This window comes from Pseudomonas sp. JDS28PS106 (assembly GCF_036706555.1).
In the GTDB taxonomy this organism is placed as follows: Bacteria; Pseudomonadota; Gammaproteobacteria; order Pseudomonadales; family Pseudomonadaceae; genus Aquipseudomonas.
On sequence record NZ_JBAJGT010000001.1, the window covers coordinates 458,380 to 573,722 of the forward strand.

General features: G+C 62.9%; 96 protein-coding genes, 1 tRNA gene, 1 pseudogene and 1 riboswitch (2 of these 99 only partly in view). Of the genes and pseudogenes, 48 read left to right on the plus strand and 50 right to left on the minus strand.

Annotated features, from left to right (window positions below):
- Nucleotides 1-265, plus strand: partial view of a membrane-bound PQQ-dependent dehydrogenase, glucose/quinate/shikimate family gene (locus tag TRP66_RS01960; RefSeq protein ID WP_333399636.1) — the final stretch only. 2,099 nt of this gene lie to the left of the window's left edge; only the last 265 of its 2,364 coding nucleotides appear in the window; its start codon lies beyond the left edge, outside the window; its stop codon occupies nt 263-265.
- Between the two features lie 44 nt (nt 266-309).
- On the opposite strand, the gene TRP66_RS01965 is transcribed toward TRP66_RS01960, so the two are convergent.
- Nucleotides 310-708, minus strand: a complete 399-nt coding sequence (locus TRP66_RS01965; protein WP_333399637.1) for a nuclear transport factor 2 family protein — start codon at nt 706-708, stop codon at nt 310-312.
- 183 nt (nt 709-891) lie between these two features.
- On the opposite strand from TRP66_RS01965, the gene TRP66_RS01970 reads away from it, so the two are divergent.
- Genes TRP66_RS01970 through TRP66_RS01985 form a run of 4 tightly spaced genes read left to right on the plus strand, consistent with a single transcriptional unit; the run spans nt 892 to nt 6,672 of the window.
- On the plus strand, nt 892-2,085 hold the full coding sequence (locus tag TRP66_RS01970; protein WP_442965151.1) for an ABC transporter substrate-binding protein: 1,194 nt from the start codon (nt 892-894) through the stop codon (nt 2,083-2,085).
- Between the two features lie 2 nt (nt 2,086-2,087).
- The gene (locus TRP66_RS01975; protein ID WP_333399638.1) at nt 2,088-2,957 is read left to right on the plus strand and encodes a branched-chain amino acid ABC transporter permease; all 870 of its coding nucleotides are present in this window, start codon (nt 2,088-2,090) and stop codon (nt 2,955-2,957) included.
- Nucleotides 2,954-5,446 carry a branched-chain amino acid ABC transporter ATP-binding protein/permease gene (locus tag TRP66_RS01980; RefSeq protein WP_333399639.1) on the plus strand — a complete coding sequence of 831 codons (2,493 nt, stop codon included), beginning with the start codon at nt 2,954-2,956 and terminating at the stop codon, nt 5,444-5,446. Before TRP66_RS01975 ends, TRP66_RS01980 begins: the two co-directional genes overlap by 4 nt.
- Entirely contained in the window at nt 5,443-6,672 is a 1,230-nt protein-coding gene (locus TRP66_RS01985; RefSeq protein WP_333399640.1) for an amidohydrolase family protein, read from the plus strand. Before TRP66_RS01980 ends, TRP66_RS01985 begins: the two co-directional genes overlap by 4 nt.
- A gap of 148 nt (nt 6,673-6,820) precedes the next feature.
- Here TRP66_RS01985 and TRP66_RS01990 read toward each other — a convergent pair whose 3' ends face one another.
- Entirely contained in the window at nt 6,821-7,516 is a 696-nt protein-coding gene (locus tag TRP66_RS01990) for a GntR family transcriptional regulator (protein WP_333399641.1), read from the minus strand.
- Between the two features lie 113 nt (nt 7,517-7,629).
- Entirely contained in the window at nt 7,630-9,201 is a 1,572-nt protein-coding gene (locus TRP66_RS01995) for a gamma-glutamyltransferase family protein (protein ID WP_333399642.1), read from the minus strand.
- Between the two features lie 255 nt (nt 9,202-9,456).
- Here TRP66_RS01995 and TRP66_RS02000 point away from each other — a divergent pair, with 255 nt between their 5' ends.
- The 3 genes from TRP66_RS02000 (at nt 9,457) to TRP66_RS02010 (ending at nt 13,573) form a co-directional block, all read left to right on the plus strand.
- Entirely contained in the window at nt 9,457-10,758 is a 1,302-nt protein-coding gene (locus TRP66_RS02000; RefSeq protein ID WP_333399643.1) for an MFS transporter, read from the plus strand.
- Nucleotides 10,759-10,898: 140 nt separating this feature from the next.
- Nucleotides 10,899-12,242: an MFS transporter gene (locus tag TRP66_RS02005; RefSeq protein ID WP_333399644.1), complete on the plus strand. Its 1,344-nt coding sequence runs from the start codon at nt 10,899-10,901 to the stop codon at nt 12,240-12,242.
- 59 nt (nt 12,243-12,301) lie between these two features.
- Nucleotides 12,302-13,573 carry a gallate dioxygenase gene (locus TRP66_RS02010; protein WP_333399645.1) on the plus strand — a complete coding sequence of 424 codons (1,272 nt, stop codon included), beginning with the start codon at nt 12,302-12,304 and terminating at the stop codon, nt 13,571-13,573.
- Here TRP66_RS02010 and TRP66_RS02015 read toward each other — a convergent pair.
- Complete coding sequence (locus tag TRP66_RS02015; protein ID WP_333399646.1) at nt 13,534-14,772, minus strand: LysR family transcriptional regulator; 1,239 nt, start codon at nt 14,770-14,772, stop codon at nt 13,534-13,536. The two genes, TRP66_RS02010 and TRP66_RS02015, sit on opposite strands and share 40 nt — an antisense overlap.
- A gap of 124 nt (nt 14,773-14,896) precedes the next feature.
- Between TRP66_RS02015 and galB the strand changes: the two genes are divergently transcribed.
- From galB to TRP66_RS02030, 3 genes are read left to right on the plus strand one after another with little or no spacing between them, the layout of a single operon-like run.
- Nucleotides 14,897-15,634: a 4-oxalmesaconate hydratase gene (galB, locus tag TRP66_RS02020; protein ID WP_333399647.1), complete on the plus strand. Its 738-nt coding sequence runs from the start codon at nt 14,897-14,899 to the stop codon at nt 15,632-15,634.
- Complete coding sequence (locus TRP66_RS02025; RefSeq protein WP_333399648.1) at nt 15,631-16,347, plus strand: 4-carboxy-4-hydroxy-2-oxoadipate aldolase/oxaloacetate decarboxylase; 717 nt, start codon at nt 15,631-15,633, stop codon at nt 16,345-16,347. Before galB ends, TRP66_RS02025 begins: the two co-directional genes overlap by 4 nt.
- 3 nt (nt 16,348-16,350) lie before the next feature.
- Entirely contained in the window at nt 16,351-17,472 is a 1,122-nt protein-coding gene (locus TRP66_RS02030; protein WP_333399649.1) for a 4-oxalomesaconate tautomerase, read from the plus strand.
- 433 nt (nt 17,473-17,905) lie between these two features.
- Here the strand turns inward: TRP66_RS02030 and TRP66_RS02035 are convergent, their stop codons facing one another.
- The 9 genes from TRP66_RS02035 to TRP66_RS02075 all read right to left on the minus strand — a co-directional run bounded on the left by TRP66_RS02035 (nt 17,906) and on the right by TRP66_RS02075 (nt 29,963).
- On the minus strand, nt 17,906-20,644 hold the full coding sequence (locus TRP66_RS02035) for a beta-glucosidase (protein ID WP_333399650.1): 2,739 nt from the start codon (nt 20,642-20,644) through the stop codon (nt 17,906-17,908).
- The gene (locus tag TRP66_RS02040) at nt 20,641-20,922 is read right to left on the minus strand and encodes a hypothetical protein (RefSeq protein WP_333399651.1); all 282 of its coding nucleotides are present in this window, start codon (nt 20,920-20,922) and stop codon (nt 20,641-20,643) included. The genes TRP66_RS02035 and TRP66_RS02040 overlap by 4 nt, the downstream gene beginning before the upstream one ends.
- Before the next feature lie 1,027 nt (nt 20,923-21,949).
- The gene (locus tag TRP66_RS02045) at nt 21,950-23,128 is read right to left on the minus strand and encodes a fumarylacetoacetate hydrolase family protein (protein WP_333399652.1); all 1,179 of its coding nucleotides are present in this window, start codon (nt 23,126-23,128) and stop codon (nt 21,950-21,952) included.
- 50 nt (nt 23,129-23,178) lie between these two features.
- Nucleotides 23,179-24,963: an IlvD/Edd family dehydratase gene (locus TRP66_RS02050; protein ID WP_333399653.1), complete on the minus strand. Its 1,785-nt coding sequence runs from the start codon at nt 24,961-24,963 to the stop codon at nt 23,179-23,181.
- Nucleotides 24,956-25,864, minus strand: coding sequence for an NAD(P)-dependent oxidoreductase (locus TRP66_RS02055; protein ID WP_333399654.1), 909 nt, complete (start codon nt 25,862-25,864; stop codon nt 24,956-24,958). The genes TRP66_RS02050 and TRP66_RS02055 overlap by 8 nt, the downstream gene beginning before the upstream one ends.
- Complete coding sequence (locus TRP66_RS02060; protein WP_333399655.1) at nt 25,861-27,234, minus strand: MFS transporter; 1,374 nt, start codon at nt 27,232-27,234, stop codon at nt 25,861-25,863. Before TRP66_RS02060 ends, TRP66_RS02055 begins: the two co-directional genes overlap by 4 nt.
- Before the next feature lie 69 nt (nt 27,235-27,303).
- Complete coding sequence (gene denD, locus TRP66_RS02065) at nt 27,304-28,278, minus strand: D-erythronate dehydrogenase (protein ID WP_333399656.1); 975 nt, start codon at nt 28,276-28,278, stop codon at nt 27,304-27,306.
- Between the two features lie 46 nt (nt 28,279-28,324).
- Complete coding sequence (locus TRP66_RS02070; RefSeq protein ID WP_333399657.1) at nt 28,325-29,173, minus strand: ureidoglycolate lyase; 849 nt, start codon at nt 29,171-29,173, stop codon at nt 28,325-28,327.
- Nucleotides 29,174-29,204: 31 nt separating this feature from the next.
- Nucleotides 29,205-29,963, minus strand: coding sequence for an SDR family oxidoreductase (locus tag TRP66_RS02075; protein WP_333399658.1), 759 nt, complete (start codon nt 29,961-29,963; stop codon nt 29,205-29,207).
- Between the two features lie 107 nt (nt 29,964-30,070).
- Between TRP66_RS02075 and TRP66_RS02080 the strand changes: the two genes are divergently transcribed.
- From TRP66_RS02080 to TRP66_RS02095, 4 genes are all read left to right on the plus strand, one after another.
- Nucleotides 30,071-31,027 (plus strand): LysR family transcriptional regulator, encoded by a 957-nt coding sequence (locus tag TRP66_RS02080; protein WP_333399659.1) that lies wholly within the window; start codon nt 30,071-30,073, stop codon nt 31,025-31,027.
- Nucleotides 31,028-31,137: 110 nt separating this feature from the next.
- Nucleotides 31,138-32,436: an MFS transporter gene (locus tag TRP66_RS02085; protein WP_333399660.1), complete on the plus strand. Its 1,299-nt coding sequence runs from the start codon at nt 31,138-31,140 to the stop codon at nt 32,434-32,436.
- A gap of 75 nt (nt 32,437-32,511) precedes the next feature.
- Nucleotides 32,512-32,640, plus strand: a complete 129-nt coding sequence (locus tag TRP66_RS02090; protein WP_333399661.1) for a hypothetical protein — start codon at nt 32,512-32,514, stop codon at nt 32,638-32,640.
- A gap of 301 nt (nt 32,641-32,941) precedes the next feature.
- A complete protein-coding gene (locus TRP66_RS02095; RefSeq protein WP_333399662.1) occupies nt 32,942-34,168 on the plus strand; it encodes an MFS transporter in 1,227 nt (408 codons plus the stop codon).
- A 170-nt stretch (nt 34,169-34,338) separates the two neighbouring features.
- Here TRP66_RS02095 and TRP66_RS02100 read toward each other — a convergent pair whose 3' ends face one another.
- Both TRP66_RS02100 and TRP66_RS02105 read right to left on the minus strand, forming a co-directional pair.
- On the minus strand, nt 34,339-34,848 hold the full coding sequence (locus TRP66_RS02100) for a DoxX family protein (RefSeq protein ID WP_333399663.1): 510 nt from the start codon (nt 34,846-34,848) through the stop codon (nt 34,339-34,341).
- A 19-nt stretch (nt 34,849-34,867) separates the two neighbouring features.
- A complete protein-coding gene (locus TRP66_RS02105; protein ID WP_333399664.1) occupies nt 34,868-35,128 on the minus strand; it encodes a DUF2790 domain-containing protein in 261 nt (86 codons plus the stop codon).
- A gap of 165 nt (nt 35,129-35,293) precedes the next feature.
- Here TRP66_RS02105 and TRP66_RS02110 point away from each other — a divergent pair, with 165 nt between their 5' ends.
- Nucleotides 35,294-36,202, plus strand: coding sequence for a LysR family transcriptional regulator (locus TRP66_RS02110; protein ID WP_333399665.1), 909 nt, complete (start codon nt 35,294-35,296; stop codon nt 36,200-36,202).
- Nucleotides 36,203-36,404: 202 nt separating this feature from the next.
- Here the strand turns inward: TRP66_RS02110 and TRP66_RS02115 are convergent, their stop codons facing one another.
- The gene (locus TRP66_RS02115; RefSeq protein WP_333399666.1) at nt 36,405-37,394 is read right to left on the minus strand and encodes a GlxA family transcriptional regulator; all 990 of its coding nucleotides are present in this window, start codon (nt 37,392-37,394) and stop codon (nt 36,405-36,407) included.
- 215 nt (nt 37,395-37,609) lie between these two features.
- Between TRP66_RS02115 and TRP66_RS02120 the strand changes: the two genes are divergently transcribed.
- Both TRP66_RS02120 and TRP66_RS02125 read left to right on the plus strand, forming a co-directional pair.
- Nucleotides 37,610-38,500 carry an MBL fold metallo-hydrolase gene (locus tag TRP66_RS02120; protein ID WP_333399667.1) on the plus strand — a complete coding sequence of 297 codons (891 nt, stop codon included), beginning with the start codon at nt 37,610-37,612 and terminating at the stop codon, nt 38,498-38,500.
- Between the two features lie 155 nt (nt 38,501-38,655).
- A pseudogene (locus TRP66_RS02125) lies at nt 38,656-39,191 on the plus strand (cysteine hydrolase family protein); the annotation flags it as partial.
- A gap of 429 nt (nt 39,192-39,620) precedes the next feature.
- Here TRP66_RS02125 and TRP66_RS02130 read toward each other — a convergent pair.
- A tRNA-Asn gene (locus tag TRP66_RS02130) sits at nt 39,621-39,696 on the minus strand.
- A 169-nt stretch (nt 39,697-39,865) separates the two neighbouring features.
- Between TRP66_RS02130 and TRP66_RS02135 the strand changes: the two genes are divergently transcribed.
- The 6 genes from TRP66_RS02135 to TRP66_RS02160 all read left to right on the plus strand — a co-directional run bounded on the left by TRP66_RS02135 (nt 39,866) and on the right by TRP66_RS02160 (nt 50,826).
- Nucleotides 39,866-41,491, plus strand: coding sequence for an NADP-dependent glyceraldehyde-3-phosphate dehydrogenase (locus tag TRP66_RS02135; RefSeq protein WP_333399668.1), 1,626 nt, complete (start codon nt 39,866-39,868; stop codon nt 41,489-41,491).
- Nucleotides 41,492-41,638: 147 nt separating this feature from the next.
- Complete coding sequence (locus TRP66_RS02140; protein WP_333399669.1) at nt 41,639-42,151, plus strand: sigma-70 family RNA polymerase sigma factor; 513 nt, start codon at nt 41,639-41,641, stop codon at nt 42,149-42,151.
- Nucleotides 42,152-42,272: 121 nt separating this feature from the next.
- Nucleotides 42,273-43,313, plus strand: a complete 1,041-nt coding sequence (locus TRP66_RS02145) for a FecR family protein (RefSeq protein WP_333399670.1) — start codon at nt 42,273-42,275, stop codon at nt 43,311-43,313.
- A 126-nt stretch (nt 43,314-43,439) separates the two neighbouring features.
- Nucleotides 43,440-46,277: a TonB-dependent receptor gene (locus TRP66_RS02150; protein ID WP_333399671.1), complete on the plus strand. Its 2,838-nt coding sequence runs from the start codon at nt 43,440-43,442 to the stop codon at nt 46,275-46,277.
- A 35-nt stretch (nt 46,278-46,312) separates the two neighbouring features.
- Nucleotides 46,313-49,132, plus strand: a complete 2,820-nt coding sequence (locus TRP66_RS02155) for a M16 family metallopeptidase (protein WP_333399672.1) — start codon at nt 46,313-46,315, stop codon at nt 49,130-49,132.
- Nucleotides 49,129-50,826 (plus strand): ABC transporter ATP-binding protein/permease, encoded by a 1,698-nt coding sequence (locus TRP66_RS02160; RefSeq protein WP_333399673.1) that lies wholly within the window; start codon nt 49,129-49,131, stop codon nt 50,824-50,826. The genes TRP66_RS02155 and TRP66_RS02160 overlap by 4 nt, the downstream gene beginning before the upstream one ends.
- A 34-nt stretch (nt 50,827-50,860) precedes the next feature.
- Here the strand turns inward: TRP66_RS02160 and TRP66_RS02165 are convergent, their stop codons facing one another.
- A complete protein-coding gene (locus TRP66_RS02165) occupies nt 50,861-51,163 on the minus strand; it encodes a hypothetical protein (RefSeq protein WP_333399674.1) in 303 nt (100 codons plus the stop codon).
- 105 nt (nt 51,164-51,268) lie between these two features.
- A riboswitch (cobalamin riboswitch) is annotated at nt 51,269-51,473 on the plus strand.
- Nucleotides 51,474-51,612: 139 nt separating this feature from the next.
- Here TRP66_RS02165 and TRP66_RS02170 point away from each other — a divergent pair.
- The 5 genes from TRP66_RS02170 (at nt 51,613) to TRP66_RS02190 (ending at nt 58,053) form a co-directional block, all read left to right on the plus strand.
- On the plus strand, nt 51,613-52,638 hold the full coding sequence (locus TRP66_RS02170; RefSeq protein ID WP_333399675.1) for an ABC transporter substrate-binding protein: 1,026 nt from the start codon (nt 51,613-51,615) through the stop codon (nt 52,636-52,638).
- On the plus strand, nt 52,635-53,657 hold the full coding sequence (locus TRP66_RS02175; RefSeq protein WP_333399676.1) for a FecCD family ABC transporter permease: 1,023 nt from the start codon (nt 52,635-52,637) through the stop codon (nt 53,655-53,657). The genes TRP66_RS02170 and TRP66_RS02175 overlap by 4 nt, the downstream gene beginning before the upstream one ends.
- Complete coding sequence (locus tag TRP66_RS02180; protein ID WP_333399677.1) at nt 53,654-54,475, plus strand: ABC transporter ATP-binding protein; 822 nt, start codon at nt 53,654-53,656, stop codon at nt 54,473-54,475. Before TRP66_RS02175 ends, TRP66_RS02180 begins: the two co-directional genes overlap by 4 nt.
- A gap of 81 nt (nt 54,476-54,556) precedes the next feature.
- A complete protein-coding gene (locus TRP66_RS02185; RefSeq protein WP_333399887.1) occupies nt 54,557-55,876 on the plus strand; it encodes an OprD family porin in 1,320 nt (439 codons plus the stop codon).
- 173 nt (nt 55,877-56,049) lie between these two features.
- The gene (locus TRP66_RS02190) at nt 56,050-58,053 is read left to right on the plus strand and encodes a peptidase U32 family protein (protein WP_333399678.1); all 2,004 of its coding nucleotides are present in this window, start codon (nt 56,050-56,052) and stop codon (nt 58,051-58,053) included.
- Nucleotides 58,054-58,059: 6 nt separating this feature from the next.
- On the opposite strand, the gene TRP66_RS02195 is transcribed toward TRP66_RS02190, so the two are convergent.
- Nucleotides 58,060-58,554, minus strand: a complete 495-nt coding sequence (locus TRP66_RS02195) for a GNAT family N-acetyltransferase (protein ID WP_333399679.1) — start codon at nt 58,552-58,554, stop codon at nt 58,060-58,062.
- A 364-nt stretch (nt 58,555-58,918) separates the two neighbouring features.
- On the opposite strand from TRP66_RS02195, the gene nirB reads away from it, so the two are divergent.
- Both nirB and nirD read left to right on the plus strand, forming a co-directional pair.
- Nucleotides 58,919-61,480, plus strand: a complete 2,562-nt coding sequence (gene nirB, locus TRP66_RS02200) for a nitrite reductase large subunit NirB (RefSeq protein WP_333399680.1) — start codon at nt 58,919-58,921, stop codon at nt 61,478-61,480.
- Nucleotides 61,480-61,866, plus strand: coding sequence for a nitrite reductase small subunit NirD (nirD, locus tag TRP66_RS02205; RefSeq protein WP_333399681.1), 387 nt, complete (start codon nt 61,480-61,482; stop codon nt 61,864-61,866). Before nirB ends, nirD begins: the two co-directional genes overlap by 1 nt.
- Here the strand turns inward: nirD and TRP66_RS02210 are convergent.
- Together TRP66_RS02210 and TRP66_RS02215 are read right to left on the minus strand one after the other, a co-directional pair.
- Nucleotides 61,846-63,210: a HAMP domain-containing sensor histidine kinase gene (locus tag TRP66_RS02210; RefSeq protein ID WP_333399682.1), complete on the minus strand. Its 1,365-nt coding sequence runs from the start codon at nt 63,208-63,210 to the stop codon at nt 61,846-61,848. The genes nirD and TRP66_RS02210 overlap by 21 nt on opposite strands.
- Nucleotides 63,211-63,903 carry a response regulator transcription factor gene (locus tag TRP66_RS02215; protein ID WP_333399683.1) on the minus strand — a complete coding sequence of 231 codons (693 nt, stop codon included), beginning with the start codon at nt 63,901-63,903 and terminating at the stop codon, nt 63,211-63,213. It lies immediately after the preceding gene.
- Between the two features lie 405 nt (nt 63,904-64,308).
- Here TRP66_RS02215 and TRP66_RS02220 point away from each other — a divergent pair, with 405 nt between their 5' ends.
- Nucleotides 64,309-65,631, plus strand: a complete 1,323-nt coding sequence (locus tag TRP66_RS02220) for an OprD family porin (protein ID WP_333399684.1) — start codon at nt 64,309-64,311, stop codon at nt 65,629-65,631.
- A 147-nt stretch (nt 65,632-65,778) separates the two neighbouring features.
- Nucleotides 65,779-67,758, plus strand: coding sequence for a DNA topoisomerase III (locus TRP66_RS02225; protein ID WP_333399685.1), 1,980 nt, complete (start codon nt 65,779-65,781; stop codon nt 67,756-67,758).
- Nucleotides 67,759-67,775: 17 nt separating this feature from the next.
- Here TRP66_RS02225 and TRP66_RS02230 read toward each other — a convergent pair whose 3' ends face one another.
- From TRP66_RS02230 to TRP66_RS02245, 4 genes are all read right to left on the minus strand, one after another.
- Nucleotides 67,776-68,795: a TRAP transporter substrate-binding protein gene (locus tag TRP66_RS02230; protein WP_333399686.1), complete on the minus strand. Its 1,020-nt coding sequence runs from the start codon at nt 68,793-68,795 to the stop codon at nt 67,776-67,778.
- A 47-nt stretch (nt 68,796-68,842) separates the two neighbouring features.
- On the minus strand, nt 68,843-70,123 hold the full coding sequence (locus TRP66_RS02235; protein WP_333399687.1) for a TRAP transporter large permease subunit: 1,281 nt from the start codon (nt 70,121-70,123) through the stop codon (nt 68,843-68,845).
- The gene (locus TRP66_RS02240; protein ID WP_333399688.1) at nt 70,120-70,671 is read right to left on the minus strand and encodes a TRAP transporter small permease; all 552 of its coding nucleotides are present in this window, start codon (nt 70,669-70,671) and stop codon (nt 70,120-70,122) included. The genes TRP66_RS02235 and TRP66_RS02240 overlap by 4 nt, the downstream gene beginning before the upstream one ends.
- 333 nt (nt 70,672-71,004) lie before the next feature.
- Nucleotides 71,005-72,534 carry a sensor domain-containing diguanylate cyclase gene (locus TRP66_RS02245; protein ID WP_333399689.1) on the minus strand — a complete coding sequence of 510 codons (1,530 nt, stop codon included), beginning with the start codon at nt 72,532-72,534 and terminating at the stop codon, nt 71,005-71,007.
- A gap of 159 nt (nt 72,535-72,693) precedes the next feature.
- Between TRP66_RS02245 and TRP66_RS02250 the strand changes: the two genes are divergently transcribed.
- Nucleotides 72,694-73,644, plus strand: a complete 951-nt coding sequence (locus TRP66_RS02250) for a DNA/RNA non-specific endonuclease (RefSeq protein ID WP_333399690.1) — start codon at nt 72,694-72,696, stop codon at nt 73,642-73,644.
- A 10-nt stretch (nt 73,645-73,654) separates the two neighbouring features.
- On the opposite strand, the gene TRP66_RS02255 is transcribed toward TRP66_RS02250, so the two are convergent.
- Entirely contained in the window at nt 73,655-74,929 is a 1,275-nt protein-coding gene (locus tag TRP66_RS02255; protein WP_333399691.1) for a glucarate dehydratase family protein, read from the minus strand.
- 18 nt (nt 74,930-74,947) lie between these two features.
- On the minus strand, nt 74,948-76,318 hold the full coding sequence (locus tag TRP66_RS02260; RefSeq protein ID WP_333399692.1) for an MFS transporter: 1,371 nt from the start codon (nt 76,316-76,318) through the stop codon (nt 74,948-74,950).
- 188 nt (nt 76,319-76,506) lie between these two features.
- On the opposite strand from TRP66_RS02260, the gene TRP66_RS02265 reads away from it, so the two are divergent.
- Nucleotides 76,507-77,418 (plus strand): LysR substrate-binding domain-containing protein, encoded by a 912-nt coding sequence (locus TRP66_RS02265; protein WP_333399693.1) that lies wholly within the window; start codon nt 76,507-76,509, stop codon nt 77,416-77,418.
- A gap of 89 nt (nt 77,419-77,507) precedes the next feature.
- Nucleotides 77,508-78,719: an HPP family protein gene (locus tag TRP66_RS02270; protein WP_333399694.1), complete on the plus strand. Its 1,212-nt coding sequence runs from the start codon at nt 77,508-77,510 to the stop codon at nt 78,717-78,719.
- A gap of 26 nt (nt 78,720-78,745) precedes the next feature.
- On the opposite strand, the gene TRP66_RS02275 is transcribed toward TRP66_RS02270, so the two are convergent.
- The gene (locus tag TRP66_RS02275; protein WP_333399695.1) at nt 78,746-79,840 is read right to left on the minus strand and encodes an SMP-30/gluconolactonase/LRE family protein; all 1,095 of its coding nucleotides are present in this window, start codon (nt 79,838-79,840) and stop codon (nt 78,746-78,748) included.
- A gap of 274 nt (nt 79,841-80,114) precedes the next feature.
- On the opposite strand from TRP66_RS02275, the gene TRP66_RS02280 reads away from it, so the two are divergent.
- From TRP66_RS02280 to TRP66_RS02290, 3 genes are all read left to right on the plus strand, one after another.
- On the plus strand, nt 80,115-81,416 hold the full coding sequence (locus TRP66_RS02280) for an Nramp family divalent metal transporter (protein ID WP_333399696.1): 1,302 nt from the start codon (nt 80,115-80,117) through the stop codon (nt 81,414-81,416).
- Nucleotides 81,417-81,626: 210 nt separating this feature from the next.
- Nucleotides 81,627-83,738, plus strand: coding sequence for a TonB-dependent siderophore receptor (locus TRP66_RS02285; protein ID WP_333399697.1), 2,112 nt, complete (start codon nt 81,627-81,629; stop codon nt 83,736-83,738).
- Nucleotides 83,739-83,773: 35 nt separating this feature from the next.
- A complete protein-coding gene (locus tag TRP66_RS02290; protein ID WP_333399888.1) occupies nt 83,774-84,502 on the plus strand; it encodes a DUF4198 domain-containing protein in 729 nt (242 codons plus the stop codon).
- Nucleotides 84,503-84,553: 51 nt separating this feature from the next.
- Here the strand turns inward: TRP66_RS02290 and TRP66_RS02295 are convergent, their stop codons facing one another.
- The 3 genes from TRP66_RS02295 to TRP66_RS02305 form a co-directional block, all read right to left on the minus strand.
- Complete coding sequence (locus TRP66_RS02295; protein WP_333399698.1) at nt 84,554-85,519, minus strand: L,D-transpeptidase family protein; 966 nt, start codon at nt 85,517-85,519, stop codon at nt 84,554-84,556.
- 84 nt (nt 85,520-85,603) lie between these two features.
- On the minus strand, nt 85,604-85,885 hold the full coding sequence (locus TRP66_RS02300) for a hypothetical protein (protein ID WP_333399699.1): 282 nt from the start codon (nt 85,883-85,885) through the stop codon (nt 85,604-85,606).
- Nucleotides 85,886-85,942: 57 nt separating this feature from the next.
- Nucleotides 85,943-86,548 (minus strand): arylesterase, encoded by a 606-nt coding sequence (locus tag TRP66_RS02305; protein WP_333399700.1) that lies wholly within the window; start codon nt 86,546-86,548, stop codon nt 85,943-85,945.
- A gap of 10 nt (nt 86,549-86,558) precedes the next feature.
- On the opposite strand from TRP66_RS02305, the gene TRP66_RS02310 reads away from it, so the two are divergent.
- Both TRP66_RS02310 and TRP66_RS02315 read left to right on the plus strand, forming a co-directional pair.
- A complete protein-coding gene (locus TRP66_RS02310; protein ID WP_333399701.1) occupies nt 86,559-87,242 on the plus strand; it encodes an ABC transporter ATP-binding protein in 684 nt (227 codons plus the stop codon).
- A complete protein-coding gene (locus tag TRP66_RS02315) occupies nt 87,242-89,758 on the plus strand; it encodes an ABC transporter permease (protein ID WP_333399702.1) in 2,517 nt (838 codons plus the stop codon). Before TRP66_RS02310 ends, TRP66_RS02315 begins: the two co-directional genes overlap by 1 nt.
- Before the next feature lie 206 nt (nt 89,759-89,964).
- On the opposite strand, the gene greB is transcribed toward TRP66_RS02315, so the two are convergent.
- The 5 genes from greB to TRP66_RS02340 all read right to left on the minus strand — a co-directional run bounded on the left by greB (nt 89,965) and on the right by TRP66_RS02340 (nt 93,392).
- Complete coding sequence (greB, locus tag TRP66_RS02320) at nt 89,965-90,438, minus strand: transcription elongation factor GreB (protein ID WP_333399703.1); 474 nt, start codon at nt 90,436-90,438, stop codon at nt 89,965-89,967.
- Nucleotides 90,439-90,474: 36 nt separating this feature from the next.
- On the minus strand, nt 90,475-90,804 hold the full coding sequence (locus TRP66_RS02325; RefSeq protein ID WP_333399704.1) for a hypothetical protein: 330 nt from the start codon (nt 90,802-90,804) through the stop codon (nt 90,475-90,477).
- Nucleotides 90,805-90,899: 95 nt separating this feature from the next.
- Nucleotides 90,900-91,208 (minus strand): class I SAM-dependent methyltransferase, encoded by a 309-nt coding sequence (locus TRP66_RS02330; protein ID WP_333399705.1) that lies wholly within the window; start codon nt 91,206-91,208, stop codon nt 90,900-90,902.
- A gap of 237 nt (nt 91,209-91,445) precedes the next feature.
- Nucleotides 91,446-91,880 (minus strand): DoxX family protein, encoded by a 435-nt coding sequence (locus TRP66_RS02335; protein ID WP_333399706.1) that lies wholly within the window; start codon nt 91,878-91,880, stop codon nt 91,446-91,448.
- Between the two features lie 117 nt (nt 91,881-91,997).
- Nucleotides 91,998-93,392 carry a transglycosylase SLT domain-containing protein gene (locus tag TRP66_RS02340; protein ID WP_333399707.1) on the minus strand — a complete coding sequence of 465 codons (1,395 nt, stop codon included), beginning with the start codon at nt 93,390-93,392 and terminating at the stop codon, nt 91,998-92,000.
- A 175-nt stretch (nt 93,393-93,567) separates the two neighbouring features.
- On the opposite strand from TRP66_RS02340, the gene TRP66_RS02345 reads away from it, so the two are divergent.
- From TRP66_RS02345 to TRP66_RS02355, 3 genes are all read left to right on the plus strand, one after another.
- Entirely contained in the window at nt 93,568-94,392 is an 825-nt protein-coding gene (locus TRP66_RS02345; protein ID WP_333399708.1) for a TatD family hydrolase, read from the plus strand.
- A 236-nt stretch (nt 94,393-94,628) separates the two neighbouring features.
- Nucleotides 94,629-96,104, plus strand: coding sequence for a methyl-accepting chemotaxis protein (locus tag TRP66_RS02350; RefSeq protein ID WP_333399709.1), 1,476 nt, complete (start codon nt 94,629-94,631; stop codon nt 96,102-96,104).
- Nucleotides 96,105-96,199: 95 nt separating this feature from the next.
- Complete coding sequence (locus TRP66_RS02355) at nt 96,200-96,562, plus strand: Mpo1-like protein (RefSeq protein WP_333399710.1); 363 nt, start codon at nt 96,200-96,202, stop codon at nt 96,560-96,562.
- A 26-nt stretch (nt 96,563-96,588) separates the two neighbouring features.
- Here TRP66_RS02355 and TRP66_RS02360 read toward each other — a convergent pair whose 3' ends face one another.
- The 12 genes from TRP66_RS02360 to kdpF form a co-directional block, all read right to left on the minus strand.
- The gene (locus TRP66_RS02360) at nt 96,589-97,386 is read right to left on the minus strand and encodes an acyl-CoA thioesterase (RefSeq protein WP_333399711.1); all 798 of its coding nucleotides are present in this window, start codon (nt 97,384-97,386) and stop codon (nt 96,589-96,591) included.
- A gap of 107 nt (nt 97,387-97,493) precedes the next feature.
- Nucleotides 97,494-98,255 carry a CHAD domain-containing protein gene (locus tag TRP66_RS02365; protein ID WP_333399889.1) on the minus strand — a complete coding sequence of 254 codons (762 nt, stop codon included), beginning with the start codon at nt 98,253-98,255 and terminating at the stop codon, nt 97,494-97,496.
- Nucleotides 98,256-98,285: 30 nt separating this feature from the next.
- Complete coding sequence (locus TRP66_RS02370) at nt 98,286-100,289, minus strand: transglutaminase family protein (protein WP_333399712.1); 2,004 nt, start codon at nt 100,287-100,289, stop codon at nt 98,286-98,288.
- Nucleotides 100,286-101,269, minus strand: a complete 984-nt coding sequence (locus tag TRP66_RS02375; protein WP_333399713.1) for a DUF58 domain-containing protein — start codon at nt 101,267-101,269, stop codon at nt 100,286-100,288. Before TRP66_RS02375 ends, TRP66_RS02370 begins: the two co-directional genes overlap by 4 nt.
- Nucleotides 101,239-102,156: an AAA family ATPase gene (locus TRP66_RS02380; protein WP_333399714.1), complete on the minus strand. Its 918-nt coding sequence runs from the start codon at nt 102,154-102,156 to the stop codon at nt 101,239-101,241. The genes TRP66_RS02375 and TRP66_RS02380 overlap by 31 nt, the downstream gene beginning before the upstream one ends.
- A gap of 217 nt (nt 102,157-102,373) precedes the next feature.
- Complete coding sequence (locus TRP66_RS02385) at nt 102,374-102,652, minus strand: hypothetical protein (protein WP_333399715.1); 279 nt, start codon at nt 102,650-102,652, stop codon at nt 102,374-102,376.
- 95 nt (nt 102,653-102,747) lie between these two features.
- Nucleotides 102,748-103,440: a response regulator gene (locus tag TRP66_RS02390; protein WP_333399716.1), complete on the minus strand. Its 693-nt coding sequence runs from the start codon at nt 103,438-103,440 to the stop codon at nt 102,748-102,750.
- 55 nt (nt 103,441-103,495) lie between these two features.
- Nucleotides 103,496-106,156, minus strand: a complete 2,661-nt coding sequence (locus TRP66_RS02395; RefSeq protein WP_333399717.1) for a sensor histidine kinase KdpD — start codon at nt 106,154-106,156, stop codon at nt 103,496-103,498.
- A 40-nt stretch (nt 106,157-106,196) separates the two neighbouring features.
- Complete coding sequence (kdpC, locus tag TRP66_RS02400) at nt 106,197-106,769, minus strand: potassium-transporting ATPase subunit KdpC (RefSeq protein ID WP_333399718.1); 573 nt, start codon at nt 106,767-106,769, stop codon at nt 106,197-106,199.
- Between the two features lie 58 nt (nt 106,770-106,827).
- The gene (kdpB, locus tag TRP66_RS02405; RefSeq protein ID WP_333399719.1) at nt 106,828-108,894 is read right to left on the minus strand and encodes a potassium-transporting ATPase subunit KdpB; all 2,067 of its coding nucleotides are present in this window, start codon (nt 108,892-108,894) and stop codon (nt 106,828-106,830) included.
- Between the two features lie 9 nt (nt 108,895-108,903).
- Nucleotides 108,904-110,604, minus strand: a complete 1,701-nt coding sequence (gene kdpA / locus TRP66_RS02410) for a potassium-transporting ATPase subunit KdpA (protein WP_333399720.1) — start codon at nt 110,602-110,604, stop codon at nt 108,904-108,906.
- A gap of 2 nt (nt 110,605-110,606) precedes the next feature.
- Entirely contained in the window at nt 110,607-110,702 is a 96-nt protein-coding gene (gene kdpF / locus TRP66_RS02415; RefSeq protein WP_333399721.1) for a K(+)-transporting ATPase subunit F, read from the minus strand.
- A gap of 204 nt (nt 110,703-110,906) precedes the next feature.
- Here kdpF and TRP66_RS02420 point away from each other — a divergent pair, with 204 nt between their 5' ends.
- The 4 genes from TRP66_RS02420 (at nt 110,907) to xopAW (ending at nt 113,849) form a co-directional block, all read left to right on the plus strand.
- Complete coding sequence (locus TRP66_RS02420; protein WP_333399890.1) at nt 110,907-111,170, plus strand: helix-turn-helix domain-containing protein; 264 nt, start codon at nt 110,907-110,909, stop codon at nt 111,168-111,170.
- Between the two features lie 171 nt (nt 111,171-111,341).
- Complete coding sequence (locus tag TRP66_RS02425; protein ID WP_333399722.1) at nt 111,342-112,091, plus strand: response regulator transcription factor; 750 nt, start codon at nt 111,342-111,344, stop codon at nt 112,089-112,091.
- Nucleotides 112,088-113,119: a sensor histidine kinase gene (locus TRP66_RS02430; RefSeq protein ID WP_333399723.1), complete on the plus strand. Its 1,032-nt coding sequence runs from the start codon at nt 112,088-112,090 to the stop codon at nt 113,117-113,119. Before TRP66_RS02425 ends, TRP66_RS02430 begins: the two co-directional genes overlap by 4 nt.
- Nucleotides 113,120-113,216: 97 nt before the next feature.
- Nucleotides 113,217-113,849 carry a XopAW family type III secretion system calcium-binding effector gene (xopAW, locus tag TRP66_RS02435; RefSeq protein WP_333399724.1) on the plus strand — a complete coding sequence of 211 codons (633 nt, stop codon included), beginning with the start codon at nt 113,217-113,219 and terminating at the stop codon, nt 113,847-113,849.
- 45 nt (nt 113,850-113,894) lie between these two features.
- Here the strand turns inward: xopAW and TRP66_RS02440 are convergent, their stop codons facing one another.
- Complete coding sequence (locus TRP66_RS02440; RefSeq protein WP_333399725.1) at nt 113,895-114,944, minus strand: AI-2E family transporter; 1,050 nt, start codon at nt 114,942-114,944, stop codon at nt 113,895-113,897.
- A 185-nt stretch (nt 114,945-115,129) separates the two neighbouring features.
- Nucleotides 115,130-115,343: the end of a DUF4892 domain-containing protein gene (locus TRP66_RS02445; protein ID WP_333399726.1), read on the minus strand. Its footprint extends 605 nt past the window's final position; only the last 214 of its 819 coding nucleotides appear in the window; its start codon lies off the right edge, out of view — the gene reads right to left on this strand; it ends in the stop codon at nt 115,130-115,132.

Below are 115,343 nucleotides of genomic sequence, written 5' to 3' on the forward strand. Positions count from 1 at the left end.
GATGGGCATGGTTGCCCATGGTGGTCCGCTGGTGACGGCAGGCGGCGTGGTGTTCCACGGCGCGACCGCCGACAACTTCCTGCGCGCCTACGACATCAACACCGGCGAAATACTCTGGCAAACCGAGCTGCCTGCCGGTGGTCAAGCGACGCCATCGACCTACATGGGCAGTGATGGCAAGCAGTATGTGGTCATTTCAGCGGGCGGCCACGGCTCGCTCGGCACCACGCTGGGCGACAGCGTGATCGCGTTCCGTCTGAACTGATCGTGACAAGGCGCTCCCGCGACGCGGGAGCGCCCCTGCCCTTCTCAGCTTCTAGCGATCTCCGGGGTCAGCAGCCATTCGGCGCTGTCGTTCCAGACGTCCATGCGCGTGATCTTGCCGTTGCGCACTTCAAAACGATCCAGGTATCGATTACCGGAAAAGCTGCTGCCGTCCGGCCATTCGCCGAACAGCGTCCCGTTGGAATACACCACGGTGTGATCGCCACGATCCATGCAGTCGAAACTGCCCAGCTGTTTCTTGACCCAGGCATAGCGCGAGCCGTTGAACGCGGTGATCGCCTGAGGATCGGGCATTGCGCGCCCGCCCGTGAAGGTGATCTTCACATCGTCGCTCATGAAGGTCGCGGCCCGGACCGGATCCGGAGCCATGGATGCTTCAAGGAAATCGCTGACAATCTGTACGTCTTGGTTCATCCGAGACATGAAAATAACCCTTTGCCAAAAAGCCGGTGAATGGAAAGCGCCTCTACATGGTGCGATCCGCCTCAAATCGGCGCGTTTACAAGCGCTCGATTCGCGCCAGCCCCGCAGCTTCCCGGGCGGCGATGACTGGCATCCTACTTGCTAGCAATAATTGTGCAACTGCTAGCAATCAGGAGAATCATCATGGCCTTCCGGCTTCCAAACCTGCAACGTCTGCTATTCCCCGTGGCTGCGGCAGTCACGCTCAACATGGCCATGTTCGGCGGCGCGCAAGCGGCCGAGCCGCCGATCAAGGTTGGTCTGGTCGCGGCCCTCTCCGGCCAGTCCGCCAAGTCCGGCGAAGCCCTGACCCGGGGCCTGACCATGGCGATCAATGAAGTCAACGCCAGTGGCGGCGTGCTGGGGCGCCAGCTGGAACTGGTGCGCCGCGATGATGAAAGCAACCCGTCCAAGGGCATGCTGGCGGCGCGCGAGCTGGTCCAGCGTGAAAAGGTCACCGTTCTGTTCGGCGGCCTGGATACGCCGGTTTCGCTGGCCATCGTGCCGCTGGCCAACCAGATGAAAGTCCCGTTCATGGGCATCTGGGCGGCCGGCACCAAGATCACCGAAAACGGCGCGGCCGATAACTACGTGTTCCGGGTTTCCGCGGTCGATGAGCTGGTGGACGAAGCGCTGGTGAAGTACGGCGTAGACAAGGGCATGAAGAAGCCGGGCATGATCCTCATCAATAACCCGTGGGGCGAGTCCAACGAAGCAGGCTTCAAGCGCGCCCTGGAAAAACGCGGCCTGGCCAATGCCGGCGTCGAGCGCATTCAGGACAGTGATCTGGATGTGGTACCGCAACTGACCCGTTTGAAAAACGCCGGTGCCGACACCCTGCTGATGGTCGGCAACGTGGGCCCTTCGGCGCAGGTCGTCAAATCCCTGGACCGCATGGGCTGGGACGTGCCGGTGGTTTCCCACTGGGGTCCGGCGGGCGGCCGCTTCGGCGAGCTGGCCGGTCCGAACGCTTCACGGGTGCACTTCATCCAGACCTACGTGTTCACCGAACACAACAACGCCAAGGGCGATGCACTGCTGGCCGCCCTGAAAACCGCTTACCCGCAGATCAAGACACTGGCCGACGTGACGCCGGCCGTCGGCATCGCCAACGCCTACGACGCACTGCATCTGGCCGCGCAGGCGATCGAAAAAGCCGGTAGCACCGACGGCAAGGCGGTACGCGACGGCTTTTATGCGATCAGTGACTACGACGGCCTGATCAAGCATTACAAGCAGCCATTCAGTGCCACCAGGCATGACGCGCTGGGGCCGGACGACTATGTCTTCACCCACTTCGTCAACGACCAGATCGTACCGCTCACGTCCGGAGAGTAACCATGTTCACCGCCGCCATCATCACCGGCCTCGGCCTGGGCAGCATGTACGCATTGCTGGCGTTGGGTTTTCACCTGACCTACGTCGTATCGCGCACCGTCAACTTCGCCCAGGGCAGCGCCATGATGGTCGGCGCGGTGCTGGGCTACACGTTCTGCATGACCTGGGGCTGGTCAATGTGGCTAGCCCTGCCGCTGACGCTGGTGCTCTGCGCCATCTACGGCCTGGCGATCGAACGCTGGCTGGTGCGGCCCTTCCACAGTCGCGGCTCGCAGGCCTGGCTGATGGCGACGGTGGCAGGCGGCATTCTGGTGGACAACCTGGCGCTGTTCACCTTTGGCAAGGAGCCTCGCCAGTTCGAGAGCAGCCTTGCCAATATGAACCTGGAGCTGTTCGGCGGCAACGTCGGCGCCCTGCAACTGCTGATTCCGCTGGCGGGTGCGGCCATTGCGCTGGTGCTGTATCTGGTGCGGCGCTACACCCGGCTGGGTAAAGTACTCGAAGCCTGCGTGCAGAACCCGCGCGCGGCGATGCTGATGGGCATCAACGTCAATCGGGTGGTCGCCATCGCTTTCGCTGTGTCCACGGTTTTCGCGGCGGTGGCCGGCCTGCTGATCGCCCCGCTGTTCAGCGTCAACGCGGAGATGGGCATGCTGTTCGGCCTGAAGGCCTTCGCGGTCGCCATTCTTGGCGGGATCGGCAGCGCAGGCGGTGTATTTGCGGCGGGGCTGCTGTTCGGTCTGACCGAAGCCTTGATCACCCTGTACTTCGGTTCTGCGTTCACGCAGATCTTCACGTTTGCGCTGGTCATCGTGGCGCTCGCGATTCGTCCCAACGGTCTGTTCGGCAGCCAGGCACTGGTCAAAGTATGAAAAACATCACTACCTGGGGCGCCCCGGCGTTCATCGCCCTGCTCGCGTTGGCGTGCGGCGTCATGGCGTTCACCCTCGACAGTTACTCGCTCCTGGTCTTCACCCTCTGCGCGCTGGCGGCGGTGGTGGGTGTCGGTCTGAATATCCTGATCGGCTTGAGCGGACAGATTTCCTTCGGGCATATCGCGTTCTATGCCATCGGCGCCTATGTCTCGGCACTGTTGACCATGGCCGGCTGGCCGTTGTGGCTCGCGCTGCCGGCAGCCGGGCTGGTCGCCGCCCTGATCGGCGCGCTGCTGGCGATCCCCGCGCTGCGCGTCAGCGGGCCTTATCTGGCGATGATCACCATTGCCTTTGCTTTCGTTGTGCATCACAGCCTGATCGAATGGCGGGATGTCACCGGTGGGTCCAATGGTCTGATGGGGATTCCGGCGCCGGAATTCGCCGGTCTCGATCCCTCGGTTCTGCTGGCGCTGCTGGCCGCCCTGCTGATGATCGGCGCGCTGTTGTTCTATCAGCGCATGAGCCGCAGCGGTTGGGGCAAGGCGATGCGCGCGGTGAAAGCCTCGGAGATCGCGGCTCGCTCGCTGGGCTTCAACCCGGTCATCAGCAAAACCCTGGCGTTTGCGTTGTCCGCCGCCTTGACCGGACTGGCGGGCGCTCTGCTGGCGCCGTTGCTGATGTTCATCAATCCCGAATCCTTTCCGTTTTCGCAGTCCATTCTGTTCGTGCTGGCGGTGATCGTCGGTGGTAGCGGCAGGCTGTTCGGGCCGCCGGTCGGCGCGCTGCTGATCGTGCTGGTGCCGGAATTGCTGTCGGACTTCGCGGAATATCGTCTGCTGATCTTTTCCGTACTGCTGCTGATCGTGCTGTGGATCGCGCCAAAGGGCCTGCTGGGTGCGATTGCCCGGCGCTGGATCAAGCCCGCCCGACTCCTGCCGCCGACGCAGATCGACCAACAGCGCATCGCCGCGCATCTGCGCAGCCGTGGCCCCTCGTCAGGCCTGCGAGTGACCGATATCGGCATTCGCTTCGGCGGCGTGCAGGCAGCGCGAGACGTCAGCCTGCATGCCCGCGCCGGTAGTATCACCAGCATCATCGGCCCTAACGGTGCCGGAAAGACCACAGTGCTCAACATGATCAGCGGCTTCTACACCCCCGACAGCGGCCAGATCGAACTGCAACAGCCGCTGGCCGGGCTGCCGGCGTGGAAAAGCGCCCGCGCCGGCATCGCCCGCACCTATCAGACCACCTTGCTGTTCGGCGAAATGTCGGTGCTCGACAACCTGCTGGTCGCCATGCAGAAAGGCCGGCTGGGTCTGCCGTTCCGCCTGGCCACTGAGGCACAGCGCAGCCTGGCGCTGGACCTGCTGGCACTGGTCGGCTATCGCGGCGAGGTAAACATCGCTGCCGAGGATTTGCCCCACGTAGACCGGCGCCTGGTGGAAATCGCCCGAGCACTGGCGACCGCGCCTGCGGTGCTGCTGCTGGACGAACCCGCCGCGGGCCTCAGCCGTCGCGACACCGATGAACTGGCCGTGCTGCTGCGCAGGCTGGCGGACTTCGGCCTCACGGTGATTCTGGTCGAACACGACATGTCGCTGGTGATGTCGGTGTCCGAGCATTTGCTGGTGCTCGACGCCGGCAAGCCGATTGCGAGCGGCCCGCCAGCCGACATTCGCCAGAATCCGCAGGTGATCGCCGCGTATCTGGGCGGTACCGACTATCAGGCCACGCCCCGCGCGCAGAGCTGGGCCGGCAGTCGTGATGCACGTTTGTACGTCAAGGATCTGGTCATCGATTACGGCGCGTCGGCGGTGGTCGACAAGGTCAGTCTGCTGGTCAACCCCGGTGAACTGGTGGCGATCCTGGGTGCCAATGGCGCCGGCAAGTCGAGCATCCTGCAATGCCTGGCCGGCCTGCACCGCGCCAGCGGCGGCAGCATCCTGCTCGACAACGAGAACATCGAACAGGCCGATGCCAGCATGATCGCGGCCAAGGGCCTGGCGCTGGTCCCGGAAGGCCGTCAGGTGTTTCCTTACCTGAGCGTGCGCGACAACCTGCTGCTCGGCGGTTATTCGCGCAATGAAGACTTCGATGCCGCCGCCGAGATCGAGGCGATCCTTGTGCGCTTCCCACGCTTGCGCGATCGCATCGACAACCCAGCCGGGCTGCTGTCCGGTGGCGAGCAGCAGATGGTCGCGGTGGGCCGTGGCCTGATGGCCAAGCCGAAAATCCTCTTGCTCGACGAACCTTCGCTGGGCCTGTCGCCGTCCATGATTGGCGAACTGTACGACGCACTCGCCGCGCTGCGCGACGAGGGCGTGACCATTCTGCTGGTCGACCAGATGGCCAACCTGGCGCTGCAAGTGGCCGACCGCGCCTACGTGCTGGAAACCGGCGTTATCGTCAAAGCCGCCAGTGCCGCCGACCTGCGCAACGACAAGGAGCTGGCGGCCGCTTACCTGGGTGAGGAAGCCAGCGCATGAAGGCTTTGAAGATCATCAATGCACGGCTCGGCACCGCCGAGCCTCTCACCGAGTTGTGTGTCGAGAACGGTCGTTTTGTCACGGCCTTGAGCCCGGCTGCGGCGCAGCGGGACATCCTGGACCTGCAAGGCCGCCTGATCATGCCGGGGCTCATCGAAACCCATATCCACCTCGACAAAGCCTGCATCATGCACCGCTGTCATTTGCGCGAAGGCACGCTCGCCGAAGCGGTGGCCCAGACCCGGGCGGCCAAGGCCGGGTTCACCGAAGAGGATGTCTACCGACGCGGCTCCCAAGTACTGGACAAGGCCATCGTGCAAGGCACGACGCACATGCGCACCCATGTCGAGCTGGACCCGCAGATCGGCCTGACTGGCTTCAACGCCATCCGCCGCCTGCAGGCTGATTATGCCTGGGCGATCAGCCTGGAAATCTGCGTGTTTCCCCAGGAAGGCATGCTGAACAATCCGGGCACCGAAGAGCTGCTGTGCCTGGCGCTGGAAAGCGGCGCAACTGTCCTCGGTGGCTGCCCGTACATGGACCGCGATCCACTGGGGCAGATCCAGCGCCTGTTCGAATTGGCGACGCGCTATGACTGCGATCTCGACCTGCATCTGGATTTCGACCTGAACCCCGAAGGCATGACCGTCATGGAAGTCGCCCGCTGCACACGGCTGCATGACTGGGGCGGACGCGTGACCATCGGCCACGCGACCAAACTGTCGACTTTACCCAAAGAAACCTTGACCGAACTGGCGCTGGATCTGGCCGAGGCAGGCGTTCAGGTAACCTGTCTGCCCAGCACCGATCTGTTTCTGATGGGTCGCGAGGCGTTCAACAACAAGCCCCGAGGGCTTGCACCCTTGGCGCATTTGCACGCATGCGGCGTGACCTGTTCGGTGTCGACCAACAACATCGGCAACCCGTTCACGCCCTACGGCGACGCTTCGTTGATTCGCCAGGCCAACCTTTTCGCCAACGTCAGCCAGATGGGCACGGTGCCGGAGCTGTTGCAGTGCCTTGCCTGGATCTCGAGCGAGTCGGCGCGTTTGTTGAGGTTGACGGATTACGGCCTGTCGCCAGGCTGTCGCGCGGATTTCATCGTGTTCGATGCCGCCTCGCCTGCCGCGGTGATCGCCGAAATCAGCGCGCCGCTGATGGGGTTCAAAGGAGGGCGGCAAACGTTCAGTCGGCCGGCGGGGGAACTGCTAAAGCCGCAGGGCTGAGCCATTACCAACTGCTTCGCGGCTGGTGGACGCTGGAATGTAGGAGCGGATTCATCCGCGAAAGCCGTGTCAGGACCAACGCGAATCTGCTGGATGCACCGACGCTTCGCGGGTGAAGCGCAACGCCGCCCGGCCGCTCCTACGAACATCAGACGCCGCGCAGGGCCTGGGCGAGGTTGAACTCTTCGGACGCTTGCTCTTCCAGCGCCAGTTGCCCTTCCAGTTCATCCAGATGTTCGAGCATCACAGCCACGGCCTTGTCGTTATCGCCTTGCTCAAGCGCGGTGACGATGTCCTGGTGTTCGTCGGAGGCGCATGACGGGACGTCGTTGCGCTGATACAGCGCCACGATCAGGGAACTGCGGACCATCAGGTTGGAGAGAATGTCGCTAAGTACCGCGTTGCCGCTGATCTCCCCCAGCAACAGATGAAACTGGCTCAACTCACGGACGATGGCTCTTCGATCCGTGTCGTTGGTGGCCTTGCGCTCATTGCTCATGTGGCTGGCGATACGCTGGCGCTGTTTGCGCATGATGGCCGGAGTGATGGCTTCGACAATGGCGCGTTCGATGGCTCGACGGGCGCTGAAGATATCCCGCGCTTCCTTCGCAGTGGGCTGCGCGACCATGGCGCCGCGGTTGGCTTCGATGGTGACCACTTTCTGCATGGCCAGGCGTTGCAGCGCCGCCTGCACATGGTTGCGGTTCGCCTGCAGGGTTTCCACGATGTGCGCTTCGACCAGTCGAGTGCCCGGCGGCAGTCGATGCTGGGCGATAGCCTTGAACAGCGCATCGGCAATCCGTTGCACTTCCAGCTGTTTGGCGGTGACAGTGCTCGACCCCATCCTTTCCTCTGCCGTCCAGAACGCTTCATGCCAATCCGCACAGGCTGCGGACGGCGGACAATCGGCGGCATTATCCGCCAGCCGCCCGCACCCGGCAAATGCCCGGTGGCCGATCAGCCAGCCTGGCCCAGCCCGGTGCCCTCGCCTCGCGGATCATGCATGGCGCTGCGCCGTCCCAGAGCATCGATGGCGATGATTCCGGCGTGGCCGGTCATCGGGCTGCGAGCCGGAATGATCTCGGTTTCATGCCCCAGCGCGGCCAGCCCTTCTATGGTCGCGGGGTTCATATCGGCCTCCAGCTTGAGATTGTCCGTGCTGTCGAAAAAGCTGCGGCCCAGCAGAAAACGGGGCGTTTGCAGAGCCAGATCGATTGGCTGTCCATAGTCGATCAGTTGGGTGGCGAGGACCATCTGGGTCTGGGGCTGCCCATCGCCGCCCTGGGTGCCGAAGAACCAGCGCCGGCCGTCGTCAGCCAGGTAGCAGGAGGGATTGAGGGTATGCGCCGGGCGCTTGCCGGGCGCCCAGCCGTTGACGTGCTCGGGGTCGGCGTTGAAGCCCGCGGCGCGGTTCTGCCACAACACCCCGGTGTCACCCAGAATGCACCCCGAACCGAAATCATGAAACAGGCTCTGGATCAGACAGGCCGTCCGGCCCTCGGCGTCGGTCGCGGCCATCCAGACCGTGTCGGCGGGACGACCCGGCTCGTTCCAGGGCGCAGCACGCTGGTCATTGATGGCTTCGGCGTAACGACGGATCTGCGCGTCGTCGAGATCGGCCGAGAAGTCCCAGGATGTGCTCAGCGGATCGCATAACTGCTGGTTGCGGCGCAGTAAACCCTGTTTGATGGCTTCCACCAGATAGTGGTAGTACAGCGCGCTGCCATTGCCGACCTCGGCGATCGGCTTGTGCCGCAGCGCCGCCATGGCCTGCAAGGTGTAGAGGCCCTGACACGGCGGCGCGACATTGAAGAGTCGGCCCTGGCGATAGCGCACGGAAATCGGCGCGGCCTCGTGCGCCTCGGTGGCGGCGAGATCGCCCTTGGTCAAGCCGCAACCAAGCCGGTCGAATGCATCGCCGAAGGCCTGCGCAAGCTCGCCTTTGTAGAAATCCTCGACTCCGTGTCTCGCCAGATGTCGCAAGGTGTTGGCCAGCTCAGGCTGACGCAGGGTATCGCCCTCGCCCAGCCAGCGCCCGTCGATCTTGCACAAACGATGTAGATCTGGCAGCTGCTCGATCAGGGGCTGACGCAGGGTCTGCCAGAACAGCTGCGATTGCGAAACCCGCACCCCGGCATCCGCCATGCTCGCGGCATCTTCGAGAAGATCGCTCCAGCCAAGCCTCGATCCCCACTGATAACGACTGATATTCGCCGCCGTTTGCCAGCTCGCCATCGCACCCGCCGTGCTGGCGACCGACGCCGGACCGCGTACGTCTATCCTGCTGCCTTCAGGCAAGCGTTGCCCGGCCTGCCCGATCCCCACAATGGTGCGCACCTGGCTGTCATGGATCATCCATAGCGCATCGCCGCCCAGGCCGGTCATGTGCGGGAACACCGCCGCCAGCATGGCGCTGGCCGCCAACATCGCATCGATGGCCGTGCCACCCGCATCAAGAACCCTCATGCCCGCGGCACTTGCCTGAGCATGAGGCGTACAAATCACAGCACGACTGGAAGTAGCGATCATGGGTTGGGGCCTTAGCTTTGCTAGCGATCATTCAAGATATTGTTAGCAAAGCAAATAGCATGCCCTTCCCATGGCGCTGATGAACCGGCCGGCTTGGCAAATAGCGAGGCTCTGCCCAGTGCTTGGCGTATTTGGCTGACTGGCGAGACATTGCTCATAAGAAAAACCGCTGGCTCGTTAAGACATTCGAGCCGGGCCCGCCGCTGCGTCCCTATAAGCTGGCCGCATCAAAGCCATAACAATAAGGATGATCCCATGCGACTGGGTTGGTACTCCGATCTGACGCCCACCGAAAAGCGCACCTACTGGGCGTGCTTTGGCGGGTTTACTCTCGACTCCATGGACGCGACCATATTCGCCCTGGTGATGCCGGTACTCATGACCATCCTGGGTCTGAGCAAATCCGACGCAGGTCTGTTGGGCTCGGTGACGCTGATTGGCAGTGCAATCGGTGGATGGGGCGCCGGCATGCTGGCCGACCGCTATGGGCGTATCAAAGTGATGCAGGGTACGGTCTTGTGGGTCGCAATATTCACCTGCATGGGGGCGGTCTGCACCGGGTTCTGGAGTTTCATGCCTGTGCGTTTTCTGCAAGGCATCGGCTATGGCGGTGAAGCCGTGGTGGGAGCCGTGCTGATCAGCGAAGCCATCAAACCCGCGCTGCGCGGGCGGGTCGCTGCGTCGGTGCAGAGTGGATATGCCGTGGGCTACGCGATTTCGCTGGCAACCATGCCGGTGTTGTTCAATTTCCTGCCGGAGGATGTGGCCTGGCGTGCTTTCTTTGCGATCGGTCTGTTGCCAGCCCTGCTCGTCTGGTTCATACGGCGCCTGGTGCCCGAGTCGGCCGCTTTCAATCAGACCCGTAAAACCGGCAACGGCCTCAATGTAAAGGCCGTCTTCGCCGCTGAACACAGGCGCGTCACGATCATCAGTACCGTACTGGCCAGCGGGATTTTCGGCGGGGCCTACATCATGATCACCTGGCTTCCCACGTACATGCGGACCGTGCTGAACCTGCCGATTGCCTCGACGTCGGGCTACCTGGCGGTCAATATCATCGGCTCGCTGGTAGGCCCGTTCATTTACGGCCTGCTCAGTGACCGAATAGGACGGGGCCGCGCTTTCATGCTGTTCCTGACCTGCCAGGCGACCGTGGTTTCGGTCTACATGTTTGCCGACCTGCACATGAACGTCATCCTCGCGCTCGGTCTGTTGCTCGGCGCCTTCCAGGGTGGCCTGGCCTCAGGCTTGCCGCTGACGTTCTCCGAGCTTTATCCGACCCGCATCCGGGCCAACGGCGCTGGCTTCTGCACAAGCTTCGGTCGTGGTTTCGGCTCGATCATGCCCGCGGCGGTGGGTTTCGCCTCCCTTCATATGAGCCTGCCTGCGGCGATGGGCAGCTTCGCCATCGGCTCGTACCTGATCGGCTTTATCGCCGCGCTCTGCCTGCCAAACGCCACCGGCGCGGACCTTTCCGCGGTCGATGTCGCAGTGCCGGCCCCCTCGTCGTCCGCTGACGAAGTGAAGCAAGGATGCGCGGCACGCGCTGAGCCTTGACGGGAGGCCTTATAAAGAAAAGCGATTCCTCATTAAACACTTCACAGACGTTCACAGCTCGGTATTCCCATAAGCTGAGCCTGTCCCAAGTCGTCAATCGGTATGGGGACCACACTCACAAATAATAAAAAGGTAAGCCCATGAACAACTCTGCCGTTGATATCAAGCAGTGGATCGATGAGCGTCCTGTTTCAGCTTTCCAGTGGATGATTCTTCTGCTGTGCTTTCTCATCGTCACCTTCGACGGACTGGATGCGGCAATCATGGGATTCATTGCGCCGGCGGTCATTCAGGACTGGAACATCTCCCGCGCCGCGTTCGGTCCCATCATGGCGGCGGCGATGGTCGGGCTTGCAGCCGGTGCATTGATCTCCGGCCCCTGGTCCGACCGGCTGGGACGTCGCCGCGTCCTGCTCTGGTCGGTGGCCGGCTTCGGACTGTTCAGCCTGCTGTGCGCCTTTGCCCGCACGCCCACGGAACTGGCCGCGCTGCGGTTCCTGACCGGGCTGGGCCTTGGCGCGGCGATGCCCAACTGTACGACCCTGCTGTCTGAATACATTCCGCAGCGCCTCCGGGGTTTGTTGATCACCCTGATGTTCATGGGCTTCGGACTGGGATCGGCCTCGGGCGGCTTCGTCTCGGCGTGGATGGTCCCTCAGTTTGGCTGGCATGCGGTGCTGATGCTGGGCGGCGTGCTGCCCTTGCTGTTACTGCCGATCCTGTACTTTCTCCTGCCTGAATCCGTCGACCTGATGATCAACCGAGGCTTTGCACGCCAGCGCATCATGGCGGTGCTGCGGCGCATGGGCGGACGGTTTGCCGATGACGTGAAGTTCGCTACCGCCGCCTCGCCCGTCCACCTGAAATCCACCAGCAAGGTCAGCCAGCTCTTCACTTCCCGGTATCGCGCGCGCACGCTCAGCTTGTGGTGCACTTACTTCATGGGGCTGGTCGTGATTTACCTGCTGACCGGTTGGATGCCGACCTTGATCAAGGATGCCGGCGTCAGCCTGGAACGCGCGGCCATCGTCACCGCCATGTTTCAGTTCGGCGGGCTGATCGGAATCGTTCTGGTCGGTGCCGCAATGGACCGAGTCAACCCTAAAGCGGTCATCGCACTGGCCTATATCGGCGGCGCACTGTGCATTTTCGCCCTGGGCTTCGTCGAAGTCGGTACCACCGCGCTGGGCGTGCTGGTATTTGCCGCGGGGTTCTGCATCAACGGCGCCCAGACCGGCCTGAACGCATTTGCACCCGGTCAGTACCCCACCGACTTCCGGGCGACCGGGGTGAGCTGGATGCTGGGCATCGGCCGTTTTGGCGGCATCCTCGCGTCTTTCAGCGGCGGCGCATTGTTGAGTCTCGGGCTACCAATGCATGTGGTTTTCGCGGTGCTGGGCGTCCCCGCGCTTCTGGCGGCCATTGCAATCATGGCCGGGCCTAAAGCGGCCGCGAAACACCTGAACGTGCAACCGGGTCACTGACGCACTCAGGCACACCCGCTATCCGACAATTTTTCTCAACAGTTCAACGGAGGTATGACATGGCGCGGATCATCGGCGGATTGGCCGTCTCGCACACGCCGACAATCGGCTTCGCTGTCGATCACGACAAGCAGGAAGAAGCAGCCTGGGCCCCTATTTTCGAAAGTTTCAAGCCGATCAGAAGCTGGCTGGCGAACAAGCGCCCGGATGTGCTGTTCTACATTTTCAACGACCACGTCACCTCGTTTTTCTTCGATCACTATTCGGCCTTCGCGCTGGGCGTCGATGATCGATACGAAGTCGCCGACGAGGGCGGCGGCAAGCGGGACCTGCCGGCCATCGGCGGGCATGCAGCCCTGTCGCGGCACATCGGCCACAGTCTCATGGCCGATGAATTCGACCTGTCGTTCTTCCGCGACAAGCCTATCGACCACGGGCTGTTTTCGCCCATGTCGGCACTGATGCCGTTCAAGGACGGCTGGCCTGTCGAGGTAGTGCCGTTGCAGGTGGGCGTGTTGCAGTTTCCGATCCCGTCGCCGAGACGATGCTACAACCTGGGCACGGCCCTGCGTCGCGCGATCGAAAGCTATCCCGAAGACCTGTCGGTGGCGATCGTCGCCACCGGCGGCGTTTCGCATCAGGTACATGGAGAGCGTTGCGGTTTCAACAACCCTGAGTGGGACGAGCAGTTCGTCGACCTGTTCGTCAACGACCCCCAGCGGCTGACGGAAATCACCCTCGCCGAGTACGCGACCCTGGGCGGCATGGAAGGCTCCGAGGTCATTACCTGGCTGATCATGCGCGGCGCATTGTCGGCCAACGTCAGCGTCCTGCATCGGGACTATTACCTGCCCTCGATGACCGGCATCGCCACGCTGTTGCTGGAGAATCATGCGCGCGACACGCCGGTGGACGTGCTGGCGCGTCACCGCGAGCACATCGAGCATCAACTGGCCGGAGTCGAAAAACTCGAAGGCACCTACCCGTTTACTCTGGAGCGCAGCCACAAGGGGTACAGGCTCAATCGTTTCCTGCATAAACTCATCGACCCGGCATGGCGGGCGCGTTTTCTCGCGGAGCCGCAAGTCTTGTTCCGCGAGCATGCGCTGACTGGGGAAGAGCAGGATCTGGTCGAGCGTCGGGACTGGCGCGGTTTGATCCACTACGGAGTGATTTTCTTCCTGCTGGAAAAGCTCGGTGCCGTGGTGGGCGTTTCGAACCTGCATATCTATGCGGCGATGAAAGGCATGTCTCTGGAAGACTTCCAGAAAACCCGCAATCAACAGGTCACTTATTCGGTTGCGGGCAGACAGGCTAGCGGAACGCGCTGATCTTCAGTGGCGATCTCGGCGCAGACTTCACGGATCTTCTGGATCAGGGCCTGGGCCGCGGGTGAATGCAGGCCGTTGGTTCGGTAGATGAGGCCCAGCGAGCGCTGAGTGTCTTCCAGTTGCAGGTCCAGGCGGCGCAGTTCACCCGATGCGATTTCGTATTCGAGTTGATGTTCGGAGACGATCGCCAGCATGTCCGAGCGCATCAACAGGCCTCGGATAATCGCCATGTCTCCGGTCTCCACGACCGGCTCCGGGGCCGCGCGGCCGAGACGGGAAAAATGCGCCTCGAGCAGCAGCCGGGCCGGCGTATCCGCGCGAGGCAGCACCAGCCTGGCGGTGCTCAGATCGTCCAGCGTGACCTGGCGACTCAACCACGGGTGCCCCGGGCCGGTCAGGATCACCATTTCTTCAGTGACCAATTTCTCGCCGTATAAATCGCTGGCATAGTCCTGCGCGCGAAGTGCTCCAAACACGAAATCCACGTCGCCCGCGCGCAATTCCAGCGCCAGCAGGTCGAACGGGCTTTCGTTGGTGGCAATGCGAATGCCCGGGTGATCGGCGAGCAGGCGCACGAAGGCCAGCGGCAGGATGCGAGTGCGCCCTAGCGGCAGGGCCCCGACCGTCACCAATCCCTGCAAAGAGCCTTTGATCAGTGCCACATCGGCACGAATATGGCGCAGATCGTTGAGGGCACGACGTACCGGAAACAGGATATCGGTGCTGGCCCTGGTGGGCCGCAAGCCTCTGGCCGTTCGCTCGAAGAGGGATTTCCCGGCACCGTCCTCCAGCATTTTCAGCGCGGCGCTGATCGCGGGCTGGGTGAGTTGGAAAGATCGTGCCACCGTCTGCATGTGCTGGGTTTCACAGAGCTTGACGAATATCTGCAAACGTCGGGTGTTGAGCAGATACAGCGGCTCATGCGGCGCATGGCCGAGCAGCGCGGGGATCGACTCCAGTTCGGCCATGACTCGACGCGCTCGCGGCAGAATGGCCTTGCCGTAGGGCGTCAGCAGCATGCCGCTGGCGTGACGTTCGAACAGCGGAACGGCCAGGCTCTGCTCCAGATCGCGGATTGCCCGGGTCACCACCGATTGCGCCCGCAGCAAGACTTCCGAGGCGCGCGACACGCTGCCCTCGTCAGCAATGCGAATGAAGGCGCGGACCTGCATCAGGTGTGGAATATCTGCTTCGAACATCGCTGCCTGACCGGTTCCGGATGGGCTGATAAAGAAAAGGTATGGAAGGACCAGCCTTACGCATTAGTGCGGATATGGCAAGCCTGTCAGCATTCGGTAAACCTACAAGGGAGTCCGCCCCGTTATGAATAATGCTCAAAAATCCGCGCTGGTCGTCAGCGCCCACTCAGCGGATTTCGTCTGGCGCGCCGGCGGCGCCATTGCACTGCACGCCGCACAGGGTTACGCGATGCATATCGTCTGTCTGTCGTTCGGCGAGCGCGGCGAGTCCGCGAAACTCTGGCGCAAGGGCAGCGAAATGACCGAAAGCAAGGTCAAGGCCGCGCGCAGGGAAGAGGCTCAGGCGGCCGCCGAAATACTGGGCGCAAGCGTAGAGTTCTTCGATATCGGCGACTATCCGATGCGGGCCGACAAGGACACCCTGTTCCGGCTGGCAGACGTGTTCCGCCGCGTGCAGCCCGAATTCGTTCTCAGCCATTCGCTCAAGGACCCGTACAACTATGACCATCCACTGGCGATCCATCTGACCCAGGAGGCGCGCATCATCGCCCAGGCCGAAGGCTACAAGCCTGGCGAGAAAATCGTCGGCGCTCCTCCGGTCTACAGCTTCGAGCCGCATCAACCTGAACAGTGCGAATGGAAACCCGACGTACTCCTCGACATCACCTCGGTCTGGGACAAGAAGTACGCGGCCATCCAGTGCATGGCGGGCCAGGAACACCTGTGGGAATACTACACGCGGGTGGCCTTGCAACGCGGCGTCCAGGCCAAGCGCAACATCGGCATCACCGCCAGCAAGGACATCATCTACAGCGAAGGCTACCAGAGCATCTTTCCACGAGTGACGGAGAATCTGGGATGAATGACCTCACAGGCAAGACCGGCATCGTCGTGCGCAATATCCCCCGCGCCGACTTGGCACTCATCGATGAGCTGACCCGGTATGGAGTCGCCACGGTGCATGAGGCCCACGGCCGTAAAGGCCTGCTGGCGTCCGGCATTCGGCCCATCCAGCAGGACATCGCGGTGAGCGGGTCGGCAGTGACGGTGCTGGTGGCACCTGGCGACAACTGGATGTTCCACGTTGCGGTAGAGCAATGCCAGCCGGGCGATGTGCTGGTCGTCGCTCCCAGTTCGCCCTGCACCGACGGCTTCTTTGGCGATCTGCTCGCCACCTCGCTGCAGGCGCGAGGTGTTCGAGGGCTGGTCATCGATGCGGGCGTGCGCGACACCAGCAGCCTTCGCGAGATGGGCTTTCATGCATGGTCCCGCGCGGTCCATGCTCAAGGCACCGTCAAGGAGACGCTGGGATCGGTGAATATCCCGGTCGTGTGCGCCGGGCAGCTGGTCCATCCTGGCGATGTGGTGCTGGCAGACGACGACGGCGTTGTCGTGGTCCGGCGCGGCGAACTTGCCAACGTGCTCGAGGCAAGCCGCAAACGCGCCGATCTGGAAGAGCAGAAGCGCATGCGCCTGGCGGCCGGTGAGCTGGGCCTGGACATCTATAAAATGCGCGCGCGGTTGCAGGAAAAAGGCCTCACGTACTACGACAGTCTTGAACAACTGGAGGGCTGACCCATGAGCCAGGTCCGCATTCCCTGCTTGTTGATCCGTGGCGGCACCTCCAAGGGCGCCTATTTCCTGGCTGACGACCTGCCGACAGACCCCCGGGTACGTGACAACGTGCTGCTGGCGGCCATGGGCTCACCGGACCCGCGGCAAATCGACGGACTCGGAGGCGCCGATTCGCTGACCAGCAAGGTGGCGATCGTTCGGCCATCGCGGCGGCCCGGCGTGGATGTCGATTATCTGTTCGCGCAGGTCGCGGTGGACCAGCCCCGCGTGGATTACGGCCAGAACTGCGGCAACATCCTGGCCGGTGTGGGGCCCTTCGCGCTTGAACGTGGGTTGGTCGCCGTGCAGGGCGAACAGACCAGGGTCAGGATTTTCATGGAGAACACCGGCCAGATCGCGACCGCGATCCTCCAGACCCCAGGAGGCAGCCTGTCCTATGACGGCAACGTCAGAATCGACGGCGTGCCCGGAACGGCCGCCGGCGTGATCGTGGAATTCGACGATATCGCCGGATCGAGCTGTGGCGCGCTGCTCCCTACGGGCAAGCCCGTCGACTGCTTCGATGGCGTCGAGGTGACCTGTATCGACAACGGCATGCCTGTCGTATTGATCCGCGCCGCCGATCTCGATCGCAGCGGCTATGAAGGCTGCGCGATGCTGGACGCCGATACCGATCTCAAGCAGCGCATCGAGTCCATTCGGCTGCAAGCCGGCCTGCGGATGAATCTGGGCGACGTCAGCGAACGCACCGTACCGAAGATGGTGCTGATCGCTCCGCCGGTCGCGGGCGGGACGATCAGCAGCCGCAGCTTCATCCCCCACAAGTGCCATGCCTCGATCGGTGTGTTCGGAGCCGTCAGCGTGGCTTCGGCATGCCTGATCGAGGGAACCGTTGCCCAGGGACTCGCACAGACGGCAGGCGGTACTGAACAACAAGTGTCGGTGGAACACCCCACCGGCGAATTCAGTGTCCGGTTACTACTGGATAACGGCGAACTGGCCGGGTGTGGTCTGGTGCGCACAGCGCGGCTGATATTCGACGGGCAGGTCTGTGTGCGCGAATCGGCTTTTGCTCCACCTCAACAGGATGAGCGCCCTACCGGGCCGATGGCCGTCGAGCACTGAAAAGTCCGTCCGGACGTTGGCGGGAATGGCTCCCCGTTGCCGGGCGCGCGCCGATCGTGGAAACGAGCATCCAGAAGCTCGGCCCGGCGAAATCAAACCCGCTTCGGCAACCGGTCTCTCAATCTTGGCCGGGCCGTTTTCGACTGCGGGGTCGTCTTGGTGCGCTCCCGGGCTTTTTCTTTCCAGAAACCATATGAGTACCCAGCGACTCGGGCAGTGTGAGTGTCACCAGACGAAGAGCAGAAGCGCTTCGCTAAGAGCCTATGCAGTGGGAAAACAGCGGAGGCCTTTCCGGGCCACCAGCAGGCACAGGAGCTGTCCTTCGTAGCGATGGCCCGACCGAGACCCTCCCGCATGGCTTGCCGAATATTGGCCTGATAAGTGGGAAAGCCGAAGCTTCCCCACTCGCAAAATGCGACGCGTAATGATCAGATCAGTAAGCGCGAGCCGTGCTTACACGCACCGCTTTTCGAACGGGTTTGGGCAAGGGGTTGGAGGATGTAGTGTTCAACTGCGCGGCATACAGACTGGTGATCTTCTGAGCGAGCGGCAGGTCCGCCGACGAAGAACCAACCTTCACTGTAAAAGCCCCGGTGTCAACCTGCCAGGCCTCAGCTTTCGTATTGAAATACGCCAGCGAACGCTGATCGATCGGTATGGTAACCGTCTTGGTCTCTCCTGGTTTGAGGTAGATCTTGTCGAACCCTTTAAGCTCTTTCTCGGGACGGTCGACTTTCGGCTTGACCGGGCTTATGTACAGCTGAGCCACCTCGTAACCGGCAACGGAACCGGTGTTGGTCACCTTGAAGCGCGCTTCGACGGTCTGTCCCCGCGACAGCACGCCGGAAGACAGCTGCAGATCGCTGTACTTGAACTGGGTATAGGACAAACCATAGCCGAACGGATACAAGGGCTTGGTATGGCGACGATCATAACCACGGTAGCCGAGATACAAACCCTCGCTGTAGGTCATGTCCGATGCCGGATTGTCGCCACGGTAGGCCATGATATCCGGATAGCTGGCGTAAGCCGGGTTGTCTTCGATGGTGCGATCGATACTGATCGGCAGCTTCCCTGACGGATTGACCTTGCCGTAAATAATCTCGGCAATCGCCTGCCCTGCCCGCTGACCCGGATACCAAGCATGCAGCACAGCGGCAGTATGTTCGACCCACGAGGACATAGGCTGCGCCGAGCCGCCGTGGAGTACCACCACAGTCTTGTCATTGACCTTGCTGAAGTTGTTGATCAGATCCGCCTGATATTCAGGCAGCTCATAGGCATGGTCGAAACTTTCGCCTTCGTATTCACCGTTCATACCCGCTGCGATCACGACTGCGTCGTACTTCTGCAGATCCGCAGGCGCCGCCAGAGGAGCCCAGCTCATGCGCACGCCGGTGAAACCTCCGTTCCAGGTCACGAAGTCATTACGCAAACGGCGATATTCCAGCTTGACGCTGTAGCTTTGCCCTGCCTTCAGATGCAGAGCTTTGCCCGAGGCAGGCGCAGAATAGACCAGATCGGTCGCGACAGGCTCGCCGTCACTTTCCAGAATGAGCTTGTCGTCAACCCAGAGACGGTATGCGCCATCCGCATGGACCTTGAAGACTTGATCACCGCTGACCTGAGGTTTGATTACACCCGAGAAGCGCGCGGAAAAGTTGCCACCGGCGGGATTCAGATCTGGCTGAAGCGCATAGCCGGTTCCTGACGGGGCGACCACTTCCATTCCGGCCAAAGTGGTCTCTGCCGAATCGGTGGTATTGGTCCCGGTCGCCCAGTTCCAGTTCACGCCCGGCTCGGTTCGCGCCACTACCGGTTCACCGGACAACTCAGTGTTGCTGAAGTATTCAGCCTTGATGCCTTGGGTGTCCTGTGCGCTCTGCCCGTCGTTCGCCAGGTACCAGACGGACTTGGCAGGACGCAGCGAGTACTGCTCAAGATAATCGACCGAGCTTCTGCTGTCTGCCAACTGCCGCAGACCTTCCAGTTCCTTGAGATAGTTGGTGGGTGGAGAGTAATGAGAGCCAAACGGAGATGGCGGGATGTCGTCCGCCATACCGCCCACAACCGCGATCTTGCTCCCGGTATCCAGCGGCAGCAGCGCTCGCCCTCCCTCGATACGGTTGTTCTGCAGAAGGACGGTCCCTTCGCGGGCCATATTCAACGCCGCGCGGGCGCCGCGTTTCGGATCGTCGATCCCGTCCGCGACAGGAATGCCCTTGTCGTAGCCATAGCTGAGCAGCGCGCGCAGGTTACGGCGGCCTTTATCGACCAGCAGCGACTTGGGAAGCTCGCCACTCTGGACGTAGGGCAACAGGTTACTCTGAGTAAAGAAATTGCCGCCGCCGATTTCCATGTCCGTTCCGGCAAGGGCAGCCTTGATCGGGCTTTCTAGCCCCTGGTAATCCGTCATGACGAAGCCTTTGTACGCCCATTCGTTCTTGAGGATACCGGTCAACAGGCCATGATTTTCACAGGCAAACTCGCCGTTGACCTTGTTGAAAGCACACATGACGGATGCGACATTGGCGTTCTTTACCGCGGATTCGAAGCCTGGCAGATACAACTCACGCAGGGTTCGCTCATCAACATTGATATTGATGTGATGACGATCCGCTTCCTGATCATTGGCAACCAGGTGCTTGGCAACCGTCTGCACACCCTGAACCTGAATCGCGTTCGCCACGGCCGCCCCCAGGACGCTGCCGACATACGGGTCTTCGCCACTGAGATATTCGCCCGCGCGGCCGGCGTTCGGCAGGCGGTAGAGATTCAGCCCCGGCGCGATGATCTGTTGCCCTCCCAGTTCTCTGGTCTCGTAGCCGATCGCAAGCCCGAACTCCTTGGCCCGGTTGATGCTCCAGGAAGCTGAAAGCGACGAGGGCGAAGGAAACTGGGTGCCTGGAACCGGATCAGTCGTGTGCACGGCCATGGAGGAATCATAGGTGATCGTTCCCGGCAGCCCCAGTCTGGTCTGTGGCGGGATCATGTAACCGCCTTCGGACCGGGTATAGTCGATGAGCTCGCCCACCGTCATTTGCCGAACGTATTGTTCAACCTTGGCCTCCAGCGAGTTGGCCTCCTGCTCGGTGGCTGCGCAAGCGAACCCCGCTTGAATCAGACAGCACGCCAGGACGCCGCTTTTATTGATCAGATCCGCCACACTCATTCTCCTTCTCCAGCCATGTCATCATCACCGGTCGCACCCGCCGACATCGGGGAATCATCAGTAGGCACCTCGACATCCAGCAATGCGGCCGTAGCGGCCTGCACGACAGGCTTTTGCTCCGAGCGTCGTTTCACGACTTGCTCACGCATGGCCTCGTATTCCTTGACATCCCTGGCATAGTTTTCAAGCGTATGACCAGCCTGAAGACCGTCCGCTGCCGCTGCACCTGAGGCAAGACAACAAACAACCAAAGCTCCCGAACACAGAGCTGATTTCATGAAACCTCCTTGACGTTAGGGTAAACACCCAGCGGATTAAATAAATCAGGACACCCGAAACTTCAGGAAGCGACCCGTTAATTAATCTTCTAATAGTTCAGTCATGCACTCGACGATCCTCAGCGCCCCGATCATGAATGCTCCCTAATGAAGAGCACTTGCACTTTTCATGATCGGTAATGGCGACCCCAGGCCATCAAGCCCGCAATAGACCCATGGCGGAGCGTCTTTATCCCTAACAGAAGGTAGGTTTATTGAATAAGTCAGATATTGCTAAAAGAATCGCTGTTTTGCCTGTTACATACTGGCTTCTATTCGATAAAGAATATTTCTGCCTGGTTCAAGGCTTTTACTAGCGTATTTCTCATTCAAAAAAACCGGGCTAAAATGACATTGAAACGCCATCCTTAGACAAAACCTAGCGTCTTGTTGGTTCAGCAGACCGGCCTACGCTTTAACCGCTGGACATGGGACCTGTGGAGTTTCTCGAGAACCGGCCCACGCGCATCAGTGAATGCAGAATTCACGACGTCATGAAAAGAATGCAATAACGGCATTGAAGGTCTTCGGGCTTTTCGCATTCTCCGGCATGTCGGACCATGATCAGGCGCACGTCGCCCCCTGCGAACGCTACACTGCGCATTTCAGCGAAACCGATTGAGGCTTCCTGACCTATCGCAGCGGGTCACACGCGGAGAACCGTAACGTTGCCTATGGCCGCACGTCGAGGGAACAGACGCTTGAGCTTCGTCGTGAGAGCGCCAATGCCGCCTGCGCCCTTGCTAATGTCTTGCAGGAAAGCGGTGCCAGCGATGAGGCCCGCACGATCATCGCCTCGTGGCTGCCCGACTATGACTGCGGGGCGTGGCAGCCCACGCTTGCCGCGTCGGCTCGACTTCGAGGCGGTTGATCCGGGAACGCAGCTGGCAGTCGCCCCCTGCCAAACGGACCCTGATCGCGCTATCGATGGCAGGAATGTTTGCAAGAGGACAACCGCCCCGCCCTCAGACCACGCGGCGTCGCCTTCTTACAACAGACCGCGTTGCGCCAGATTTTTCATCAGAGCACTGACGCCAAAGCGCCACGGCGGTGCCTGATCGCTGGTAACGACACGGTTGTGAAGGCAACCCAGCAGCGGCGAGGAAATGCTCACCAGGTCACCCACCTTGTGGGTGAAGCCCTGCCCCGGCTGGTCGCGATCATCGGTGGGCGCGAACAGGGTGCCAAGGAACAGCACGAAGCCATCGGGGTACTGGTGGTTCAGGTTGAGAGTCTGTTGGGCCAGATCGGCCGGGTCGCGGCTGATCTGACTCATGGAACTGCTGCCGTCAAGCACGTAGCCGTCCTGGCCTTCGACACGCAGGGCGACTTCGCAACGGCGCACGTCATCCAGCCCGAAATGCTCATCGAACAGACGGATGAAAGGCCCCAGCGCGCAGGATGCATTGTTGTCCTTGGCCTTGCTCAGCAGCAGCGCGCTGCGCCCTTCGAAGTCGCGCAGGTTGACGTCATTACCCAGGGTCGCGCCCTGAATGCAGCCTTTACTGTCCACCGCCAGTACCACTTCAGGTTCCGGGTTGTTCCAGCCGGAATGCGGATGAATGCCAATGCAACTACCGCTGCCGACTGCGGCGAGGATGGGTGCCTTGGTGAAGATCTCTGCGTCGGGACCGATGCCGACCTCCAGATACTGGGACCACATCTGCTGCTCGATGAGCACCTGTTTGAGACGCATCGCCTCGGCAGAGCCAGGACGCAAGTCACGCAGGTTGTCGCCGATCACCCCTTGCACCAGCTCGCGAATCCGCAGGGCACGTTGGGCATCGCCGCCGGCTTTTTCCTCAATCACCCGCTCGATCATGCTGGCGGCGAAGGTCACGCCCGCCGCCTTGATCACTTGCAGGTCGGTGGGCGGCAGCAGGCGCGGCCGCGCGGGGTCACGCACCTCGCCGCTGTTGGCGAGCAGCGCTTCGACGCTGCAAAGCCGTGGGCCGCTGGCTTCGCGAGCGGCTTGCAGCGGTGTGTCGCTGTCGAGCAGCAGGCTCAGGGTCGCGAAATGCGCGGTGATATCAATGACCTGACCGTCACGCACTACCACGACAGCCGGACCGCCCGGTTCACCCGGCAGCCACACGCGTCCGACCAGGGTTGCGCGTTGCCAGTCCTGGGGCATGGAATTTTCAATCGTCAGTTGCAGCGCTTGCATAACGGGTCCTTGGGCTTAGAGGGCGTTTACGAAATTTTGTAACCACCCTCTTAGTGGGAATGGCGCGGGTGGCCGTTCTGGGTGATCACCCGCCAGTGCAGAGTTGCCGGTTCCAGGCAACCGCCCGTAGATAGCTGGCCGACCAGTTGCCGGTAAAGCTCCTGCCAGGGCGTTTGCGCGGGCGGCAATGCTGGCAAGGGTTCCTGACGGCGCGCTTCCAGCTCGGCTTCGTCCACCAGCAGGTTCACGCTGCGGGCATTGAGGTCGACACGCAGGCGATCGCCTGTGCGCAGCAGGGAAAGGCCGCCGCCGACCGCCGATTCCGGCGACATATTGAGGATCGAGGGGCTGGCGGAAGTGCCGCTCTGGCGACCGTCGCCCAGGCAAGGCAGCGAATCGATGCCGGCTTTGATCAACGCGGCAGGCGGTGCCATATTCACCACCTCGGCGCTGCCGGGATAGCCAACCGTACCGCAACCACGGATCACCAGAATGCAGCGCTCATCGATATCCAGGGCCGGGTCATTGATCCGCGCCTGATAATCCTCGGGGCCTTCGAAGACAATGGCACGAGCCTCGAAGCTGTTGGGTTGCAGCGGGTCGCTGAGGTACGTGCTGCGAAAGGCTTCGCCAACCACCGACATTTTCATGATGGCGCTGTCGAAGAAATTGCCGCTCAGAACGATGAATCCGGCGCGATGCTTGAGCGGCTCTGCGTAGCTGCGGATGACGTCAGGGTCACCGGTGGCCGCGCTGTCGACGATCTGGCCGACACTCTGGCCGTTGACCGAACGGCAATCGCGATGCAGCCGCCCGGCCTTATCCAGTTCGTGCATCACCGCCGGGACGCCGCCGGCCCGGTGAAAGCTTTCCCCCAGGTATTCTCCGGCCGGCATGCAATTGACCAGCAGAGGCACGTCCTCGCCCACGCGCTGCCAGTCTTGCAGGGACAGGTCGATGCCGCTGTGACGTGCGATAGCGATCAGGTGCGGTGGACAGTTGGTGGACGCCCCCAGCGCCGAGGCCACGGCAATGGCGTTCTCGAAAGCGGCATGGGTCATGATGTGCGACGGCCGCACATCCTCGCGTACCAGGTCGACGATGCGCATGCCCGTGGCATAGGCCATTTGCCCGCGCTCGCGGTATGGCGCCGGAATGCTCGCGCAACCGGGCAGCGACATGCCGAGCGCTTCAGCAATGGCGTTCATCGACAAGGCCGTGCCCATCGTGTTGCAGTGGCCCACCGAAGGCGACGCCGCGGTGGTGAGCGTCATGAAACCCTCGTAATCGATCTCGCCCGCGCTCAGCAGGTTGCGAGCGTGCCAGAGCACCGTTCCGGAACCGATGCGCTGTCCTTTGTGCCAACCGTCCAGCATGGGTCCGCCTGACAGCACGATGGACGGCAAGTCAGTAGTGGCCGCCGCCATGAGGCACGCAGGCGTCGTCTTGTCGCAACCAGTGGTCAGAACTACCCCATCGAGCGGATAGCCGTGCAGCACTTCGACCAGCCCCAGATAAGCGAGGTTGCGGTCCAAAGCGGCAGTGGGCCGACGCGATTGCTCGGCGATAGGATGAACCGGGAACTCCATGGGAATGCCGCCCGCGTCGCGGATGCCGTCCTTGACGCGCTTGGCCAGTTCGATGTGATGGCGATTGCAGGGTGTGAGGTCGCTGCCTGTCTGGGCGATGCCGATGATAGGCCGCCCCGATTGCAACTCGGCGCGGGTCAGGCCCTGGTTCATGTAGCGCTCGACATAAAGCGCGGTGAGGTCCGCGTGGCTGGGGTCATCGAACCACTGCTGGCTGCGCAGGCGGCGTGGGGCTGGGTCAGTCATGTCGAACTCCGGCAAATTGTTCGGGCAAGTGGTTGTGGCGACGCAACTGGCGGATCAGCCCGGCGTGGTCAAGCTCGCCGTCGCCGGCCTCGACCATCGCTTCGAACAGCCCGTTGACCAGGCTGCCCACGGGCAGCGACAGACCCAGCGAATCGGCATGGGCGAGCGCCGTGCGAGTGTCCTTGAGCTGCCATTTGGCGGGGCCGCCCGGGGTGAAGTCGTCATGCAGCATGCGCTGGCCGTGCTGGCGCCATATCACCGAATCCACGAACCCGCCCAGCAACGCTTCATGGACCTTGGCCGGGTCGGCACCGCCGCGCTCGGCCAGCAGCAGCCCTTCGCCGACCGTGGCGATGGTGCTGGCGACAATCAGCTGGTTGACCAGTTTGGCGAGTTCGCCTGTGCCGGCCGGACCGACATGCACGGGTCGACCCAGCGTCGCCAGAACGGCGCGGCCCTGCTCGAAAGCTTCAGGTTCGCCGCCTGCCATGATCGCAAGGCTGGCGTCGCGGGCACCGCGTTCGCCGCCGGACACCGGCGCATCGAGGTAGCGCAGCCCGAGCGCGGCGCATTGGCGCGCCTGCCCGACCGCATGCTCCACAGGGATCGAACTCATCACGATCACCAGCGCACCCGGCGCGAGGGCCAGGGCAGCGCCCTCCTCGCCAAACAGCACCCGGTCGCAGGTCGGGCCGTCGCTGAGCATGCAGATCAACGTTTGTGCGCCTTTGGCGGCCTGCGCCGCGCTGGTGCCTACGTGCGCCCCTTGTTCGGCCAGCGGCGCGGTCTTGTTTGCGGAGCGATTCCAGGCCTGTACCGGGTAACCGGCCCGGAGCAGGTTCAGTGCCATGGGCTGACCCATGATGCCGGTACCGATGAACGCCACGGTGTGCTGGTTCATGCCTTGCCTCCAAGGCCGCGCACTGCCTGCTGGGGTTCACCGATCGTTGCCACCTTGTTGCGCGGCATCAGCACCATGCCCAGGCCTCCGGCGCCGACCAGCGCGGCGATGATCAGAAAGCCCGGGGTGTAGCTGCCGGTCGCATTGAACAGGAAGCCTGTCAGGTAGGGGCCGGTAAAACCGCTCAGGTTGCCGATGGAGTTGATCAGACCGATGCCCGCCGCCGCTCCCACGCCGGTCAACACCTGGCCGGGTACCGCCCAGAACACGTTGATGGCGCTGTACACGCCCATCGCCAGCAGGATGAAACCGATCACGATGATCCACGGCTGGTTGATCAGCAGCGCCACGGCGATGGAGACGGCAGCCAGCATCGCGGCGCCGCCGGCGTGCCAGTGGCGCTCCTGCAGACGGTCCGAGCGGCGGCTCCACCAGATCATCGCCACAGCCGCAACGGCGTAGGGAATCGCGGTGATCAGGCCGTTCTGCATCAGGCCGATTTCCAGCCCGAACGAGGCGCGGAACGACGCCAGTACCGTGGGCAGAAAGAAGTTCATCGCGTTGGAGCCAGAAGTGATGCCGAAATACACCAGCGCCAGTAACCACACTTGCCGGCTGGCCAGCGCCTTGCGGATCATCTGGCCTTTGGTCGGTTGCACGCCAACCACCAGCGGTTTGGCGCGCTCCTCCTGCTCCAGCGTGTTGATCAGCCATTTGCGCTGCTCGGCGGTCAACCAGTGGGCATCCGCCGGGCGATCGGTGAGATAGAAGTAGCACACCACGCCGAGAATGATGGCCGGTACGGCCTCAACGATGTACATCAGACGCCAGCCCACCAGGCCATAGGCGTCGCCCAGTTCAATCAGACCCACTGACAGCGGCGCGCCGATGATCTGCGCGATGGGCACGCCCAGGTAAAAGCTGGCGATCATGCGGGCTCGATAGCGGCTCGGAAACCACAGCGACAGCAGGTAGATCACCCCCGGAAAAAAGCCTGCCTCGGCGATCCCCAGAAGGACGCGCAGGGTGATGAAATGCCCGGCGGTCTGCAGAAACCCCATGGCGCCCGCGATGATGCCCCAGGTCACCATGATCCGCGCGATCCATACCCTGGCGCCGAAGCGGTGCAGCAGAATGTTGCTCGGCACTTCAAAGATGAAATAGCCAAGGAAGAAAATCCCGGCGCCCAGGCCATAGATGGTCTGGCTGATGCCAATGTCTTCGTTCATGCGCAGCGCCGCGAAGCCGACGTTGTTGCGGTCGAGAAACGCGACTACGAACAGCAGGACAAGAAAAGGCACCAGGCGTCTGGTCACCCGCTTGATGGTCTGCCTTTCGATATCCGGGACATCCGGGTGTGAAGTGATCATGTTGCACGGCCTCGCATTGTTGTTGTTATCGGGATTCGGTGCAGCAGCGGGCGCCTGTGCGCGGGCTGGTCAAACGGGCCTCGTGTCCTCGATATGGGCACGCACGATGGCATCGAAATCGGCGTCGGCGCTGAAACCCAGCGCGCGGGCGCGGGGCGCCTCTACCCTGCTCGGCCAGCTTTCGACGATGCGCTGGATGGTGGCGTCCGGCTCCCAGCGGATCAGCCGTGTCACGTCGGCGCCAGCAACCCTTTGCAGGGCGGCGACCATGTCGGCGACGGTGGTGCTGATGCCCGGCAGAGGGATGATGCGTTGATCGCCCAGGGTTTCGGGCGACAGGGTCATGCCGCGCAGCATGGCCTCGACGACCCGGCGCGGTGACGTGAGGTAGACCTGCGTGTCCGGGCGCACCGGGCACACGGCCGGCTCGCCGTTCAACGGCTCGCGGATGATCGAGCTGAAGAACGTCGACGCGGCCTTGTTGGGTTTGCCGGGGCGCACGGCCACGGTAGGCAGGCGCAGCACGCGGCCGTCGATGAAGCCTTTGCGTGCGTAGTCGGCCACCAGCAGTTCTCCGACGGCCTTCTGCATTCCGTAGGACGACTGCGGCGTTAGCGCGGTGTCGTCGTTCACCACTTCGGGCAAGGCGCCGCCGAACACCGCGAAACCGCTGGCGTAGACGAAGCGCGGCGGGTTCCCTTGCTTGCGCAAGTTTTCCAGCAGGTTCAGCAGGCCGTAGAGATTGACCTGCATGCCGAGGTCAAAATCGGCCTCCGCCGCCGAGCTCACCACCGCCGCCAGGTGCCAGACCAGATCGACGCCATCGACGATACTCGCGACAACCTGCGGGTCGGCGATATCTCCGGTAACCAGCTGGATACGCGCGTCGTCGAAGCGTTCGTCGCCGGCGAAGGCATCGAAGAGGACGATGCGCTCGATGGCCTGTGGCGCCTGGCCGTCCAGGGCCAGGCTGTGCATGTCGAGCAGGCGCCGCGCCAGTTGTTTGCCGATAAAGCCGGTGCCGCCGGTGATCAGAATCCGCACCTGTTTCTCCTTGTTGTTATTGGATGATCGGTATGCCAACCCTGGCTCAGTCCGCCTGCACCGTGCGCTGGCATTGTTCACCGAGGCCCGCGATGCCCAGGCGCATTTGCTGGCCGGCGCGCAGGAACACCGGCTCGGGCTTGACTCCAAGGCCCACGCCCGGTGGCGTGCCGGTGGAAACGATGTCGCCGGGTTGCAGCGACATGCAGCGACTCAGATAAGCAATCAGCGCGGGGATCTGGAACACCAGGGTGCGGGTGTTGCCGTTCTGGTAGCGGTGACCGTCCACTTCCAGCCACAGGTCCAGCTGATGGGGATCGGCGATTTCGTCGCGAGTCACAAGCCACGGGCCGATGGGACCGAAGGTGTCGAAACCCTTGCCTTTATCCCAGGTCCCGCCGCGTTCCAGCTGCCACTCGCGTTCGGACACATCGTTGATCACGCAATAACCGGCCACGTGGTCCATTGCATTGCTTTCGTCGATATAGCGGCCGGCCTTGCCGATGACCACGCCCAGTTCCACTTCCCAGTCGGTCTTGCTGGAGCCGCGCGGGATCTGCATGTCATCGTTGGGGCCGCAGATGGCGCTGGTCCATTTGTTGAACACCACAGGTTCGGTGGGCACCGGCATGTTGGATTCGGCAGCGTGGTCGGCGTAATTGAGGCCGATGCAGATGAATTTGCCCACCTGGCCGACGCAGGGGCCGATGCGTGGCGAGCCCTCGACCAGCGGCAAGGTAGCCGGGTCCAGCGCGGCCAGCGCTTGCAGGCTGGCGGCTTCCAGCGCCTGGCCCGCGACGTCGGGGACATGCGCTGACAGGTCGCGGATGTTTCCGTGGGTGTCCAGCAAGCCGGGCTTTTCCCGGCCTTTTTCACCATAGCGCAGCAGTTTCATAGGCAGCTCCTGAGTGGTTGTAGAACGGGAGTCAGACGCTCATCCCGCCGTCGATCACGTGGATGGCACCGGTGGTGTAAGCGCTCGCATCGCTGGCCAGGTACAGAGCCAGCGCAGCTATTTCCTCGGCCTGCCCAAGGCGGCCCAGCGGCTGGCGGTCGACGAACGCCTGATACACCTCGGCTTCCGAGCGGCCCTGATCCCGGGCCTGGGCAGCGATGCGTTGACGCAGCGAGGGCGAGTCGACAGTACCGGGGCAGATAGCATTGCAGCGGATGCCCTGCCTGACGTAATCGGCGGCCACGGATTTGCTCAGGCCGATGACGGCGGCCTTACTGGCGCTGTAGGCGAAACGGTTGGGCACACCTTTGACGCTTGAGGCCACCGACGCCATGTTGATGATGCTGCCGCCGCCTGCGGCAAGCATGCCCGGCAAGAAAGCACGGATCATCCTGTACATGGCCGTGACGTTGAGATCGAAGGAAAACTGCCACGCCTGCTCGTCGCATTCCAGCAATGCACCGCCGTGCACATAGCCCGCGCAGTTGAACAGCACGTCCAGCGTGCCGACCTGGTCACGAATGGCCTCGATGGCGGCGGGGTCAGTCACATCAAGCGGCAGCGCGAGGATGTCCGGCATATCCTGCAGCGGCTCGACATTCACGTCGGTGGCGATGACTTCGGCACCGGCCTGCTGGAAGGCCACGACCGAAGCACGACCGATGCCCTGGGCGGCGGCCGTGACCAGAACGCGTTTATTGGCAAGATTCCACTGTTTGGCAAGGGTCATGGCAGTGTCCGTTGTTGTTATTGGGGACAGCGTCAAACCAACTTAGAGTCAGTTGCCGATAAGCGCCAATGAGATATTCTCAAGGTTCAATAACCGAGGGTTATCGGATGACCGACCTAGGCTTTAGCCAACTGTGCAACTGGCTGCGTTTTCGACACCTGGTGCTGATCGACACTCTGGCGCGTACGCAAAACATGCACGCCACGGCGCTGGAAATGAACATCAGCCAGCCTGCCGTGAGCAAAATGCTGCGCGAAATCGAAAAACAGTTGGGTTTCGCTTTGTTCCAGCGACTGCCGCGCAGCATGTCGCCTACCGACCTGGGCAGCCACGTGGCCCGATACGCGCGCATCGCGCTCAACGACTCGCGGCACTTCGTGGGCCAGATCAACCATCTGCGCCAAGGCGGCCATGGCCTGCTGAAGATCGGTAGCATCTACGCCGCTACCTCCCTGGCGTTGCCAGCGGCCATAGTCGGCGTGAAGCAGCGCTGGCCACTGCTGACGCTGGACGTGCTGGAGGGAACCAGCGCGGATCTGCTCAACATGCTCGAACACAAACAGCTGGATCTGGTCCTCGCCCGGTTCACCTCCGACCGCCACCGCCAGCTGTTCGAGTTCCAGCCCCTGGCACCCGAACCTTTGTGTCTGGTTACCGGCAGCCAGCACCCGCTGGCCGGCGCGCATGAACTGCCGCTGGCAGAGCTCGGCAATTGGCCCTGGATCGTGCCTCCCGCTGGAACGCCAATGCGCATGCGCCTCGAACGTGCCTTCGCCGAGGCGGGCATGCAGACGCCCGAGAACACGGTAGAGACGCTTTCCTTGCAAACCATTGTGCAACTGCTGCAAACCGCACCCATGGTGGCCATGCTCGCCGAGTCAATGGTCGGGCCTGACGTACAGGCCGGACGCCTGAGCCGCCTGGCATTGCCGTTTCCGTTGGTACTGGCGGACTACGGCATCATCACCCGACGCGACGATAGCCCTGGCTGGTCGGCACAGGCCTTGATTCAGGAGCTTCTGAGCGGCGCGGACGCGCAACGGGCGCAGCAGGCAGCTCGATAACCCGCGGTTATCGATCAATGGAAAGCTGTCATTGGGCGCCTTGCATCTGGCCGACTAGAGTGAACGACGCCCGCGGTAGGCGACGGGCTCATCGCTCAACAGAGGCGCTCATGAGAACAATAAAAAGCTTCAAGAACCTGACGATCCTGTTCCTGTTCCTGATAGGCGTCGTCAATTACCTGGACCGCAGTGCGCTGTCCATTGCCAATACTTCGATACAGAAAGACTTGGGCATCAGCCCCATGCAGATGGGTGTCATGCTTTCGGCCTTTTCAATCGCTTATGCCTTCTCGCAGTTGCCGCTCGGCGCACTGATTGACCGTCTCGGCAGTAAGCTGGCGCTGGGCGGCTCGCTGATCGTGTGGTCGCTGGCGCAGGCCGCTTTCGGTCTGTTCAGCAGTTTTCATCATCTGGTGGGCTTGCGGGTGCTGCTGGGCATCGGCGAAGCACCGGTATTTCCCTCCGCCGCCAAGGCTTTGTCGGAATGGTTCGACACCCAGGAGCGCGGTACGGCCACCGGCTGGGTCTGGTCCTCGACCTGTCTGGGCCCCTGCATTGCACCGCCGCTGCTGACTTTGTTCATGGCGCACCTGGGCTGGCGCGGCATGTTCGTGCTGACGGGCGTCATCGGCCTGGTGCTGGCCGCGTGCTGGTTCGCGTTCTACAAGAGCAAAGCGCAATACATGGCGCAGACCGGGCGCGCCGAGCCAGTGCTCGCACAAACCAGGCGCCCGGCCGCGCCAAGGGGGCGCTGGACTGCCTTGTTCAAGGAACGCAATACCTGGGGTGCGTTCCTGGGCTTCATGGGTGTGATCTACATGATCTGGCTCAACCTCACCTGGCTGCCGGGCTATTTCGAGCGCGAGCATGGGCTGGACCTGTACCGCACCGCCTGGGTGGTCTCGCTGGCCTACCTGTTCGGCGCCATCGGAACTGTTGTCGCCGGCAAGGCCTGCGATCACCTGGTGGCGCGAGGCATGAAAGTGCTGACCAGTCGCAAACTGATGGTGATCATGGGGCTGCTTGGTGGTGCGCTGTTCACGCTGATCGTGGCCTTTACCACCCATGTGGTGGCTTGCGTGGTACTGCTGTGCCTGACGATGTTCTTCATCAACATTTCAAGCGCCACGGCCTGGATGATCGTCAACACCATCGTGCCGTCTGAGCGCGTGGCCTCCTTCGGTTCGATCCAGAATTTCGGCGGTTACCTCGCAGGCTCTATCGCACCGATTCTCACCGGCTTCAGCGTGGAGCAGACCGGCTCATTCTCTTCGGCTTTCGTGATAAGCGCAGTGGTCGCGACGTGCTCGGCAGTGGCCTATGTCGCATTGCTCAAGGAACCGGTATCCAGGCCCGTGAGGGTGCCGAGTGCGGACGGGACGCAGGCCGCGGGTCAGGCGTTGCCTTGACCGACATCGATCCGATGGAACGTTCGTCTGTGGCTGCTCCCTAATCCATACCAGACACGACAAGGGAGCAGCATCATGGGCACCGAGAAAACCTCGGCGGACGACGACAGCCGCACGCCAGCCGATTACGACGAGTACGGAGAGGAACCTTCACAGGAGGACGAGCCCGACAGCCCTGACCAGGCCCTGACGGACCCGGCTTAGGCCGGGCGCAACCGCTACCACGGTAGCGACCAGAGCGATACTCAAATGGCAGCCGTGCCTGGTTCGCCGCAGGAAGCGATCCGGGCAGGAGGTCAATCAGGTCAGCCGCTTTGTATATGAGCATGCAATCAGCATCAGTCGGCGAACAGCCGCTCTAGTCCGCGCATCTTATCGATTGCGCTGATGTTTACTATCGAACGCTCCGCCTGTATGGCTGCCAAACCCTCCCCCTATAATCGCCCCCCGTTTTCCTCCGCTACTTCGCCTGCCTTCGAGCAGCACTCCCCTCTGGAATCGCACCATGCCAAGCAGCAGCCAGGCCCTTCACGGCCTCCCTGAACATAATCAACAGAGCGTCAAACAGCAGTGGCTGGCGATTCTCTCGGTCGCCGTGGGCGCCTTCGCCCTGGTGACCAGCGAGTTCCTGCCGGTGGGCGTACTCAACGATGTCGCCAGCGATCTGGGCATCACCGCAGGCCGCGCCGGCCTGATGGTGACCCTCCCCGGCATCATGGCCGCCCTGGCCGCGCCGTTGCTGTCGGTAGGCATCGGCACCATGGACCGTCGCTATCTGCTTATCGGCCTGACACTGATAATGATCATCGCCAACGCGTTGGTGGCCTACGCCAGCGACTTCAACCTGTTGCTGTTCGGCCGCGTACTGTTGGGCGTCAGCATCGGCGGTTTTTGGGCCACTGCCATTGCTCTCAGCGGCCGACTTGCCCCTAAGGGAGTGGGCGTGGCCCAGGCGACCTCGATCATCATGGTCGGCGTGACCCTGGCCACGGTGCTCGGCGTACCTGTTGGCACCTGGCTGAGCGGCCTGATGGGCTGGCGCATGACTTTTCTGGTAACCGCGCTGGTGGGGATACCGGTGCTTCTGGCGCAGATTTTCCTGCTGCCGCGGCTTGACCCGGACAAGGCCATTCGCATCGCCGATCTGCCGGCCTTGTTTATCAATCCACAAGCTCGGGTCGGGTTGATCGCGGTACTGTTGATTGGCCTCGCACACTTTGCCGCGTACACCTATGTCGCGCCCTTCTTCAAAGAGCGTGCCGGCTTCGACGGGCCGACTATCGGTTCGTTGCTGCTGCTCTATGGCGTGACGGGGGTGATCGGGAATGTCTTCGCCGGATTCGCCGCCAATCGCAGTGTGCGTCACACCCTGTTGCTGGTTGCACTGATGATCGGCATCAGCACCGCCCTGTTCCCTTACTTCGCCACCGGCATGACCGGTGCCGCGATGTTGATTGGGCTCTGGGGCTTCGCTTTCGGCGCCTTTCCGGCTTGCGCCAGCATCTGGATGTTTGTTGTGGCGCCCAAGGACGTTGAGCGCGGCATGCCGCTGTTCGTCGCCTTGTTTCAGGTAATCATTGCGCTCGGCTCGTTCTTTGGCGGGCAGATCGTCGACCATCTGGGCAGTTCGGTTCTGCTGGGTCTGACCACGGCTTTGGCAGGCTGCGGTCTTGTTACGGTGCTTGTGCTGGGGCGTAACGTCAGCAACAGCCTTGCGGCCCAGCCCGGCTGACTGGTTGCACCGGATCCCATAGTGACAGCCGCTTGATAGCCTGTTCGCTGCCGAGGAAGTCTTTGCCAGTCGGCCAGGCTGAGCTTCCAGAGTGCGGCAGCGTTGGCGGGCCGGTTTGGGTCCTTATGTGCCGGTCCGTCATCGGGTTCGCAGACGAATTAGTTGCGCTCTCAATCAGCCTGTTCGCCAGCAAGCTGGCTCCTACGGATGCGTGACTCCAGCGAATACCGGCCTGCGCCGCGCACTGAGAAGTAAACGCACAGGAACAACATAAGCACCGGATATTCAATCCCTCGATCAATCCAGGGCCAGGTTGGGCCAAGGATGTAGGAAATGGCTGCCATTTGAATGGCCATTGCTGCCGCGATCAGGCGAGTGCCCAGCCCCAATACCAACAGCAAGCCTCCAACGGCTTCCAACACCGCCACCATTATCGCGAAGAACTCTGGGCGCGGCAGATGCAGCACGGTTTCAATAAGCCAGGCAGACCCCGCCATGGGGTCGACCATGGAGCCGTGAGAGGTGCGCATCAATTTGGGTAGCCCATGAGTCATCATGATGACGCCGAAGCAGATGCGAAGTAACGCAAAGGCAAGCGGCTCGCCGCGTTGGTATAAGCGGGCCAATCCGGGAGATAACCACTTCGCAGAGCTCGTGGAGACGCAGGCTTGTTGTTTCATGGCGGCGGTTCCTTTGGGCTCAGTCCAGGCTGCAGGCGCTGGACAAGGTCAGGTACCGAAGGACCTCGACGCCTCCGGCGGAATTCAAATAGGCCATCTTTGCCTCGACAACTTCACACTGGGTGGAGCGGGAAATGTCGTTCGAAAGCACTTTTGCAATGTCCAGCCACATGCCGTATTCGTATGTACGAGTGTCAACAGGCTTAGGCGCCGGGCTCGCAAAAGAACTGCCTGCGACGCCCAGCGCGCCCGTGAGGAAAATCGCTTTGCTTGAATTCATTTCGTTCTCTCCTGTAATTCACGACTCATTGTTCGGATCACGCCAGGCACGGGCTGATTTGCCGTGAGCCCTGGGTTGGAGTGAAGTGTGTGTGCGTTACGGAGCTGGATAAATCCCGACGGGCTGGTAACACTGTGCAGCTTCTGAAAACAATCGGCACCCGTCATGGATAAGCTTGATTCGTTGCAACTGTTCATCCGCATCGTCGAACTTGGAAGCTTTACCCGAGCGGCAAATGCACTGGATATTCCCCGCGCGACGGCAACGCTGGCAGTCAAGGATCTGGAAGCCCGGCTGGGCGCGAGGCTATTGGAACGCACCACCAGACAGGTGCGTCCGACCCTGGACGGGCAGGCTTTCTATGATCGTTGCAAGCGGATTCTCAGTGATCTGGAAGACGCTGAAACGGCACTGAGCATGGTTGCCGCGAATCCTCGTGGCACGTTGCGGCTGGACTTGCATGGCTCTCATGCCACCCGGATCATCCTCCCGCGTATCACTGAGTTTCGTGAGCGTTATCCGGACATCAAACTGATAATCAGCAGCGGTGACCGCCTGGTGGATCTGATCGAGGAAGGTATCGATTGCGTCGTTCGAGCTGGCAGTCCGCGAGATTCGACTCTGGTGATCAAGCGACTCGCGTTGATGCCGGAAGTGGTGTGTGCGAGCCCGGCGTATCTGAACCGCCATGGTATTCCGGCCTCTCCAGACCAAATCAGAGATCATCAGGCAGTCGGCTTTTTTGCCGACAGCCAGGACGTTCGTTACCCGTTCAGTTTTCGAGTTGACGGGCAGCCTGTCGAGTATCAGCCGCAAGGGTGGATCTCGGTCAATGATGCGGCGCTTTATCGATCTTGTGCGCTGAGCGGATGCGGACTTATCCAGGTGCCGCGTTTTGGCGTAGAGAAGTATCTGGCGACCGGGGAGTTGATTGAGGTGCTGGGAGACTGGGCGAGCCCCGGCATGCCCGTTTCCGTTCTGTACCCCTATCACCGCCAACTGTCGCCGCGGGTAAAGGTTTTCGTCGACTGGATCGCGAAGCTGTATGCCGAGCAGTTTGGACCGTTGACGTAAGAGGCGAGCGTGCGCGCCTGCGCGCTCGCGAGGATTGCTATTTGACGATTCATCGCCTCTTCCTTGTCATTGGCGAACTGAAACGGAGTGTTACGCGCCACAGTGGATTCGACAAAGGGCGCTTGAGCAGAGAAATGTTGACACCGGACAGATTGCGTAGAGTTCGGGCCATGCGTGCGGTGGAGCGCAGACCAATCGAAACCTAGTGCCTGGCCTGCTTTTTCGTAGCCAGCTTCATGTCCCGAAAAAACATCCGACGGTAGTCAGAGGGGGACGTACCAAGGTGAGCGCTGAATTGCTGCCGTAATGAGAGCGGAGTGCCAAAGCCCGCTTCGCCCGCGATGCATTCAATGGGCAAGTCGGTGGTTTCCAGTAGCTGTTGCGCCCTGGCAACCCGCTCACCATTCAGCCATTTCGACACCGTGCTTCCAGTCGCCTCTCTGAAACGCCGAGTAAATGTTCTCCTGCTCATCCGCGCCACATCCGCGAGAGCGTCAAGCGACAAATCCGTAGAGAGATTTGCCCTGGCCCAGGTAAGGACATCGGAAAGACGAGCTTCCGAAGCGAGCTGTGGTACCGGCTGCTCGACGTACTGTGCCTGGCCGCCTTGCCTGTGCGGAGGTGTCACCAGCATTTTCGCTGTACGGTTTGCCGCATCAGCGCCATGGCGCTGCCGAACCAAGTGCAGGCAGCAGTCGATCGCCGCAACCGTACCGGCAGAGGTCATGATGTTATCCGCGTTGATGTACAGCACTTCAGGTCGAAAATGTGCTCTTGGGAAACGTCGGGCAAAGACGTCACGTGCGATCCAGTGAGTGGTCGCCTCCTTATCATCAAGAAGTCCGGCGTCGCCCAAGACGAACGCGCCTAGGCATAAGCCAATTATGAGTTTCCCTTCTGTATTGGCCAGTCGGAGTGCCTCCACAAGCTCTGCGGATGCCGCTACTGACGGGTCGCTCCAGGCAGGGATGATGATCACCTCCGACTCCGCCATCAGTTCAAGCCCATTTACCACCTCAATGCCTATGCCTTGGTCGCTTTTCACCATACCTGGCAGCTCAGCGCAGTAGGTAACCCGGTATCGAGGCTGGTCAGGCACGGTCTCAACAGCCCCAAGGACAACGCCAGGTATGGAGAGGTGAAACAAGCTCACACCTTCATAAGCAAGTACGGCAACTCGGATAGCGGGCATCTAGCAATAGCTCATGGATCGGGCGAAGGCCCAAATCTATCGACTATCAATTATTGGGTCAAACCATCGAACCGAAGACATGGAGAGCGCCCAACCATTTGGCTATGCCAGCCTGAATGGCTTGGCCCAATTCCATCGAAAGATGTCATTTAGGCCACTGTTGCCACCCGGCATGTCTGGCAACAATAGCGACTTTCCCATTACGGATTTGCCCTGTGAAACTGAAATCTCTCACGATCGCTCTTTGTCTCGCCTGCGGGACGACCGCTATTCCTGTTTGCGCCCAAGCCGGCGCCTCTTCGATCTCCGATACAAATCATAAGGTCGAACTGGAGCAGGTTCGAAACGCGACCGTAAAAATCACCTACGCTGGCACGACATTCTTGATCGACCCGATGCTGGCGAAGAAGGGTTCCTATCCAGGCTTCGAAAATACGTATCGAAGCAACCTCCGTAACCCGCTGGTCGACCTGCCTGGGCCGGTAAGCGATGTTATCGCCGGGGTGGATGCAGTGATCGTGACTCACACCCATCTCGACCACTGGGATGACGCTGCGCAGCAAGCGCTGCCCAAGCACATCCCTCTGTTTACCCAGCATGAGGCGGATGCACAGCTGATTCGTTCCCAAGGCTTTACCGACGTGCGAGTGCTCACTGACGAAGCGGAATTTGGTGGTGTCAAACTCAGCAAAACCGGTGGTCAGCACGGCACCGATAAAATGTTCGCCACACCGGCTGTCGCCAAGCTCCTTGGACAAGCGATGGGGGTCGTTTTCCAGGCACCTGGCTACAAGACTCTCTATCTCGCCGGCGACACCATCTGGCGCAAGGAAGTCGACCAGACGATTGAAAAGTATCGTCCCGAAGTCATTGTTCTCAATGCCGGCATGGCACGTCTGACCGATTTCGATGGCGCCATCATCATGGGCAAGGAAGATGTGTTGCGCGCTTCGCAGGCTGCGAAGAACGCTCAAATCGTCGCGGTACATATGGATGCGGTCAACCATATGTCGTTAACCCGTGAGGAGCTGCGTGCTTACGTCAAAAAGGAAGGCATCAACAAACGTGTAGAGATTCCCGAAGACGGCGCGTCGCTGGAGTTCTGATCGAGGACGTGCCGCGTATTGGTGTTCAAATCATCCGAGCGGCAAGCCATCCGGTCTTTGTGTTTACTGGCACAAGCGGCTTGAAGCAGCAGGGTGCCCGCGCCCGCTCGTCGAGGGGCGCGCACCGCAATCAAATACTAACGAGGAGAGTCAGCATGAAACAGGGCCTTATCGTCGTAGACTTGCAAAACGAGTATCTGCCTACCGGAAAATTGCCCTGTCCGGCATTGAGGCAGCTGTCGCCAACGCCGCGCGCGTCATAGCGCATGCTCGCAGCTCGGATTGTCCGGTATTCCACATTCGTCATGAGTTTGACGACAGCGACGCGCCGATCTTCGTTAAAGGATCGGCCGGGGTAGAGATCCAGCCTGAAGTAGCCGCCGCCGCAGGTGAACCTGTAATCGTCAAAAACCACATCAACTCCTTTCGAAACACCGATCTTAAACGCCAGCTCGATGCTCATGGCGTCGAGCAAGTCGTGGTGGTCGGCGCTATGAGCCATATGTGCATTGACGCTGTCGTGAGAGCCGCAGCCGATATGGGGTATCCGGTGACTGTGATCCATGACGCCTGTGCGACGCTTGAGTTATCATTCGGCGGCGTAACGGTACCGGCTGCGCATGTCCATGCAGCCATGATGGCGGCTTTTGAATTCGGATACGCCGCTGTTAAGTCGGTCGATGACTGCCTTTTCGATTTAACGCCAGGGTCGTATGTTGACACCGCTGCCCGCCTCGATCGCTGCAGAAATGACCGACTGACCTACCACCGGGACGGGAACAGCATGAAGGCTTGCCCTGCCCCAAGTCTGGAAGCAGTTCACCAGTGATGTGCATCAGTGCGGAGACTGGACCCGGCGCAGAAGACGCGAAGACTGGCGATGACCGTAATGTTGCTCGGTACGCCTTTGGTCGAAACAATAGATGCGAGTTTCATATTGCTGGCCTCGGATCAAGTGACCAGAGGCAGCGTTGCGTGACCAGGGCCAGCGGAGAATGGTGCTTCGAGGTATGATACAAGGCGTCTTTCCAACTGCCGGTCAGGCGCTTTATCTGACGCAAACGAAAACGCGAGCGTGAGGACTTATCCTACACGCTCGCGCAACGTCTTGAATCTAAAGTGGCTCCACGACCTGGACTCGAACCAGGGACCCAGTGATTAACAGTCACTTGCTCTACCAACTGAGCTATCGCGGAATGAGCGCTATCTTACTGCGTCAAAAAACTAAGTCAAGCGGGTTGTAGAAAAAAATTCTTATACATTTCCGGGGCTTGGCGCTGAATGGATTCATGACCGGCTCGCAGAGGCGTAGTGTGGTGGTACTTTCCCAGGCTACGCTCAACCCACTGTGACGAGGTGAACCCCATGCCGCTGCTCAACAGTCTTGCCAATCTCTTCCCGACCGTCGATGACATCCCTGAAACGTATCGGCCGGGCGAGCCGATCGAACAGCGTGAATACCTGGTCAACGGCGAGCTTCGGGTCTGGAACGGTGCCTTGGCGCCGGTGCGCAGTCCGGTCTGTCTGCGCGACAGCACAAGCCTTGCGCCGGTGATTCTGGGCAGTACGCCGCTGCTGGATGCGCAGACTGCGATGACCGCGCTCGATGCCGCGGTGCAGGCGTATGATCGCGGCCAGGGTCGCTGGCCGACCATGCGCGTGGCCGAGCGTATCGGCCACGTGGAGACCTTTCTCAAGCGGATGCGCGAGCAGCGCACTGCGGTGGTCAACCTGCTGATGTGGGAAATCGGCAAGAATCTCAAGGATTCCGAAAAGGAGTTCGATCGCACCTGCGATTACATCGTCGACACCATCAATGCCCTCAAGGAGCTGGATCGCCGCTCCAGCCGCTTCGAGCTGGAACAGGACACGCTCGGGCAGATCCGCCGCGTGCCGTTCGGGGTGACCCTGTGCATGGGGCCGTACAACTATCCGCTGAACGAGACGTTCACCACGCTGATTCCGGCGCTGATCATGGGCAACACCGTGGTGTTCAAGCCGGCCAAGTTCGGCGTGCTGCTGATCCGTCCGCTGCTGGAGGCATTCCGCGACAGCTTCCCCGCAGGCGTGATCAACGTGATCTACGGCAGCGGTCGCGATACGGTCAGCGCGCTGATGGCCAGCGGCATGATCGACATCTTTGCCTTTATCGGCACCAACAAGGCCGCCAGTGCCTTGAAGAAGCTTCACCCTCGCCCGCATCGTTTGCGCGCCGCCCTCGGCCTGGACGCCAAGAACCCCGGCATCGTGCTACCGGATGTGGACCTCGACAACGCGGTCGCCGAGGCGGTGACCGGTTCGCTGTCATTCAATGGCCAGCGCTGCACGGCGCTCAAGATCCTGTTCGTGCATGAAGACGTGGTCGAGGCCTTCCTCGAAAAATTCCAGAACAGGCTCGCCAAGCTCAAGCCGGGCATGCCGTGGGAGCCGGATGTCGCTTTGACGCCGCTGCCGGAGCCGGGCAAGACCGATTATCTTCAGGGCCTGGTGGCCGACGCCATCGGCAAGGGTGCCAAGGTGGTGAACACCGGCGGCGCGCAGTCCTGCGAGAGCTTCTTCTACCCCGCTCTGCTGTATCCGGTGTCTCCGGAGATGCGGGTCTATCACGAAGAACAGTTCGGTCCGGTGGTGCCGGTGGCGCCGTACCGTGACCTGAATACAGTGATCGATTACGTGCTGGACTCCGACTACGGACAGCAGCTGAGTATCTTCGGCAACGACTCCAGGGAGGTGGGCCGGCTGGTGGACGCCTTTGCCAATCAGGTGGGCCGAATCAACATCAACGCGCAGTGCCAGCGCGGCCCGGATCAATACCCGTTCAACGGACGCAAGAACTCCGCCGAAGGCACGCTCTCGGTACACGACGCGCTGCGGGTCTTTTCCATCCGCACCCTGGTCGCCACCAAGTTCCAGGAGAGCAACAAGACGCTGGTCAGCGACATCATCCGCAACCGCGAATCCACCTTTCTGACGACCGACTACATCTTCTGACCCTGCCTGCCCCGCATGCGCTTGCGACAGCGTATGCGGGATCACATCTCATTTGGTAATGATTCTCGAATACAGGTAGGATGCGCGCATTCGGGTAAGGCATCGTGTCGTCGATGCGAAACCCGCAACCCGCGAGCGCCAACGTCCTTGGATTCGTCTGCCGATAAACTCGACCTTTACCTGGCCCATCGATCGGCGCTGGTGGATTACGCCGCACCTATTGTCGGCTGTCGCGCGCGTGCCGAGGACGTGGTGCAGGAGGCCTGGCTGCGCTTCAATGGTCGACAGGATCCTGGTCTGGCGATCAACAATCCGGTCGGTTACCTGTACCGGATCGTACGCAACCTGGCGCTGGATCTGACCCGCAGCATCGCCACCGAAAGACGCCAGCCCGACGGTGACAGCCTGCTGGCGCAGATGCCGGCCGGCAGCGCGTCGCCTGAACAGGACGCCGTCAGTTGCGATGAACTGCAACAGATCGCCGACGCGCTGGCGCAGTTGCCGGAACGCACCCGCATGGCGTTCGAAATGCATCGACTCGGGGGATATACCCTGCAGCAGATCGCCGCCGCCCTGGGCATCTCCGTCGGACTCACACATCAACTGGTGCACGACGCCTTGAGTCACTGCGTGGCCTGGCTGGTCCGCGGCCATGACTGATGCGGCCAAAGGCACATCTTCGGCGCCGGTGAAAAAATCGCCGGACCAAACGTCCTTTGCTCAGGGAAGTGTACCTGTGCAACCCTTGTCGCCCTCTTCCGCCGCTGGAGCCTTGCCGGACATGCCGCAAGCCGAACCTCGCCAAGCTCATCTGGACATCGCCATGGACTGGCTGCTGCGCGCGCGCCAGGCGCCGGATGACCAGCAGCTTCAGGCGGAGCTCAAGGACTGGCGCGACGCGAGCCCGGAAAACGCCGAGGCCTGGCGTCGCGCCGAACGTGTCTGGCAGCTTACCGGCCGGCTTGCGCCGAGCACCTCGGACAAGTGGCCGCCGATTCCCGAACCGGCAGCAGTCCCGGGCGCGAATACCGCACCGGCTCAGCATCCCGCTCCACCGCGTACCGGACGTCGTCGTTCGCGGGCCTGGGCCGCCGGGCTCGCACTGGCAGCGTGTCTGGTCGTCGCGATCACTCCAACGCTCCGTCTTGCACTCGAAGCGGATTACCGGACTGCTCAAAACGAGCGGCGCACCATTGAGTTGCCTGACGGAAGCCGCGCGTTTCTCGATGCGGACAGCGCTCTCGCCGTGGCTTTTACCCAGGGCGAGCGCGACGTCCGCCTGCTTCGGGGACAAGCCTTTTTCGAAGTCCGGCCTGATCCGGCGCGCCCGTTCAAAGTCCACGCGCAAGAACTGGACGTAACCGTCACCGGCACGGCCTTCAACGTCGATCTTGAAGCCAGTGCCATCGAAGTCGCGGTCGAACATGGTTCGGTCAAGGTCAGCGAGCATGATTCAACCCGCGTGCTCAGCCCTGGTCTGGTTGCCGGACAGCGGTTGGACTATGACCGTGACGCCTGGAACACGCGGCTCGACCGACAGCCGGCCAGCCGCGTCGCCACCTGGCGCAATGGACAGCTGGTCGCCGACAATGCGCGGCTGGGTGACATGGTCGCCGAGCTGCAGCGCTACATACCGGGCAAGATCTGGCTCAGGAATGAAAAACTGGCCGAATTGCGCATCACCGGCGTCTATGACATCCGCAATCCCCAGGCCGCATTGCGCGCGATGGCGCAGCCTCACGGCGTCAGGCTCGATCAGTGGACTCCCTGGCTGACCGTGCTGGATCGCCAGCCCGTCACTGCTTCTGCAAGCGCCCGATAAAAAACCGAAAAATTTTTCGGTTTTTTCTGAAAAAAATTTCTGCTGTCCCGTCCTTTGACTCGCACGAAACATTGAGATCAATTCTCATTCAATGACTGCGAGCCAAGGCTCGTATAGGGACACGGGATGACACCGACCATCGATCAGCCGCTCAGCCTGAGCGCCGCGATCCGCAAGCACCTGAATCATGCCACCCGACTGGGTGCCTTCGGCCTGTGCTGGGCATTCGTCAGCCACAGCGTCCACGCCGCCGATTCCGTCAGTGAGCGCGAGCCGATGCTGCAAAGCCTGCGCAGTTTCGATATCTCGGTGCAGCCCCTCGACAGTGCGCTGATCAGCTTCGGCCAGCAGAGCGGGTTGCAGGTGTCGGTCGACCCCGGGCTTGTCGCCAGCCGCTACTCCCAGGCGGTCAAGGGCCGGATGAGCAGCGAGCAGGCCTTGGGCGCACTGCTGTCCGGCAGCGGCGTGGAATGGCGCTACGAACAGGGCACGCTGGTATTCGAGCTGGCGCGCCGGCAGGTCTTCGATGCACCGATGGAGCTGCAGAACACAGTGGTCCTGGGCAATCCCGAGGAAAACGCCTTCCAGGGCGAGACCGTCATCGGCCGCAAAGCGATCCAGGCATTCCCCGGCGCCAATGGCGACATCACTACCCTGTTGCGCATGCACCCCAGCGTGCAGTTCAACAACGCCCAGCAAAGCTCCAACGCCCCCGGCGAGATCGACCCGGCGGATATCAGCATCAACGGCGCCAAGTACTACCAGAACAATTTCATGATCGACGGGATCTCGATCAACAACGATCTGGACCCCGGCGAGCACAGCTACAACTCGGTGCGTCAGTTCGACTCGGCGCCCAGTCGTTCCCATGGCATCGCCCTGGATGCCGACCTGCTCGAAGAAGTGCGGGTCTACGACAGCAACGTGCCGGCCGAATACGGCGGTTTCAACGGCGGCGTGGTCGATGCCATTACCCGCAAGCCGACCCAGGCGCTGCATGGCAAGATCTCCGCATCCATGACCCGCTCCGAGTGGACCGAGTACCACATCAGCGGCGACGACAAGGAAAACTTCGCCAACACCTCGGACGAGCAGTACCAGCCCGAGTTCGAGAAGACCACGGTACGCGGCACCCTCGAAGGCCACTTGACCGAAGACTTCGGCGCGATCCTCAACTTCTCGCAAAAGCGCTCGAGGATCGGCCTGAACGGCTACGCGGACGGCTATGAAAGCCCGACGGGCGACAACAGCAAAGACCAGACGCGGCGTATCGACAACTACCTGCTCAAGACCTACTGGAACGTCAACGACCGGCTGACGCTCGATACTTCGCTGACCTATGCACCTCAGGAGAACGCCTTTTTCTACGCCGACCGGCGCGACGGGGGTTTTGTCAACGAAGGCGGCGGCTGGCAGGGTTCGGTCAAGGGCACCTGGCTGGCCGACAACGCCACCTGGACCCACAAGCTGGCGGTGACCAACCTCACCAGCTCTCGCGACTCGGAATCCAGTGACTACATCAACTGGTACTACTCGGACGCCAAGAACTGGGGCAATCCGAACTCCAACAATGCGCGCAGCGCCGAAGGCGCGTTCGGCGATCTGGAACAGACCCAGCGCGGCATCACCTACACCACCAAGGCCGACTGGCTGCCGCTGCAACTGGCAGGCACCGAGCACAGCCTGACCACTGGCCTGGAGCTGTCCCACCAGATCGCGACATGGGAAAGAACGCAGGCGGTCAATGCCGTCACCGGTTTCACCCGGGACAACGGCACCACCTGCGCGGGCGACAGCCTGTGCTCGGTCAGCCCGTTGCTCAACGGCTCCAGACGCCAGTACGCCAATCGCAAAACCGAGTACGGCGCGGGCAAGATTGAGATTACCGAGAACAAGTACGCTTTTTTCATTCAGGACAAGATCCAGTGGGGCCAGTTGACCTTGCGGCCGGGCGTGCGTCTGGAAGGTGACGATTACATGGAGAAGAAGACCGTCGCGCCCCGCTTCTCTGGCGACTATGACCTGTTCGGCGACCGCAGCACGGTGCTGGTATTCGGCGCCAACCGTTATTACGGCCGCAACCTCTACAAGTACCGCCTGGCCGACGGTCGCAACTCGCTGCTGACCGACTATACCCGCAGGAGCCTGACCGCCGACTGGACCGGCACCCGGCAAGGCGGCCTGAGCAAATTCTCGACGCTGGACATTCCCTACGACGACGAGTTGACCCTTGGCGTAGATCAGCGCTGGCTGGACACCGACTTCCGCCTCAAATACGTCAACCGCAAGGGGCGCGACAAGATCAACCGCTCGCTGGCACGTGTTCAGGGACTGCCGGCAGCGGACGGTTACAAGACCGAGTACTACACATACACCAACGAAGGCCGCAGCGAGAGCGACAACGTCACGCTGAGCATTACTCCGCTCAACGAACTCAAGCTCATGGGCACCCGCACCAGCGTGCAACTGGCGTTCGACTGGTCGCGCACCAAGGACGCCTACGGCACCTACGAGGACGCGATCAACGCCGAGCAGTTGAGCAACGATGAAGTGCTCTACGACGGCAACCTGATGAAGTACAGCGAACTGCCCGCCAGCAACTTCAACCGGCCATGGACCGCACGGATGACGACCATCACCGAAATCCCGCAATGGCATCTGACCTGGAGCAATTTTTTCAGGTACCGCGGGGCCTACGACCAGATCATCGATACCGGCGACGAGGTGCAGATCGACGGCCAGGACGTCGCGGTGTACGAGACCGCGCGGGTCGACGCCGCGCCCACCTGGGACATGCGTCTGGACTGGGAGCTGCCCACCGGGCGGGATGAGGCGGTTTTCGTCGCGGTCGACGTGACCAATGTCGCCGACCGGGTCAATCCCATCGTCAGCAGCCGCGCCAACGCCGGAACGACCTATGAAGTTGGCCGCCAGTACTGGCTGGAAGTGGGTTACCGCTTCTGAGCGGGACTGTCTGAACACCTGAACCGAGAACCCTGATGAAGTATCTGATCATGAGCCTGACCGGGCTGCTGACGCTCACCGCGTGCGCGCAGTTTGGTGGCCACCCGCAACAACAGACCTGGGACCCGCGGATCACCCGCGGCCAGCTTGGCAACGGTCTTGAATACCGTCTGGTGCGCGAAGCTTCGCAACCCGGACGGATCGACCTGCGCCTGACCGTGAAGGCAGGCTCGGTCGACGAAACCGACGATCAGGTAGGCGTGGCCCACATGGTCGAACACCTGAACTTCTACAGTCGTGCGGGGCAGCAGGACAATATCCGGACCCTGATGAATCGCTGGGGCTGGGTGCAGGGGCGTCATTACAATGCTATGACCAGCTACGACCGCACCCAGTATCTGCTCAGCCCCACCACCGGTGCCGCGCAGCTCGACCGGAGCTTGCAGGCCTTGTCGACCCTGACCCTGGCCGGCGACTACGATGCCGCAAACCTGGAGCGCGAGCGCCCGATCGTCATCGAAGAATGGCGTGGCGGCCTGGGCGTGGCGCAGCGCATGAACGACCAGCGCACGGCGTCGCAGCGCATGGGCTCACGCTATCCCGCGCACCGCACCATCGGCAACGAAGGCGCCATCCGCTCGGCTCGCCTTGGCAACCTGCAGGCCTTCCAGAAGCGCTGGTATGTGCCCAACAACATGGTCCTGACCGTGGTCGGTGACATCGACCCCGCCACGCTTCCCGCGCGTATCAATCACTGGTTCGGCCAAGCCCGCGCCGGCGAACTGCCGGACCGCTCCTATCGCGAGCTGCCTCTGGACGACAAGCTCAAGATCGTACGCCTGCAGGACAGCCAGAGCGGCAGCAATCAGGTGGCGCTGCTGTTTCGCCTGCATGAACCGGCCAGCCGTGCTTCGACCCTGGACGGCCTGCGCGAGCGTCTGATCGACCGACTGACCCTGACGGTTCTGCTGAATCAACTGCGCGACCAATCCCTGGAAGAAGGCGTGCGTAGCCTGACCGTGCAGAAAAGCCTGATCGGCGAGCACTCCAGCGTGCTTGGCATCGCAGCCGGCGTGCAGGGTGCGGCCCATGAGGCCGCGCTTCGCCAATTGCTGAGCGAGATCGAGCGCGCCCGACGCTTTGGGCTGTCAGCCGCCGTCCTGCAAAGTGAAAAGGACAAGATCCGCGCCATTGCCGAACGCATGCTGAGCAAGGAACAGCCCCGCGGGTTCGAACAGTGGGTCCGGGATTTGAACGACTCCGTCACGCAAGACAAGGTCCTGCTGAGCAAACAGGATATCGCCCGCCAACATCTGGAGGTTCTGGACAGCATCGAGGTGCGCGACCTGGATCGCCGGTTGAAGCGCTGGACCGACAGCCGCGACCGCGTACTGCAATTGAGCGCGCCTGGGACCTCGCCGCTGGTTCTGCCAGAGGTGGCCGCCGTGGAAGCCTTGCAACAGCAGATCGCCGACGCCGAACTGGCGCCGCCGCAGCTGAAACCAGCCGATATCACGGCGCAACCCGAAGCGCTGCCGACCGTGCCTGCTCCCTTTCCGGCCGGGAAGATTACCTCGCGCCGCGCCTTCGAGGCCGAGCAGGTCGAGTACTGGCAGCTGAGCAACGGTGACCGTCTGGTGTGGCTCAAGCGCAAGAGCACGGACGGCCGCTTGATGATGCAGGTCGATTCCAGCGCCGGCTTCCACAGCCCCGCCCTGCCCGCCTGGCGAAGCCAGATGGCGGCTCAGCTTGCCGGACAGAGCGCGCCGCACGGCTGGAGCGACAGCCAGATGCGCCGTTGGCGGACCGAACGGGGCGTAAGTTTCGGCCTCGATCAGACCGCAGGACGGCTGCAGATCGACCTGTCGACGCTGGAGGCGAAACAGCAGTTGCCGGTCGAGGAACGTCTGCGCAGTCTGCTGGAAACCTACCGGATGAATCAGACCTCGACCGTGATCGAGCCGCAGGCCGCCGAGGCCGCGCGGGATGCCTTGGTCGAGCGCCAGGCAAGGCGAGGCGACAGCGTGCGCGAGCAGCAGGATACGGCGCTCCGGGTCCTGCGTTTCGGACGCGAAGACTGGGAGGAGCCGACCGCGGAGCAATTGCAGGCGCTGCAAGCAGAAGATCTGAATGAAGACTGGCAACGACTGAGTCGGTCACCCGCGACCTACTACCTGATGGCGGACGTTGATGCGGCGACGCTTGCCCCGCTGGTCGAGCAGCAGCTGGCGAACATTCCCCGAGGCGCCGCGTGGCAGGCCGTGACCCCGAAGCCGTTGCCGGGCCGACGTGAAGATACGCTGGCCATCGCCGTCGAACCGCGCGCAACGCTGCAGGCCCATGCCTTTCACCCACACGCCTGGACGCCCGAGGACGCGGCCCGCGTGGCGGCGCTGAAGGACATCGCCAATGCCGCGCTGAAACGCCAACTGCGCGGCGAGGCCGGGGGCATCTACAGCCTCGTCTTCGACACCACCCTGGACCCGCACAGCGAGCGCATCGAAAGCCGCCTCAGCTTCACCAGCGATCCGGCGCGGATCGACGAGCTGTGGCATCTGGCGCAGACCACGCTGGCAGGGTTACCCGGCGCCATCGATGCCAGAGACGTCGCGGTCGCCCGGGCGAATCTCAAGCAGCAGGAGCGACTGCGTCAGGCCGACGATCAGACCCAACTGCGGCGCCTCATTCTCAGCGACCGGCGCTGGGGCGATCCACGTTATCTAAGCCGGCAGCAGAACCTGACCGAGGCGCTGACACAACCGGCGCTCCAGCGTCTGGCGGGCGAGCTGTTCGACGCTGCCAATCGGGTAACGCTGCGCCTGCTGCCGGCAACAGCAGGGAAAGTCGCTCCGTGAAAACCCTCAAAACCTTCTACCGGCTGGCAAGCCCTTACTGGCTTGACCGACGCCAATGGCTGTCGTGGGTCTTGCTGGCCAGCGTCATCGGCATGGGCCTGCTCGTGGTACAGATCAACGTCTGGATCAACGCCTGGAGCAAGACCTTCTACGACACGCTCGGGGAGTTCAAGACCGATGAACTTTATTCACTCATGGGCCAGTATTCGCTGTACATCGCGGCCTACGTGCTGATCGTCGTCTACCTGGAGTGGCTGCGAAAGGCACTGGTGCTGCGCTGGCGGCGGGCGATGACCCAGAGCACCATCGACGCCTGGATGCAGGGCCAGGCCTACTATCGGCTGGGGCTTAAAGGCGAGCCGGACAACCCTGACCAGCGCATCGCCGAGGATATCGACCTGTTGGTCGACCGTAGCGTGCAATTGCTCGCCTCGTTCGTCATCAACGTGGCGCAGGTCGGCGCCTTCGCCATGGTGCTGTGGAACCTGTCGGGCGTGCTCGAATTCGAGCTGCTGGGCCAGCCCGTCGTCATTCACGGGTATCTGCTGTGGATCGCGATTCTCTACACGGCGCTGGGCACGGCCTTCACCCACTTTCTGGGCCGCCCGTTGCAGCCACTGGATTACCAGCAGCAGCGCTTCGAAGCGGACTTTCGCGCCAGCCTGCTGCGCAAGCGCGACCACGCCGAGCAGATCGCGCTCTATCGAGGCGAGGCGGTAGAGAAGCGTCAACTGGCCGAGCGTTTCGAGCGCATCGCCGGCAATTGGTGGCAACTGATGGAACGCATGCGCAAGCTGCAATTCTTCACGGTCAGCTATGACCGGGTAAGCCGGATCATTCCGGTGTTCGCCGCCCTGCCTGCCTTTCTCGCCAAGACCATCACCCTGGGCGGGCTGATGCAGATCCGCAGCGCCTTCACGGCCGTGCAAGGCTCGCTGAGCTGGTTCATCGAAATGTACCCTCGCCTGGCCGCATGGAGTGCGACGGTAGAGCGGGTTGGCCAGTTCCATCAGGCCATCGAGGCCACCAGGGCCCAGGTACGGCCGATTGACCGGGCGCAGGTTTTGCGGGTCGAGCATTTACAGATCCACCAGCCTGACGGCAGCGTGCTGCTCGACGACCTGAACCTTGCCGGCCACGCGGGCGAATGGCTGCAAATTGCCGGGCGCAGCGGGCTGGGCAAGTCTACGCTGTTGCGCACCCTGCACGGGCTCTGGCCGTACTACCGGGGTCACTGGACGCTGCGTGAAGGGCCTAGCCTGCTGATTCCTCAGCAACCGTACCTGCCGACTTTGCCGTTGCGCGAATTGCTGGCGTACCCGGCGGCGCAATGTCCGCCGGATACGCGGCTGGTGGAAGTCCTGCGCGAGGTCGGGCTGGCGCAGCTGGCGGAGCGACTGGATGAGCAATGCGAGTGGCCACGTCAGCTGTCCGGTGGCGAGCAGCAACGGCTCGGACTTGCTCGCGCACTTCTGTATGCGCCGCAGACGCTTTATCTGGACGAAGCGACCAACCAGCTCGATGACGCCAGCGCCTGCGAGTTGCTGGGCAAACTGCGACGCGCGCTGCCCGGCACGCTGGTCGTTGGCATCAGCCACCAGCCGAACGTGGGCCGGTTGTTCGACAGGACGGTGGAGTTGCCGGATTCGCAGCGGGCACATCGCCAGCAAGCTGGCTCCTACGGGACCGGGTAGGAGCCAGCTTGCTGGCGATAAGGCCTGTCGGCGCTCAGCCTTCCCAGGCCACGGTGCGCAGGCGCCACAAGGCGACGTCCAGCAGATCTTTGGTGAACAGAGGTGCAAACCTTGGTTGCAACATCAGCGATTCCATCGTCAGGTCTTCCCGCCCTTCGCGAACCAGACGTTTGAATCCGTCCTGGAACTGGCCGGAGACGATGAAATGAATGGCAACGTCCACCGGGTGCTGCTCATCGACCATTTTCTCCCACCGGGGAAAATGGTAGCCGGCCTCGTGACACTTCTTCACGTCTTCGCGGACGGCCTGGGCGAAGGCTTCTCGTAGTGCTTCCACGGATTTCACCTGCTCGATCGGTTGATAGGCCCACCATAAATAGCACGTCGGGCGCGGCATCGGCAGTCTCCGGCGCAAAGCATTAGCCAGGTCAAGGCTGATCGTTTACCATCGCGCCCCGTCGGTTTCCGAGAGGAACTAACAGGGAATTCGCGCGCTTCGCTCAGCCGAGGCGCAAACGAAACTGCCCCCGCAACTGTAGGCACCGAGCCTGTTCCGAAGCATCTGCAAGCCACTGGGGCGACCCGGGAAGGCCGGAACCGGGCGATGACGTGCCAGTCAGGAGACCTGCCGACCTGCTGCAAACACTGACCGGCGGGGTGTCCGGGAAGGACATCTCCGCGCGCTCTTTCTGCGCTTCGTCTTGCCTTGCCTGCACGGCACTGGCCTGGGATGTGTTTCCTGCATGTACCTTGCGTCCTGCACACGTACGATAGGAGATCGCATTCATGTCCCTGCCCCGCTTCGCCGTCCTGATCGCAGCGCTCATCGGCGCCACCGGTTTTTCGTCGCTCGTGGCCGCCGCACCCACTCATTACCCCCTGACACTGCAGAACTGCGGCATGCCGCTGACGTTCGAGCGGGCGCCTCAGCGCGCGGTCACCATCGGTCAGGCTGGCACGGAAATGCTCTACGAACTGGGCCTGGGCGACCGGCTGGTCGGAACCTCACTCTGGTTCAATGACGTGCTGCCGCGCTTCAAGGCGCAGAACGACAAAGTGGAACGTCTGGCCGACAACGACCCCAGCTTCGAGTCGGTCATCGGCAAGCGCCCCGGTCTGGTCGCGGTGCAGCTGGAATGGATGGTCGGCCCCCAGGGCGTGGTCGGCACCCGCGAGCAATTCCATGACCTGAAGATTCCCACTTACATCATGCCGTCCGACTGCGAAGGCAAGGACAATCTGGTCGGCGCGGATGGCACGCGCCTGGAGCCGTTTCGCATTGAGTCGATCTACACCAGCATCGAGCAACTGGCGCAGATCTTCGACGTCCAGGAGCGCGGCCAGGCGCTGGTGGCGCAGTTGCAAGAGCGTCTGAAAAACGCCCTGGCCAACGTCCAGCGCAACCATGACAAGGACGTGTCGGCGGTGTTCTGGTTCTCCAGCGCCGATCTGGACATCGACCCCTACGTCGCCGGTCGCAAGGGCATCCCGGACTTCATGCTCAAGAGCCTTGGCATGCGCAACATCGTCGAGTCCGATGAAGAGTGGCCGACCGTGGGCTGGGAAACCATCGCCAAGGCCAACCCGAGCATTCTGGTGATCGCGCGTATGGACCGCCGCCGCTTTCCGGCCGACGACTATCGCAAGAAGCTGGAGTTTCTCAAGGCTGACCCGGTTACCCGCAACATGGACGCGGTGAAGAACGACCGTATCGTGATCATCGACGCTGATGGCATGCAAGCCAGCCTGCGCCTGTTCACCGGCATCGAAGAACTCGCTGCCGCGGCCGACCGGTTCAGCAAGGCACCATGAAATTTTCCGCAGCGCTAGGCCATGCATTCTGGGTAACGGCACTGCTACTGGCGGCCGTGCTGGCCGGCACGGCCATCGGCGAGACGGCGATCGGCCCTGAGGCGATCCTTCAGACCCTGGCCAACAAGCTGTGGGGCGCGGGCTACGTGCTCGACCCCATAGACGAGGGCATCATCTGGAACTATCGCCTGACCCGCGCCATAGTCGCTGCCGCCTGCGGCGCGGGGCTGGCGATTTCCGGCGTGGTGCTGCAATCGCTGCTGCGCAATCCGCTGGCCGATCCTTATCTGCTGGGCATTTCAGCCGGGGCGTCGACCGGCGCCGTATCGGTCGCCGTGCTGGGTCTGGGCGCGGGCGCCGTCTCGCTCTCGGCCGGTGCCTTCGCCGGCGCGGTGGCGGCGTTCAGTCTGGTCGCCCTGCTCGCCCGCTCGTCCCGCGGCACGACCGCGGCTGGACACATCATCCTGGCGGGTATCGCCGGTTCGCAGTTATTCAACGCGCTGACCTCGTTCCTGATCACCAAGTCCGCCAGTTCCGAACAGGCCCGGGGCATCATGTTCTGGCTGTTGGGCAACCTGAGCGGGGTGCGCTGGCATTCGGTATGGCTGTCAGTGCCGGTGGTGCTGGTCGGGTTGTTGGTGTGCCTGTGGCATCGCCGCGCGCTGGATGCCTTCATCTTCGGCAGTGATTCGGCCGCCTCGCTGGGGATCCCGGTGCGCCGCGTGCAGATCGTGCTGATCGCCTGCGCCGCGCTGGTGACGGCAGTAATGGTGTCCATCGCCGGCTCCATCGGTTTCGTCGGGCTGGTGATCCCTCATGCGGTGCGCATGCTGGTGGGCGTGCGGCATACCCGGCTGGTGCCGGTAAGCGCCCTGTGCGGCGCGCTGTTCCTGATCGCCGCGGACGTGATTTCCCGGACCCTGATCAAGGGCCAGACCCTGCCCATCGGTGTCATCACCGCGCTGGTGGGTGCACCGGTATTCGCCCTGATCCTCGTCCGCGGGAAACCCATGCGATGACTGCCTTTCTGCCACAACCCCATGAACCGGTCGTGCCCGCAGCCGCGCCAGCCGGTCCGGCACTGAGCTGTACGGACCTGTCATATGGCATCAAGGGCCAGTTCCTGCTGCGCGATGTCAGCCTGAGCATCGCGCCGGGCGAAACCCTGGGCATCGTCGGCCCCAACGGGTCGGGCAAGTCTACTCTGCTACGACTGTTGTCCGGCATCCTCGCGCCGACCCAGGGCGAGGTTCGTCTCAACGGTCGGGTGCTGGCCAGCATGCAACGCCGGGAGATCGCGCGCCTGCTCGCCGTGGTCGAGCAACAGGCTGAAACCAGCGACAGCATCCGGGTGCGTGATGCCGTGGAATTGGGACGTACGCCCTGGCTGTCCGCGCTGGAACCCTGGAGCGTCAGCGATGACAGCATCGTCGATCAGGCGCTGTACGATGTCGGCCTTTCCCAGCTGCGCGACCGGGTCTGGCAGACCTTGTCCGGCGGCGAACGCCAGCGGGCGCACATCGCCCGGGCCCTGGCGCAGCGACCGCAGATCCTGCTGCTCGACGAACCCACCAATCACCTGGACATTCATCACCAGCTGACGATTCTCGGGCTAATTCGCGCGTTGCCCATCACCACGGTGATTGCGCTGCACGACCTCAATCAGGCGCTGGAATGCGACCGCCTGGCCGTCATGCATCAGGGCCGACTGGCCGCCCTCGGCCCGCCGGCCGAAGTGCTGACGCCGGAACGCCTGCGCATCACCTTCGGCGTGGAAGGCCGCTGGCTGACGGACCCGCACGACGGCGCGCGAATCCTGCGTCTGCGTTCGCTGTAATCCCCTGCCGACAGGGCCCGAGCATGCACCCAAGGAACTGATGTGTACCGCCTCAAATATCGCCTTGAACACCTCGCCCCGCTGGTCTTGCTCGTCGCGCACCCGTCGCTGGCCAGCGCGGAATCGGCACAGTCCCAGGCCCAGGGCTTTATCGAGGACAGCCGCTGGAGCCTGCTCAATCGCACGGTCTATGATCGTCGCGACTATTTGAACGGCGGAAAAAACAGCGCCGCCCGCAACGCTTTCAAGCCGAGAGCCGCGCGCAGCGATCTGGCCGAGGAATGGGCGTACGGGCTGATGGGCAGCTTTCAGTCCGGTTTTACCCAGGGACTGATCGGCGTCGGGGTCGACGCCCACCTCTACCATGGACAGCAACTGGACAGCGGCGGCGGACGGGCGGGCAAGGCGCGCCTGCTCGCTCTGGATAACGACGGCCACCCTCAGGATGCCTACAACCGGGGCGGTGCGGCGCTGAAGTTGCGGGCCTCCTCCACCACACTCACTTGGGGCGAGCAACGGGTCAAGACGCCTGTATTCAGTTCGTCGGACAGTCGCCTGTTGCCGGAAACGGCCACTGGCGTATTCCTCGCCAGCCATGAATTCGAGCCGTTGAAGCTGGTCGCCGGACACTTCACCGCCAGCGCCGACCGTAACGCTTCCGGCCACAATGGCGACCTGGTGGTGAACTACTCCAACGGCGTCAAAGGCAACAGCGTCGATCTGGCCGGACTGACCTGGAGCGCCGGCCCTGATTTCAGCGCCAGTCTGTACAGTTCACGATACGAAGACACCTGGAACCAGCATTACCTGGGCGCGGTGTTCGGCCACGCGCTGGGAGACAACCAGTCACTGTCGCTGAATCTGAATCTGTATCGCACCACCGACCAGGGCAAGGCGCTGTCCAGGCAGATCGACAACACGACCTGGAGTCTGATGGGCAGTTACGCCTGGGGCGCTCACACCCTGAGCCTGGGCCATCAGCGGGTGCGGGGCGATACGCCTTTCGACTACGTCACCCGTGGCGCGATCTTCCTCGGCAACGCGGTACAGATGTCCGACTTCAACGCGCCGCAGGAGCGCTCGTGGCAGGCGCGCTACGATCTGTCGATGCAGCGCTTCGGGGTGCCGGGACTGCTGCTGAGCGCGGCCTACCTTCGTGGCAGCCATATCGACGGCAGCGGCGTCGATCCGAGCGGCGGCTACGCGTACCTGGGTTATAGCAAGGGCGGACGGCACTGGGAGCGGGACCTTGAAGCCAGGTACACCGTGCAGGGCGGGCCGGCCAAGGGCACGGCGTTTTCGTTGCGGCACAATGTCCATCGCGGCAATACGGCGCAGGCGGAGCTGGACGGGCAGCAAGTGCGGCTGGCGGTGGAGTATCCGTTGAATGGGGTTTTCTGAGTCGGGCTGACTGCGTCAGGCCTGCTTTGCAGGCCTTCGCCAGCAAGCTGGCTCCTACGTGGACCGTGGCTGACCATCGGTCTTCATCGGTAACTATCCGTCCAGCAAAGCGTGCGCCAGAGGGCATGTATCTCTACAATGCGCGCTTTGCCCGTTCCCGGATCCCGTTCGCCATGTCGTTACCCAAGCACCACCTTGAACTGCTCAGCCCCGCCCGTGATGTCAGCATCGCCCGCGAAGCCATCCTGCATGGTGCCGATGCAATTTATATCGGCGGGCCGAGCTTCGGTGCGCGGCATAACGCCTGCAACGAAGTCAGCGACATCGCCGAGCTGGTGAGCTTCGCGCATCGCTATCACGCGCGGGTCTTCACCACCATCAACACCATCCTGCACGACGATGAGCTGGAGCCGGCGCGCAAGCTGATCCACCAGCTCTACGACGCCGGTGTGGACGCGTTGATCGTGCAGGACCTTGGGGTCATGGAACTGGACATCCCGCCCATCGAGCTGCATGCCAGCACCCAGACCGACATCCGTACCCTGGGCCGGGCGAAGTTTCTCGACCAGGCCGGTTTCTCGCAACTGGTCCTGGCCCGCGAGCTGAACCTGCAGGAGATCCGCGAGATCGCCGACGCGACCGATGCCGCCATCGAATTCTTCATCCACGGCGCGCTGTGCGTGGCGTTTTCCGGGCAGTGCAACATTTCCCATGCGCAGAACGGTCGCAGCGCCAACCGTGGCGACTGCTCCCAGGCCTGCCGCCTGCCTTACACCCTCAAAGACGATCAGGGTCGGGTGGTCGCGTTCGAAAAGCACCTGCTGTCCATGAAGGACAACAACCAGAGCGCCAACCTGCGCGCACTGGTGGAAGCCGGCGTGCGTTCGTTCAAGATCGAAGGCCGCTACAAGGATGTGAGCTACGTGAAGAACATCACGGCTTACTACCGTCAGCGCCTCGACGAAATTCTGGAAGATCGTCCGGATCTGGCCCGTGCTTCCAGCGGCCGCACCGCGCATTTCTTCGTACCGGACCCGGAAAAGACCTTTCACCGCGGCAGCACCGACTATTTCGTCAGTGAACGCAAAATCGACATCGGCGCCTTCGATACTCCGACGTTCACCGGCCTGCCGGTGGGCAGCGTCGAGAAGCTGGGCAAGCGCGATCTGATTGCCGTGACCCACGAGCCGTTGTCCAACGGCGACGGCCTCAACGTGCTGATCAAGCGTGAAGTCGTCGGCTTCCGGGCCAACGTCGCCGAACTCAAGGGCGAATTCGAAGAAGACGGCGAGAAGCGCTGGCGCTACAGGGTCGAGCCCAACGAGATGCCGGCCGCGCTGTCGCGCCTGCGCCCCAACCATCCGCTGAACCGTAACCTGGATCACAATTGGCAGCAGGCGCTGTTGCGCACGTCCGCCGAACGCCGCATCGGTATCCAGTGGCATGCCGTGCTGCGCGAAGACCGCCTGAGCCTGACCGCGACCAGCGAGGAAGGCGTGAGCGTTGCCGTGCAGCTGGAAGGTCCGTTCGGTGCCGCCAACAAGCCCGAGCAGGCGTTGGATCAGTTGCGCGACCTGCTGACTCAGCTGGGGACCACCATTTATCACGCCCACGATGTGAAGCTGGATGCGCCGCAGGCGTTCTTCATCCCCAATTCACAGCTCAAGGCCCTGCGCCGTGATGCCGTGGAAGCGCTGACCGAGGCTCGTATCGCCGCGCACCCGCGGGGCGGCCGCAAGGCTGAAACCACACCGCCGCCGGTCTATCCCGAGTCGCACCTGTCGTTTCTGGCCAACGTCTATAACCAGAAAGCGCGGGACTTCTACCATCGCCATGGCGTGCAGTTGATCGACGCGGCCTACGAGGCGCACCAGGAGACCGGCGAAGTGCCGGTCATGATCACCAAGCACTGCCTGCGTTTCTCGTTCAACCTGTGCCCCAAGCAGGCCAAGGGCGTGACCGGCGTGCGGACCAAAGTGGCGCCAATGCAGCTTATCCAGGGTGATGAAGTGCTGACCCTCAAGTTCGACTGCAAGCCTTGCGAAATGCATGTGGTCGGCAAGATGAAGGGCCACATTCTGGACCTGCCGCTGCCGGGCAGCGCGTCGGCGCCGGTGGTCGGGCATATCACGCCGCAGGACTTGCTCAAGACCGCCCGCCAGCGCACCCCGCGCTGACTCCTGTCAGCAGAGCACGCACTGCATGTGCGTGGTCTGCCAGACCGGGTCGGATTCGACGTCGACGATCCCGAACCCCTGTTTCTGCCAGAAGCCGATCGCGCCTGGCAGGAACGGGTGCGTATGCAGATAGAGCGCCTCGACCCTGTCTTCCAGCGCCTGCCGCCTGAGCGCGTCATACAACTGCCCCGCCAATCCTGCGCCCCGGTGATCGTGAGCGACGAACAGCCGCACGATTTCAACCGTGCGCCTGCCCCGATAATCCAGCTGTGGGAAGCGATGGTCGTACGGCAGATAGCCGATGGCCGCGACGATCCGCTCGCCCTCCTTGGCAATCAGAAACCGACCGCCCTGCCCTGACAGGTAAACCTGTTCGAACCGGGCCAGATCGCTCGGCACGGCGCGCGGGTCGAGCATGGGAAAGATTTCGGCGCGGGCGCGCATGACGAAATCGAGGGTCTGAGGGATGTCGGTAGACGTGACTTCAGAGATGGAGATCATGGAAAACGGCCTGGTTGATCGTAGGCACGCGGCTATAGGATGCCGCCTATTGGCTCCTGCAGCGTGCACGGCATTAAAGCGTAATCGGTGCATACGCACCAATCCAAGGCAAGACAGCGCCGCGTGCCCGAACCTGCCAACGCTCGTCGATCGGCCTGCGACCCCCGGCACACAAGCCCTGCAGCCAGATGATCGCAAGCTGGCACAGGCTCTGCATTACTCAGGCAAAGGCCGCACCGGGCAACGACGCTCGATTTGCAGCCACCCTATATAAGAGAACAGGCAAAGGCGCCTGGAACCGAAAGGTTCCGGGCGCCTTTTTTTTGCTCCACGAAAACCTGATGGGCCTCGGCCGGGACTTGCTATGAACACCACAGTCTTCCCCCACAACGAACTGCAAACCCTGATCGTCGTCGGCAATGGCATGGTCGGTCACCATTGTGTCGAGCAACTGATCGCCGGCGGAGCGTTGCAGCGCTACCGCATTCACGTCTTTGGTGAAGAGGCGCAACGCGCCTATGACCGCGTGCATCTGTCCGAATACTTTACCGGACGCGATGCCGAGTCCCTGGCGATGAGCGAGATGTCGCTCTACGAGCAGCCTGGGCTGAGCCTGCATCTGGGCGTGCCCGTTCTGGAAATCGATCGCGGCCGGCGGGAAATCATCACCGCTCAGGGCTGCTTCGCCTACGACAAGCTGGTGCTGGCGACCGGTTCTTATCCCTTCGTGCCGCCCATCGAAGGCGCCGAGGGCAATTCGCGGCTGGTGTATCGCACTCTCGAAGACCTGGATGACATTCGCCGCGCGGCCACCCGCGCGCGGCGTGGCGTGGTGGTCGGCGGCGGGCTGCTGGGACTGGAAGCGGCCAACGCCCTCAAATCGCTGGGACTGGAAGCGCACGTCGTGGAATTCGCCCCGCGCCTGATGCCGGTCCAGCTCGACGAGCCGGGCGGCGCGGCCCTCAAGGCCCGTATCGAAGCGCTGGGTGTGGGCGTGCATTTGTCTCGCGCCACCCAATCGATCAGCGATGGGCGCGAATACCGCTATCGCATGAACTTCGCCAACGACGAGTTCCTGGAAACCGACCTGATCGTGTTTTCCGCCGGCATTCGTCCCCAGGATGCGTTGGCGCGCCAGAGTGAACTGGAACTCGGCCCACGCGGCGGCATCGCCATCGACGAACATTGCCGCACCAGCGACCCCGATATCTATGCCATCGGCGAGTGCGCAGCCTGGAACGGCAGCGTGTTCGGGCTGGTCGCTCCCGGTTACCAGATGGCGCGCGGCGTCGCCGCCCAGCTGTGCGGGCAAGATGCGCAACCCTTCTTCGGCGCCGACATGTCCACCAAGCTCAAGCTGCTGGGCGTCGACGTCGGCTCCATCGGCGATGCCCATGGCGCGTTGGCCGGCGCGGTCAGCTATCGCTACATCGACGAAGCCACCTCCAGCTATCGCCGCCTGGTGGTATCGGCGGACGGCAAGCGCGTGCTGGGCGCGGTGCTGGTCGGCGACAACAGCTATTACGACACCCTGCTGCAATATGCCCAGAACGGCATTGCGCTGCCGGCCGATCCGGCAAGCCTGATCCTGCCCCACAGTGAAGGCGCACCGACTCTGGGCGCCAGCGCCCTGCCCGCCACCGCGACCATCTGCTCCTGCCATAACGTCAGCAAGGGTTCGATCTGTTCGGCCATCGACGAAGGCTGCACCGACCTCGCCGGGATCAAGGCCTGCACCAAGGCAGCGACCGGCTGCGGCGGCTGTTCGGCGCTGCTCAAGCAGGTCTTCGAACATGAGCTGATCGCTCGCGGCGTGAGCGTCGACAAAAGCCTGTGCGAGCACTTCCCGTTCACCCGGCAAGAGCTGTATTCGCTGGTGCGGGTCGAGGGCATCGAAACCTTCGAAGCGCTGCTGACCCGTCATGGCAAGGGCGCTCACGGTTGCGCCATCTGCAAGCCCGCGGTGGGTTCGATCCTGGCTTCATGCTGGAACCGGCCGATCACCGATCCGCTGTTGGTCCCGTTGCAGGACACCAACGATACCTTCATGGCCAACATGCAGAAGAACGGCACCTACTCGGTGGTGCCGAGAATTCCGGGTGGTGAAATTACGCCCGATGGCCTGATCGCCATCGGCGCGGTCGCCAAGAAGTACGACTTGTACACCAAGATCACCGGCGGCCAGCGCATCGACCTGTTCGGCGCCCAGTTGCACGAACTGCCGGACATCTGGGCTGAACTGATCGACGCCGGGTTCGAGACCGGCCATGCCTACGGCAAGTCGACCCGCACCGTGAAATCCTGCGTCGGCAGTACCTGGTGCCGCTTCGGCGTGCAGGACAGCGTCGCCATGGCGCTGCGCATCGAAGACCGTTACAAAGGCCTGCGCGCGCCGCACAAGCTCAAGTTCGCGGTGTCCGGCTGCACCCGCGAGTGTGCCGAGGCGCAGAGCAAGGATGTCGGCGTGATCGCCACCGAGAACGGCTGGAACCTGTATGTATCCGGCAACGGCGGCATGCGCCCGCGCCACGCTGAGCTGTTCGCGACCGATCTGGACGACGAAACCCTGATCCGCTACATCGACCGCTTCTTGATGCTCTACATCCGCACCGCCGACAAGCTGCAACGCACCTCGGTGTGGCGTGAATCCCTGGAAGGCGGTCTGGATTATCTGAAGGCGGTGATCATCGACGACAGCCTGGGGCTGGCCGGCGAGCTTGAAGCGCAGATGCAGCTGGTCGTCGATCGCTACGAATGCGAATGGGCGAACGCCCTCAAGGACCCGGAAAAGCTCAAGCGCTTCCGGACTTTCGTCAACGACAAGCGCAGCGACCCGGATGTGCATTTCGTCAAGGAACGCGCCCAGCGCCGCCCAGCCCGCGCCGAAGAGCTGTCGCTCATTCCATTGTTCAAGGAGGTGGTCTGATGAGCCTGTCCAACACTGCACTGGCACAAACCTATGAGTGCGACGTATCGCGGGTGCAATGGCAGCCGCTGTGTGAGCGCCGTGACCTGGTCGCCAATTCGGGCGTGGTCGCCTGGTTCGAAGGGCGGCAGATTGCGCTGTTCTGGCTGCCCGACAATGTTGACGGGCAGCGGCTGTTCGCGGTCGACAACCGCGATCCCAAGTCCGGCGTCAACGTGATCGGGCGCGGCCTGATCTGCGAGGTCGCCGGCGAGCTGGTCATCGCTTCGCCTTTGTACAAGCAGCATTTCCGGTTGCGCGACGGCTCCTGCCTGGAATACCCGGAACAACGCCTGGATGTCTGGCAGGTCAGGCTCGATGGAGACCTAGTGCAGATCGAAGCCTGAGGTATTGGACGCCTGGAGCGTAGCGCGCAGGCCGGGCTGCGCGTCTTCGAGCAGAAACTGGTAGCCGTGGGCCTTGGCGACCGCCGCGACGATCGCCAGCCCCAGCCCGGCTCCGCGACTTTGAACTTCACGTTCGCCCCGGGTGAAACGGCTGCGCACGGCTTCACGCTGATCGTCCGGGATACCCGGCCCGTTGTCTTCGATTTCGATTCGGGTAGCCCTGCCGGCGCGTTTTAGCCGCATCCTGATTTGCCCGCCCGCAGGCGTGTACTTCAAGGCGTTATCCAGCAGATTCATCAAGGCCTCGGCGAGCATTTCCCGGTCGGCGATCAGAGGCGGCACCCGTTCGATTTCCAGCCGCAGCTCGATACCGGCCTCCTCGGCGACGGCCTCGTAATCTTCGAACAGTTGCTTGAGCAGCAGATGGGGCGCCAGCGGAGCCATCCCGGCGCGACGCGCGGTGCTGCGGATTTGCGCGATACGCTGCAAGGCCCGAAAACGGCCGAGCAGGACGTCAGTGGAATCCAGGGATTTCTCCAGCCGCGCCTTGAGCTGGTCGTCCTGCGCCCTGTCCCAATCGGTCAGCGTGCGGTGCAACTGAGCGCGAAGTTTGTTCAGCGGCGTGCGCAGGTCATGGGCGACGTTGTCCTCCACGCTCTTGACCTCTTCGAGTAACTGACCGACCTGGGCCACCATGCGGTTGACCAGCGAGCAGAGTACATCGAGTTCGTCGCCTTTTTCGGCCACCGGCAGACGCTGCGAAAAATCGCCCTCGGCGATACGCCGGCTCACGTCCTGAACTTCGCGCACCCGTCGCAATGGCCCGCTGCCCAGCAACACGCCCATCAGCAGGCCCCCTGCCAGAATCAGGCCGGCGCTCCACAGCAACGAATAGAAAAGGATTTCGCCCAGGTGCGCCAGGGTCCTGGCGCTGTAGCCCACAGCCAGCACTTCGCCACTGGGCAACCGCTGCGCGACCAGCTTGTTGCCATGCCGAAAACCTTGCGTCTGCCAGTCATGGGGATGGCCGTCGACCGGCAGCGTTTCAGGCAGGCGGGACAAGCGCCCTTTGAGCGAGTCGCCGCGAGGGCTGAAGAGGCCGTAAGTGATGACCCGCCGCAGATCTCCTTGTTGCAGACGTTCGATCTCGTCGGGAAGCTGCCCGGCTTGCAGGTACATCAGCTGGCGCATCTCGCCCAGCACCATGTCTTCGGCCTGGCGCGACATGTACTCGGCGGTCTGCCAGTAGATCAGGCCGACCAGCATGAGAATGCCAAGCAGCAAGGCGGCGGCGTAGCCCAGGGTCAGGCGAAAGGCCGTGGTACGGGACAGACGCGCTCGCATTCAGACGTTCGCGGCGGCGACCGCCAGCACGAACCCCGAGCCGCGAAGCGCATCGATCGAGCAACGGCTGCCGACCTTCTCCAGCTTGCGTCGCAGCCGCGTCAGATGCACGTCGATCAGCTTGGTGCCGGGGTCGAAGTGGTAACCCCATACCGATTCGAAGATCAGCGCCCGGGTCACCACCGCGCCGGCATTGCGCATCAAGAATTCCAGCAAGCGGAATTCGGTGGTCGACAGGCCGACCGGAGCGCCGCCAGCGCTCATTTCACGATTGAGCAGATCAAGCGTCAGGTCGGCCACCCGCAGCAAGGTTTCCCGCTCGGGAGCGTTGGCGTGGCGCCTGAGCAGCACTTCGACGCGGGTCGCCATTTCCTCGGATACGAAGGGTTTGACCAGGTAATCGTCGCCCCCGGCGCGCAATCCGTGAATACGGTCATCGACATCGGTGAGTGCGCTGATCATCAGCACCGGCGTACGCACGCCGCAGGCGCGCAGCGTCTTGATGACCTCAAGACCGTCCAGGCCCGGCAGCATCCGGTCCAGGGTAATGGCGGCATAGTCATCGTGAAGCGCTTTGTGCAGCCCGGATGCGCCATCGCTCGCGCATTCTACCGTGAAGCCCACACGGGTCAGTTCGGAGGCGATTTCCTGGGCCGTGTCGTAATCGTCTTCGATGCACAAAACCTTTCGCATCGGGCTCTCCCTGTTCAACAGCGCGCCATAGTAGCAAGGCGGCCCTATCCATGAACGACAGACGAAAAAAAACCGCCACGAAGTGGCGGCAATAACAAGAGCAATTGAAACGATGAGAGCTTCAATTGAGCGAAAGGCTAGCAACTTGCCACCTTCGATTAAAAGTTAAATAAATGTAACCGACCGCTCTGGCCCGCGGGTCTTCCTGGTCAAAAAGGACATGTTATAAGTAGCCCGGCGCGAAAAACGACCCGCCTTGCGGGCACTTATAACGACCTCATCGCGCCCTCGATAATTATTAGATGGGCTCTTGCCAGCCCTGCCGTAAAACGCCTCTCCGTCGCAGTGCTTCATGCCGCTGGCCAGGACGGATTCCGGGCGATATCAAACCAGGGGATCAACCAGATGAATGCAAAACAGTGGAGCGCCCTCGCACTTGCGATTTCGGCCGGTGCCAGTCAACCGGCTTTCGCCGAGCCTGTGGAAGACCAGGCCCAGGCTACGGGTTTCGTCGAAGGCAGCAGCCTGACCGGCCTGTTGCGTAACCAGTACTTCAACCGCAACCGCGAGAACGGCAACGCCGACAACCGCGACTGGACCCAGGGCTTCATGCTCAACTACAGCTCCGGTTTCACCCAGGGCACGGTCGGCTTTGGCGTCGATGCCTATGGCCAGTACGGCCTGAAGCTCGACGGTCAGGAGCAGTACACCGGCACCGGCAACCTGCCGATCGGTCGCAATGGCGAGCCGGAAGACGATTACGGTTCTGCGGGCGCAAGCGTCAAGCTGCGCGTTTCCAAAACCCTGTTGCGCTACGGCAACCTGCAACCGACCGCGCCGGTCTTCGGTGTCGGCGGCAGCCGTCTGCTCCCGCAGACAGCCACTGGTTTCAACCTCAACAGCAGCGAAATCGACGGGCTGGAGCTGGAAGCTGGCCGCTACACCAGCACCAACAGCGGCCTGACCTCCAACCACGATCATGAGATCTACGCCACCTACGCCGGGGTGACCTCCAGCAGTGCGACCTTCGCTGGCGCGGTGTATGACATCACACCGGCCTGGACCGCGACCTTCTACGGTTCGGAATTCAAGGACGTCTGGAACCAGTACTACTTCAACACCAACTATGTATGGACTCTTTCCGACGATCAGGCCCTGAACTTCGATTTCAACCTGTATCGCACCCTCGACGAGGGTCAGGCCAAGGCCGGCACCATCAATAACACCACCTGGTCGACCGCAGTCACCTACAGCTTCCTGGCCGCTCACTCGGTGACGCTGTCGTTCCAGAAAGTCGATGGCGACACACCTTTCGACTATGTTGGCACCGGCAATAACGGCGGCGGCGAAGGCGGCGATTCGATCTTCCTCAACAACTCCGTGCAGTGGTCGGACTTCAACGGTCCGGGCGAGGAATCCTGGGGCATCCGCTATGACCTGAACATGGCGCCCTACGGCGTACCGGGCCTGAGCTTCATGGCGCGCTACCTGAACGGCTCGAACATCGACGGCACCCACATGCCGGGCAACACCACCTACGGTGGCTACGGCGAAGACGGCAAGCATCACGAGACCGATATCGAAGCCAAGTATGTGGTTCAGGAAGGTCCCGCGAAGGACTTGTCGTTCCGCGTCCGTCAGGCTTTCCATACCGCCAACGCCGATCAGGGCGAAGGCGATCTGAGCGAATTCCGCCTGATCGTCGACTACCCGGTCAACTTCCTGTAAGTCCGGCGGGCGGCCGTGACCCGGCTGCCCGCTTCACGGGATCCTTCTCACAAGGTTTATCTGTATATCCATACAGATAAACCTTGCTCATACGCACTTCTGTGTTCATCCTTGCAGCCTCAACACCGGTAATAGAAGACGGTAGTCATGCGGCTGTTCCTTTGCGAAAAACCCTCCCAGGCCAAAGACATCGCCGCGGCGCTCGGCGCGACCCGGCGTGGCGACGGTTGCTGGATCGGGTCCGGCACCACAGTGACCTGGTGCATCGGCCATTTGCTGGAAACCGCGCCGCCGGATGCCTATGACGCCCGCTACAAGCGCTGGGTGCTGGAAGACCTGCCGATCGTTCCCGAGAAATGGAAGATGCTGGTCAAGCCCCGGACCGCCAGCCAGTTCAAGGCGGTCAAGCGTTTGCTCGGCGAGGCTCACGAACTGGTCATCGCGACGGATGCGGATCGCGAGGGCGAAATGATCGCCCGTGAACTGGTGGAGCACTGCCGCTATCGCGGTCCGATCCAGCGTCTGTGGCTGTCGGCGTTGGACGACGCCTCGATCCGCAAGGCGCTGGCCGCCCTGAAGCCCGGCGCCGATACCTTCAGCCTGTACCATTCCGCGCTCGGCCGGTCCCGCGCGGACTGGCTGATCGGCATGAACATGAGTCGCCTGTTCACCTTGCTGGGCCGTCAATCGGGCTACCAGGGCGTGCTGCCGGTGGGCCGGGTGCAGACCCCGACCCTGAGGCTGGTGGTCGACCGGGATCGGAGCATCGCCGATTTCGTACCGGTGCCTTTCTGGGCCATCGACGTAACCCTTACCCATGATGACCAGCCATTCGTGGCACAGTGGCGTGCGCCGGCCGATGCCTGCGACGAGCAGGATCGTTGCCTCAACCAGCCGCTGGCGCGGCGGGCAGCCGACGACATCAGCCAGGCGCGCAGCGCGCGGGTGATCAAGCTGCGCACCGAGCGCATCCGCGAAGTGGCGCCGCTGCCTTTCGACCTGGGTACCTTGCAGGAAATCTGTTCGAAGAAGCTGGGCCTGGGCGCGCAGGAAACCCTGGACATCGCGCAAGCTCTCTACGAAACCCACAAGGTCATCACCTACCCGCGCAGCGACTGCGGCTATCTGCCGTCGAGTCAGCATGGCGAAGCGGCAAGCATCATCGCGGCACTGGGCAAGGCCGACCCGGCACTCGCCGGGCTGCTCCCGCACCTGGACCCGCGACGTCGCTCGCGGGCCTGGAACGACGCCAAAGTCAGCGCCCACCACGGCATCATTCCGACCGCCGCCGCGCGTGGCATCGAACGTTTGAGCGGCAAGCCGCGCGCGGTCTACAGCCTGATCCGCGCCCGCTATCTGGCGCAATTCCTGCCCAACCACGAATACGACCGGACCCAGGCCGATTTCGACTGTGCTGGTCATGCGCTGCGGGCCGTGGGCAAGCAGATCGTCGAGCCTGGCTGGAAACGCGCCATGCCCGAAGCACTCGCCCCGGCCAAGGGCCGCGAAGCCCCGGCGCCGCAGCCGCTGCCGGTGTTGTTCCAGGGCTGTGATTGCGAGGTCTCCGACGTCCGGCTCAAGGATCTATGGACACAACCTCCCAAGCCTTACACCGAAGGCGACCTGATCAAAGCCATGAAGAACGTCGCCAGGCTGGTCGAGGATCCGCTGCTCAAGCAGAAGCTCAAGGACACCACCGGCATCGGCACGGAAGCGACCCGCGCCGGGATCATTCAAGGCCTGATCGATCGTGGTTATCTGGTCAAGCAAGGCAAAGCGCTGTCGGCCACGCCCCCGGCCTTCAGCCTGATCGATGCCGTGCCCCGCGCCATTGCCGATCCTGGCACCACCGCCATCTGGGAGCAGGCGCTGGACATGGTGCAGAGCGGCGAAATGAGCCTGGAGGAATTCGTTGCCAAGCAGGCGGCCTGGATGAGCAAACAGGTAAGCCGCTGCGTCGGCCTGCGTTTGACCATCAGCGGGCCGGCCAGCCCGGCGGGCGTAACCCCGCCGTGGAAGAAAAAGCGCAAGAGTTCGGGCAAGCGCTCGCCGGGCAAGACCAAGGCAGCCGCCGCACCAGCGGCCGGCAAGACCAGACGCACTGCCCGATCGACCACCGGAGGTTAAGCTCCGTCACCGGCGGATCAAGGCGCCGCGCGCACCTTGGCGATTTCGTCGTACATCAGCTTGACCAGACCCGCATCCAGCTGTTTCGAAAACTTGTCGATCACGGGCTGGACACGTTCGCGAAAACGATCTTTCTCTGCCGGTGAAATGTCGTTGACCTCGATGTGGGCCTGCAGGTTGGCGCGTGCCTTGTCCATGCTGGCTGCCGTCACTTCGCGCTGAAACACCTGGGCCTTGGCAGCCGCGTCGCGAATCAGTGCCTTTTCATCATCATTGAGGCGGCTCCAGGTTTTCTGACTGATGATCAGCGACTGCGGATTGAAGATATGGCCGGTGACTGACAGGTACTTCTGCACCTCGAAGAACTTGCTGCCTTCGATCACGGTGAACGGATTCTCCTGGCCGTCGATAGTGCGCTGCTCAAGTCCGGTATAGACCTCGGGGAAGGCCATCGGCACCGGGTTGGCCCCCAGGGCGGAAAACGTCTCCAGGTAGATCGGGGACTGGATGACCCGGATCTTCAGGCCCTGCATGTCTTCCAGACGCGTGATCGGATGCTTGCTGTTGGTCACGTTGCGAAAGCCCAGGTCCCAATAACCCAGGCCGACCAGCCCCTTGCCATCCAGCTGCGCAGCCAGTTTTTGCCCGACCGCGCCGTCCATTACCGCATGGGCTTCATTGACGTCATTGAACAGAAACGGGAAATCGAGCATGGCGAAATCCGCCGCCTGAGCCGCCAGAATGCCGGAGTTGAGTACCGTCATGTCCAGCGTGCCGCCTTGCAGCGCCGAGACGGTCTGCACATCGCCGCCAAGCGTGCCGCCGGGAAACAGCCGCACCTTGATCTTGCCCCCGCTGCTCTCGGCGAGCAGGTCGGCGAACTTCTGCGCGCCCTGCCCCTGCGGGTGATCCTTGACGTTCTGGAAGGCGAAACGCAGGGTCCGCTCACGGATCTCGGCCGCATGGCTGGCAAGGCTGGTGAGTAGCAGGCTGGTTGCGCAGACACCCGCCAGCAGGGTTTTCATCAGTTTTTGCATGTCACTCTCCGATCGTTGTTGTTATGGGTCGAGGAACGGGTCATCTATCAGCCGGTAAAGAACTTCAACGGTACCAATACCAGCTGCGGAAACAGCACCAGCACGAACAGCACGGCCAGTTGCGCGAGCATGAACGGCCATACGCCGCGGATGATTTCGTCCATGCCGATCTTCGACACGCCGCAGACCACGTTCAGCACGGTTCCCACCGGGGGCGTGATCAGCCCGATGGCCGTGTTGATCAGGAACAGCACACCGAAATACACCGGGTCGATGCCTGCCATGGTCACCGCCGGCATCAGTACCGGGGTCAGGATCAGGATGGTCGGCGTCATGTCCATCACCGTGCCGACCAGGATCACTACCAGCATGATCACCACCAGCAGCAGAGTCGGGCTGTCCATGAACGGCTCCAGCAGGGCCGCCAGTTGCGAGGGAAGCTCGGCGATGTTGACCAGCCAGGACGACACCATGGCCGCCGCCACCAGCAGCATCACCACCGAAGTGGTTTTGGCCGACGACAACACCAGCTCGTACAGTTGACTGACCTTCAGCTCGCGATAGATCACCAGCGATACGAACAGGGCATAGACCGCTGCCACCACCGCAGCTTCGGTCGGCGTGAAGATACCGAACTTCAGACCCAGGACGATGATCAGCGGCAGGCCCAGCGCCCAGCTACCTTCCATCAGGGCACGCAGCACTTCGGCCCGGCTGCGCTTGGGCGGCGTCTCGACCTGCTCGCGACGGGAGACGAACCACCAGGCCACCGCCAGGGCGGCACCCAGCATCAGGCCGGGGACGATGCCGGCCAAAAACAGCTTGGAGATCGACACGCCGGACGCCACGCCAAACACGATGAAGCCAATGCTCGGCGGGATGATCGGCGCGATGATACCGCCGGCGGCGATCAGCCCGGCCGAGCGTGCCCGGTCGTGACCGGCATGAATCATCATCGGGACCAGCAACGCGGCCAATGCGGCGGCGTCCGCCACTGCCGAGCCGGACAGCGAAGCCAGCAGGCACGAGGCGATGATCGCCACATAGCCCAGTCCGCCACGTTTGTGGCCGACCAGGGCCATGGCGATGCCGACGATGCGTCTGGACAGCCCCCCGGCGTTCATCACCTCGCCGGCCAGCATGAAGAACGGGACCGCCATCAACGGGAAGCTGTCCGCCCCGTTGAGCAGGTTCTGGGCGATGATCTGTGCGTCGAACAGATCCAGATGCAGCATCAGCGCCACGCTTACCAACAGTAACGCGAAGGCGATGGGAATGCCCATGGCCATGGCCCCGAGCAGGGAGCCGAGGAAGATGATCAAGGTCATGGGCGATCTCGTTGGGTATCGGAGCGCTGTTGGGGAGCAGACGACAACGCAGCGGTGCCGGCAGCCACTGGCTCATCCGGCGTGGATCGACCGCAAGCCAGCAGATAGAGTTCGTAAATGAGGGTTGCGGCGGCTCCCGCCCCGAATACCAGTCCTGCGCCGTAGAACAGCGCCATCGACAACCCGGAGGCAGGCGCAACGACATTCAGGTTGATCACCGCCTGCTGCCAGCTGCCGCTGAAGATCAACCAGCAGACATACAGCATCAGTCCATGCCCCGCCGCCAGGCACATTCGCCTTGCGGTCGCGGGCAGACGCTTCACCAGACTGTCCAGACCCAAATGGCCCCGCTCGCGCAATGCCACCAGCGCACCGAGAAAGACCATCCATACGAAAAACCAGCGCGACAACTCTTCCGAGACACTGATTCCGGAGTTGAACGCGTAACGCAGCACCACATTGCCGAACACCAGGACCACCATCGCCACCATGCACAGCACGATAAGCAGCTTGAGGAACCTGAAATACAGATCAACGATTCTTTTCATGATCGAAACCTCGCAGTAAGGGATAACCCGCAGGCGTCCGTGCGGCCACCGCAAGGCTGACAGCCGTGCAGCGTGGCGGGCCGTATGTGCGGCGGCAATCAGGTCAGGGTTGCGAGTGGCCAATGCACCCGGTGCGCAGTGCGCCGGGGGGTTGGTCGAGAGAATGCGAGAGCGAGCAGGGTGTGCCGCATGGGTGACCTCCATTGTTCTTATTGTTGTCCCGGCCATCTGCGCAGCCGGGCGTGAGGTCAAAATGTACCAAGTGGTTAAACAGGTCAAGACCGTAGATGCAAAGTGTGCGGTTATCGGCGATCTATCTGTCGACGCGTGCGACTACAGAAGGCAAAGGTCCGGATGGACCCGGTTTCTTCCGCCCTGCTTGGCCTGGTACAGCGCCTCATCGGCGGTTGCCAGCAGCCTGTCCGGCGCCATGCTGCTTTTGGGGGACAAGGTGTGTACGCCGATACTGACGGTCACAACGCCGGCCTCGTTTCCTTCATGGGGGATTTTCAAGGTACGGACGCTTTCGGAGATTCTCTGCGCGACCCGATGCGCGCCCAGCTCGTCGGCACCGGGGAGCAGCACGGTGAACTCTTCGCCGCCATAACGGGCTGCCACGTCGCCCGTGCGGCCGACGGAGCGCTTGATGACCTGCGCGACCGCGCGGATGCAGATGTCGCCTTCCGGATGGCCATAAAGGTCGTTGTAGCGCTTGAAATGATCGATATCGAGCATCAGCACGCTCAGCGGCACGTTCATCCGGCGCGCGCGGGTCATTTCGAGCGGCAGCATGGTATCCAGATGACGTCGGTTGGCGAGCCCGGTCAGGCCGTCTTCCATGGCCAGCTTTTCCAGCGCGACATGTGCCTGGCGCAGTTCTGTCTCGATGATCGCCCCGAACCGGATCTGCCGCAGCAATGCCACTCCAAACCCGGCGACCGCCAGAATCAGAACCCCGAACAAAGCTGCCGAACGATACAGTTCGTGCCACCAGGGCCGCAGGATATCGGCCCGTGCCAGCCCGGTCTGGACCACCAATGGATAACGGTTCAGCAACTGGTAGCTGTTGATGCGCTCCACCCCGTCAACGACGGATCGGATATGCGCGGTGCCTGAAGGTGCCTGAGGAAGATAGCGGGTGAAGATGGTGCCGTTGGCGAGACTGGTCCCCACCACGGCCTCGTCGAAAGGACGACGGGTCAGAATGGTGCCGTTGCTCAGGGCAATGACGAAAATGCCCTGCTTCTCCATGCGAAAGCCCGCGTAAAAGCGGTTGAAGTAGTCCAGACGCAGCGTGACCAGAAAGATGCCGCCGAAGCTGCCGTCAGGGTTGTTGATGCGCCTGGACAGCGGGATGACCAGATCCCCGGTTGAACGGCTACGAATCACCGGGCCGATGTGGGTGTCGCGGTCCCCGGGATTCTCCTGGTGATAATGAAAATATTCACGGTCGGCATTGTTGGCGTTGGGCGGCAGATTGTCTTTGTCGGTCACCAGCCAGTTGCCATCACGGTCGTAGACAAATACGCCGTGGATCTGACGCATGATGTTCGCCTGGACCTTGAACAGGCGGCGCATCTGGACCTTGTCCAGATCGGTCAGCCCTTGCCATTGCAGACGCTCCAGCATCCCGGCCGAAAAGGCGTCCAGCTCCTTGATCATGTCTTCGGCGTGCTGGGCGGCTGAGCGCGTAAGGTTGGCGGTATTGACCTCGCCCTCGTGCAGGTGTCGTTGGTAGCTGGCCCACACCTGCCAGACGCCCAGCGACACGATCAGGGCGATGACCAGCAACACAAAGACCAGTGCCAGACGTTGCAGCAGAGAATACGAGATGCCGTCGGGATGAGCCTTGGCTCCGGGCATGAATGAGCTTCCTTGTGCGACCTGTACCGTAAAGGCTGGATGACGGATGGGGTTACGCAGAACTGTAGCCACAGAGCGGCAAAGATGGAAGCGCGCGCAGGTTTGTCATACGGCTGTGCTGGACTGGAGCGTCCTTCATGTTGATGCCGGAGATACGCTGTGGCTTCCGATTTTCCGTCGATAGATCTCGCTCACCGCCCTCGCCTCGCCGACCTTGTGCCTTTGCAAGCGGACCAGGGCCTGACGGCTCCCCGGTTGCGCGAGCCCGCGGCTGCTCGTACCACGCCCGCCGAAGCGCTGGCCGGACGTGAGGGTTACGCGGAAGACTTTCTGGGTGAGTTCACGGTGCCCTGGCCCGCGCCGGGAGCAGAGCTGGCCCCGGACGTTTATCCGCTGGGCAACACCGGGAACCGTCTGGACTACCTGCATTTTTCCATCACCATGTCCCGCAGCCGGCGCATGGCGCTGTACGTGGGGGTCAATATCGACGGCGAACGCAGTATCGAGGTCAAACGCAGCCGGGACGCCTGGGCGTATGACGGCCGGTTGCCCGCCGATGCACAGCTCGGCGAAAGTCTGTACGCCGACAACCAACTCGATCGCGGCCATCTGGTGCGCCGGCAGGACCCCAACTGGGGGCCGCAGGCCGAGATTGCCAACAGCGATACGTTTCACTTCACCAACTGCTCGCCGCAAATGGGCGCGTTCAATCAGATGACCTGGCTGGAACTTGAGGATTACATCCTCGATAACACCCGCCGCTGGAAACAGCGGGTGACGGTATTCAGCGGTCCGATCTTGCAGGCGGAAGATACCCGCTATCGGGGCGTGCAGATCCCTTCTGCATTCTGGAAAGTCGTGGCGTTCCTGGGGGACAACGGCAAGCCGTCAGCCAGTGCCTACCTCATCACCCAGAGTCGGGAATTGGGCCAGCTGGATTTCACCTTCGGGCGCCTACGTACTTATCAGTGCAGCGTTGCGCACATCGAGACGCTGACCGGCATCGAGTTCGGCACCCTGGCGCAGTACGACGGTTTCTCCAATGAGGAGCGCCTGACCGGCACGCGCATTCAGGCGCAAATCCTGGATCCCCAGGATATACGCCTGTAGCGCATTAGCTTCAGTAGCGCGGCTTGACCGCTTTCCAGTCGGGCTTGTACTTCTGCATCTGCCGGACGTCATCACGCTGGCGGATGCCGCAGGTCAGGAACTGATCGTTGAGTTTGCCTAGCTGATCGTAATCGAGTTCCAGGCCCAGCCCCGGCGCACGGGTGATTTTCACGCAACCGTCGACGATCGGCAGCTTGCCGCCCTTGATGACTTCCTCGTCCGGCTCCTGCCAGGGGTAATGGGTATCGCAGGCGTAATCCAGGTTCGGCACGGCCGCCGCGACATGGGCCATGGCCATCAGGCTGATGCCCAGGTGCGAGTTGGAGTGCATGGACACGCCGAGTCCGAAGGTGTCGCACATCTTCGCCAGCACTTGGGTATCGCGCAGTCCGCCCCAGTAATGGTGGTCCGCCAGGACGATCTGCACGCTGTCGAGGGCCACGCTGCGGCGGAACTCGTCGAAGTCGGTCACGACCATATTGGTCGCCAGTGGCAGCCCGGTGCGCTTGTGCAGTTCGGACATGCCGTCAAGGCCGGGCGTCGGGTCCTCGTAGTATTGCAGGTCATCGCCCAGCAACTCTGCCATGCGGATGGCGGTTTCCAGGGACCAGTTGCCGTTCGGATCGATGCGCAGCGGCAGCCCCGGAAAGGCTTTCTTCAACGCCTTGATGCAGCGAACTTCATGTTCGGGTTCCAGCGCGCCAGCCTTGAGCTTGATGCTCTTGAAACCGTAGGCTTCGATCATGCGCCGGGCCTGGGCGACGATCTGTTCCTCGCTCAGCGCCTCGCCCCAACTGTCCGGCGCATAAGGCGAATCGGCATGTTGCGCGTACTTGAAAAACAGGTACGCGCTGAACGGAACCTGATCGCGGACCGCGCCGCCGAGCAGGTCCACCAGCGGCAGATTCATCGAACGCGCCTGCAAATCCAGAAATGCGACTTCGAAAGCCGAATAGGCATTGCTCACCGCCTTGCTGGCATGGGAGCCCGGCGCCAGCTCTGCGCCGGCGACGCTCGCCGGCTTGTTGGCGGCGACCGTGGCCTGCACGATGCGGCGCAACCGGTTGAGGTCGAACGGGTCCAGGCCGATCAGTTGACTCTGCAATTGCTGCTGGATCGCCAGTGCCGGGGCATCTCCGTAGCTTTCGCCCAGACCGATGTAGCCGTTGTCGCTTTCGATCTCGATGATCGAACGCAGCGCGTAGGGTTCATGGATGCCGCTGGCATTGAGCAGCGGCGGATCGCGGAAGGCGATGGGGGTGACGGTCACTCTGGTGATTTTCAAGGCAGTTCTCCCGGTCGATCAGGGCTTGAGGCTCGAAGGCGTGTTCAGCGAAGCGCTGTGCAGCGCATCGGATTCGGTCTTGGATAACGGGCGTCCGGCGGCAGGTGTGGTGCGGGCGAAGAAGATCACCACGGCGGCCAGCAGCGAGGTCAGGGCCAGGCCGTACAGCCCACCCTGGATCGAGCCGGTGGTCTGCTCCAGGATGCCGAAGGCGGTGGGCGCAACGAAGCCACCCAGGTTGCCCACCGAGTTGATCAGGGCAATCACGGCGGCGGCGATGCGCGCATCCAGATATCCCTGCGGAATCGGCCAGAACAGCGCGGAGGCCGCCTTGAAACCGATGGCGGCGAAACAGATGGCGACGAAGGCGAAGATCGGGCCGCCCGTGGTGGACATGAACATGCCTGCCGCAGCGATCACCAGCGTGGTCGCTACCCAGGCCTGCTGGTGCTTGAAGCGAGCGGCCAGCGCGGCGAATCCGTACATCGCGACGATGGAGATGATCCATGGCACCGAGTTGAACAGGCCGACTTCGAAATCACTCAGGCTGCCCATCTTGCGAATCATGCTCGGCAGCCAGAAGGTTGCACCGTAGATGGTCAAGGCGATGGAGAAATAGATAAAGCAGAACAGCACGATCTGCCGATCCGCCAGCAGGCGCAGAATGGATGGTTTCTCGGTGCGGGCCGCTTCCCGGGCTTTCTGTTCATCCGCAATGGCGTTGATCAGCGCGGTCTTTTCCTCTTCGCTCAGCCATTTGGCCTCGCGTGGATGGGATTGCAGCCAGAACCAGACGAAACCGCACAGCGCGACCGACGCAAAGCCTTCGATCAGGAACATCCATTGCCAGCCATGCAGGTTGAAGCCGCTGATGCCCAGCAGCCCGCCGGACAACGGCCCGGAAATGACCGAGGCGATGGCCGAGCCGCTCAGGAAGATCGCCATGGCCTTGCCCCGTTCGGTGGAAGGCAGCCACTGCGTGAAGTAATAGATGATGCCGGGGAAGAAGCCCGCTTCGGCGGCGCCCAGGATGAAGCGCAGCACGTAGAAGCTGGTTTCGCCGCGTACGAAGGCCATGGCCATGGCCGCCGCGCCCCAGGTGAACATGATCCGGGTCAGCCAGGCGCGGGCGCCGTAACGCTGCAACAGCATGTTGGACGGCACTTCGAACAGCGCGTAGCCCACGAAGAACAGCCCGGCACCCAGGCCATAGGCAGCGGCGCCGATACCCAGATCGGTTTCCAGATGGCTGCGCACGAAGCCGATGTTGACCCGGTCGATGTAGTTGACGATGAACATCACCACGAACAGCGGCAGGATGTGACGTTTGACCTTGGCGGCCGCGCGGGCGAGCACAGCGGGATCGGTCGATCCAGAGATGTGATTCATGAGGCGTTTCCCGTTCATTGTTTTTTTGGGGATGAACCGAGCGTGATCAGAAACGGGCGCGCCGGGAAGCTTGCTCAAGCAGGACGACCCTGCGCATCGGGTTTCCGCACGACTTGGGACGATCATGGACGCACTGATTGTTCCCGTCTAATCTAGATTGGCATTTGATTGATACCTGGAATAGATCAATGTTCGAACTGGCTCAACTGCGCTGCTTCACCACGGTGGCAACCGAACTCAACTTCCGCCGCGCGGCGGAAAAGCTGAACATGACCCAGCCGCCATTGAGCCGGCAGATTCAGCTGCTGGAGCACAGCCTGGGCGTCGAGCTGTTCACGCGCAGCACCCGCAGCGTCGCGTTGACCGCGGCCGGACGGGCCTTCTTCATCGAAGCGCAGACGCTCCTGGAAAGGGCGCAGCACGCCGCCCTGGCCGCGCGGCGCTTTGCTGAAGGCGATATCGGCTCGGTGACCATCAGTTTCGTCGGCAGCGCGGTCTATGAGTTTCTGCCACGGGTGATCGCCGAGGCGCGTCTCAACCAGCCTCACGTGAAGATTTCCCTGACCGAGATGAACACCTACCAGCAGCACGAAGCCCTGAGAGCCCGGCGCATTGACCTGGGTATCGTGCGGGCGCCGTTGCTGCAGCCGGGCTACGAAACCGAATGCCTGGTGCGCGAGCCGTTCGTGCTCGCCGTCCCCGCCGCGCATCCCCTGGCCAGCGCGGCCCAGATCAGAGTGCCGGACCTCGACGGCGTGCCTTTCCTGATGTATTCGCATTCGGCCTACCCGCCGTTCAACGAACTGCTGACCGGCATGTTCCGCTCGGCGCAAGTGGCCCCCGAATACGTGCAATGGCTGGGTTCTTCGCTGACCATCCTCGCGCTGGTCAACGCGGGTATGGGCCTGGCCCTGGTGCCACGCTGCGCGACCAATGTGGTTTTCAAGGATGTGGTTTTTCGCGAGATTGAACTGGGCTCCGGCGTGCAGAGCGAACTGCACCTGGTATGGCGCAGCGATAACGACAACCCCGCCTGCAGGATGCTGCTCGAAGCGATCCGCGCGGCGGTCCGGGCCGACGGCGCCCCGGCCACGAGTTAGCGGAGCGCGCGCATCCGCGTTACCATTCCGGCCCTGTTTCGCAGTTGGCCGCTGCCTGCTGCTTTCATCGCCTTGAAGAATGTTTGCCGATGTCGTCCGAACAACCCTCCCCCGCCCCTCAAACTCCCTGGCGCGACCGTCTGGTGTCGACCGCGCGAGCCTTCTGGCCCGCGCCGCTGAACATCGACGGCCGCGAGAAACTGCGCGCCAGTAGCGGCGCCGCCCTCGGCATCCTGCTGGTCGCGCTGTGCGCGGCCTTCTGGCTCAACGGCCTGATCGCCCACGAACATGGCGTGCTCGGCATGGCGCTGGTCGCGCCGCTGGGCGCCAGCGCGGTGCTGGTCTTTGCCCTGCCTTCCAGCCCGCTGGCCCAGCCGTGGTCGGTGGTGGGCGGCAACACCCTGTCGGCACTGGTCGGCATCGCCTGCTATCGCTGGATCCCGGACGCCACCCTGGCGGCGGGGCTGGCGGTGGGACTGGCCATCGCGCTGATGCTGGCGATGCGCTGTCTGCATCCGCCCGGCGGCGCCTCGGCCCTGCTGATGGTGCTGGTCGGCTGCGAACATTTCGACTACGCCGTCAGCCCGGTGCTGTTCGACTCGCTGTTGCTGGTCGCCGCGGGCCTGGTCTTCAACAACCTTACCGGGCGCCGCTGGCCGCATACCAACCGCCCGCCCAAGGCCGAGCCGGCCACCCGCGTACAACGCAGCGATCTGGATGCCGTGCTGGCGCGCTACAACGAGATCCTGGACATCAGCCGCGACGATCTGGAATCGCTCCTCGAACAGACCGCGGCTATCAGCTTCGAACGTAACGTCGGCCATTTGCGTTGCAGCGAAGTCATGACCCGCGAGCCGGTCACCGCCAGACCTGAAACCCCGTTGCGCGACGCCTGGGCGCTGATGCGCAAGCACAGGATCAAGGCGCTGCCGGTGATCGATCGCAGCCAATACTTGCTGGGGATCGTGACGGTCGCGGACTTCATGAAGCAGATCGATCTGGACGTGCACGACGGCATTGGCTGGCGATTGCGCTCGCTGGTCCGCCCGCGCCGGGAACAGCAGGCGCGCCAGGTCGGACAGATCATGACGCGCACAGTGCGAGTGTCGAGCAGCGACCGCCTGCTGATCGATCTGGTGCCGGTGTTTTCCGAGAACGGTCACCGGCATATTCCGATCATCGACGAGCGCCAGCGTCTGGTAGGCATCATCACCCAGTCGGATCTGGTCGCCGCGCTTTACCAGGCCGTTCGCGGCAACAGCTTCACCAAGGCCGCGCCGCTCACCCCCGCGAACGGCTGAAAGGCGCGACCCGCGCAAACGCCCGATCAGGCGAAAGTGGCGCCTCGGGTGTTGACGAACAGCGAGTAGATCGAATGGCTGCCGGCCATGAAAATCCGGTTGCCTTCCCGCCCGCCGAAGCACAGGTTGGGACAGCGCTCGGGCAACGAGATATGGCCGATGGCTTTGCCTTCAGGGTTGAAGACCCGAACGCCATCGAGCTTTTCCAGATCGGCGCGCGGGTCGCCGTTGCCGCCCCAGCCGCACCAGAGGTTGCCGCTTTCGTCGCACTTGATGCCATCGATGGCGGCGAAATCCAGGCCTTCGATGTGCTTGCGCCGCGCGCCGAGCGTACCGTCGTCATTGACGGGGATAGCCCAGATGATCCGGTTGGGCTTGGCCCTACCTTCAACCACGTACAGGGTTTTCTCGTCCGGCGAGAAGCACAGCCCGTTCGGTCCGTTCAGATCGTCGATGACGCGGGTCAGCGCCCCTTTCTCGTCAATGCGATACACCCCGTGAGGCTGCACTGGGGTGACCTTGTGGCCTTCGTAGTTATTGCCGGTCTGGAACGGCGGATCGGTGAACCACACGGTACCGTCGCGCTTGCAGACGATATCGTTCGGTGAATTCAGCGGCTTGCCTTCATAGCTGTCGGCGAGCACGGTGAGGCTGCCGTTGTGTTCGGTCCGCGTCACCCGACGCCCTTCGCTGGAAGTCGTCGAACCTTCGCAGACCAGCAGGCGGCCCTGACGATCGCGACACAGGCCGTTGGAGAAATTGGAGTTTTCGCGATAGACCGACAGACTCTCGGTGACTTCGTCCCAGCGCATGATGCGGTTGTTGGGAATGTCGCTGATCAGCAAATAGCGACCGTCCCCCACCCACACCGGACCTTCGGCCCAGCGCAGACCGGTGGCGAGCTTCTCGACGCTGGCGTTGAAGACCCGCAGTTCCATGAAGCTTTCATCGAGGATTTTCACCAGCGGATCGGGATAACGCTGGCTCAGCGGCTCGGCCTCGGCCAGGCGCGGCAGCCCGAGATTGCCAAGCGCCACGGCGCCGGCGGATAGGGCCAGCGAGGTTTTCAGAAAGCGCCGGCGATTGGCGTCGGGTTGTGCGGGGACTTGCGTAACAGCCATGGGGTTCTCCGTTATTTATTGTTGGACGGCATGGCTGTTTTACCTTGTGCTAGGACGTCGTACAAGCTTTGCAACAGTTTGGGATATTGTCCTTTTATCGCCAGCAAGCTGGCTCCTACGAGGAAATGCCGGGACGCCGATAGGCTGGTAAGGCTGCTTGGCGACCGATTCGAAAAACCCGCTTACAATCGGGAACCGAGTCATGTTGTACGACGTCTTACTTTAAGCTTTACTGCGATGCGTCTTATTACAATAACAATGGAGATACCCCCTCATGGCTACCAGCCCTCCGCTGGACGATAAACTCGGCGCGGTCGCCGAACCTCGTCTCAAGAAACTCGCCAAGCTTCTCGGCCCGGGCATCATCGCGGTGCTGTCATGGCTGGGCGCGGGCGATCTGATCACCTCCTCCGTCGCCGGCGCCAATTATGGCTACGCCATGATGTGGGTGCTGGCGATCTCCCTGCTTCTCAGGTTCCTGATCGTCAATATCATCGCGCGCTTCCAGCTGTGCAATAACCAGGGCATGTCGATTCTCGAAGGCTATGCGCAGCTGCACCCCTTCTTCGCCTGGTTCATGCTGATCTACGCGCTGTTGATGGGCCATCTGATCAACGCGTACATGGTCAAGGGCGCGGGCGAGGCCCTGGCGATGCTGCTGAACGTGAATCAGCCGCTGCTGTGCTCGGTGGCGGTGGTGATCGCGGTCTGGCTACTGGTGGGCCGCAACGTCTACGCGATGATCGAAGGCGTGATGAAGCTGCTGCTGGCGATCATGACTTTGGCGTTTCTGGCGCTGGCGATCATGTCCGGCCCGGATATCACCGGCATTCTCAAAGGTACCATCGGCTTCAGCATTCCGCCGGACGAAGGCGTGCACGGCGCGCTGCTGGTCGCGGTCTCGGTGATCGGTGCGGTCGCAGGCTCCATCGCCAACTTCGTTCACCCGTACGTCATGCGCCAGAAAGGCTGGGTCGGGCCGGAGCATAAGCGCATTCAGCGTAACGATCTGCTGTTCGCGGTCGTGGTCGGCATCATCATCAACCTGGCGATCTGGGTGGTCGGCGTCGAGATTCTGCGTCCCAACGGCCTTGAGGTGAACACCCTGGCGGACCTGGGCAAGGCACTGGAAATGTTCTTCGGCCCGATCGGCTGGTACGTGTTCTTCATCGGCGTATTCGCCACGCTGTTCGCCAGCGTTTCGGGCAAGACCACCGCGTTCCCGATGTTGATCACCGACGCTTTCCAGCACATCCGTCCGGAACGTCGCAAACGCTATGGCAAGGAATTCCATCATGACCCGATGCACAAGTGGTTCATGCTGTTCATTCTGGTCACGCCTTTGGTGTGGTCGCTGCCCGGCATGCCTGACTTCGTGACCCTGACCCTGGGCGTCAACGCGTTGAACATCGTGGGCCTGCCGATCATTTCCCTCGGCCTGCTGATCATGTCCAACCAGAAGTCGCTGCTGAGCAAGGAATACCGCAACAACCTGTTCGAAAATATCGCACTGACTTTCGCAACAGGTCTGGCGTTGTGGGTCGCGTTCCAGCTCGGAACCGAACTGCTGGCCTGACGTTTCTCCCCCGGATCATGCGGCGTCGAACGGCGCCGTATGAGCCGGGTTTTCCTCCTCGATTTCGCCAGAATCTCGCCTCACCTGCCCGCCTGCTCCCTTCGTTTTCGGTAATCCCTCGCAATTAGCGCTATCCACCGCCGCTCGAATCGACAATAATCCCGCCGCTATTGTTATGTTATAACTCATTCAATCAGGAAGATTTTACAGATGTCGTCCCGAAGATTCGCGTCGCTGACCGGTCTGGCCATCGGCGTGTTGAGCCAGACCGGCTTCGCCGAGCAGGCGTCCCAGACCATCGAGCTGGAAAGCGTCAACGTCACCTCCGACTATCAGTACGAAACAGCAACTGGCCCGGTTGAAGGCTATCGTGCGACCCGCTCGGCTACAGCCACCAAGACCGACAGCGCCATCCGCGATATCCCGCAGTCGATCAGCGTCGTGCCGGCCCGGGTGCTCGACGATCTGGGCAGCCACGACGTCGAGCGTGCGCTGGAATATGCCGGCGGCGTCTCGAAACAGAACGATTTCGGCGGGCTCACGCTGTACGAATACAGCATTCGCGGGTTCACCACCTCGGAGTTCTACCAGGACGGCTTCAGCGCCAACCGGGGCTATCCGGCCACGCCCGACGCGGCCAACATCGAACGCATCGAGGTACTCAAAGGCCCGGCCGCGAGTCTTTACGGGCGCGGCGATCCAGGCGGCACCGTCAATATCGTCACCAAGAAACCCCAGCGCGAGGCCTTCACGACGCTGCAAGCCAGCGCGGGAAGCTGGGACCGCTACCGTACCGCGCTGGACGTCAACACCCCGCTGGACGATCAGGGCAACCTGCTCTCACGCGTGAATCTCGCCGTGGAAAACAACAACAGTTTTCGCGACCACGTTGAAGCCGAGCGGGTGTTCGTCGCCCCCTCCTTCAGCTGGCAGTTGAGTCCGGACACCAGCCTGCTGGTGGAGTCCGAGTTCGTGCGCCACACCTCCACGTTCGACCGAGGCGTCGTCGCACCCAACAACAAGTGGAGCGGCGTCTCGCGCTCGACTTTTCTCGGCGAACCGGACGACGACATCGATAACGACAACAACAGGATTCAGGTCGCGCTGGATCACTATCTGAGCGACGCCTGGTCGCTGCGGCTGGCCAGCCACTACAAGCAGGGCCAGATGCAGGGCTTCGCCAGCGAGGCGCGCCCGCTGAACGCCGACGGCCGCACGGTCAACCGCCGTTACCGCGAACGCGACAATGCCTGGCACGACAGCATCACCCAGCTGGAACTTCGCGGACGCCTTGCGGGCCTGGGTCTGGAACATGAGGTGCTGATCGGCACTGAGTACGAGGATTACCGCAAGCAGGAGCGCGTCACGACCATCGCCGGCAGTCCCTACGCCATCGACATCTATAACCCGGTCTATGGCCAGCCCAAGCCCAATGGCGCGCGGTCGGGCACCGATTTTCGCGAGCATGTGCAGAGCCGCGCCTTGAACCTGCAGGACCAGATCGTCTTCACCGACAGGCTGCGGGGCATGATCGGCGCGCGCTATGAGCATTTCGATCAGGACACCGACGACTACGCCAGGAACGCCCGTTCGAGCCAGCGTCATGACGCCTTCACCCAGCGCGCCGGTCTGCTGTATCAGATGACGCCCCAGGTCGGTCTGTTCGCCAACGTGTCGACCTCATTCAAGCCCAACAACGGGCTGGACGCGGGCGGCAAATCCTTCGACCCGGAAGAAGGCGTCGGCTATGAAACCGGCATCAAGGCCGAACTGTTCGACGACCGGGTAAGCACCACCCTCGCCGCCTTCCACATCGAAAAGGAAAACGTGCTGGCCCTCGACCCTGCCACCGACAGCAACCGCGCGGTGGGCAAGGCGCGCAGCCAAGGCATCGACCTGCAGTTCAGCGGGCAATTGACCGATGCGGTGCGAGTCATCGGGGCCTATGCGTGGATCGATGCGGAAGTCACCAAGGGCGATCGAGCGATCCCGACGGGCAGCCGGATTCTCGGCGTCGCCAAACACAGCGGCAGCCTGCTGGGGGTGTACGAGTTCCAGGAAGGTCCGCTGCGCGGCTCGGATCTGGGGGCGGCATTCACCTATGTCGGCGACCGTTCCGGCGAGTCGGGCGGTGACTTCGAACTGCCCGCCTACCACACCGTCGATCTGCTCGCCCATTACAAAGCCACCGACAACCTGACGCTGGGCCTGAACCTCAACAACATCTTCGACGAGAAGTATTACGAGCGTTCGTACAGCAACTACTGGGTCAACCCCGGCGAGCCGCGCAACTTCACCGTCAGTTTCACCCTGAGTCTCTGATCCCGATAACGCTCGATAACAAAAGAGGAAACATGATGCGCACATCCGCAACTGTGATCGCCCTGGGCCTGCTCGGCAGCCTGCACGTAGCGCAAGCCGCAGCCCACGGGCTGTGGACCGAAGAGCGTCGCGGCAACATCGAAGTCGTCTACGGTCATGGCGCCGAAGACAGCGCCTTCAAGGCCGCAAAAATCAGCGGCGCATGGGCCTACGATGCGCACGGCAGGATGATCCCGGTGACCGTGCAGCGCCTGGCCGACCATGCACGCTTGCAACCGATCAAGCCCGAGGCCTCGCTGGCGGTCGCACTGGACAATGGCATGTGGGCGCGCGATCCCGCCGGCAAATGGATCAATCAGGGGCGCAGCCAGGTGCCGGGTGGCACCGAGTCCAGCCATACCTTCAAGTACAGCCTGGCGATTTATCGGGAGAAGGCCCGCCTGCCCGCGCTCGACAAACTGGACTTCGTCATCGTCCCCCAGGCCGATCCGCTGACGGTGGGTGTCGGCAAACCGCTGCCGGTCAAGGTCCTGATGGATGGCAAACCGGCCGCGGGCATCAAGCTGGTGGGTGATTATCGCGGCGCGCCGGATCAGGTCAGCGCCGAAACGGACGCGCAGGGCATGGCGCAGGTCGTGGTTCGCAACGAGGGACTGAATGTGATCGCAGCGCAGACATCCGTGCCGGTCGCCAACGACAAGGATATCGAAGCACGGGGATTGTTCACTTCGCTGACCTTCGTCGGTCAGGCGCATCACGAGTAATCGCGCGCGTCCGGTGAACGAGGCGATCCGCTGCCGGATCGCCTGCCCGGCTTATTGAAACATCACCGGAGCGTCCGATACGGCAGTCTGCTCGCCGGGCACCGCGATCTCGACCGGCATGCCGTCTTCGGCCGCCACCACATCGCGGACCAGGTCCCAGTTCATGCGCAGGTTATTGGCGAAGTCCTGACGCTTGAGCAAGGCGTTGATGACCGCCGTGTGCTTGTCCACCACCGACGGGTTGCCCAGATCGTCCAGCGGGGTGTGGGCTTCCAGGTACACCTTGCCACCGCTGACGCCGAACTTGTAGGGCTCGCTGATGATACGCACCGTCGTGCCCACCGGCGCCATATCGGCCAGTTCCAGCACGTTGTTGTTGTACATGCGGAAGCAGCCGTGGCTGGTGCGCATGCCGATCCCGAACTTCTTGTTCGAGCCATGGATCAGGTAACCGGACATCCCGAGACCAAACTTGAACGGCCCCAGCGGATTGTCGGGGCCGGCCGGCACCACGTCGGGCAACGGATCGCCATCGGCCGCGTGCTCGGCCTTGATCGACGCCGGCGGCGTCCAGGTCGGGTTGGGCGTCTTGGCAATGACCTTGGTGACACCGATCGGCGATCCCCAGCCTTCTCGCCCCACGCCCAGCGGGTAGGTGTGCACCACGTTCTGCCCCTTGGGGTAGTAGTACATGCGGTATTCGGACAGGTTGATGACGATGCCTTCGCGTGGACCGGGCGGCAGAATGAAGCGGGTCGGCAGCACGATATCGGTCCCGGCGCCTGGCAACCACGGGTCGACGCCTGGGTTGGCGGCGATCATTTCCAGATAACCCAGGTCGTACTGAGTCCCCAGGTCGGCGAAGGTGTCTTCGTATTTCGCCTTGATCACCTGGACCTCACCGATGATGTCCTCGCCGGGAGGCGGCAGCGGAAACTCCAGCGCATTGGCAGCGCTGGCCGCACATAAAGCAGCAATCGACAGGCAGCGGGTTACGACTGGAATGTGCGACAACATTCTGGACAATCCTTGAAGCAAACGGGGTGTGGAGGAACCCGAGTGTACACCGCCGGAAACGGAACGGGGAGCCTGCCCGCCCGGCTACAGCTCAGGCCAGATCGGGTTCATGCCGCGGCGCTGGGCATCAAGGATCGCCTTGCACAGCGGGCACAGGCGTTCGTCTTGCAACGCCTGGGTTTCGACCGAGGAAAGTTGCGGCTGAGCCGGCAGCAATGTGCCGCACAGGGTACGGTCGGCGGAGCCTCCCAGTTCCAGCTGACGGGCGATCAGGTGCACGCGTACTTCCTGGCAAGCGAACAGGTCGAGCTGCTCATCGGGCTCGAGCAATTGATAGGCATACAAGGACCAGGCGGGGCGCGGCATGGGGGGCTCCAGATTCGGGGGCGCCACCTTAGCCGAAAGCCCCCCGCCGGGAAAGCCTCAAAGCAAGGGTTTCAGGGCCGGCCAGACATTTTCCAGCAACTTGTCCTGGGCGGCCGCCGCCGGGTGAATTCCGTCGGCCTGCATCAGCTCGGGCACCCCGCCTACGCCTTCGAGGAAAAACGGCACGAACGGCACCTGTTTTTCTTCGGCGACGGTGCTGAACGCGTCCTCGAAGGCCTTGGTGTAGCGCGGGCCGTAGTTGGGCGGAATGCGCATGCCGAGCAGCAGCACCTTGGCACCGGCCTCACGGGACTTGTCGATCATCGAAGAAAGGTTTTGTTGCAATTGCGCCGGCTGCTGGCCGCGCAGGCCGTCATTGCCGCCCAGTTCGATGATCACCAGCTCAGGCTTGTGGGCTGCAAGCAGCGCCGGCAGCCGCGCCTGGCCCCCGGCGCTGGTATCGCCGCTGATGGATGCATTGACGATTCTGTCGTCGTGCCCTTCCTCGCGCATGCGCTGTTCGAGCTTGCTGACCCAGCCCACACGGGTATCCAGCCCGAAAGCCGCGCTGATACTATCGCCGACGACCAACACCGTGCCCGCCACTGCGCCTTGCGACAGCAGCAGCAACCCCAGGCCAGCACTTAAAAACCACGCACGCATCGGATTCTCCATGAGTGAAAGTATTCTCAGTGCCCAAAGCCTCAGTAAAGTCGTCTCCAGCACCGAAGGTGACCTGACTATCCTGCACGAACTCTCCCTGGAACTGAACAAGGGCGACACGCTGGCGATCGTCGGCGCCTCGGGTTCGGGCAAATCCACACTGCTGGGCCTGCTCGCGGGGCTGGATCTGCCCAGTGCCGGAAGCGTCACGCTTTCGGGTCGCAAGCTCGATGAGCTGGACGAAGACCAGCGCGCCCGGGTCCGGGCCGAGCATGTGGGGTTCGTGTTCCAGTCGTTCCAGCTGCTCGACAGCCTTAACGCACTGGAGAACGTCATGCTGCCGATGGAGCTGGAAGGTCGCAAGGACGCCCGCGAGCGGGCTCGTGATCTGCTGGAGCGGGTCGGTCTGGGCAAGCGTCTGACCCACACGCCCCGCCAGCTCTCGGGCGGCGAGCAACAGCGCGTTGCCATCGCCCGCGCTTTCGCCGCCGATCCCGACGTGCTGTTCGCCGACGAGCCGACCGGCAACCTCGACAGCCAGACTGGTGCGCGCATCACCGACCTGCTGTTCGAACTGAACAAAGAGCGGCACACCACGCTGGTGCTGGTCACCCACGACGAGCGTCTGGCACATCGCTGCCGGCGTCTGATCCGTCTTGAAGGGGGCCGTCTGGTGGCCCCTCTGGAGCCTTGATGGCACGCCTGCCCTTCCTCCATCTGCTTACGCTCGCGGGTCGCCAGCTGCAACGCGACGCCCGCGCCGGTGAGCTGCGGGTGCTGTTCTTCGCACTGGTGGTGGCGGTCGCCGCCAGTACCGCCATCGGCTATTTCGGCGCGCGCCTTAACGCAGCGATGATGCTGCGGGCGACCGAGTTTCTCGGCGCCGATCTGGTCCTCCAGGGTTCCAGTCCGGCCCGGCCGGAACAGGTCGAAGCCGGCGAGCGGCTTGAGCTCAAGCACTCGCGCATCGTGATCTTTTCCAGCGTGATCGCCACCGACAACGGCATTCAGCTGTCGAGCGTCAAAGCCGTGGACGACGCCTACCCGCTGCGCGGCGAGCTGAAAAGCGCGCCGGGGCTCTATCAGGACGACGCGCCGGGCAGTGGTCCGCAACCGGGCGAAGCCTGGGCGGAAGCACGGTTGTTCGCCGCGCTCGATCTGAAGGTGGGCGACCCTATCGATGTCGGCGCCAAGACCTTGCGGCTGAGCCGGGTGCTGACCTATGAGCCAGACCGGGCCGGCAATTTCTACAGCCTGACGCCAAGGGTCATGATCAACCAGCAGGATCTGGCCGCCGCCAATGTGGTGCAGCCCGGCAGCCGGGTGACCTTCCGGGAAATGTGGAGCGGCGCTCCGGAGGCGCTGGCGGCCTATCGCTCGTCCATTGAGTCCAGTCTGGAACCGCATCAGGAAATCCGCGACGCCCGCGATGGCAGCCAGCAGATCGGCGGCGCGCTGGGCAAGGCTGAGCGTTACTTGAACATGGCGAGCCTGGTGGCGGTATTGCTGGCCGGGGTCGCGGTCGCGCTGTCGGCCAGCCGTTTTGCCGCGCGCCGCTACGATGCAAGCGCCCTGCTGCGCTGTCTCGGTCTGTCGCGCCGTGAGGCTATGGCGCTGTTCAGTCTGCAACTGGCGATCATCGGCGTGCTCGCCAGCCTGGCCGGCGCGCTGCTGGGCTGGTTCGCTCAGCTTGGTCTGTTTGCCCTGCTGCAGAATCTATTGCCGGCCACGGTTCCGCCCGGCGGCCTGCTGCCGGCGCTCGCGGGCATGAGCACCGGGCTGGTGGCGCTGGCGGGATTCGCCCTGCCGCCGCTGGCCGCTCTGGGCCGGGTGCCGCCTTTGCGGGTGCTGCGTCGCGACATGCTGCCGATCCCGGCCAGTTCCTGGCTGGTGTACGGCGCGGCGCTGCTGGCGCTGGGGTTGATCATGTGGCGACTGAGCCTGGATCTGGTGCTGACCTTCGCCCTGCTCGGCGGCGGCGTGGTCGCGGCGCTGGTGCTGGGCAGCCTGTTGCTGCTCGGGCTCAACAGCCTGCGTCGGCTACTGTCCGGCGCGACCCTACCATGGCGAATCGGTCTGGGTCAGCTGCTGCGATATCCGCTCGCCGCGGCCGGCCAGTCGCTGGCGTTCGGCCTGATTCTGCTATCCATGGGACTGATCGCGTTGTTGCGCGGCGAACTGCTCGACACCTGGCAAAGCCAGCTGCCCAAGGATGCGCCCAACTATTTCGTGCTCAATGTCCTGCCCGACGACAAGGACAACTTTGCCCGGACCCTGACCCGGATCTCACCCCACGCCGCACCCTTGTACCCGGTGGTGCCCGGTCGTCTGACCAGCATCAATGGCGAGCCGGTCGACCACTTCGTGGTCAAGGATTCCCGGGGCGAAAACGCTACCCGTCGCGATTTGAGCCTGACCTGGGCAGCCGATCTGCCGGAAGGCAACACACTGACCGGCGGCCAGTGGTGGCAAAATCCCGACGCGACGCCTGCAGCCGATGCAACGCCGGGGGTCTCCATCGAAGCCAAGCTTGCCGAGAGCTTGCAGATCAAGCTCGGCGACCGGCTTGGCTTCATTGTCGGCGGCTTGAACCGTGAAGCGGTGGTCACCAGCCTGCGCGACGTGAACTGGGACACCTTCCAGCCCAACTTCTTCATGATCTTCCAGCCCGGCACCCTGGCGGACCTGCCCACTACCTACCTGACCAGCTTCTACCTGCCGCCCGGGCAGGACAAACAGATCGTTGAGCTGTCCCGAGCCTTCCCGGCGATCAGCATTCTGGGCGTCGAAGCGCTGTTGGCGCAGGTGCGCAGCATCCTCGACCAGGTGACGCTGGCGGTACAGTTCGTGCTGTTGTTCGTGCTGGCCGCGGGGATCGCGGTGCTGTTTTCCGGATTGCAGGCCACGCTGGACGACCGTATTCGCCAGGGCGCCTTGCTACGGGCGCTGGGCGCCGAACGCGCGCTGCTGATCAAGTCGCGGCGGATCGAGTTCGGCCTGTTGGGGGCGGCCAGCGGTCTGCTGGCGGCGCTGGGCTGCGAACTGGTGACCTTCGTGCTGTACCGCTACGCCTTCGCCCTGGAGTGGCAACCGCATCCCTGGTTGCTGTTGCTGCCGGTGATCGGTGCGCTGCTGGTCGGCGGCGCCGGCGTTTTCGGCACCCGGCGAGCGCTCAATGCCAGCCCGCTGGCGGTGTTGCGGGAAGGGTAAAGACACCGAACGTTGTAGGAGCCAGCGGGGGGCGATCCGTCTTGCTGGCGATGGGTCCAGCCCGGATGTCCGTGGGAGGGAGCTTGCTCGCGACGGGCGTTATGCGATTTACCTGATACACCGCGCCGCTTTTATCGCCAGCAAGCTGGCTCCTACAACGAGGTAAGCGACCGACCGGGCGTGTTCGCCAGCAAGACGGAGCTTGCCTATTGGTACTCGATGCTGTTCACAAACCACAGCGCTTCGCCGCCGGGGACCTGCACGACCACTTCGTCGCCGACTTCCTTCTTGAGCAAGGCGCGGGCCATGGGGGAGTCGATGGAGATGTAGTCATTGCGACCGTAGATCTCATCGTACCCCACGATTCGAAAGCGCTTGGTCGCGCCTTCCTCGTTCTCGATCTCCACCCAGGCACCGAAGAACACCCGGCCTTCCTGCTCGGGCGAATAGCTCACCACGCGCATGTCTTCCAGACGCTTGCGCAGATAACGTACCCGGCGGTCGATTTCGCGCAGCAGCTTCTTGTTGTACTGGTAATCTGCGTTCTCGCTGCGATCGCCCAGCGACGCTGCCCAGGTGACCTTCTGCGTAGTATCCGGACGCTTCTCCCGCCACAGGTAGTCGAGCTCCTTCTTCAGCGCCTCGAATCCTTCCTGCGTAATGATCTTGGTACTCGACATGGTCCTTGAATCCAGCAATTGACCCGGCCACGTCCGTCAACGACGCGCCAGTTCGTGTTTGATACAGCCGTCATAGTAAATCTTCCTGACCGCATCGGGCTTGAGCTTCGACTCGCTGTCGTAGGTCTGCTCGGTGATGCCCAGCGCCATCGGCCGCATCCAGCTTTTAGCAAACTTGCGCGCCTGCAGACGCTGCCGCGCTCCGTAGCGGGTCACGCCTGAAAGCTTGGAAGCCTGCGCCGTGCGGGCGATGTCCGAGCCCCAGGTGCAGACATAACGCTGTTGTTCGGTCGCACTGCGCGCCTGAACCGTGAACGACAGACCGGCCAGCGCGACGCAGGCCACGGCATTGAACAAGATCCGCATGCGGAAAGTCACCTAATCCCTTGATAAGCCGAGAATTGTGACGACAGCGCGGACTCTGGTGGGCCAGCAAAATGCCTTATCGAGCGCCCAGGGTTTCAACCAAGCGCGATCAGTCCCTGGCGGGCGATCCGGGTCAGGTCGCGAATGACCGACGCTGCCCGCTCGGACTGCGGCGACTGCACGACGGCGAGGTCGAATTCGTTGTCGCGGTATTGGCCCAGCGAGGCGTCACCATCGACGAAGTTGATCAGAAAGGCACGGGGGCCGCCACGGCGTCGCGGCCAGCCATCGAGATAGCGCAACAAGGTGGGCTGGTGCTGCCCGCCAAGGAGAATTCTGGGGTTCTTGCGGGACAGGCCGGTACTGACGGGGGACAGACGCAGGAGGGGACGCAGGTTGTTCATGTGTCGAGTTCTCAGCCTCCCAAGCTCCGCTGGGCAGCGGTGGGAGGCAACACCGAACCAACGTTTTAGCGGTATTTGGACAAGCCGTGGCCTGCCCGGCGCCCCGCAAGTAGTTGTTAAATCGGCGCTCGAGCACGCATCCTAGTGAAGCACTCGATCGGTTGTCAAACGTCCCGTGCAATCGCGCGACGCAAAAAGGCCCGCACTTGGCGGGCCCGTCGCAGAGCTATCGCTCGGTCATTTTGCGATGACGCGGTCCACGGACAACCGGCCCGCGCCTTCGATCAATATCGCAATGCTGCCGCCCAGCAGTGCCAGCGCGAACTCGAAACCATTGTTCGACATGAACAGGCCGTTGCCGATATGCACCGAGAAGATCGCCACCAGCAGCAATCCGATCAGAACCACGGCTGCCGGACGAGCCAGCAGACCGATCAACACCGCCACCCCGCCGAAGAATTCGGCGCTTCCGGACAGCAATGCCATCAGGTAGCCCGGTGTCAGTCCGATGCTTTCCATCCATTGGCCGGTGCCTTCCAGCCCATAACCGCCGAAAGCGCCAAACAGTTTCTGGCTGCCGTGAGCGATGAAGATGACGCCGACGATAATGCGCAGAACAGTCAGGCCGTAGCCGGCGCGGGTCGAAAGCAGGGATTTGATCGAAGGGTTCATGGTGAAGCGTTCCGTCAGTGATTAAGTAAGTGGCGCCATCATAATCAAATCATGCGATATGAATATCGCAAAAAACCCACCATATACATCGAACTTATCGATCTTTAAAATTTCCGCTCATCTCTCCAGCCGGTTCCGCTGGCGGTCGAATGCCAGGTAGTACTTGTTGACGCTGTTGACAAAGGTCACCACGTTGGCGCCGCCCTGCTCCATCGCCACCCGCTCGGTCTGGAAGAACCATTGATCCGGGTTCAGCCCACGCTTGCGCGCCTCCTTGCGCATGCGCTGAACCCGCTCCGGCCCCAGGTTGTACGCCGCCAGCACGAAAGCCATGCGCTCGCGCTCGTTGACCTTCGGGCTGGCGAAGAACTTGCGCTGGATCAACGCCATATAACGCGCGGCCGCCTGGACATTGCGGTCCGTGTTCTGAATGTTCGCGACGCCTACACGCTTGGCGGCGGACGGTGTGATCTGCAACAGCCCCGTCGCCCCGCCCGAGCCTTTCGCCTGCGGATCGAGCTTGGACTCCTTGAACGCCAGCGCTGCCAGGTCGAGCCAGTCGATGCCCTGGGCGTCGGCATGGCGCTGCAGCACGGGCCGCAATTCTTCGAGCTTGCGCACGTTGCCGCGCACCAGCGGATTATTGATCCGGTACATGTTCTTGTAGGCTTTTTCGAAAGCGAGATCCCGGCCACGGGCTGGCTTGTAGCCGGCGAGAAAGCTGTCGACGCTGGTGCTCAGCTCGGGGCTGTCGTCGCGCATGAACCAGGCGATGCTGCCATGGGTCCTGACAACCAGCTTGCGGTCCAGACGCAAGCGTGGCATGACGTGCGCCCAACGCTCGGCAATCGGCTGCTCGACCAGCGTCAGCGGGTAGATCCCGGCCTGAACCATTTCCAGCACATCTTCGACGGCGAGGCTCGGATCGACCCATTCGATTTTCGCGGGCGGCAACCCGCGCGCTGCCAGCCGGTGGTTCAGCGCATGCAACGCCGTACCGGCAGCGCTACCCGTGGGCAGGCTCAAGGTGCGTCCGGACAGCTGTTCCAGATGCTGCAAGCGTCGGTGGCCTCTGACGCCGACCAGCACCAGAGGCACATCATGAACGATGGCCCGGCTGGCGCGCACATCGGAAAAGCCTGCGGTATCGAGCAACTCGCCGGGCGCCACCAGATCGCCCTCGCCCCGCCGCAACGCCGCCAGCAACTGGTTCTTGGCCTTGGGGATAATCTTGACGGTCAACCTGGGCCCACCGGCGGCCTGCTCGTTCAGATAGTTCTCGAAAGCCTGCAGACGGTGATATTCGACACCGATTTCCTGCCCTTTCACGCCACCTGAACTGTTGCGGCTCTGGTTGACCAGAACGCGCAGCACCTTGTGCTGGCGAATGGTGTCCAGGTCACGGGCCTGCGCCGGCTGCTGCACTGCTTCGGGCCCGGCCGGGCGCGCGGCGGCGCCAAGCGGCCACAGCGCCAGAAAGCTGACAAGGCAGGCAAGCGCAGTTCGATGCATTGATTCCTCCACAAATCCTGGTGCCCGCTCGCCCTGCGAACGGACCGGATACACAGAGCGCTGAAACGTGCTCGAGTTCGGCGAACCTTGCGATTCAAGCCATTGAGCCTGCGGCTTTTTTTGTTGTGGCCCAGGCTCTGCTATCCTCGGCGCCTTCGGCCGGAGGCAGCTCACCATGCAACTCATCGACATTGGCGTCAACCTGACCAACCCAAGCTTCGCGACCCAGCGACAGGCGGTGCTCGATCGCGCGTATGCCTCGGGCGTGGCGCAACTGGTGGTCACCGGCACCAGCGTGGCGGGCAGCGAAGAGGCGTTGCAGCTGTGCCATGAGCTGGACGAGAGCGCTCTACGGCTGTTCTGCACCGCCGGCATTCACCCGCATTCGGCCAGCGAATGGAATGCGGACACCGAAGCCGGGCTTCGCGCATTGCTCAAGGAGGACCGGGTGCGCGCCGTGGGCGAATGCGGCCTGGATTTCAACCGCGACTTCTCGCCTCGTCCGCAGCAGGAGAAAGTCTTCGAAGCGCATCTGGCGCTCGCCGCCGAGCTGCGCTTGCCGGTCTTCCTGCATGAACGCGATGCCAGCCAGCGCCTGCTGGAAATCCTGCGCGACTACCGCGACAGTCTGCCGGCCGCCGTGGTGCACTGCTTCACGGGCGAGCAGCGGGCACTGTTCAGTTATCTGGACATGGACCTGCACATCGGCATCACCGGCTGGATCTGCGACGAACGCCGGGGAACTCACCTGCACCCCTTGGTACGTAACATCCCTCGCGGACGTCTGATGCTGGAAAGCGATGCGCCCTATCTGTTGCCCCGCAGCCTGCGGCCCAAGCCGAAGAATGGCCGCAACGAACCGGCCTATCTGACCGAAGTCCTGCGTGAAGTGGCGCTGCATCGCGGGGAAACCGAAAGCGATCTGGCCGCTCATAGCACCGCCTGCTCGCGCGCTTTCTTCAACCTGCCCGCTCTCGACGTTCAGCAACCGGAAACCTGAGTTCTATTGATCCTGATCAAGAGAATCTTCGATGACTGAGGCACAGTAGTGGCACCTTGCCGCACGCTTTCATTCATCAGAGGGTGTTTACAAAATAGGCGAGCGAAGGCAAGACAAGGCGAAATCGGTCGAAAAAGCGGAGTTTACTTTCAGTAAATGAGCATTTTGAGACCGCTTTCAACGCCGTATTGCCGAGCGCAGTCATTTTGTAAACGGCCTCTCATAGAAGACCACTTATGGGCTCACTGATCAGCAACCTCTCGCTGAAGTACAAATTCTGGGCGGTCAACGCAGTCGCCTTCATTACCACTTTGCTGCTCGTACTTTACGCCGTCAGCCTCGAACAACAGGGCCGACAGGAAGCGGGCCGTCAGGCGGCTTCTACGCATGCGGCTCTGATCGCCGCCTGGCCCGCCGGTCAGCCGCTGCCGGCGGCCGAGCATCTGCTGGTCTACGGCCCTGGACAGACGCCCGCGCTGCAAAAGCGGCCGCTGCCCGCGCTGGCTGGCGCGCAGGGCTGGGTCGCGCTGGATGAAATCTTCGACGACCGTATCTTGAGCGGCGCCCAGGTGGTGAGCCGCGGCGAGGGTCAGCGGGTGGCCGTGCTGGCGTTCGCGCCGACACTGAGCGAGGTGTTTATCCAGCGCTTCGCTCAGTATGCACTGGCAGTGCTGATCCTGATGATCGCGATGCTCTGTGCTTCGCAACTGTTGATCCGCTTTCTGCTCAGCCAGCTCAATGCGCTCAAGGATGTGATGCTGTCGGTCGAGCGCAGCGGTGATCTCTCGGCGCGGGTGCCCAACGGGAGCGCCGACGAAGTCGGGCAAATGGCCAAGGCGTTCAACGCCATGCAGGCCGGTTATCAGCGCATCGTCGCTACTGTGTCCCAGACCGCAGCGCGCCTGGACCAGGGCGCCGCGCATCTGGCCGAGGGCATGAGTGGCGTGCGTCACGGCATGCTCGGTCAGCAGAGCGAAACCGATCAGGTTGCCACTGCCATCAACGAAATGAGCACCACCGTGCACCATATCGCCCAGCATGCCGCCTCGACCCGTGACCAGTCGCAGACCGCGGATGCTTTGGCCGGCAGCGGCAAGGCGGTGGTCGAGCGCGTGCAACTGTCCATCGCCGGTCTCTCCAGCGGCGTGCAGCAGACTGCCGAGATGATCCGGCGGATGGCCGAGGACGGTCAGAAGATCAACAGCGTCGTCAGCGTGATCCACAGCATCGCCGAGCAGACTAACCTGCTGGCCCTGAACGCAGCCATCGAGGCCGCCCGAGCCGGGGAAATGGGCCGGGGTTTCGCGGTGGTGGCCGATGAGGTGCGCAACCTCGCCAAACGGGTCCAGGTCTCGACCGACGAAATCACTTCGATGGTCTCGGCGTTGCAGACCGGCACTCGTGATGCGGTGGACTTCATGCAGGACAGTTCATACAAGGCTGACGAGTGCGTGCAGCAGGCGCGGGAAGCTGGCGAAGCGCTGGCTGCCATCGCCGGTGCCGTCGCCCAGATGCGCGAGAGCAACACTCAGATCGCCGTGGCGGCGCAGCAACAAAGCCAGGTCGCCGAAGAGATGAACCGCGCGGTGGTCAGCATTCGCGACGTCACGGAAAGCACCGTGACCCAGACCCTGGACTCGGCCAACACCAGTGATGAACTGGCCCGGTTGGCGACCCAATTGAGCACCGCGATCCGGCAGTTGAAGGCGTAAGACACTATCGCGCCAATAGTCAGGCTTGACTCGCACGGCGCGCGGGTCGGGCCTATTCTTCAGGCATTGGTACATGCTCTGAAGAGGACTGCAGTATGAGCAAGCGACATCCCAACCTGCACACATGGCAGTGGCGAAATTACCCTGATGATCACCGGCATCCGGCCAACCTGGTGCTGCACCTGATCGCCGTCCCGATGTTCATACTCGCGGCGCTCCTGATCCTCGACGGGCTGTTTTCCCTGAGCTTTTCATCGATCGCCATCGGCGTGATCGGTCTGATCGCGGCGCTGGCGTTTCAGCGTCACGGGCACACCCTGGAAAAACAGTCGCCCGAACCGTTCAGCGACCGCAACGACGCCATCAAGCGCCTGCTGGTCGAGCAGTTCATCACCTTTCCCCGCTTTGTGCTGAGCGGCGGCTGGTGGCGCGCCTGGAAAGACCGGCACAAACATTGAGGCCGGCTAATCCGCTGGGGTGCGGTTCAGCCGAAGACGGTCACCGTCTGGCGACTGATTGCCACCAGTTCTCCACCCGGCGTCCACAGCGTCGCCGCGGTATGGCCATAGCCGTCGCGGGCGTGTTCGATCACAGTGTGGTAGGTGCACCAGTCCAGGGTCGTCAATGACGGCTGCGGCTGGACGAATTCGATGGTCCAGGTCAGCGAACTCGCCGGAGTCGGCTTGTTCAGGTACGGCAACAAGGCCGGCGGCCAGGTATCCACTAGCGCCAGAATGTGCGCCTCGCTCAAGGGTTGCGCGTCTGGTTGATCACGGAACCGCGCATAGCCGCCCATGACCGGCGACGGCGTGTTGCTGAAGGGCAGCCCGCCCAAACCCCAGCGCATCTCCATGAAACGCAGATAGTCCGGCATCATGCCGCGAATGAAGGGCAGTTCTTGACTGCTTTCTACCGGCTTGAGGTGCGGAACGGCCTCGGCGGAAACCGAGACCGCCGACTCGCGTGGCGCACCGAAACTGCCTTGCACCAGCATCATCACCTGTCCGTCCTGCACCGTGCGGCCCAGTACCTGGCTGACGGCTCGTCCTTCGCGCAGAATCTCCACCTCAAAGGACAGCGGTACATCCAGCGCCGCGGGGCCGACGAAGGTGATCGCCAGCGAGCGTACCGGCCGGTCCTGCGCGACCCGGCCGCGCATGGCTTCAAACTGCAACGCCGCCATCAGGCCACCGAACACCGCGCGTCCTTGCGACCAGCTAGCGGGAATGGTGACGCTCGACGGGTTGTCACGGACCGCATCGATAAGTTCGGAGAAAGTCATGGTCGTTCCTGCCGGCTAAGAGGGTATCGACCGATCTTATAGAGCGCCGGCACCGCTGGCATGCGCCATACCGGCCATAGTTGCGGCGGGAACGACCTGCCGTGACGCTAGCGTTTCGCGAAACAGACCTTGCCCAGTGCCTTGAGCGCCTGCTCGGACTTGCGCTCGGCACGCACGATCCCCATTTGCCAGCCGGCAATGCATGGCGCCAGATCGGCGTGCTCGCCCGCTTTCGCCAGCCATTGCAGGTGATCGTGCCAGTGCCCCAGCTCGGCCTGGGCCGCTTTCAGGCTGCGCTGCATATTCTTCGGTTGATGACTCAGCTCGGGATACGCTTCGGCGGCATAGCGTACGCGCTTGATGAGCAGGCGCAGTTCGTGGCGGTCGTGGCCCGGCTCGCTCATGGCCTGGCGCAGTTTCTTCCATTGCTTGTCCATGCGTTTCTCGATGGTCTTGCGCAGTCCGCGCAACAGCCTTTGGCGTTCCTGCACGCGCAGCATGGCGGGGAACTGGTCGAGCAAGGTCAGCAGACGCATCAGCTCTGGGCTAGAGGCGACCTTCGGGCAAGCCTGAGCCAGATGCTCGTTGCGTCGCCGCGCCGCGTCATTCAGACCCTGCTCTTCGAGAAACTGCGCCAGAACCTGCATGTCGCGCAGGGGCGTGGTCAATTGTCCTACGGCTTTGGCGGCCTGCTCCAGCGGCTCGGCTCCGGAATAACTGCGCAAAGGTCGCAGCACGCTGCGCAGGCGGCGTACCGTCGTGCGCAGGTCATGCAAGGCCTCGCTGTCGGTCGATACTGCCAGGCGCGCCTGACACCCCATTAATCTGACATCCAGCGCCAACAGTTCGGCGACCAGATGATCCACCATCGATGACATGCGTTTCCCCCGGCAAGTGGTCTAGGATCGGTTGTTCTTCACCGCCGCCAGGCGCCACGGGAGTCTGCGGCGCAGCATCCGCAGGCGGGTGCGCAGCCGTTGCACGGACAAGGTCCGCCCGGCGTAGCGCTGGGCCTCGAACTCTGCGACGAAGTCTTCGATGGCGTCGGCATGTTGCGGAAAGAACAGCGCCGCGCGATGGCAGAACGCTTGTGCGCCCTCGCCCGGCATACGACGCAGACCATGGCGCCGAAGCAATCGTTCAAACGCATTGAATACACGAAGTTGCGAATCGCTCTCCCGCCGCCAGGGTTTGAAGAGCCAGAGCGCCAGCACCGCAACAATCAGGATCGACGCGCCGATGAACACCGGAATCTGCAAGCCGGCGAACCAGCGTCCCAGCACTTGCAGCTGCTGCTGACCCTGATAGCCCAGCACCCAGCGTTGCCAGTTGTAATTGAGATTGTCCCAGCCCAGGCGCAACTCGTTGAGCCAGGCCACATTGCGGTAGCGCAGCGGCGACATCGGTGATTCGGCGAGAAACCCCTCGTCGGCCGCCAGCGCCTGCTCCAGTCCCTGTTCGATGCGCTCGGGCGCGACCGCCGCGGTCGGGTCGGCGCTGCGCCAGCCCACGCCCGGCTGCCAGTACTCGACCCAGGCGTGGGCATCGAATTGCCGCACCGTCAGGTATTGGCCTTGCGGGTTCAACTCGCCACCTTGGTAACCCGCGACCATGCGCGCCGGAATGCCTGCGGCGCGCAGCACGAAAGTCATGGCGCCGGCGTAATGGGCACAGAATCCCTGACGGCTGGCGAACAGGAAATCGTCAATGCCATCGGCGCCGAGGGTTGGCGGTTTGAGGGTGTAGAAATACGGCTGATCGCTGAAGTGGTCGAGCACCGCGCGCACCAGGTCATCCGGTCGCGTATGCCGCCTTACCAAACTGGCGGCCCACTCCCTTGCCTGCGGATTGCCTCTGGCAGGCAGTTGCAGGTCCTGGCGCTGGATCTGCTCGCTGAGTTGTGGATCACGTACCGCCTCCGGCCAGGATTGCACGGCGTACATCAAGGGCTGGTCGATGGGCCTGCGACGTTGCAGACGAAAGTCACTCATCTGGCGGACATCGCTCTGCGGCGTCTCGCCCACATCCAGGCTTGGCATCCAGGGCCGCCCGCTCGCTTCCATCACCACGCTGTAAGCGAGCGGTTCGCCGCGCTTCTGCCATTGAGCAATCTGCACGGCCTGGGCGCGCGCCGACTGCGACCAGCGACGACCGTCGAACTGCTCCAGCGTCAGCGCGCGCCAGTACAGCTGTTGGCGCGGCGGGACCGCGCCCTCGAAACTGGCGCGAAACACCAGCGCCGGCGAGCGGCTCAGCTCGGCGATATCGCCGGGAGCGATATTGTCCGAAAGGCCGGTGGTCCCCTTGTTGCCGGGTTGCGGCAGCGACCACAGCGGATCGAGTCTGGGAAAGAACAGGAACAGCACCAGCATCAGCGGCAATGCCTGCGCCATCATCTTGAATGCCAGCTTCAACGCGCTCGCCGAACTGCGGGTCAGGTCCGACTGCTGCAGACCGATCAGCGCCGCCAGCAACGCGCCGACCGGCAACAGACTGAACAACGCCCAGAGCAGATTATCTTCGAACAGGTAACCGACGACCACGCAGAAAAAACCGAGGAAAATCAGCACCAGCGCGTCGCGGCGCGTGTTCATCTCCAGCATCTTGAGCACGAACGCCGCGATCAGCAGCGCCGCGCCGGCGTCCAGCCCCACCAGACTGCCACGAGCCAGATACACCCCGCCGGCGGTGCCGACCAGCAAACCGGACTTGACCCAAGTCCCGGGCATGCGTGCTCGCTGACGGAACACTTGCACGCGCCATAAGGTGCAACCCAGCCACAGCCCGATGATCGAGAGCGGCAAATGCGCCAGAAACGGCACGATGACCAGCGTCTGCGCCAGCAGCAGCCAGGTCAGACTGTCGCGAGGCACCGGCTGGTCGACGGCCACGGCGGTTTTCATGGGTGGCGTCCATACAGCGCCAACGCGCGAAGGCAAGCTTCACGATGGGCATCGCCACTGTCCACGTTCGACAGGAAATCCGGCAGGCGCAGGGCGAAGGGTTGCTGACGCTGGGACAGCTCAAGCACCCAATAGCACAGCCGCGACAGTCGCTCTTCGATATCACCGCCCAGAGCCATGAAATCCAGGCACAGGTCCTGCCCGCTCAAGTCAGTGAAATCCTTGACGAACAGCCCCTGCCCACGTGACCAGGCTTTCCAGTGCAGGCGCTGCGGACTGTCGCCCGGCTGGTAGGCGCGCAACCCCTGATAATCGTCGACCCCGGCGCCCTGGGTCGCGGCGCCCGCATCTTCGGCATGGGGCTGCACGCCCTTGAGCAGCGGCATGGTGCCGGCCAGCGGGCGCGGATAGATCAGAGCGGTCTGTTCCAGATCCAGCCAGCTCCACGCCCGCAGGATGCCCAGCGGGAACACACTTTCCACCCGCAGCCGGGGCGCCCGCAGCCAGCCCCGGGCTTCGGCGGCGAGCGTCAGGTCCACGTCCGTCAGACCGTCGGCGCGCACGTCGTGATGCTGCAAGCGGTCAGCCGCCCACCCCAGACCAAGCGCGTGATGCGTAGTGCCCTGGCTTTCCAGGCGCAACCGCAACTGCACCGCTTCGCCGACGAACACCGAACGTGCCACGCCGGCACTCAGGATCAGGCCGCTGACGTTGCGATAGGTGTGCAGGATCGCCAGCACGCCGACGGCTGCCAGCAGAAAGGTCAGACCGTAGGCCAAGCTGTTCTGATAATTGATCGCGGCGAGCAGCATCAGCACCAGCATCACCAGATAGAACATGCCGGTGCGCGTCGGCATGATGAAAATACGCCGATGATCGAGCTTGATGCGGGAGGCCGGCGGTATCCTTCGTGCCAGCCAGCGTTGCCAGAACGGCCTGAGCTGCTGGATCAAAGCACGGGCACCTCGCGTAATAGCCATTGCACCAGGGCCCCGCCACCATGGCCGGTGGGGTCGGTCCGCTCCCGCAACCGGTGCCCCACCACCGAGGGCAAGACCGCCTGGACGTCTTCGGGAATCGCATAGTCACGGCCCAGCAGCATGGCCCAGGCCCGGGCCGCCGCGATGATCGCCAGGCTCGCCCGGGGCGACAGTCCGTAGGCGAAGTTCGGCTGGCTGCGAGTCGCATCGACCAATCGCAGCACATAGTCCACCAGCGCATCGCTGACCCGGATCCCGCGCGCTTGGGCCTGCAAGCCACGCAGTTCTTCATGGTTGATGACGGGCTGCAACCGCGGCATCAACTCACGCCGGGATTCGCCCAGCAGCAGCGCTTTTTCGGCGGCGCGCGCCGGATATCCCATGGAAATGCGCATCAGAAAACGATCGAGCTGCGACTCGGGCAGCGCGAACGTCCCTCCGGAACTGAAAGGGTTCTGGGTCGCGATCACGAAGAAAGGGTCTGGCAACAGCCGTGTCGCGCCTTCGATGGTGACCTGGCCCTCCTCCATGGCTTCGAGCAGGGCGCTCTGGCTCTTGGGCGTAGCGCGGTTGATCTCATCGGCCAGCACCAGCTCGGCGAAGATGGGCCCTGGGTGAAACGTGAACTGTCCGGTGTCGCGGTCGAAGACGGACGTTCCCAGAATGTCGCCAGGCAGCAGATCCGACGTGAACTGGATGCGCTGGTAACTCAGGCCGAGAATTTTCGCCAGCGCGTGGCTCAACGTGGTCTTGCCCATCCCCGGCAAGTCCTCGATCAACAGATGACCGCCGCCGATCAGACACGTCATGGCCAGACGCACCTGAGTTTCCTTGCCCAGTACCACTTCGTTGATGGCGCTCAGGCATGCCTCGAGTTTCCTGCCCATCGCAAAGCCCCTCCGGTAACTGCTGTATGACTATTGGGACTGCAAACGATGTCGAGCGTGCGAACGCTCTACGATCAGAGTAGGCGCTTTCGTCAGATTGGGAAGGATATTGCGGCAGTACAGGGTTCAGTAGGAGCCAGCTTGCTGGCGATAGCGTAAGACCGCGCGGTCGCTATCGCCAGCAAGCTGGCTCCTACGGGAGGAGTAAAATCTGGCATCAACGCCCGGCACGGGACTCGCGGATGTAGAAGCGCGCCTTTTCGGATTTCTGCGTACAGCCCTCGAACGCTTCGAATTGCTGCTGGGTCTTGGCACCGGTCAGCAACGACAGCGCCTTGGAATAACTGACCGTGCCGGCGAAGCCCTCGGCCTTGGCCAGGTCCAGCTCGTGCCAGGCCGCGTCGAGCTGGGTGGCGCAACTGTCTCGGTACGCGGTCTTGCCGGCGCAGCCCGCCAGCAACAGGGCACTCAGGGGTAGAAAGATCCAGGCTTTCATGAAGGTAACCTCAGGGGGAATAGACAAGATGCCGGTTTGACGATGCGCCGGGGCAAAAGTGCCCGGGCCTGGCGAGTGCAATCATCCCGCAACATTCACTCGTCTTCCAGCAGCCGATATCCCACGCCCGCTTCGGTCACGATGAAACGTGGCGCCGTCGGATCGTCGCCCAGCTTGTGCCGCAGATGGCCTATCACGATCCGCAGATAGTGAGTGTTGTCGGTGTGGGTCGGTCCCCAGATATCCTTGAGCAACTGCTGCTGGGTGATGACCCGGCCGGGATGCCGCGCCAGATGTGCCAGCACCGCGTACTCCTTACGGGTCAGCGCGACTTCGAGACCATTAAGCAGCACCCGCCGATACGCCAGGTCGACGGTCAACGGTCCGCGCGTGTAGGCCGCCGATGCCACCTCGCTTCCCGCAACCTGACGCAGCAATGCCCGGACCCGCGCCAGAAATTCCTGGATGCCGAAGGGCTTGGTAACGTAGTCGTTGGCGCCGGCATCCAGCGCCATGACCTTTTGCGATTCGCTGGCGCGGACCGACAGCACCAGCACCGGCACTGCGGACCACTCGCGGAACTCGGCGAGCACCTGTTGCCCGTCCATGTCCGGGAGGCCAAGGTCGAGTACCAGCAGGTCCGGCTTGCCCAGCGCCGCCTGGGTCAGGCCATCGGTGCCGGTCGCGGCTTCCAGAACCTTGTACCCCTGGGAAGCCAGACTGATACGCAGAAACTTGCGGATCTGCGGCTCGTCGTCGATGACCAGGATGGTTTGCGTCTGACTCATGGTTGGCGTGCCGTTCCGATGTCGTGACCGGCCGCAAGGGTAACCTGAAACCGCATCACCGGCCCTCCTGGATATCGTCTTCGGGCTGGCGCGGCAACGGGAGATAAAGGGTGATCGCCGTGCCCCGCCCGTCGAGACCCTCGCCCACCTGGATGCGCCCGCCATGGGCGCCGATCATGCCTTGGCAGATCGCCAGACCAAGGCCGGTGCCTTGCCCGCCCCGGTCGCCACGCGCGGCGGTGTAGAACATGTCGAAGATTTTCGACCGGTCCTCGGAAGGAATGCCGGGACCTTCATCGCTCACCGCGAAGAACAGTTCGCCCTCACGGGTTCCGGCCTCGACACGCAGGCGGCCGTCGGGCGGGGAAAAACGCGCGGCGTTTTCCACGACATTGACCAGTGCCTGTTCGATCAGCGCGGCGTGAACGTGCAACAGCGGGAGTTCCGCGGGCACCGCGCGCTCGACCCGCAGGCTGGCCGTCACCGCGCGCAGCCGACCGAGCGCACTGCCGACGATGTCGGCGGGCGCGACCCAGTCACGCGCCAGCTTGAGCGCGCCGTGCCCCAGGCGGGTCATGTCCAGCAGATTCTGGATGTAGCGGTCCAGCCGTTCGGCTTCGTCGCGAGTGCCTTCGAGCAGCTCACGGCGGTCGGCCAGTGGTATCGCCTCGCCCAGCGCCAGCAGGCTGTCGATACTGCCGCGCATGGCCGTGAGCGGCGTGCGCAGGTCATGGGAGACCGAGGCCAGCAAGGCGCTGCGCAGTTGTTCGGTTTCCCCGTGCAGACGCGCGGCCTCAAGCCGTTCCCCCAGCTGCGCCCGGGCCAGCGCCTGAGCCACCGGCTGCGCCAGCGCCGCCAGCAGGCGCCGATGCTGGGCGGTGAACGGCTCTGCGGCGCGAGGCGCAACGCCGAGCAGCGCCAACGGTCCTTCCTCGGCGGACACCGGCGACCACCACCAACGTCCCGACGGCAGCGTGCCAGTGCCGCTGCCTGCCGCCTGATCGTGTTGCCAGGCCCAATCGGCGGCGGCCCGTTCCGGCTCCGACAGCTGGATCGGCTCGCCCGTCTCCACTGTCCAGCCGCCGTGCGCATCAGGACTCAGCAGGCACACTTGCAAAGCGTTCCAGCCGCTGAAGTGCTGCTCGGCGGCGATGATGACTGCCTGCCGGTCGGTCGCGGCGGTCATCTTGCGCGACAGGTCGAGCAATTCGCTGGTCTGCCGCTGAGTGTCGCGCAGGGCCTGCAACTGCTGCCGCTGGCGGGCGGCGAGCTTGCCGGTCAGACCCGACATCAGCAAGAAGAACAGCAAGGTCAGGACATCTTCCTCGCGCTGAATGCTGAGGGAGAAATTCGGTGGTATGAACAGAAAGTCATACGCCAGGAACGACAGCGCCGCGCATGACAAGGCCGGCCCGATGCTGCTGCGCACCGCCACCAGCAGCACTGCGGCGAGAAAGATCAGCGAGATATTGGGCAGTGCCAGCCAGCCCGCCACACCCCAGGCCAGCGCGCTCGCCAGCAGCGCGGCGACCAGTGCCAGCAGGTAATCGGACCAGACCGTTGGCCGCGTCGCGTGGTTGCGCCTGGTTCCCGGCGCGGTCTCGGCGTGATCCAGCACGCTGATCTCCAGACCGTGCCCTTCGCGCAGCAGACGCGCGCCCACGCCTCCGCCGAACGTGCGCCGCTTGAAGGTACGCCGCGACTGGCCGACCATCACCAGACTGGCACGCCGCTCGCCGGCATGTTGCAGCAGAGTCCGGGCCACTTCCCCGGCCCGCAGCGACACCACTTCCCCGCCCAGTCTTTCGGCGAGCTGCTGAGCGCTTTGCAACTGGCTGCGGGCCTGCTCGTCCAGCGGCCGACCGGCGTCGACGTGCACCGCGCTCCAGGGCAGGTGCCTGCGCTGGGCGACCCGACTGGCGTGCCGCACCAGAAGCTCGGCGCTGGCATCGCCATCGATCCCCACCAGCAGTCGTCCGCGTACGGCGGGCGCGGCCTGACCGAGCTGTCGATAACCCTGGGCCAGATCGTTGTCCACTTGCGCGGCTGCGGTCTGCATGGCCAGTTCGCGCAGTGCCGTCAGGTTGGTCTGGGTGAAGAACGCATCGATCGCGGCCCTGGCCTGCTCCGGCACGTAGACCTTGCCGTCGCGAAGCCGCTCCAGCAATTCACGGGGCGGCAGGTCGATCAGCACCAGCTCGAAAGCCTCCTGCAACACCCAGTCCGGGAGCGTTTCCCGCACCTGAACGCCGGTAATGCCGCGCACCTGGTCATTGAGGCTTTCAAGGTGCTGGACGTTGACCGTGGTGTAGACGTCGATGCCTGCGGACAGCAGCTCCTGGATATCCTGCCAACGCTTGGCATGACGACTGCCGGGCGCATTGCTGTGAGCCAGCTCGTCTACCAGCGCCAAGGCCGGATCGAGCGCCAGCAGGCGGTCCAGATCCAGTTCCTCCAGAGTCATGCCGCGATATTCGCGACGCAGCATGGGCAGCTGGGGCAGCCCGGCCAGGAGCATCTCGGTTTCCGCCCGGCCATGGGTTTCCACCACCGCGGCAACGACACTCACCCCCTGGCGCAACTGAGCATGCGCCGCCTGGAGCATGGCGTAAGTCTTGCCCACGCCCGGAGCGGCCCCGAGAAAGACTTTAAGACGCCCTCGGCCCTCGCGGGGCAATTGCGCCAGTAATGCATCGGCTCGACCGGAATCGCTCAATTAATGACTGCCTCGGTTGTTGTTTTCGATAGCTCGCCCATCACAGCTTCGCACTGCGCGCGGCAGACGGTACCTGATCCAGAGCCATATTCAAGACCACCACGTTGACCACTGGCGGACCGATCAAGGGACGTTGCGTGTGAGATTCAACCAGCGCGCGGACCTGCTCCACCGACAGGCCGCGCGCCGTCGCCACCCGGGCGACCTGCCAGTCGGCCGCTTCGGGTGACAGATGAGGGTCCAGGCCGCTGCCGGAAGTGGTCAGCAGGGTCAAGGGCACAGGTCCCTGCCCGGGACCCGCCAGGTTCGCCGCCTGTTCACGAATCCGTGTCGCCAGCGCCGGGTTGCTCGGCGCCAGGTTGCTCGCACCACTGGCCACGGTCGCGTAATCGGCGGCGGACGGGCGTGGATGAAACCACTGCTCGCCGGTGAACGGCTGGGCGATCAGTCCGGAGCCGCGCACCTTGCCCTCGGCGTCGTACAGCAAACTCCCGGCGGCCTGGGTGGGAAAGGCCGTCCGGGCGATACCGGTGACCGCCAGAGGGTAGGCGACGCCGGTGATCAGGGTCATCAGCAGAGTCAGGCACAGGGCCGGACGCATCACATTGGACATTTCACATCCTCGAATGAATGACGCCGCGAACCGACCGGCTCGCGGCGCGGTAACGGGTTCAGGCCAATCGCAACGCGACCAGCAACAGATCGATCAGCTTGATGCCGGCGAAAGGCACGACGATGCCGCCCAGGCCGTAGATCAACAGGTTGCGGCGCAGCAACTGGGCCGCGTTCGCCGCCTGCACCCGCACCCCGCGCAAGGCCAGGGGAATGAGCACCACGATGATCAGTGCGTTGAAGATGATCGCCGAGAGGATCGCGCTCTGCGGGCTGTGCAACCCCATGATGTTGAGCACGCCCAACTGCGGATAGATGGCGGCGAACAAGGCCGGCAGGACCGCGAAATACTTTGCGACGTCGTTGGCGATGGAAAAGGTGGTCAGCGCACCACGGGTGACCAGCAGTTCCTTGCCGACCCGCACCACCTCCAGCAATTTGGTCGGGTCGCTGTCCAGATCCACCATGTTGGCCGCCTCGCGCGCGGCCTGGGTGCCGTCGTTCATCGCCACGCCGACATCCGCCTGAGCCAGCGCCGGGGCGTCGTTGGCGCCATCGCCGCACATCGCCACCAGCCGGCCCTGGCCCTGCTCCTGGCGGATGCGCTCCAGTTTTTTCTGCGGGGTCGCTTCGGCCAGAACGTCATCGACGCCAGCCTCCGCCGCGATGGCCGCGGCGGTCAGCGGGTTGTCGCCGGTGACCATCACGGTGCGAATCCCCAGCCCGCGCAGTTGTTCGAAGCGCTCGCGAATACCCGGCTTCACCACGTCCTTGAGGTGAATGACGCCCAGCAGCCTGCCATCGGCGCAGACCAGCAGAGGCGTGCCGCCGGACTTGGCGATGGCATCGATCTCCCTGGCCAGCACCGGCGGCAGCTGCGATCGCTGCTGACCGATGAACGCCATGACCGAATCCACGGCCCCCTTGCGATAGACCCGGCCCTGATGATCGACCCCCGAGAGTCGCGTGTCGGCGCTGAACGGCACCGCCGTGATCTCGCTCAGTGCAGGTTCGTTGAGCGGGTGCAGATTGCGCAGGAATTCAACGATGGATTTGCCCTCGGGCGTGTCGTCGGCCAGCGACGCCAGCAAAGCGCCCTCGCCCAGCTCTCTGGGCGTGACGCCCGGGGCGGCATAGACCGCCGTGCAGCGCCGGTTGCCGAAGGTGATGGTGCCGGTCTTGTCCAGCAGCAGCACATGAACGTCTCCCGCCGCCTCCACCGCGCGCCCGGACTTGGCGATCACGTTGAGCCGCACCAAGCGGTCCATACCGGCGATCCCAATGGCCGACAGCAGGCCGCCGATGGTGGTCGGAATCAGCGTGACCAGCAGCGCCACCAGGAACACCAGCGGCAGGCTGCCACCGGCAAAACGGGCGAAGGGCTGCAGCGTGATGACCACCAGCAGGAAGATCAGGGTCAGGCCGATCAGCAGGATATCCAGCGCCACCTCGTTGGGCGTTTTCTGACGCCGGGCGCCCTCGACCAGCGCGATCATGCGGTCCAGGGTCGATTCGCCGGGATTGCTGGTCACGCGGATCAGCAGCCAGTCGGACACCAGCCGGGTATTGCCGGTAACCGCCGAGCGATCGCCCCCGGATTCGCGTATCACCGGCGCGGATTCCCCGGTGATCGCCGCTTCGTTGACGGCGGCGATGCCCTCGATCACCTCGCCGTCGGCCGGGATCATTTCGCCGGCCGCGACCCGTACCACATCGCCTTTGCGCAGCTCGGCGGCGGCGACGATCTGAAAGCTTCCGTCAGGTGCGCGGCGACGCGCCTTGAGCCCTTCGCTGCCGGCCTTGAGGCTGTCGGCGCGGGCCTTGCCCCGCCCTTCGGCCAGTGCTTCGGCGAAATTGGCGAACAGCACGGTAAACCACAGCCAGATCGCGATCTGCGCAGCAACGTGAGTCGGCACTTGCGGGTCAGGAATGACGCACAGCACGGTGGTCAGAATCGCGGTCAGCTCGACCACCAGCATGACCGGCGAGCGTTTGAGCTGGCGCGGATCGAGCTTGACGAACGCCTGGACCAGCGCGGGGCGCCACAGGGCAGCCAGGCCGGTGCGGCCGATTTCGGGAGCGACCGGTGCCGCGTCCGCTTTTGCAACTTCAACAGGCAAAGTCATGATGAATCCTCAGAAGCCCAGGCTCAGGTGTTCGGCAATCGGGCCAAGCGCCAGCGCCGGCAGGAAGGTCAGGCCGCCCACCAACAGGATGGTCACGGTCAGCAGGCAGACGAAGAGCACGCCGTGGGTCGGGAAGCTGTCCTGGCCCTGTCCGGGCGGCACGGCGGTTTTCATTGCCAGACTGCCCGCCAGCGCCAGCACCGGCAGGATGTAGCCGAAGCGGCCGATGAAGATCGCCAGGCCCAGCATCAGGTTATGGAAGGTGGTATTGGCGCCGAAGCCGCCGAACGCCGACCCGTTGTTGGCCGTCGCCGAGGTGTACGCGTAAAGCAACTGGCTGAAACCGTGCGGGCCGGGGTTGCTGACCGCACCGGCCGGTCCCGGCAGGCTGGCGGCGATGGCCCCCAGCACCAGCACCCCGACCGGCATGACCAGCAAGGTCGCCACCAGCAACCGGACCTCCTGGGCCTGGAGCTTCTTGCCCAGGTATTCCGGCGTGCGCCCGATCATCAGCCCGGCGAGAAACACCGCGATCAGCACGTTGAGCAGCAAGCCGTTCAGACCGACTCCCACGCCGCCGAACACCACCTCGCCGAGCATCATGTTGACCAGCGCCACCAGGCCCGTCAGCGGGTTGAGGCTGTCGTGCATGGCATTCACCGAGCCGTTCGAGGCAGCGGTGGTCGCCACCGACCAGAGCACACTGCCGGTGGTGCCGAAGCGGGTTTCCTTGCCTTCCAGCGGCGCCGTCTGTTCAACGCCCGCCAGGTTGAGCGCGGGGTTGGGCTGGTATTCGGCCCACAGCGAGACTGCGCCGCCGATCAGCAGCAAAGCCAGCATGCATCCCAGGATCGCCCGACTCTGGCGCATGTCCTTGACGTAATGACCGAAGGTGAACACCAGCGCCGCGGGAATCAGCAGAATCGAGACCAGCTCCAGCAGATTGCTCCAGGCCGTCGGGTTCTCGAACGGATGCGCCGAGTTGACGCCAAAGAAGCCGCCGCCGTTGGTCCCCAGCTGCTTGATCGCGATCTGGCTCGCGGCCGGCCCCATCGGCAGGCTCTGATCGGCGCCTTGCAGCGTCAGCGCGTCTACGTAGGCGGCGAAGTTCTGCGGCACGCCTTGCCAGACCAGCAACACCGCCACCACCAGGCTGATCGGCAGCAGGCCGTAGAGCGTGGCGCGGGTCAGGTCCGCCCAGAAATTGCCGAGACCGGCGGAGGATCGGCGGCTGATGCCCCGACACAAGGCCACCAGCACCGCGAGACCGGTCGCCGCGCTGACGAAATTCTGCACGGTCAGACCGGCCATCTGGCTCAGGTAGCTCAGCGAGGCTTCGCCGCTGTACGCCTGCCAGTTGGTGTTGGCCACGAAACTCATGGTGGTGTTGAACGCCAGCGACCACTCCATGCCCGGCAGTCCTTGCGGATTGAGGGGCAGATAACCCTGCAGCATCAAAATGGCGAACAGCAGCACGAAGCCCGCCAGATTGAACGCCAGCAGAGCCCAGGCGTATTGCTTCCAGGTCTGTTCGTCCCGCGGATCAACGCCCGACAGTCGATAGCAGGCATGCTCGACCGGCCCCAGCACAGGCGTCAGCCAGGTGCGCTGCCCCTCCATTACTCGGTAGTAGAAGCGCCCCAGCCAAGGTGCCGGCAGCAGTAACAGTCCCAGAAAACCCAGAATCAGCAGATAGTCATAACTGTGCATGGCTACTCCTGAGTCCGGTCGGCGCGCAGCAGCGCCAGCAGCAGGTACACCAACAACCCTGCCCCCATCAGCAGAGAGATTGCATCCATCACGCTCATCGAAATTCCCCTTGTACGGCAACGGCCGCGTGGGAGTCATTGTCGGCAGCACAGGCGTAAAGGAACGAGCCGGACCGGGGGGCAGGCGCGTAAAGAAGCCGTAAAAAAGGCGCCTCACTGTCATTTCTGTCAGGTTTCGCCAGGCGCGTTACGCGCTAAAGTGTCGCGGTGGTCATTCAGCAAAAGGACTTGATGATGAAACACATGGACGCACGCCATACTCGTGTCGCAAAGTCGCTCGACCAGCTGCCGATCTCACCCTGCCAGGTAAAGCTGACCGCCAAGGAAACAGAGGTTCTGCTCTGGGCGGCGAAAGGCAAATCGGTGTGGGAGATTTCCCGAATCCAGGAACGCAGCGAAGCGGCGATCAACTTCCACATGTGCAATATCAGGCGCAAGTTCGGGGTCAGCACGTTGCGCGCGGCGCTGGTGCTGGCCATTACCCAGGGGCTGATTCTGTCGCGCTGAAGCAAGTGGATACCCATTCCTGGCATGTATCACTCCCGATACATTCGCGACATGTTCGCGACAACCGCCGCGGGCACCCTTCCGCCGCGCCTCCCGGCGAAGTAGCATGCCGGGAGCGTTGATTATCAACAGCGGCCAGTGATGGCGGCATCATCAGGCGGCAGTCGCAGCATGCAAGCATTTCCAACCGGCAATACCGAAGGCAGTTCCCCGGAGCAGCGCTGGACCACCCGCGCGCTGATCGTCGATGACGACGTGGCGATCCGCGAGCTACTGTGCGACTACCTGACCCGCTTCAATATCCAGGCGACCGGCGTTACCGACGGTGCGCAGATGCGTCAGGCGCTAACCGAGCAGACCTTCGACGTCGTAGTGCTGGACCTGATGCTGCCGGGCGAAGACGGCCTGTCGCTGTGCCGCTGGCTGCGCAGCACCTCGGACATCCCGATCCTTATGCTGACCGCCCGCTGTGAGCCGACCGACCGCATCATCGGTCTGGAGCTGGGCGCCGACGACTATATGGCCAAACCCTTCGAACCCCGGGAACTGGTCGCGCGCATCCAGACCGTGCTGCGCCGGGTCCGTGACGATCGCAGCGAGCCGCGCACCACGATCCGTTTCGATGCCTGGCGCCTGAACAGTGTCCTGCGCCAGCTGGTGTCGGCGGACGGTCTGGTCGTGCCGCTGTCCAACGCCGAGTTTCGTCTGCTGAGGGTGTTTCTGGAGCGCCCGCATCGGGTCCTGAGCCGCGAGCAGCTGCTCGATGCGGCACGGGGCCGCTCCATCGAAGCGTTTGATCGCAGCATTGACCTTTTGGTCTCGCGCCTGCGTCAGAAGCTGGGCGACGATCCGAAGAATCCGCAACTGATCAAGACGGTGCGCGGCGAAGGCTATCTGTTCGATGCCAGGGAGATGGGTTGATCCGTTCGGCCGACACCCTCTTTGCCCGCCTGTTCGGCGGCGCGCTGCTGGCGATACTGCTGGCGCATCTGCTCGCCTTTGCCTGGTTCACCCAGTACGGCCCGCCGCCCATGCCGCCACCTCCGGCGCAGACTGAACTGCACAGCAAGGACGGCGTGCATCGAGAACACCGGCCACCGCCCTGGAGCGGTCCAGTCGTCCCCCTGATCTTCCAGCTCATCACCCTGGTGGTAGCGGCCTGGTACGGTGCCAAGGCGCTCAGCCGTCCGGTGCGGCGCTTGAGCGAAGCCGCCGAGCGCCTGAGCGAAAACCTCGATAACCCGCCGCTTGAGATCACCGGCCCCAAGGAAGCGCGCCAGGCCGCGATGACCTTCAACCTGATGCAGGACCGGATCCGCGAACAACTGCAACAGCGTGCGCGGCTGCTCGCGGCGGTGTCTCACGACCTGCGCACCCCGCTGTCGAGGCTCAAACTGCGGGTCGAGCAAATCGAAGAGCCTCGTCTTCACGACCAGATGACCCAGGATCTGGACGACATGATCGGCATGCTCGACGCGACCCTGACCTACCTCAACGAGCACCGGCGGGGCGAGTCGGTCCAGCAGCTGGATCTGCAGGCGCTGCTCGAATCGCTGGCCGAGAACGCCCAGGACAACGGCGACAATGTGCAGTGCGAAGGCCAGTGCAGGCCGGTCAGAACCCAACCCATGGCGCTGCGCTCGGTGCTGCACAACCTGATCGACAACGCCGTGCGCTACGCCGGTAGCGCCCACGTGCTGATCGAAGACCACCCCGACAGGATCAGAATCTCGGTCATCGACCACGGGCCCGGCATCGCCGCCAACCTGCACGAAACCGTGTTCGAACCCTTCTATCGCCTGGAAGGCTCGCGCAATCGCAACTCCGGCGGCGTCGGCATGGGCATGACCATCGCCCGCGAAGCCGCCCGGCGCATGGGCGGCGAACTGCATCTGGCCGAAACGCCCGGTGGCGGACTGACCGCGATTCTCGATTTGCCGCGAAGCTGAGCGGTATCGCCGCCGTTACAAAGCGCACATTCCCGCGACAACTGCCCCCTTGACGCTTGATGCTCCGGCAACATTCATTTCAGGGGGAGTGAATCCAATGATCAGTGGTATCAGCAGTACGTTGAGGAGCTACCTCAGCTCCAACACCTCGACGTCCAGTACCGACAGCAAGAAGTTTCAGGAGGAGCTGCTCGCCAGCCTCGACACAGACGGCGACGGCGCCATCAGCAAGGACGAACTGGGTAGCGCACTGTCTTCCGAGAACAAGGACGGCATCACGGTCAGCCTCAGCCAGGCGTTCAGCGATCTAGACAGCGATGACGACGACAGCCTGAGCGTCGAGGAACTGGCCGCGCTCACTCCGCCTCCTCCACCGCCAATGCAACCGCCTGCGGATCTGGCGGAAGATTTGGTGAGTTCGCTGGACGGCGACGGTGACGGTTCGATCAGCACTGAAGAGCTCACCGCCGGCTTGAGCACTACCGGCAGCAGCGTCGACAGCAATCAGCTGTTCAATGCGCTGGACACCAACGAAGACGGCACTGTGAGCCTGGAAGAATTGACGGCCAGCCTGGAGTCCTCGCAACCCCAGGCCATAGCGGTCGACGAGACCCCGCAGCCCAGCCAGATGAGCGCGCAGGCGCTAAGCCGTATAGTGGCAGCCTTGACCGAGCGGTATGACACCGACGGCGACCGGCCGGTCGGCAAATATCTCGATACCGCCGCGTAATACCCCGTTCCGCCGCCGGGCCGACCCGGTGGCGGAGCGCGATGTTCAACGCGGCGGGCGCGCCCGCTCGTTGCCCACCCAGTCGGTCAGCAGGCTATAACCCACCGCCAGCAGGGTCGGGCCGATGAACAGCCCGATGAAACCAAACGCCAGCAGCCCGCCGAATACCCCCAGCAACACGATCACCAGCGGCAGGTTGCCGCCCCGGCTGATCAGGTAAGGCTTGAGCACGTTGTCGACCCCGCTGATGATGAACATGCCCCAGATGCCGAGAAATATCGCCATCCCGTATTCGCTCTGCCAGACCAGCCAGCCGGTGGCCGGCAGCCAGACCAGTGGCGGCCCCATCGGAATGAGGCTGAAGGCGAAAGTCAGTATGCCCAGCACCAGCGCGCCGGGAATGCCGGCGATCAGAAAGCCGATCAGGGCCAGCACGGCCTGGGCGGCCGCGGTGCCAATCACGCCGTTGACGACCCGCTGCACCGTTCCGGCCACCAGATCCAGATAATACTGGGCCCGATCATCAATCAGCCGCTCCAGCAGGCTGAGAACGAAGGCCGCCAGCCGCGGGCCATCCCGATAGAAGAAAAAGGCGAAGACGATGCTCAGGGTCAGCTCCAGAATCCCGCCGCCGATCTGCGCGCTGCGGGCCAGCAACCAATTGCCGACTTCACCCAGATAAGGGCGCAGGCTGGTCATGAATGCCGCGCCCTGTTGGTCAATGGTGTTCCACAAACCCACCAGCCGGCCACCCACCAGCGGCAGCCCGGCCAGCCAGTCCGGCGGATCGGGCAGGCCGTCGACCTGGACATTGCGGATGAAACCGATGGCATCGCGGATGTGATCGGCCAGATTGAAACCCAGCCACACCAGCGGCGCGGCGACCAGCACCAGCCAGCCCAGGCTCATGACCAGCGCCGCCAGCGACTCGCGCCCTCTGAACCAGCGGGTCAGCAAGGTCATCAGCGGCCAGCTGGCGAAAGCCAGCACCGCGCCCCAGACCAGCGCCGACCAGAACGGCGCCATCACCCACAGACAAGCGCCCAGCAGCGCGAGCAGAAGGATCTGCACCAACAATCGATCGTTATTGAACATGAGCCCTTCACTGTGCGGAGATCAAAAGCCAGAGGATAACGGCGTCAGCGACACCTGTCCCGTAGGAGCCAGCTTGCTGGCGATCTGCCGCAAAGCGGCAGCAACAAAGACGTCGCGACATATCAGGCATGCCGCATTACCGTTCATCGCCAGCAAGCTGGCTCCTACGGGCCGTGGATTGATTGCTAACGAATCAGCTGCAACAGCAGGCCTTTGGTTTCGGCGTTGCCGGTCTCCAGCCGTGCGGCGCGTACGCCCTTGGCGATCAGCGCCTCGCGCCACGCTTCGGCATGGCTGCCCGACACCGTGGCGCGCAAGGTGCTGTCCAGGTTCAGGCCACGCGACAGCAGCGTGACCCATTTTTCCTGGGGCTCACTGTCGAGCCGGGGCAGGTCCAGC

Coding starts and splice junctions, on each gene's coding strand:
- TRP66_RS02135 (WP_333399668.1), top strand. CDS start 39,866: ATGCCGCTGCTCAACAGTCTTGCCAATCTCTTCCCGACCGTCGATGAC.
- TRP66_RS02030 (WP_333399649.1), top strand. CDS start 16,351: ATGAGCCAGGTCCGCATTCCCTGCTTGTTGATCCGTGGCGGCACCTCC.
- TRP66_RS02290 (WP_333399888.1), top strand. CDS start 83,774: ATGCGCACATCCGCAACTGTGATCGCCCTGGGCCTGCTCGGCAGCCTG.
- TRP66_RS02230 (WP_333399686.1), bottom strand. CDS start 68,795: ATGCAAAAACTGATGAAAACCCTGCTGGCGGGTGTCTGCGCAACCAGC.
- TRP66_RS02380 (WP_333399714.1), bottom strand. CDS start 102,156: ATGGGCAGGAAACTCGAGGCATGCCTGAGCGCCATCAACGAAGTGGTA.
- TRP66_RS02370 (WP_333399712.1), bottom strand. CDS start 100,289: ATGAAAACCGCCGTGGCCGTCGACCAGCCGGTGCCTCGCGACAGTCTG.
- TRP66_RS02100 (WP_333399663.1), bottom strand. CDS start 34,848: ATGAAACAACAAGCCTGCGTCTCCACGAGCTCTGCGAAGTGGTTATCT.
- TRP66_RS02240 (WP_333399688.1), bottom strand. CDS start 70,671: ATGAAAAGAATCGTTGATCTGTATTTCAGGTTCCTCAAGCTGCTTATC.
- TRP66_RS02360 (WP_333399711.1), bottom strand. CDS start 97,386: ATGACTTTCTCCGAACTTATCGATGCGGTCCGTGACAACCCGTCGAGC.
- nirB (WP_333399680.1), top strand. CDS start 58,919: ATGAACACCACAGTCTTCCCCCACAACGAACTGCAAACCCTGATCGTC.
- TRP66_RS02340 (WP_333399707.1), bottom strand. CDS start 93,392: ATGCATCGAACTGCGCTTGCCTGCCTTGTCAGCTTTCTGGCGCTGTGG.
- TRP66_RS01990 (WP_333399641.1), bottom strand. CDS start 7,516: ATGGGGTCGAGCACTGTCACCGCCAAACAGCTGGAAGTGCAACGGATT.
- TRP66_RS02385 (WP_333399715.1), bottom strand. CDS start 102,652: ATGAAAGCCTGGATCTTTCTACCCCTGAGTGCCCTGTTGCTGGCGGGC.
- TRP66_RS02170 (WP_333399675.1), top strand. CDS start 51,613: ATGTCCCTGCCCCGCTTCGCCGTCCTGATCGCAGCGCTCATCGGCGCC.
- TRP66_RS02195 (WP_333399679.1), bottom strand. CDS start 58,554: ATGATCTCCATCTCTGAAGTCACGTCTACCGACATCCCTCAGACCCTC.
- TRP66_RS02060 (WP_333399655.1), bottom strand. CDS start 27,234: ATGATCACTTCACACCCGGATGTCCCGGATATCGAAAGGCAGACCATC.
- TRP66_RS01965 (WP_333399637.1), bottom strand. CDS start 708: ATGTCTCGGATGAACCAAGACGTACAGATTGTCAGCGATTTCCTTGAA.
- TRP66_RS02075 (WP_333399658.1), bottom strand. CDS start 29,963: ATGACCCTTGCCAAACAGTGGAATCTTGCCAATAAACGCGTTCTGGTC.
- TRP66_RS02330 (WP_333399705.1), bottom strand. CDS start 91,208: ATGAACAACCTGCGTCCCCTCCTGCGTCTGTCCCCCGTCAGTACCGGC.
- TRP66_RS02300 (WP_333399699.1), bottom strand. CDS start 85,885: ATGCCGCGCCCCGCCTGGTCCTTGTATGCCTATCAATTGCTCGAGCCC.
- TRP66_RS02045 (WP_333399652.1), bottom strand. CDS start 23,128: ATGCAAGCGCTGCAACTGACGATTGAAAATTCCATGCCCCAGGACTGG.
- TRP66_RS02190 (WP_333399678.1), top strand. CDS start 56,050: ATGTCGTTACCCAAGCACCACCTTGAACTGCTCAGCCCCGCCCGTGAT.
- TRP66_RS02050 (WP_333399653.1), bottom strand. CDS start 24,963: ATGACTGACCCAGCCCCACGCCGCCTGCGCAGCCAGCAGTGGTTCGAT.
- TRP66_RS02235 (WP_333399687.1), bottom strand. CDS start 70,123: ATGACCTTGATCATCTTCCTCGGCTCCCTGCTCGGGGCCATGGCCATG.
- TRP66_RS02315 (WP_333399702.1), top strand. CDS start 87,242: ATGGCACGCCTGCCCTTCCTCCATCTGCTTACGCTCGCGGGTCGCCAG.
- TRP66_RS02180 (WP_333399677.1), top strand. CDS start 53,654: ATGACTGCCTTTCTGCCACAACCCCATGAACCGGTCGTGCCCGCAGCC.
- TRP66_RS02285 (WP_333399697.1), top strand. CDS start 81,627: ATGTCGTCCCGAAGATTCGCGTCGCTGACCGGTCTGGCCATCGGCGTG.
- TRP66_RS02310 (WP_333399701.1), top strand. CDS start 86,559: ATGAGTGAAAGTATTCTCAGTGCCCAAAGCCTCAGTAAAGTCGTCTCC.
- TRP66_RS02010 (WP_333399645.1), top strand. CDS start 12,302: ATGGCGCGGATCATCGGCGGATTGGCCGTCTCGCACACGCCGACAATC.
- TRP66_RS02025 (WP_333399648.1), top strand. CDS start 15,631: ATGAATGACCTCACAGGCAAGACCGGCATCGTCGTGCGCAATATCCCC.
- TRP66_RS02280 (WP_333399696.1), top strand. CDS start 80,115: ATGGCTACCAGCCCTCCGCTGGACGATAAACTCGGCGCGGTCGCCGAA.
- TRP66_RS01980 (WP_333399639.1), top strand. CDS start 2,954: ATGAAAAACATCACTACCTGGGGCGCCCCGGCGTTCATCGCCCTGCTC.
- TRP66_RS02085 (WP_333399660.1), top strand. CDS start 31,138: ATGAGAACAATAAAAAGCTTCAAGAACCTGACGATCCTGTTCCTGTTC.
- TRP66_RS02035 (WP_333399650.1), bottom strand. CDS start 20,644: ATGAGTGTGGCGGATCTGATCAATAAAAGCGGCGTCCTGGCGTGCTGT.
- TRP66_RS02145 (WP_333399670.1), top strand. CDS start 42,273: ATGCCGCAAGCCGAACCTCGCCAAGCTCATCTGGACATCGCCATGGAC.
- TRP66_RS02425 (WP_333399722.1), top strand. CDS start 111,342: ATGCAAGCATTTCCAACCGGCAATACCGAAGGCAGTTCCCCGGAGCAG.
- galB (WP_333399647.1), top strand. CDS start 14,897: ATGAATAATGCTCAAAAATCCGCGCTGGTCGTCAGCGCCCACTCAGCG.
- TRP66_RS02150 (WP_333399671.1), top strand. CDS start 43,440: ATGACACCGACCATCGATCAGCCGCTCAGCCTGAGCGCCGCGATCCGC.
- TRP66_RS02210 (WP_333399682.1), bottom strand. CDS start 63,210: ATGCGAGCGCGTCTGTCCCGTACCACGGCCTTTCGCCTGACCCTGGGC.
- nirD (WP_333399681.1), top strand. CDS start 61,480: ATGAGCCTGTCCAACACTGCACTGGCACAAACCTATGAGTGCGACGTA.
- TRP66_RS02350 (WP_333399709.1), top strand. CDS start 94,629: ATGGGCTCACTGATCAGCAACCTCTCGCTGAAGTACAAATTCTGGGCG.
- xopAW (WP_333399724.1), top strand. CDS start 113,217: ATGATCAGTGGTATCAGCAGTACGTTGAGGAGCTACCTCAGCTCCAAC.
- TRP66_RS02095 (WP_333399662.1), top strand. CDS start 32,942: ATGCCAAGCAGCAGCCAGGCCCTTCACGGCCTCCCTGAACATAATCAA.
- TRP66_RS02270 (WP_333399694.1), top strand. CDS start 77,508: ATGTCGTCCGAACAACCCTCCCCCGCCCCTCAAACTCCCTGGCGCGAC.
- TRP66_RS02260 (WP_333399692.1), bottom strand. CDS start 76,318: ATGAATCACATCTCTGGATCGACCGATCCCGCTGTGCTCGCCCGCGCG.
- TRP66_RS02080 (WP_333399659.1), top strand. CDS start 30,071: ATGACCGACCTAGGCTTTAGCCAACTGTGCAACTGGCTGCGTTTTCGA.
- TRP66_RS02440 (WP_333399725.1), bottom strand. CDS start 114,944: ATGTTCAATAACGATCGATTGTTGGTGCAGATCCTTCTGCTCGCGCTG.
- TRP66_RS02175 (WP_333399676.1), top strand. CDS start 52,635: ATGAAATTTTCCGCAGCGCTAGGCCATGCATTCTGGGTAACGGCACTG.
- greB (WP_333399703.1), bottom strand. CDS start 90,438: ATGTCGAGTACCAAGATCATTACGCAGGAAGGATTCGAGGCGCTGAAG.
- TRP66_RS02305 (WP_333399700.1), bottom strand. CDS start 86,548: ATGCGTGCGTGGTTTTTAAGTGCTGGCCTGGGGTTGCTGCTGCTGTCG.
- TRP66_RS02275 (WP_333399695.1), bottom strand. CDS start 79,840: ATGGCTGTTACGCAAGTCCCCGCACAACCCGACGCCAATCGCCGGCGC.
- TRP66_RS01975 (WP_333399638.1), top strand. CDS start 2,088: ATGTTCACCGCCGCCATCATCACCGGCCTCGGCCTGGGCAGCATGTAC.
- TRP66_RS02015 (WP_333399646.1), bottom strand. CDS start 14,772: ATGTTCGAAGCAGATATTCCACACCTGATGCAGGTCCGCGCCTTCATT.
- TRP66_RS01995 (WP_333399642.1), bottom strand. CDS start 9,201: ATGATCGCTACTTCCAGTCGTGCTGTGATTTGTACGCCTCATGCTCAG.
- TRP66_RS02375 (WP_333399713.1), bottom strand. CDS start 101,269: ATGGCTATTACGCGAGGTGCCCGTGCTTTGATCCAGCAGCTCAGGCCG.
- TRP66_RS01985 (WP_333399640.1), top strand. CDS start 5,443: ATGAAGGCTTTGAAGATCATCAATGCACGGCTCGGCACCGCCGAGCCT.
- kdpA (WP_333399720.1), bottom strand. CDS start 110,604: ATGCACAGTTATGACTATCTGCTGATTCTGGGTTTTCTGGGACTGTTA.
- TRP66_RS02245 (WP_333399689.1), bottom strand. CDS start 72,534: ATGCCCGGAGCCAAGGCTCATCCCGACGGCATCTCGTATTCTCTGCTG.
- TRP66_RS02295 (WP_333399698.1), bottom strand. CDS start 85,519: ATGTTGTCGCACATTCCAGTCGTAACCCGCTGCCTGTCGATTGCTGCT.
- TRP66_RS02365 (WP_333399889.1), bottom strand. CDS start 98,255: ATGGTGGATCATCTGGTCGCCGAACTGTTGGCGCTGGATGTCAGATTA.
- kdpB (WP_333399719.1), bottom strand. CDS start 108,894: ATGACTTTGCCTGTTGAAGTTGCAAAAGCGGACGCGGCACCGGTCGCT.
- TRP66_RS02420 (WP_333399890.1), top strand. CDS start 110,907: ATGGACGCACGCCATACTCGTGTCGCAAAGTCGCTCGACCAGCTGCCG.
- TRP66_RS02110 (WP_333399665.1), top strand. CDS start 35,294: ATGGATAAGCTTGATTCGTTGCAACTGTTCATCCGCATCGTCGAACTT.
- TRP66_RS02220 (WP_333399684.1), top strand. CDS start 64,309: ATGAATGCAAAACAGTGGAGCGCCCTCGCACTTGCGATTTCGGCCGGT.
- TRP66_RS02390 (WP_333399716.1), bottom strand. CDS start 103,440: ATGAGTCAGACGCAAACCATCCTGGTCATCGACGACGAGCCGCAGATC.
- TRP66_RS02155 (WP_333399672.1), top strand. CDS start 46,313: ATGAAGTATCTGATCATGAGCCTGACCGGGCTGCTGACGCTCACCGCG.
- TRP66_RS02105 (WP_333399664.1), bottom strand. CDS start 35,128: ATGAATTCAAGCAAAGCGATTTTCCTCACGGGCGCGCTGGGCGTCGCA.
- TRP66_RS02000 (WP_333399643.1), top strand. CDS start 9,457: ATGCGACTGGGTTGGTACTCCGATCTGACGCCCACCGAAAAGCGCACC.
- TRP66_RS02090 (WP_333399661.1), top strand. CDS start 32,512: ATGGGCACCGAGAAAACCTCGGCGGACGACGACAGCCGCACGCCAGCC.
- TRP66_RS01970 (WP_442965151.1), top strand. CDS start 892: ATGGCCTTCCGGCTTCCAAACCTGCAACGTCTGCTATTCCCCGTGGCT.
- TRP66_RS02345 (WP_333399708.1), top strand. CDS start 93,568: ATGCAACTCATCGACATTGGCGTCAACCTGACCAACCCAAGCTTCGCG.
- TRP66_RS02355 (WP_333399710.1), top strand. CDS start 96,200: ATGAGCAAGCGACATCCCAACCTGCACACATGGCAGTGGCGAAATTAC.
- TRP66_RS02325 (WP_333399704.1), bottom strand. CDS start 90,804: ATGCGGATCTTGTTCAATGCCGTGGCCTGCGTCGCGCTGGCCGGTCTG.
- TRP66_RS02040 (WP_333399651.1), bottom strand. CDS start 20,922: ATGAAATCAGCTCTGTGTTCGGGAGCTTTGGTTGTTTGTTGTCTTGCC.
- TRP66_RS02070 (WP_333399657.1), bottom strand. CDS start 29,173: ATGAAACTGCTGCGCTATGGTGAAAAAGGCCGGGAAAAGCCCGGCTTG.
- kdpC (WP_333399718.1), bottom strand. CDS start 106,769: ATGTCCAATGTGATGCGTCCGGCCCTGTGCCTGACTCTGCTGATGACC.
- TRP66_RS02265 (WP_333399693.1), top strand. CDS start 76,507: ATGTTCGAACTGGCTCAACTGCGCTGCTTCACCACGGTGGCAACCGAA.
- kdpF (WP_333399721.1), bottom strand. CDS start 110,702: ATGAGCGTGATGGATGCAATCTCTCTGCTGATGGGGGCAGGGTTGTTG.
- TRP66_RS02215 (WP_333399683.1), bottom strand. CDS start 63,903: ATGCGAAAGGTTTTGTGCATCGAAGACGATTACGACACGGCCCAGGAA.
- TRP66_RS02115 (WP_333399666.1), bottom strand. CDS start 37,394: ATGCCCGCTATCCGAGTTGCCGTACTTGCTTATGAAGGTGTGAGCTTG.
- TRP66_RS02055 (WP_333399654.1), bottom strand. CDS start 25,864: ATGAACCAGCACACCGTGGCGTTCATCGGTACCGGCATCATGGGTCAG.
- TRP66_RS02335 (WP_333399706.1), bottom strand. CDS start 91,880: ATGAACCCTTCGATCAAATCCCTGCTTTCGACCCGCGCCGGCTACGGC.
- TRP66_RS02005 (WP_333399644.1), top strand. CDS start 10,899: ATGAACAACTCTGCCGTTGATATCAAGCAGTGGATCGATGAGCGTCCT.
- TRP66_RS02225 (WP_333399685.1), top strand. CDS start 65,779: ATGCGGCTGTTCCTTTGCGAAAAACCCTCCCAGGCCAAAGACATCGCC.